Consider the following 98,475-nt stretch of genomic DNA (forward strand, 5'->3'; position numbering starts at 1 on the left):
CACCTGGGGCGGACAGTGCGCCCGCGGCCAGGTGGCGGATGTCCAGTAAACGCCGTGCGGGGTAAGGCGCGGCGTCTCGATCGTGCAGAGGATTAGGTGTAAGGGCTCGCATCGAATCAGGCAGGCTCAGTGACCTTTGGCGACACCCTGCAGCAGGGTGCTGCTGGCATCGGGGTTGTGGCTGCTGGCGATATTGCCGAGTGACACCACGCCCACCAGCCGCTCGTCGCGGCTCATCACCGGCAGGCGGCGCACTTGGCTTTGCGCCATGCTGCGGGCCACATCCTCTAGCGTTTCGTCTTCATAGCAGTAGCGCACATCCGGGGTCATCACCTCACCCACCAGGGTGTCGGCGGTACGCCCTTCGGCTACCGCGCGCACGACGATGTCGCGGTCGGTGATCATGCCGATCAGGCGCTCCTGGTCGTTGACCATCAGCGCGCCACAGTCGATGCGCGCCATCATCGCCGCGGCTTCATGGATGCTTTGCTGGGCAGTGATGGTCTGTACGCCACGGGTCATTACGTCACTGACTTTCATGGGACCTCCTGGGTCGGCGGGGTGCATGGGCTACCTTGTTATTCCGACTGGAGGCGGGGAGTGGGGTTCAGTGTTTTTTGAGCATGGGGTGTTGGGGGATATAGCGCCCGTTTACATGGATCAAGGTCGGCATCGACGCCGCCAATCGTGGGCTCAGTGACCACTGCCAGGACTTGCACCAAGTTTCAAACGCAAGATTTAGAGTCGGTTTGGGTCTCGTTCCACAACGCGATGATGTGCCGATTATCGTGACGGGGCTCGATACCCAGCAGGCTTATCGAGGCTGTGCTCAAAGGAAAGTGCTGGCCTTCGACCAGCGCTAGGCCGATCCAGCGGGCGGCCAGTGCGGCGCAGAATTGGCCATGGGAGAACAGCACCACCGTACCTGGCATTCTGCAACGACATGCGATGACTCGGTCGGCTCGCGCACTGACCTCATCGGCTGATTCACCACCGGGGCAGCCGTCGTCCCAGACATTCCAGCCTGGATTTTCATGGCAGATATCTACGCTGCGAAGGCCTTCGTAGTGGCCGTAGTCCCACTCCGCCAGGTCGGGCTCGATCACGCTCCCCACCTGGAGACCCGCTAGCTCGCAGGTTTGCCGTGCGCGCAAGCGTGGGCTGACCAGTACCTGCGCGATATCCAAGGTTCGCAGGCGTGGAGCCAGGGCCCGTGCCTGGTCTTCGCCGCGTGCCGTTAGCCCTATATCGGTCACGCCAGTGTGTTGACCGGTCAGCGACCAGGCGGTTTCACCGTGGCGGACCAAGTAAACCTTCATGCCTGGAACGGGCCAGGCAGCGGCATGGATCTTCCATTCACGGTGCTGACTGCCAGCGCCAATTGCGGATTTCCGGCATATCTTTGCCGTGCTCGCGGATGTAGCGGCTGTGCTCAACAAGCTTGGCCGCGAGTCTGTCTTGCAATTGGCGGCCTGCTACTGCGGTTTGCGGCAAGCGATCGATAGTGTCCATCACTAGGTGGAAGCGATCGAGCTCGTTTAACACCGTCATGTCGAAGGGCGTGGTGATCGTGCCCTCCTCCTTGTAGCCGCGTACATGGAAGTTGCGGTGATTGGTGCGTTGGTAGGTCAGCCGGTGGATCAGCGAGGGGTACGCATGAAAGGCAAAGATGACCGGCTTGTTGCGGGTGAATAGCGCATCAAAATCGGCATCGCAGAGACCGTGCGGATGCTCGCTGCTGGGTTGCAGCCGCATCAGGTCGACGACATTGACCACACGAACACGAAGGTTGGGCAGCTCTGCCCGCAAGATAGAGACGGCGGCCAGAGTCTCCAGCGTTGGCACGTCGCCGCAGCACGCCATGACCACATCGGGTTCTTCGTCTTGCGCGACGTTACCTGCCCATTCCCAGGTGCCGGCACCGGCGGCGCAATGCGCTACAGCTGCATCCATCGTCAGCCACTGCGGCGCTGGATGCTTGCCGGCAACCACCACGTTGACGTAATGGCGGCTGCGCAGGCAATGGTCCATTACCGAGAGCAGGCAGTTGGCGTCTGGCGGCATGTAGACCCGAACGACCTCGGCTTTTTTATTGACGACGTTGTCGATGAAACCCGGATCCTGGTGGGTAAAGCCGTTATGGTCCTGGCGCCAGACATGCGAGGCCAGCAGGTAGTTGAGCGATGCGATCTTAGGTCGCCAGGACAGCCCGGCGCTGACCTTCAGCCACTTGGCGTGCTGGTTGAACATCGAGTCTACGATGTGGATAAAGGCCTCATAACAGTTGAACAGGCCATGCCGCCCAGTGAGCAGGTAGCCCTCAAGCCAGCCCTCACATTGGTGTTCGCTGAGCATCTCCATAACCCGACCGGAAGGCATCAGCCATTGGTCGCCTGGGGCTATTGCAGCGTTCCATTGGCGGCTTGTCGTTTCAAACATCGCGGCTAGCCCATTGGACACGGTCTCATCCGGCCCGAACACGCGGAAGTTGCGCTCGGCATCGTTGAGCGCTGCGACATCGCGTAGGAATGGCCCAAGCACACGCGTGTCGCCGATACCTGGAACACCGGGTGCAGGAACCTCTGCTGCGTACTCGCGGTAGTCGGGCAGATGCAAGTCACGTAGCAGTAAACCGCCATTAGCATGGGGGTTGGCACCCATACGCCGCTTTCCGCTGGGTGCCAGCGCCGCAAGTTCGGGGCTCAGCCGGCCTTGTGCATCGAACAGCTCTTCAGGCCTATAGCTGCGTAGCCAGTCTTCCAGCAGTTGCAGATGCCCAGGGTGATCGGCCGGATGCAGCGGCACCTGATGCGAGCGGAAATTACCCTCGTTGGGTTGACCATCAACCTCTTTGGGCCCGGTCCAACCTTTGGGTGAGTTCAGCACTATCATCGGCCAGCGCGGACGTGAAGTCTGGCCGTGGTCGCGCGCCAGGCGCTGAGCGCCTTGAATTTCCAGCACCGCCTGATCGAGTGCTGCAGCCATCAAGGCATGCATGGATTCGGGTTCATGCCCTTCAACAAAGATCGGCGTCCAGCCGCAACCGCACAGAAACTGCTCAAGCTCCTCATGGGTGATGCGCGCAAGGACCGTAGGGCTGGCAATCTTGTAGCCATTCAGATGCAAGATCGGCAGCACCGCACCGTCGGTGGCGGGGTCGAGAAACTTGTTTGAATGCCAAGCGGTGGCCAGCGGCCCGGTCTCGGCCTCGCCATCGCCGACCACGCACGTGACGATGAGATCGGGGTTGTCGAAAACAGCACCGAACGCGTGGCTGAGCGAGTAGCCCAGTTCGCCGCCTTCGTGTATCGAACCCGGACACTCGGGTGAGGCATGGCTAGGAATGCCTCCGGGAAATGAGAACTGCCTGAACAACTTCTTCAGGCCGGCTTCGTCGCGGCTGATCTCGGGGTAAATCTCGCTGTAGCTGCCTTCCAGGTAGGTGTTGCCGACCACTGCCGGGCCACCATGGCCTGGGCCCGAGACGTAGAGTATGTTGAGGTCGTAAGCATTGATGACACGGTTCAAGTGCGCATAGATAAAGTTCTGCCCCGGGGTCGTGCCCCAGTGCCCGAGCAGCATGGGCTTCACATCGGCCAAGGTCAGCGCACGCTTAAGCAGCGGGTTGTCCCACAGGAAGATCTGTCCGACCGAGAGGTAGTTGGCCGCGCGCCAATAGGCATCCAGGTATTTCAGCGAGTCGTGATTTCGTTCGTTGGTCATTCGCTGACCCTACGACTCGTGCGACTTATGTGTCTGTTCGCCAGCGAACCGACGTTTGCGCTTAACAGCCTACACATTGCCAACCGCTGCGTAGGCTGCCGCCAGTAGTCCTGAGCGTCCTGCAAGTCCTATGTTGGCTGGCGCACCGAGCTTAACAGCGTTTTCAAGCACGATAGCGATACTTGGCGTGTTTGAGTTACGCACATCCATGGTTCATATACGCGGCTTGATCAAGAGGGGGCGCAATGACAGAACGCCGAATCGAACTCAATCCAGCAACGGCAAATACCGGCAGGGTAGTTGCGGTACGCGGCAGCGTTATTGATGTGCGCTTCGAGGTCAGGCTGCCGGCTATTCATACATTGCTGCTGGCCGGCGAAGGCGGGCGGATAGCCATTGAAGTGCTGGCTCAGCACGATGCGCATCATGTCCGCTGCATTGCTCTGACACCGACTCAGGGCCTGGCACGTGGCATGCCCGTGTATGACAGTGGCGGACCGTTGAAAGCGCCGGTTGGCAAGCCGATCCTCGCGCGCATGTTCGACGTCTTTGGCAACACCATCGACCGTGAGCCTGCGCTGGACGCGGTGCAATGGCGCTCGGTACATAACCAACCACCGTCTTTGCTGCGCCGCTCTACCAGCTCTGCAATATTCGAGACCGGGATCAAGGCCATCGACGTGCTCACCCCGCTGGAGCGCGGCGGCAAGGCGGGTTTGTTTGGGGGCGCGGGCGTCGGCAAGACGGTGCTGCTGACCGAAATGATCCACAACATGGTTGGTCACCAGCAGGGCGTGAGCATCTTTTGCGGTATCGGCGAGCGTTCGCGTGAGGGTGAAGAGCTGTACCGCGAGATGAAGGCTGCTGGCGTGTTACCCAACATGGTAATGATCTTCGCGCAGATGAACGAGCCTCCGGGTGCGCGCTTTCGTGTAGGGCATGCGGCGCTGACCATGGCCGAGTATTTTCGCGACGACGAGCACCGCGATGTCCTGCTGCTCATGGACAATATCTTTCGCTTTATCCAGGCCGGTTCGGAAGTCTCGGGCCTTATGGGGCAGATGCCATCGCGCCTGGGTTATCAGCCGACCATGGGTACCGAGTTGGCGGCGTTGGAAGAGCGCATCGCCAATACCGACAGCGGCGCCATCACCTCGATCCAGGCCGTGTATGTGCCGGCCGACGATTTCACCGACCCGGCAGCGGTCCACACTTTTTCGCACCTGTCGGCGTCCATCGTGCTGTCGCGTAAACGTGCCAGTGAGGGCCTGTTCCCGGCCATCGACCCGCTGCAGTCCAGCTCCAAAATGGTCACCCCGGGCATAGTCGGCGAGCGCCATTACCGCCTGGCGCAAGCCATCCGCCGCACACTGGCACAGTACGCGGAACTTAAGGACATCATCGCCATGCTCGGGCTGGAGCAGTTGTCGCCCGACGACCGCAACGTGGTGGCACGCGCGCGGCGGCTGGAGCGTTTTCTTACCCAGCCGTTCTTCACCACGCAGCAGTTCACCAACATGAGCGGAACGCTCGTCAGCCTGGCGGATGCACTGGATGGTTGTGAGCGGATTCTGGCGGATGAGTTCAAGGACCTGCCCGAGAGCGCGTTGTACATGATCGGCGCGGTGGATGAAGCCAAGGCCAAGGCTAACGGAAACGCCAAGCCAGGACCGACGCAACAGGCCTCAGAGGAGCAGGCGCATGTCGTTGATGACGCTTAAGGTGCTGCTGCCATTTGCGCTGTTCGCCCATGAAACCCAGGTGTCGCGGCTGGTGGTGGAGACAGCCCAAGGTGCCTTCGGCCTGTTGCCGCAGCGCCTGGACTGCGCCGCAGCCCTGGTGCCAGGCATTCTGAGTTTTCAGGTTGAAGGGCAAGAGGAAGTCTTTCTGGCACTGGACGAAGGCGTGCTGCTGAAGACGGGCAGGGACGTGGTGGTTTCAGTGCGGCATGCGCTACGCGGTACCGATTTGGCGCATCTGCGTGATGCGGTCGAGCAGGAGTTTCTGACGCTGGACACCCAGGAGGAGGCCGTGCGCGTGGCGATGGCCCGGCTTGAGGCGGGGTTCATGCGTCGGTTCGTATCGCTGCGCGAACATTCAGCATGACGCAGAAGCCAAAACGGATGCCACCTGCAGGAGAGAGCCTGGCCGAGCAGGTCGGCAGCAAAGCGACGCGCAAGCTCAAGGCCCGCCGCCGTGGTTCGCCAGCTGTCTGGTTTGGTCTCGGCATGATGGGCTTGATCGGCTGGTCGGTGGCTTTACCCACCTTGCTGGGCGCAGCGCTTGGCCTGTGGCTTGATCAGCGTTATCCCGCAGGGCGGTCCTGGACCCTGGCGCTGCTCATGGCCGGGCTGACCATCGGCTGCCTGAACGCCTGGCACTGGGTATCCAGGGAAGACCAGGCCATGCACGATGAACAAGGGGACGATGATGGCGAGCACCGTTAACGTGATACTGGTCTGGATCGCCTTACTGCTGGCAGGCGGCGCGTTGGGCGGCGTGTTCTTTGCGGGCCTGTGGTGGACGGTGCGCCGTGCTGCCGGGTCGGCGACACCGATGCGCTGGTTCTGTGCCAGCCTGGTTGTGCGCACAGCTACCGTGCTGGCCGGGTTTTACGCCATTGGTGCGGGACAACCGCTACGTCTGGGGCTGTGCATGTTCGGGTTTGTGTTGGCGCGCAGCATCGTATTACGTGCGACACGCCCCCACCCAGCAGCTTGTGCCCCCGCGGTATTGCATAGCTCAGGAAATCCACCATGCGTTTGACGCCCGACGCCTGGATTTTCTGGCAATACGGCATCTTCACCCTGAATGCCACGATCCTCTTCACCTGGGTGCTGATGGCGGTGCTGGTACTGGGGGCGGTGCTGATCACCCGGCGCCTTGCCACGGGTCATGAGCGCTCACGCTGGCAAAATCTGTTGGAGATCGTGGTGACCGCGATCATGTCGCAGATCGAGGATGTCGGCCTGCAGAACCCGCGCCGCTACCTGGGGTTTCTCGGCACGCTGTTTTTGTTTGTCGCGGCTGCGGCGCTGGCCACGGTGATCCCCGGGTTTGAACCACCGACCGCGTCGCTGTCGACCACCGCCGCCCTGGCGCTGTGCGTGCTGGTGGCCGTGCCATTGTTTGGCATCTCGGGTCAGGGCCTGCTCGCTTACCTGAAATCGTACCTGCAGCCGACACCGATCATGTTGCCGTTCAACCTGATCAGCGAAGTGTCGCGCACGCTCGCGCTAGCGATACGGCTGTTCGGCAACATGATGAGTGGCGCGATGATCATTGCCATCCTGCTATCCATCACACCGTTCGTCTTCCCCATCGTCATGACGCTGTTGGGGCTGCTCACCGGCATGGTGCAGGCCTACATCTTCACCATCCTGGCGGCGGTATACATCGCCGCGGCGACACGCAGTAGCAAAGCGCTGAACAAGATCGTGCCTTAGCCGATGCCGACAGCCTGAGCTGCTCTGCATTTTCGTTCACCTCATATAAAGGCATGCCCATGGACTCTCTTACGTTGATCGCCGTTGCCTCCATCGTCATGGCCGGTCTGACCACTGGCTTCGGCACGATGGGGCCGGCGTTGGCCGAGGGGCGCGCCGTCTCGGTGGCGCTCACCGCGTTGGCTCAGCAACCCGATGCGTCGGCCACCATTACTCGCACGCTGTTCGTCGGCCTGGCGATGATCGAATCCACCGCGATCTACTGTTTTGTGGTGACGATGATCCTGATTTTTGCCAACCCGTTCTGGAATGCCGCGCTAAGCGCCGTTTCCCAGGCAGCAGGCCAGTAAGCCATGCTGATTGACGGCTTCACTATCGCCGCACAGTTGCTGAACTTCATCATTCTGGTGTGGTTGATGAAGCGTTTTTTGTACCAGCCAGTGCTCAATGCCATTGCTGCGCGCGAACAGAAAATTGCCGCCCAACTGGCAGATGCGGCTGCGACCAAAGCCAAAGCCCACGAGCAGCAGCTCGAGTTCGAGCAGAAGAATCAGGCCTTCGATAAACAGCGCGCCGATTTACTTAGCCAGGCAACTGCCGCTGCTAACGCTGAGCACGCGCAACTCATGGTCGACGCGCGTCAGGCCGCAGATGCTGCGGATGCGGCCCGCGCAGCGGCATTGCTGGCCGACACGCAGGCGTTGCATAGCGATATTGTGCGGCGCACCCAGCAACAGGTGTTCGAGATTGCCCGCCGGGTGCTCGGCGACCTCGCCAACGTCAGCCTGGAGCAGCGTGCGTGCGAGGTGTTTATCGAGCGCTTGCACGGCCTCGACGGCCCGGCGCTGACCACCCTACGGCAGGCGTTGAACAGTACATCTACGGCCGCTCCTGCGGTGCTGCGCAGCGCCTTTGATTTGCCGGCGGCGCAGTTGGCCTTGCTGCAAACCGCACTGGACGAGACCTTTGGCCAGGCGCTTGCGCTCAAGGTCGAGACCACGCCTGAGTTGGTCAGTGGCATTGAACTCAGCGCCCATGGGCAGAAGCTGGCCTGGAGCATTGCCGGCTACCTGGCGGCCTTGTCAGCCACCCTTGACGGACAGCCCGCTGAACGAGGCAGCGCATGAGTACGGCGCGCCACGATAGCAGCGCCTTGGGCCGTGTCTACGCGACAGCCTTTGCCAGCATAGAGCAGCGCCTGCAGGGTTTTAACGTGCAATTGTTGCCCTGCGAGGTGGGCTCCATTGCCAGCGTCTCTACAGGTATTGCGCGTGTAGATGGGCTAATGGAAGTGGGCTTTGAGGAACTGCTGCTGTTTCCCGGTGGTTTATCGGGCATTGCCTTCAACCTCGATGAGGACGGTGTCGACGTCGTGTTACTGGGTGACTACGCGCACTTGCACGCCGGTCAAGAGGTGCAGCGCAGCGGCCGGGTGATGGACGTCGCGGTCGGCGAGGCCCTGCTCGGTAGGGTGATTGACCCGCTGGGTCGGCCGTTGGACGGTCTGGGCCGCGTGGCGACTACTCAGCGCCTGCCCATTGAGCGGCCGGCGGCAGCCATCATGGACCGCGCGCCGGTGAGCGAACCGCTGCAGACCGGAATCAAGGTCATTGATGCGCTGATCCCCGTTGGCAGGGGCCAGCGCGAACTGATCCTCGGGGATCGGCAGACCGGCAAGACGGCGATTGCCCTGGACACCATTTATAACCAGCGTGGCAAGAATGTGCTGTGCGTCTACTGCGCCATTGGCCAGCGCGCTTCGGCGGTGGCCAAAGCCGTGGCGACCCTGCGCAGCAAGGGCGCGCTGGCTTATACCGTGGTGGTGGTGGCCGAAGGCAACGAGGCTCCCGGGCTGGCCTACATCGCACCCTATGCGGCCACGAGCATTGCCGAGTACTTCATGGAGGCTGGGCGCGACGTGCTGATCGTCTACGACGATCTTACCCACCATGCACGGGCCTACCGCGAGCTGTCGTTGCTGTTGCGTCGGCCACCGGGTCGCGAGGCGTTTCCCGGAGACATCTTCTACATTCACTCGCGCATGCTGGAGCGCGCCACCCACCTGAATGCTGCGCGCGGCGGCGGCTCACTGACCGCACTGCCGATCATTGAGACCGAGGCGCAGAATATCTCGGCCTATATTCCGACCAACCTGATTTCCATTACCGACGGGCAGGTCGTGCTGTCGCCTGGCTTGTTTGAATTGGGCGTATTGCCCGCCATCGACGTTGGGCAGTCGGTCTCGCGGGTCGGGGGCAAGGCCCAGCGCGCCGCTTACCGAGCCGTGGCGGGCGATCTCAAACTGGCCTATGCGCAGTTCGAGGAGCTGGAAACCTTCGCCCGCTTCGGCGCCAGGCTGGACGACGACACGCGCCAGTCCATCGCCCATGGTCAGCGCATCCGCGCCTGCCTGGGCCAGGCGGAGTTCTCGCCTGTGTCTGTACCTGCGCAAATTGCCATTTTGCTGGCATTGAACGCGGGGCTATTCGACGCGGTGCCGCTCGAACAGATGGTCAACGCGCAGTGCGCCGTTACAGCGGCGGCTCATGCACTGCCTGAGGACGTGACTGCACGTTTGGCCGGTATAGATCGATTGACCGAGGCTGATCGCGAGCAGGTTAGCGCTGCTGCCCGGCAGGCCCTAGCGGTGTTGCTAACTGTGCCTGCCGGGCAGGGGGCTCAGTGAACCCGCAGGTGACCTGCAGGGCCTGGCGCGCACACCTGCGCCGGAAACACTGATGGCCACCACCCTGACCGCGCTGCGACGGCAGATCAGCAGCGCAGGGGATCTCAAGGCCGTGGTGCGCACGATGAAGGCCTCAGCCGCATCGGCTATTGGTCAGTATGAGCAATCGGTGACGGCACTGGCCGACTATGCCCGCACAGTCGAGTTCGGGCTTGGTGTGTGTCTGCGGGCAGTCGATCCGCTTGGCTTGCAACGGCAGGAGCCCACTACAGATGCCACTGCTGTGGTACATGCCATTGTGTTCGGCTCCGATCAGGGCCTGGTAGGCCGCTTCAATGAGGCGGTGGTTGAGCATGCACTTGCGGCACTATCGCAGCCCTCAGCAAATACCAAGACAACAGTAAAAATCTGGGCGGTTGGCGAACGCGTGGAGGCCCGCTTGGCGGATGCGGGCATAGCGCTTGAGGGCTCATTTGCTGTTCCGGGATCGGTGGAGCTGATCACCCAACTGGTCGGGCAGATCCTGCTCAACATCCAGCTCCCTGATAGCGCGGCGAAGATCGCCACTCAGCACGCCACACTCATGCTGTTCTTTAACCGCCCAAGCGCGCTCGGTTACAGCCCTGAGAGCCAGCGCCTGCTGCCGCTAGACGCCGCCTGGCAGCGCGCGCTGGTCAGCCAGCCTTGGCCCGCTAAGCAACTGCCAGAAGTGCTAGGCAGCAATGCCACGACCCTGCAAGCCTTTGTCCGCGAGCATTTGTTTGTCTCGTTATTTCGCGCCAGTGCCGAGTCGTTGGCCAGTGAAAACGCCAGCCGCCTTGCCGCCATGCAGCGTGCGGACCGCAATATCGGCGAGCGGCTGCAGACCCTCCAAGCCCAGTTTCACCAGTTACGCCAAGCCGGTATCGATGAAGAACTCTTCGATGTGATTTCAGGTTTCGATGCCCTATCAGCGGGCGATTGAAGCCCCAGCGTGCGCTGTCGAACAGACGGCTGAGAGTATGGCGAACAGACTGGTCGCGGAATTCAAGCCAGGCCACGGGCGGCACGCCGTGACTGGCAACACCCCGCACAGGTACTCGCTATGGCTCATCCTCAAACCGCCATTTACCGCTGCAGCGCCGCCGTGTGCGTGTGGGGTGGCGCGGTATGAATAGTTCCCTTGCGCATGCCGCACCGCAACATTCTGACAGGCAAACCACACCGGCACCGCACAAACTAGGCCTGGGTCTGTTGGTGGCGCTGGTGGTCGGTTCGATCATTGGCAGCGGTATTTTTGGCCTGCCGCAAAACATGGCGGCAGGTGCGGGGGCTGGCGCCATTGTGATTGGTTGGACCATCACCGGGATTGGCATGCTGTTGCTGGTGCGGGTGTACCAGACGCTGTCGCGGCGCAAGCCCGAACTCGACAACGGCGTCTATGCCTACGCCCGTGCGCTGTCAGGGGAGTACGTGGGCTTCAACTCCGCCTGGGGCTACTGGGTTAGCGCCTGGATCGGCAATGTCGGCTATTTGGTGGCGGCATTCGGGGCGCTGGGCTACTTCTTTCCGGTATTTGGCAGCGGTAATTCGCCTGCCGCAATTGCCGGTGCTTCGATCGTATTGTGGGTCATCCACCTGCTGGTATTGCGCGGCATCCAGGGCGCAGCGGTGCTCAATGCGGTGGTCACACTGGCCAAGATCGTCCCGCTGTTGCTGTTTATCGCGCTGGTGGCAATGGCTTTCCAGATCGACACCTTCAGCCTCGACTTCTGGGGCAATGCCGAGCTTGGCTCGGTGCTCGACCAGGTCAAGAGCACCATGCTGGTAACGGTGTGGGTGTTTATCGGCATTGAGGGTGCCAGTGTCTATTCGGCCAGGGCGCGCAAACGTGAAGACGTCGGTCGCGCCACCGTCATTGGTTTTCTGATCTGCCTGTTTCTGCTGATGGCGGTGTCACTGTTGTCACTGGGCGTGTTCAACCAGGCGACCCTGGCAGGCCTTAAGAATCCTTCGATGGCGGGTGTGCTGGAAAGCGCGGTCGGCACCTGGGGCGCGGTGTTGATTTACGTCGGCCTGATCGTTTCGGTGGGCGGTGGCTTCCTGGCCTGGATGCTGCTGGCGGCCGAGTCACTGTTCACCCCGGCCAGCGGTGGTGTCATGCCGAAATGGCTGGGGCAGCCCAACGCCAAAGGTGTGCCTGCCAACGCGCTCTGGCTGACCAATGGCATGGTGCAGCTGTTCCTGATTCTGACGCTGTTCTCCAAGGCTTCTTACCTCGCACTGATCTCGCTGTCGACGGCGATGATCCTGCTGCCCTATCTGTTCAGCGCCGCCTATGGCCTGTTGTTGGCCTGGCGCGGGGAGGGCGCGAAAGCGGTCCGCCAGCACGCTGAGATGCTTGTCGCCGCCCTGGCCACGCTGTACTGCGTGTGGCTGCTCTATGCCGCAGGCTTCAAGTATCTGCTGCTCAGCGCTTTGCTCTACGCCCCTGGCGTGGTGCTTTACGCCTGGGCCAAACGCCAGCGCCAGGAACAGGTTTTTACCCCCTGGGAATGGGCCGTTCTGGCTGCACTGATCCTGCTCGCTGGCCTTGCCGCCACTCTCCTGGCTCTGGGCCGGCTCGGCCTGTAAAGCACCTGGGCCTGCCCGTCCCGCCGCTATTCATGAAGAGGAAGCTACTGCCATGAGCCAAGGTCTTAATTCCGAAATCGGTCGTTTACGCCGCGTGCTGGTATGCCGGCCTGGGCTGGCGCAGCAGCGGCTGACGCCGGCCAATTGCCATGAATTACTGTTCGATGATGTGCTGTGGGTAGAACAGGCACGCAATGATCACGATGCCTTCACCAATGCAATGGTCGGTCGCGATGTGGAGGTGCTGGAGTTACACGATTTGCTGGCCAGCACCCTGACCGATACGGCGGCTCGCTCCTGGTTGCTTGACCGCAAGCTTGGCCCAGGCACCGTCGACCCAGAGCTTGCACAGCAACTGCGGCCTTGGCTGGAGACCTTGGCGCCGATGCGCCTGGCCGAGCACTTGATCGGCGGCCTGGCTCGGGCTGAGCTGCCATTCGAGCCAGAAGGGTTACTGGCCCGCTGCGCTGCGCCCAGTGATTTTCTCTTGCCTCCGTTACCCAACACGCTGTTCAGCCGCGACAGCAGTTGCTGGATTGGTGACGGCGTGGTGCTGTGCCCGATGTACTGGCCGGCCCGCCGTCAGGAGACCCTGCTGACGGCGGCGGTCTATCGCTTCCATCCGCTGTTCGCCGGCAAGGTGAAAACCTGGTGGGGTGACCCGGATCAGGACCATGGCGGCGCCACCCTGGAAGGCGGCGACGTAATGCCCCTGGGTCATGGCGTGGTGTTGGTCGGTATGGGCGAACGTACCTCGCCCCAGGCAGTGAGCCAGCTGGCCCGCGCGTTGTTTGCCCAGGGCGCTGCCACCCGGGTACTGGCTGCGCAGATCCCCAAGTCGCGTGGTGCCATGCATCTGGACACGGTATTTACCTTCTGCGACGTGGACCTGGTGACCTGCTTTCCTGAGATGGTCGATGCAATCCGCGTGCATAGCCTGAGGCCAGGCGAGCGCGAAGGCAGCCTGGATGTGCGCACTGAGACTCAACCCTTCCTTGAGGTCGTAGCCACTGCAATAGGGCTGGCCAAGCTGCGTTCGGTGGTCACCGGCGGCAACACCTGGCAGGCCGAGCGCGAGCAATGGGACGACGGCAACAACCTGTTGGCCTTGGCGCCCGGTGTGGTGATGGGCTACGCCCGCAATACCCACACCAACACCTTATTACGCAAGGTGGGGGTCGAGGTCATCAGCGTGCCAGGGGCCGAGTTGGGCCGCGGCCGTGGTGGCAGCCACTGCATGTCCTGCCCAATAGAGCGCGACGCGCTCTGAGCCATCCCTTAGACGAGAACAGCCCATGAGTTTCAATTTGCACAACCGCAGCCTGTTGACACTGAAAGACTTCACCCCTGAGGAAATTCGCTTTCTGCTTGACCTGGCCGCCGATCTCAAGCGCGCCAAGGCGGCGGGCAACGAACAGCCACGGCTCAAGGGCAAGAACATCGCGCTGATCTTCGAGAAGCCGTCCACGCGCACCCGCTGCGCCTTTGAAGTGGCGGTGCACGACCAGGGCGGGCACGTCACCTGCCTCGATTCCGGCACCTCGCAACTGGGCCACAAGGAGTCGCTAAAGGACACCGTCCGGGTTCTTGGGCGCTACTACGACGGTATCGAATACCGGGGCTTCCACCAGAGTGTGGTCGAGGAGTTGGCGCGCTACGCCAATGTGCCTATCTGGAACGGGCTGACCGATGAGCTGCATCCCACGCAAATTCTTGCGGACTTACTGACCATGCAGGAGTTCGGCGAAAAACCGCTGCATGAGCTGAGCTTCTGCTACCTGGGGGATGCCAGCTTCAATATGGGCAGCTCGTTACTGGTAGGGGGCACGCTGATGGGCATGGATGTGCGCATCTGCTCGCCCGCCGATCTGCAGCCGCCCGCCGAGCTGGTGATGCAGATGCGTGAGCTGTCCAAGCGCACCGGAGCCCGCATCAGCCTGGAAAGTGACCCGATCAAGGCTGTGGCCGGTGCAGACTTCCTCTACACCGACGTGTGGGTATCCATGGGGCAGGACGATGAAGTATGGCAGCGCCGCATCGACCAGTTGCTGCCATACCAAGTCACTACCGCTCTGATGCAGGCCACCGGTAAACCGCTCACCAAGTTCATGCATTGCCTGCCTGCGTTTCACGGTCTGGACACCGAGGTTGGGCGCGAGGTTTTCGAGAAATACGGTCTCAGCGAGATCGAGGTGACCGACGAAGTGTTCGAGTCCGACGCATCGATTGTCTTCACTCAGGCCGAGAACCGTATGCACACCATCAAGGCCGTACTGGTCGCGACCCTGGGATGAACAGCCAAGGAGCCAACCGATGAGGATTGTCGTCGCGCTGGGCGGTAATGCACTGCTGCGCCGCGATCAGCCGCCAACGGCAGAAAACCAGTTGGCCAATATCCGCCGGGCGGCCGTGCAATTAGCGCGTGTAGCTGCGCAGCACAACCTGGTGCTGACCCACGGCAACGGTCCGCAGGTCGGGCTCCTGGCGCTGCAGGCGGAGGCTTATGTGCAAGTTGACGCTTACCCCTTGGACGTCTTGGGCGCGCAGACCGATGGCATGATCGGCTACCTGTTGGAGCAGGAACTGGCCAATCTGCTACCCGCCACACGGGCCGTAACGACTCTGATGACCCGCGTGGAGGTGAACGCCCATGACCCCGCTTTTACCCATCCCAGCAAGCCGATAGGGCCGCTTTACACCCAGGCACAGTCCGTGCAAATCGCTGCAGCCAAGGGCTGGAGCATGGCGGCGGATGGCGCGGCCTTCCGGCGCGTGGTGGCATCGCCGCAACCGCAACGCGTGCTCGGGCTGCAGGCCATCCGCTGGTTACTGGCGCATGACGCGCTGGTGATCGCCGCCGGTGGCGGTGGCATCCCGGTGGCGCGCAATACCGAGGGCGACGGGCTGCACGGAGTCGAGGCAGTGATCGACAAAGACCTGTGCAGCAGCCTACTGGCGCGCGAGCTGCACGCCGATGTGCTGGTGATCGCAACCGATGTAGCGGCGGTCTACCTCGACTGGGGCAAACCCACGCAACGCGCCCTCAACAAGGTCACGCCACAAGCGCTGAGCGAGCACGCATTCGCCGCAGGCTCGATGGGACCAAAGGTGCAAGCAGCACAGGCCTTCGTCCTCGCGACCGGTCGGCGTGCGGTGATCGGCTCGCTCGAACACATCGAAGCCATGCTCGCCGGCTCTGCCGGTACCCAGGTCTGCCTGGCAACAGCAGATACGCTGCCCTACATGAGTAATGTCAACTCTCTTGATCCCTGACAAAGCGCGCTGCAGCGTTCAAGCGTTTACTGGTGCCAGAAACGTGTCGGTAGACGACCCCAAGGTGGCTCGATGGACTTCAAGGATTACTACAAGGTGCTCGGGCTTGAGCCGGGAGCAGACGACAAAGCCGTGAAAACGGCCTACCGCAAACTGGCGCGTAAATACCACCCCGACGTCAGCAAGGAAGCGGATGCGGAAAATAAATTCAAAGAAGTCGCCGAAGCCTATGAGGTGCTGAAAAGCACCGAAACCCGGGCCGAATACGACGAGCTACGTAAACATGCCGAGTACGGGCGCCCCTTTGAACCGCCCCCTGGCTGGCAACCACCCGGCAATGCGGGCTATTCCAGCGGTGGTAATAGCAACAGAGAGTTCTCCGACTTCTTCGAGTCGATTTTTGCGGGCGCTGGCCGTGCCCACGACGCCGGTAGCAGCAGTGCACGCCGCGGCCAGGATATTGAAATGGCGCTGCCGCTGCTGCTGGAAGAAACCCTGAGCGATGACACCAAGACCATTGCCTTTCAGCTTCTGCAATACAGCCCAGACGGCCAGCCCTTGCCGGCGATCAGCAAGACCTTGAACGTAAAGATCCCAGCTGGGGTGAGCCATGGTGAGCGCATTCGCCTGAAGGGGCAGGGCGCGCCGGGGTTAGGCGGTGGTGCCAATGGCGATCTGTATTTGCTGATCCAGCTGGTGCCCCACCCGCTGTTCGACGTTGAAGCGCACAACCTGATCATCACCGTGCCGCTGGCGCCTTGGGAGGCTGCGTTGGGTAGCCAGGTCACGCTGCCGACGCTGAACGGCAAGATCAACTTGCGCGTACCGGCCAACACGCAAGCGGGGCAACGCCTGCGGATCAAGGGCAAGGGCCTGCGCAACAAGTCCGGTGAGCCGGGTGACCTGTATGCGTTGTTCAAGATCGTCATCCCCGCTGAAACCGACGAGCCTGTGCGTGCGCTATGGGCACAGCTGGCTGAGCAAGCCGCTTTCAATCCGCGCGCACAGTGGAGCCAGTGATGAGCCGTCTGATCATGCAACTGAACATTGAAGAGTTCTGCCAGTGCGCTGAGCTACCGCAGACGATTTTGCTGGAGCTTGTTGAGCACGGCATTGTCGAGCCCAGTGGGGCGACACCGGAACAATGGCGGTTTGGCAGCAACGCACTGGCTGTCGTCAAGCGCGCGTTTCGCTTACAGAGCGACCTGCAAATCGACTGGGCCGGTGTTGCTCTGGCGTTGCAGTTGCTCGATGAGCTGGAGCAACTGCACGCCGAAAATAACCACCTGCGCCGACGCCTGAGTCGCTTCGAGCAACCCTAAGGTTGCGCCATTACCCAACTCCGCTGCTTAGAGAGCAAAGGTCACTATGTCAGTCAGCCGTAAATGGATCTTCCCCGCCGTCAGCGTCGCCCTTGTGGCCATTATCGCTGCCGGTCTCTGGTACACCTTGCGCCCCACGGGCTTGGGCGACGGCTTTGCCAGCGGCAATGGCCGGATCGAAGCCACCGATGTCGATGCGGCCAGCAAGCTGGCAGGGCGTATCGCCAGTATTGAGGTCGAGGAGGGCGAGTTCGTCAAGGCCGGGCAGGTGATTGCGCGCATGGACACCCAGGTGCTGCAGGCGCAAGTACTTCAGGCTCAGGCGCAAATGCGCCAGGCCCAGAACAGCCAACTGACAGCCAGCGCCCAGGTACGCCTGCGCGAGAGCGAGAAAGTGACCGCTGAGGCCATCGTTCGCCAACGGCAAGCGGAAGTCTCTGCCGCGCAAAAGCGTCATGCCCGCAGCGCCATTCTGGTCAAGCGCAATGTCATGGCGCAGCAACAGCTGGATGATGACCTTGCCCATTTGCAAAGCACCCAGGCGGCGCTGGCCGCTGCCCAGTCCCAGGTTATTTCCGCTGAAGCGGGGATTGCCGCTGCCCAGTCCCAGGTGATTGAAGCGCTGTCCGCCGTGGAGGCCGCCGAGGCCAGCGTCGAGCGTTTACGGATCGATATCGAGGACAGCCAACTCAAGGCACCACGCACGGGGCGAGTGCAATACCGTATCGCCGAGCCGGGTGAAGTGATAGGGGCGGGCGGCAAGGTGCTCAATCTGGTCGATCTGAGTGATGTCTACATGACCTTTTTCCTGCCCGAACAGCAGGCCGGCCGGGTCGCCTTGGGAGCAGAGGTGCGTCTGGTGATTGATGCCATACCCCAGTATGTGATCCCGGCCGAGGTCAGCTATGTGGCCAGCGTCGCCCAGTTCACCCCGAAAACCGTGGAAACCGCCAGCGAGCGCGAAAAGCTGATGTTTCGGGTCAAGGCGCGACTGGATCCACAGCTATTGCAGCAGCATCTTACCCAGGTCAAAACCGGGGTGCCTGGAGTCGCATACCTGCGCCTCGACCCACAGGTCGAGTGGCCCGAACACCTGGCGATCAAGGTTCCGCAGTGAGCGCGCCTGCAGCACCCGTGGCGCAGTTGCATGAGGTCAGCCTGCAGTACGGTAAAACCTGCGCGCTCAACGCCGTCAGCCTGGAAATTCCCGCGCGTAGCATGGTCGGTTTGATCGGCCCCGACGGGGTGGGTAAATCCAGCCTGCTAGCCTTGATTGCCGGCGCCCGTAAAATCCAGAGCGGGCAAATCGAAGTGCTTGGCGGCGACATGGCCAGCCGTGACCATCGCCGGCAAGTCTGCCCGCTCATCGCCTATATGCCCCAGGGGTTGGGCAAGAACCTCTACCCGACGCTCTCGGTGATCGAGAATCTGGACTTCTTCGCCCGCCTGTTCGGCCAGGCTGAGTCGGAGCGCAAAACCCGCATTACCGAACTGCTGCGTAGCACCGGGCTCAGCGAGTTTGGCGAGCGGCCAGCGGGCAAGCTGTCCGGCGGCATGAAGCAGAAGCTCGGGCTGTGTTGCGCACTGATCCACGACCCTGACCTGCTGATCCTCGACGAACCGACCACCGGCGTCGATCCGCTGTCGCGCAACCAGTTCTGGGAGCTGATCGAACGCATTCGCCAGCAGCGCCCACAGATGAGTGTGTTGGTCGCCACTGCTTACATGGAGGAAGCCGAGCGCTTCGATCATCTACTGGCCATGGACGACGGCGCTGTGCTGGCCACCGGCAGCCCGGCCGAGTTACTCGCCTCGACTGGCTGCGAAAGCCTGGAACAGGCCTTTATCACACTGTTGCCGGAAGCCAAGCGCAGCGCGCACAAGCAGTTGGTGGTCTTGGCGCGGCCCAGTGGTAACCAGGAAATTGCCATCGAAACCCGTGGCCTGACCATGCGCTTCGGCGATTTTGTCGCGGTAGACAGCGTCGACTTTCGCATCGAGCGTGGGGAGATTTTCGGCTTTCTCGGCTCAAACGGTTGCGGCAAGACCACCACCATGAAAATGCTCACCGGCCTGCTGCCAGCGAGTGAAGGGCAGGCCCTGCTGTTCGGTCAGACGGTAAACGCAAACGACATGGCGACGCGCAAGCGGGTCGGCTATATGTCGCAGTCATTCTCGCTGTACGCCGAGTTGAGCGTGCGACAGAACCTGGTTCTGCACGCGCAGCTGTTTCACGTACCGGCCACGGAGATCGCGGCGCGGGTGACGGCCATGGCTGAGCGTTTCAGCCTGGGTGGCATCATGGAGGAGCTGCCCGAGCGCCTACCACTGGGCATTCGCCAGCGCCTTTCACTGGCTGTAGCGGTCATTCACAAGCCAGAAATTCTCATCCTCGACGAGCCCACATCAGGTGTCGACCCGATTGCCCGTGACCTGTTCTGGCAGCTGATGCTCGATCTCTCGCGCAATGACGGGGTGACCATTTTCATCTCCACCCACTTTATGAATGAGGCACTGCGCTGCGACCGCATCTCCTTGATGCACGCCGGCAAAGTGCTCGCCAGCGACACGCCTAAGGCACTGATGAGCAAGCGCGAACTGCCCAGCCTGGAAGCCACCTTTATCGCCTACTTACAGGATGCCGTTGGCGAACAGGCGCAAGTACCAGCCCCCGAAGCAACAGAGGCTACGCCAGGGGCAGCGGCGAAAACGCTAAAGCGTAAACGGTTCAGCCTGTTACGCCTGTTTAGCTACACCCGCCGCGAAACCCTGGAGCTGCGCCGTGACCCGATTCGCGGCGGCATGGCGTTGCTCGGCACGCTGCTGCTGCTGTTTATCATCGGCTATGGCATCAGCCTGGACGTCGAGAACCTGACCTACGCCGTGCTCGACCGCGACCAGACCACCACCAGCCAGGCTTACGCGCTCAATCTGGCCGGTTCTCGCTATTTCATCGAGCAAGCGCCGCTGCACGATTACGATGAGTTGGACCGTCGCATGCGCAGTGGCGAGATCAGTCTGGCGGTGGAAATCCCGCCCAACTTTGGTCGTGACCTCAAACGTGGCGCTGTACCCCAGGTGGGTATGTGGCTCGATGGCGCCATGCCGATGCGCGCTGAAACCATCCGTGGTTATGTGACGGGCTTGCATGCCGGCTACTTGCAGGAGATGGCCCGGCAGGACAGCGCGGCGACCGCGAGCACCCTGCCAACCCTGGAAGTGCGCTACCGCTATAACCCGGACGTGGAAAGCCTGAATGCCATGGTGCCGGCCGTAATCCCGCTGTTGCTGATGCTGATTCCGGCGATGCTCACAGCCCTCGGCGTGGTGCGCGAAAAAGAGTTGGGGTCGATCATCAACCTATATGTCACGCCGGTCACACGCCTGGAGTTCCTGCTTGGCAAGCAACTGCCGTATATCGCCCTGGGCATGCTCAATTTCGTTCTGCTGGTGATAGCCGCAGTGTGGGTATTCGATGTGCCACTCAAAGGTGGCCTGCTGGCGTTGATGGTTGGCGGTCTGCTGTACATCAGCTGCGCCACGGCCATGGGACTGTTGATGTCGACCTTCACCCGCAGCCAGATCGCTGCGGTTTTCGGTACGGCCATCGTTACCCTGATCCCGGCCATTCAGTTCTCCGGATTGATCTACCCAGTAGCGTCACTGGAAGGCTTTGGTGCCCTGGTTGGCCAGATTTACCCCACCTCGCACTTTCTGATCATCAGTCGTGGGGTGTTTTCCAAAGCGCTTGGTTTCGCTGAGCTGTACAGCTACTTCATTGCCTTGTTGGTGACCATTCCGGTCCTGTTGGCATTGTGTACCAGCCTGCTGAAAAAACAGGAGGCCTGACATGGAGCAACTGGCGAACATCTTTCACCTGGGGCTCAAGGAGCTGCGCAGCCTGCAGCGCGACCCCGCACTGCTGCTGTTGATAATCTGGGCCTTTACCCTGGGGATTGTTACCGCGGCCACCAGCATGCCGGAAAGCCTGCACAACGCCTCTATCGCCGTAGTCGACGAAGACCGTTCACCACTCTCTGCACGTTTGATCGACGCCTTTCAGCCACCGTTCTTTCGACCTCCGCAGCTTATTGAGCTGGACCAGATGGATCACGGCATGGACTCCGGGCAGTACACCTTCACCCTCAATATACCGCCGGACTTCCAGCGCGACGTACTCGCCGGGCACAGCCCGGCGATCCAGCTCAATGTCGATGCCACGCAGGTGAGCATGGCCTTCACTGGTGCCGGCTATATCCAGGTGATTGGCGCCGAGGAGGTCAGTGCATTCTTGCGTCGTTACCGTGCCGAGCTGCCGCAGCAGGCGCAGGTGGCCATCCGCGTAGCATTCAACCCAAACCTGACGCGCAGCTGGTTCGGCTCGGTGATGGAGGTGATCAACCAGATCACCATGCTGTCGATTATTCTCACTGGCGCCGCACTTATCCGCGAGCGCGAGCATGGCACCATCGAGCACCTGCTGGTCATGCCCGTGACACCACCCGAAATTATGTTGGCCAAGATCTGGTCGATGGGCCTTGTCGTGCTGCTGGCCACCGCGCTTTCGCTGCTGCTGGTGGTGCAAGGCTGGCTGCAGGTGCCGATTGCCGGCTCACTGCCGCTGTTTCTCTGTGGTGCACTGCTGCACCTGTTCGCCACCACGTCGATGGGCATCTTCTTTGGCACCATCGCCCGCTCGATGCCGCAACTGGGCCTGTTGATCATTCTGGTATTGATCCCACTACAGATCCTCTCGGGGGGTACCACACCGCGTGAGAGCATGCCTGAGCTGGTGCAGCAGATCATGCTGGTGGCGCCCACTACCCACTTTGTCGATCTGGCCCAGGCGATTCTCTACCGCGGTGCGGGGTTCGCCACTGTGTGGCCACAGTTCTTGGCAATCATCGCCATCGGTGGGTTGTTTTTTACCGGCGCGCTGCTGCGCTTTCGCAAGACGCTGGCGCAGATGTCTTAAGTGACCTAGCTGAAACCGCTATCAATCAACACAAAGTGTCGAGACGCTTCAAATGGTGAGCAATACTGGAGCGGCAAACCAGATATGTCTGCAAGCGTAAGAGCTCCATCTCACTGGAAGAAAGTAGGGGAGCAAGCCCCTCGGTGATTCAGGGGGTTGCTTAAAAACCTGGGAAGTGCACTTAAGGTGTTGAGTTGAGTGCCGATACCTTGAGCACTACCCAGCGATGAGCATTTCTGCTCGTGGCGAACTGCCAACTCTCGAGAGTACGTTCAATGAATATTAAGCAGAAGCTGACTTGGGCCTTTGCGGTAATCGCCTGCGTGCCCATTCTCTTGGTCGCAGTGGTGGTCATCTACAATTTACGCGCTCAGGCAGAGGCAGATTTTGTAGACGGTAGTGCAAGAGAAATTCGCCAAGTCGATAATGCGATGAGTATGTTTTTCAAAGGTATCAGCGAGAATGTTGAGTACCTTGCGGGTCTTCCCCAGGTAGTCGCTGCGCCATCACTGAAGAACTACTCGTCAGCGGATGCACCCAGCATCCCGCTGCCAGCCGCTAATCAGGAGTTGGAGAGTCTCTTTGATCGCTTTGCGAAAGCGCATCCAACCACCGCTTATCTTTCTTATGGCCGTGTCGATGGCGGCTATGCCATCTGGCCAAGCGATCCGGGTCTCAAGAGCTACGATCCCCGAGTACGTCCCTGGTACAAAGCTGCGCTGGCAAACCCGGGGAAAGCGCAACGCACGGCAGCCTATTACTGGGCGCCCGACGATGCGGTGTTGATCGGTACGGTCCGCACGGTTAATGACACCCAGGGCAACCTGGCCGGTGTAGTTGGCCTGGATGTCTCGCTCAAGCAGCTCACTGACCTGGTTAAGCAGATCAAAATTGGCGAGACCGGCTATCTCATGCTGGTGGAGGACGGCGGTAATGTCCTGGTTGACCCCAGCAACGCGGAGCATAACTTCAAGTCTCTCGCCGATCTGGGCGGCGACTACGCCAAGATGGTCGGCGCCAAGGGGCTTGTCGACGTGGAGCTGAACGGCACGCGCTATATGGCTAATATCTGGCCCTCGCCGGGGCTGGGCTGGCGTTTCATTGGCTTGATCGAACATAAAGAAGTAGTGGCCAAGGCCAACGCTCTAGCCTGGCAGGTTGCGGTCATTGTTCTGCTGCTGGCAATTGTCTTTGCCCTTGTTGGTGCGGTATTCGCAAAGCTCATCGTTAATCCCATTCGTAGCGTTGCCAATGGCCTTGAGGGCATCGCCCAAGGCGAGGGCGATCTTACCCGCAACCTCGCGGTACAAGGCAAAGATGAAACCGCGATGCTGGCGCAATGGTTCAACCAGTTCCTTGGAACAATCCGTCAGCTTGTACAGCGCATTATTGATGCTTCGGCGGCATTGCGGCAGACATCCGAAGGCTCAACCCGCGTAGCCCAAGACATGACAGATGTAGCGGAGCGCCAGCGTGAAGCCGTGGAAATGGTGTCCACAGCATTTAACGAAATGGTCGCTACTGCCAACGAAGTGGCGCGATCCTGTAGTGAAGCCGCAACGTCCGCCGATGAAGGCCATCGCCAGGTGTACGCCGGGCAGGCGCAGATCGTGGATGCCAGCAGCAGTGTCGCAAGTTTGAGCGACAACCTGCAGCAGTCAGCGCAAGCTTTGCAGGTATTGGAGCAGGACAGTCAGAACATCTACGCGATCCTGGGCACCATCCGCGCCATCGCTGAACAGACCAACCTGTTGGCGCTGAATGCGGCAATCGAGGCCGCTCGTGCTGGCGACCAGGGGCGTGGCTTTGCGGTTGTGGCTGATGAAGTACGGGCCCTCGCTCAGCGCACATCCCAGTCCACCGGTGAGATCGACACCCTGCTGGGTGGCCTTGCTCGGCGCACCCAGGAGGTCACCAAACAGATGCAGAGCAGCCTTGAGATGTCTCAAACCAGTGTCGAGCGCATCGAGTTGGCGAGCCAGAGTTTCGAACAGATTCGTGGGGCAGTGGATCATATCCGCGACCAGAACACGCAGATCGCCACTGCTGCCGAGGAGCAGCACCATGTTGCCGAAGACATCAATAGGCACATCGTGCAGATCCAGAGCGACGCGCTGGCGGTCGAGAATCTCGCGCAATCGGCGCACCGCGACTCGCAGGAACTGGCTCAGTTGTCCGATCAACTGCACGGGCTGGTTGGCCGTTTCAAAGCTTAGATGGCCTGAGCCCCGTCGCTATCAGGGGCAGTAGCGTTAGAGAAAAACCAACTCGAACGGCTGCTGCAATCGGGCCAATGCTGGCGCTGAGAACGCCGGGGAGCCGCCGTGCAGTTGGCTGGCAAACGCCTGCACGGCATGCCGCTTGCGCGCCTGGGCCCAGCGATCCAGGTGCAGCTTGCGCGCCCGCTCCCAGGGCAGGCGTGGGTCTTCCGGGCTGGCCCAGCGCCAGGCATCCAGCGGTACTTCATGAAAGCGCGCGCCGACCATGGCGCAGGCTGCTGCGGTACTGCGCCCGCAGGCCTCATGGTCGGCATCGCCATCTTCGCGCCAGGTGCTGAAGACCACGTCATCGGCATGCAGGTAGGTGCCGAGGAACGCCTGCAGCGCATCGTCCTGGCGGTTCAGGTTGCCTGCGCTGAAACCGCCATGCACCCACTGCAGGTCGGCCGCCGGTACGCCCAGGCGCTGCAGGGCTTCAGCGGTTTCCAGGGGGCGGATGATCGCCAACTGCTCCGGCGTCCAGCGCGAGCGCAGCGGTTGGCCATGGGGAATGCCATTGCTCAGGGAGATCAGCAACAGCGCGCGCTGCTCACGGTGCAGCAGTTGCAGCAAGCCGCCCCAGGCCAGCACCTCGGCGCCGGGGTGCGGCGCAACCAGCACCGCGCGCCCCCCGGCCGGTACCAGATGACTGACCAGCATGCTCTGCACCCGCGCCAGGTGCCGTGAGGCATTCCAGGCGCGTACGGCGGTCCCGCTGCCTTCCACTGGCGTGGCGTTCACTGCGTATCCTTCTGCAACTCGAACAGCAGCAGCGAGCGGCCGGTGACGATGAACTCATGGCCAAACTCCAGGCGTTCGATGTGGGCGACGTCGGGCAGGTTGGTGTCGATCAGGCACTGCCAGTGATTGCCCTCGGCCACCTCGGGCAGGGTGAAGTTGACCACGTCGTGGTGTGCGTTGAGGATCAGCAGCAAGGTTGCATCGGCACCGCTGCGGCGGATGCCGGTGGGCTGTGCGCGACCGTCCATCAGCATGCCCAGGCAGCGAGCGTTGCCGTCGGTCCACTGCTCCTCGGTCATCTCGTTGCCGCACGGCGACAACCAGGCAACATCCTTGACCCCCAGTTCTTCGTTGTACTTGCCCACCAGAAAGCGCCCGCGACGCAGGATCGGGTAGCGGTGGCGCAGGGCGATCAGGCGTTGGGTGAAGGCCAGCAGGCTGACGCCTTCGTCATCCAGCTCCCAGTCGACCCAGGCCAGCTCGCTGTCCTGGCAATAGACGTTGTTGTTGCCTTGCTGGGTGCGGCCGAATTCATCACCGGCCACCAGCATCGGCGTGCCCTGGGCGAGCAGCAGGGTGCTCATCAGGTTGCGCATCTGGCGCAGGCGCAGGCTGCGGATTTCCGGGTCGTCGGTGGGGCCTTCGCAGCCGTGGTTCCAGGACAGGTTGTTGTCGGTGCCGTCGCGGTTGTCTTCGCCGTTGGCCATGTTGTGCTTGTGGTCGTAGGACACCACGTCGCGCAGGGTGAAGCCGTCGTGGGCGGTGATGAAGTTGACTGAGGAGAACGGCCGGCGACCGCGTTGGTTGAAGTAGTCGCCCGAGGCGGTCAGGCGGCTGGCCAGCTCGGCCACCTGGCCCTCGTCACCGCGCCAGAAGGCACGGGTGTTGTCGCGGAACTTGTCGTTCCACTCGACCCAACCGGGCGGGAAGCCGCCGACCTGGTAGCCGCCGGGGCCACAGTCCCAGGGCTCGGCGATCAGCTTGACCTTGCTCAGCACCGGGTCCTGGCGGCAGGCGACGAGAAACGCATGGCGCTCTTCATAGCCGTGGGCATGGCGGGCGAGGATGGTCGCCAGGTCGAAACGGAAGCCGTCCACGCGCATTTCCGTGGCCCAGTAGCGCAGCGAGTCGGTGACCATCTGCAGCACGCAGGGGTGGCTCAGGTCGAGGGTGTTGCCGGTGCCCGAGTCGTTGATGTAGTAGCGCTTGTCGTCAGGCATCAGGCGGTAGTAGGAGGCGTTGTCGATGCCGCGCATCGACAGGGTCGGGCCCAGCTCGTTGCCTTCGGCGGTGTGGTTGTAGACCACGTCGAGGATCACCTCGAGGCCGGCATCGTGCAGGTGCGCGACCATTTCCTTGAATTCGTTGATCTTGCCGCTGGCCAGGTACTCGGCGTGGGGCGCGAAGAAGGCGATGCTGTTATAGCCCCAGTAGTTCTTCATGCCCTTTTCCAGCAGGTGCTTGTCGTCGACGAAGCCGTGCATCGGCAGCAGCTCGACGCTGGTGACGCCGAGCTTGCGCAGGTGCTGCAATACCTCACTGTTCATAAAGCCGGCGCAGGTGCCGCGCAGGTGCTCGGGCACCGCCGGGTGGCGCATGGTGGTGCCGCGCAGGTGCGCTTCGTAGATCACCGTGTTGTCCCAGGGCGTGCGCTTGAACGACTGCGAACCCCAGGTAAAGGCCGGGTCGATGACCTTGGCCTTGGGTACGAAGGCGGCGCTGTCGCGGGTGTCGAAGCTGAGGTCGGCGTCGTGGTGGCCGATGGTGTAGCCAAACAGCGCCTCGGACCATTTCAGGGTGCCGATCAACTGCTTGGCATAGGGTTCGATCAACAGCTTGTTGGGGTTGAAGCGGTGGCCAGCATCGGGTTCGTAGGGGCCGTATACACGGTAGCCATACACCTGGCCGGGGTGCGCATCGGGCAGGTAGCCGTGCCAGATTTCATTGGTGTATTCGGGCAGTTCGATGCGTTCGAGTTCGGTTTCGCCCTTGCTGTCGAACAGGCACAGCTCGACCTTGGTGGCGTGGGCGGAGAACACGGCGAAGTTCACGCCAAGCCCGTCCCAGGTGGCGCCCAGGGGGAAGGGTTGGCCTTCGGTGATGCGCGAGCGCTGCATGATCTCGGGCGCACGGAAGGTGCTGCTGGTCGGTGCGCTGGTGGTGCGGCTCATGGGGTGTTTCTCCTGGTCAAGGCGAGCGGGGCTCAGGCCTTGGGTTTAGCGGGTTTGGCGGCAGCTTTCGGGCTGCTCGCGGGCGTTGTGCTGCTGGCGGTCTTGCTGGTCCGGGGTTGCTTCACGGCAGCGCCCGGCTCCACGGGGGCGGTGGCTTTCTTGGCCGCGGGTTTGCGTGGTGTCGGGGCTTTCACCGGTTGCCCGGCGGCTTCGGCGGCGGCGAGTTTTTCCGCCATCTCCCAGTGCCGCGCCTGCTGGTTGTCGGGGCGGCCTTCGGACTCCCAGATCTGGTAGGCGAACTCGCGGATGCGGCTTTCGTCGCGTGCAGTGGTTTTTGGGCTGGCGGGCTTCTTGGCGGTTGGGCTCATGTCAGCGGCTCCTGGGTGGTAGTGGTTAAGCGCAAAACGGTGACGGGTAGGTGGGCGAGCACCTGACCCAGTGGGAGTGAGTGATCCTCCAGGGGCTGCCAGTCGCTCTCGAGCAACCCCTGGTAGTGGCTCGCCTGCCAATCCGGCGGCAGCAGTACCTCGGTGTCGCCCCAGCGTTCGGCGGCGATATGCGGCAAGCCCGCGACCAGCGCACTGGCGCGGCACGGCAGGATCACCACCAGGCGTTCGGCGCCGTGACAGCGGGCGAAGGCCAGCACCTGTTCGGCCTGGGCGCCGCGCACCTGCAGCGGCAGGTAGCTGCCCGCGGCGAACACGGCTGGCTGCTCGGTGCGCAGGGCGAGCACGGCGGCGATCAAACGCTGTTTGATGCGCCCATCGCGCCACTGTGCGAGCAGTTGCGTGGGCGTCTCGGGCGAGGCCAGGGCGGCGACGCGGGCGGGGTAATCCACGGGGCGGCGGTTGTCTGGGTCGACCAGGCTGAAATCCCAGTAATCGCAGCCTTGGTACAGGTCTGGAATACCTGGCGCGGTCAGGCGCAGCAGGGTCTGGGCCAGGCTATTGAGCGCGCCGGGAGCGGCGAGCGTAACCACGGCCGCAGCGATCGCTTCACGCAAGGGCGCACCTTCGGGTGACATCAGCAGGCCGTCGAGAAAAGCATGGCAGGCCTGTTCGTAGCGCTCGTTGGGGGCGTTCCAGGTGCTGCGCAGCTTGGCTTCGCGCAGGGCCTTCTGTTGCCACTGGCGCAACCGTTCGGCATAGACGGCGATGCCGGACTGATCATCCACCAGCAGGTCCAGCGGCCAACTGCCGAGCAGGGCCTGGAAGGTGATCAGGCAGTCACCCGCCGAGGGCGCAACGCCGTCGGCCAGCTCGACCCGTAGCGGCGCAGCCAGGTCAAACCAGGTTCGCGCCTGTTCGGCGAACCAGTCGCCGCGCTCGCTGAGCACGGCCAGGCGGGCGCGGGTGTCTTCGCCACGCTTGTGGTCGTGGGTCGCTGTGGTCAGCAGGTTGCCCGGCCAGTACTGCGCACGGCCCTGGTTGAAGGCATGAAACTCGGCCACGGGCGCGCTGAACTGTTGCGGGTCGAAGCCCACATCGTTACGCGCCAGGGCCACGGCGGAGCGGTAGCAGGCGGTGTCTTCCACGGCTTTGGCGGCAGCCGGTGAGGTCAGTTGCTGGAAGCGCGTAAGCACCGTTTGCCGCAAATAGCGCGCCTTGCCGGCCGGCACAGCGCGCAGCGGCTCGCCGCCCAGCCAGCGGTCCAGGTGCTGCAGCAGGGGCCAGTCGGCTTCGGCCAGGTCGCCGCGCGCACCGTCCAGGGCCTGGGTGAACAAGGCCTGGTCAGCCGGGCTGCGGCCACAGGCGCCGGCATAGGTGCGGTACACCGGAAAGTGCACGATCAGCGCCTGCAACGCCCTGCGAATGGCACCCAGGGTCAGGTCGCGGGTGGCCAGGTCGGCGCGGGCGATCAGCAGCAGGCCCTGGGCGACGGCTTCCAGGTCGCCGGCCAGGGAGGTGCTGAGCACCCACTGCCGCGCTTCGCGCACTTCCACCATAAAGTCGGCCGGGCGCTCGCTGAGCGCGGTCCAGAGCTCAGCCATGGGCGCTTCACCCTCGGGGGCATGTTGCAGCAGCGACACCTGGTTCATAAACTCGTAGCCGGTGGTGCCGTCCACCTGCCAATCGGCGGGCAGCTGCTCGCCAGCGCCGAGAATCTTCTCGACCACGATCAGAAAATCGTCAGTCGGCCGACCATTGGCGGTCAGCAGGCTGTTGACCCGGCGGCGCAGCTTGCGGCAATAGGCGCGGGGGTTGGCCAGGCCGTCGATATGGTCGATGCGCAGGCCGTCGATCAGGCCGCGCTCGATCAGCTCGAAGATTTTTACATGGGTGGCCTCGAACACATCACTGCGCTCGACGCGCAGACCGCCCAGCTCATTGATGTCGAAGAAGCGCCGCCAGTTGATGTCATCAGCCGCCGTGTGCCAGCTTGCCAGACGGTAATGCTGGCGTTCGAGTAACTGGTGCAGACGCTGTAAACCGTCCGGGGTGACTGGCCGGTAGCTGGCCATGGCCATCAGTACGGCATCTGACATCGGCGAGTGGCGCAGCAGTTCGGCAAACTCGGCGCGCAATAGGCGCGCGGTATGCCAGGCATCCGCGGTGCCATCCAGCGCGGCAAAACGGGCGGCCAGCCCCTGCAGTTCAGGCTGTGCGCAGTGGCGCAGCAATTCGGCGTAGGTCGGCGGGGAGAGCGGGAAACGGTGTTCGTAATGGGCGCAGTAGAAAGCACCGCCTGCTTTGTCCAGGTGCAGGACGATTTCCCCGGCCTGCAGCACCTCGTAATAGTCGGTACGCAGGAAGGGCAGCAGCAACTGGCCGCGCATCAGCGGGTCGTGGGATTGCCACTGGATATCGAAGAAGGCCGCGTAGGGGCTGGCAACGCCCCATTCGAGCACATCCAGCCACCAGGGGTTGCCGTCACCGCCGACCGCCATGTGGTTGGACACGATGTCGATGATCAGCCCCATGTTGCGGGCGCGCAGGGCGCTGACCAGGCGCTCAAGCGCCGCTTCGCCGCCCAGCTCGGGGTTGATGCAGGTGGGGTCGAGCACATCGTAGCCATGCATCGAACCTGGGCGCGCCTTGAACAACGGTGAGGCATACAGGTGGCTGACACCCAGGCCGGCGAAGTAATCGACCCACTCGACGGCGTCGTCGAGGGTGAAGTCTTTGTGAAATTGCAGGCGCGCGGTAGCGCGTACTTCAGTCATGGGAGCTGTCCTGGGCGCTGCGGCGTGCCTGTGCAAGGCCGTAGAGACGGTGATTGACGCGGGGCATGTCGAGCATCGCGCCGGCGTCCACCGCCCAGCGTCGCCGCCAGTTGGGGTGCAGGTCGCCGGGGCCCGGCAAATTGGGTTGCTGATCGCTGGCCATGGCATCTTCCAGGGGCAGCAACACCAGCGGTGCAGGGGTCTGGCCGACATAGCCCATGGCGGCATCGAGCAGCGCCTCGGGCTCATCCAGGGCGCGCCCGCTGTGGGCTTCAAGGGCCTCGCGCAGGGCGTGGGCCTCGCGGCGGCGCAGGCTCAGGTCACCGGCGGTATGCTCGGCATCGCGGTGGCCGGCGCGCTCACGCCAGTGAATGTCTTCGCCGGTGTACCAACCGCTGATGCTCGGCAAATCGTGGGTGGTGGTCGTGGCCAGGGCATCGCGGGGCCAGTCGGCCGGGGCGATGAAACGGCCGTGCTGCTGCTCGAACAGCAGCACGCGCATGCCCAGAATGCCGCGTTGCGCCAGGCGTTCGCGCAGGCCCTCGGGCACGGTGCCGAGGTCTTCGCCGATGACCAGGGCGTTGTGCCGGCTGGCTTCCAGGCTGACCAGGCGCAGCAAGTCGTCCAGCGGGTAATTGAGGTAGCCGCCGTCTTGCGAGCCGGCGCCGCGCGGGATCACCCACAGGCGTTGCAGGCCCATGATGTGGTCGATACGGATGCCGCCCGCGTGGGCCATATTGGCCCGCAGCATTTCAATAAAGGCCCGGTAACCGTGGCGCACCAAGCCTTCGGGGGAGAAGGCCGAGACACCCCAGCTTTGCCCGGAACGGTTGAGAATATCCGGCGGCGCACCCACGGTGACGCCGCTCAAGAATTCTTCCTGGCGCGACCAGGCCTGGCTGCCGGCCGGGTCGGCGCCCACGGCCAGATCAGCGATCAGACCGATGTGCATGCCGGCCTGGCGCGCAGTCGCCTGCACCTGGTCCATGCAGCGCGCCACGAGCCACTGGCCGAACGCCTGCAACTCGACCTGTTCGCTCAGCGGTGCCAGCAACTGAGCCAGGGCCGTGTGGTCTGGCGCCTGGTACAGCGTCGGCCACGCCTGCCAATCGCCGGGTAAGCCCTGGCTCAGCAGGGCGGTGCGCAGGGTCTCGAAACGGCAATGCAGCAATAAAGCCTCACCGCCCTCGGCGCAGAAGGCCGCGAAGTCGTCGCGTAATGGCGCGGCGGCCTGGGCGAAATCCAGGTGCAATTGGCGCAGCAGCGCCTGACGCGCTGCGCTCACGCCGGGCCAGTCGACCAGATCGAGGTCGCTCAGGCGCTGCCACTCGTCCTCCAGCCCGGCGCGCGCCAGGGCGGCATCGACGGCAGCCTGGCCGAGCACTTGCGCCGGTGCGGCATGCAGCACATTGCTGAACAAGCGGCTGGAGGGCGAGTAGGGGCTGAAAATCTGATTATCGCTGCCATACATGGCATGGGTCGGGCTGATGGCCAGGGCATCGGCGCCCTTGCTCGCGGCGCTGCGCACCAGTTCGGCCAGAGCGGCGGTGTCGCCCAGGCCGCCGTCCCCCGGGCGGCGCAGCCCGTACAGTTGCGCCGACAGACCCCAGGCCAGGCGGCGCGCAGGGGCACACAGCTCGGCCACCGAGGGGCAGGCGGGCGGCGCCACGGCGAGAGTCACCATTTGGCCGGCAATCTCCAGGCGCTGGTAGCCGCAACTGTGGCAGGCCGGCAATTGCGCCAGGGCGCTCAGGGTGCCGGTGTGGGTTTCGCCATTCGCAAAGATCAGGCTAAAGGCGCTGTCGGGTGCCAGCCAGCGGGACAGGTCCAACGGCTGGCCTTGATCTACGGTGAGCAGCGGCGGCATACCGGCCTCACGGCGCTGCGCAAGCAATGTGGCAAGGCTCTCGGCGGCCTGGGCGTCGCTGTCTGCCATGTGGCCCAGGGCGCCGAGCAGCGGCCGCAGGGTGGCCTCCTGCAGGCGTTGCGGGTTGCCATCGGCATCCACCCAATCCAGGCTCAGACCCGCTTCCTGTGCCAGACGATAGAGCGCATCACTCATGACTGAATCCTCAGGGTGGCGACCAGGCTGCGTGGCGGGAGGGTGCCGCTCTGCAGGTAGCTGTCGAGCTCTAGCCCCGTGGCAAACAGCAGGTCTGCGCCCTCGGCCGGTGGCGCTGCAGCGGCGTCGGCCTCGCCCAGATTGAGGTCGATGCGCAGCTCACTGCCATCGCCCAGCAGCCAGGCCGCGGTCAGTGCGCCTTCGGCCAACACGGTGACCTGGGCCAATTGCGCGCCGGGCAGGCGCGGGGTGATCCAGCGTTGGCGCAAGGCCAGCAGTTGTTGGTACAGCGCAGGCCAACCGTGGCTTTGCGCCATGTCAGCCGGGCGTTGCGGCACCGACGCATGGAAGGTACTCAGGGCATTGGGGTCGGGAATCGTGCTGCGGCGCTCGGCATCAGCAAAGGCGGCAAAATCGGCGAATTCGCTGCGCCGGCCTTCGCGCACGGCGTCACCCAGGGCGTCGTGGTGATCGGTGAAAAACAGAAACGGCTGCTCGCAGCCCCATTCCTCGCCCATAAATAGCAGCGGCACCATGGGGCAGAGCAGGTGCAGGGCCACGGCGGCGCGTAAAGCCTCGGGATCGGCCAGGCTGACCAGGCGCTCGCCAAAGGCGCGGTTGCCGGTCTGGTCGTGGTTTTGCAAAAACAGCACGAAGGCGGTCGGCGGCAGGTGGCCGCTGGGCTGGCCACGCGCTGTACCGCGGCGCGAGGTTTCACCTTGGTAGATGAAGCCCTCGCCGAGGCAGCGGGCCAGCTTGCGTGTGGCGTCCTGGGTGAAGTCGGCGTAGTAGCCTTCCTGCTCGCCGGTCAACAGGCAGTGCAGGACGTTATGGCCGTCGTCATTCCATTGCGCATCGAAGCCGTCCTGCAGCAGCGCCGCATTGTTGTCTTCGTTCTCCAGCACCAGGTGCACCTGGCGTTCGCTGCCGGTGGCCTGGCGTACACGCTGGGCCAGCTCGCGGAGAAAATCGTCATCCTCAATGGCGTGCACCGCATCCAGGCGCAGGCCGTCGACACGGTAGTCGAGCAGCCACATCAGGGCATTCTCGATAAAGAAATCGCGCACTTCGCGGCGGCGAAAATCGATGGCATCGCCCCAGGGCGTCTGCCGGTCGTGGCGGAAGAAGTCGCGGGCGTAAAGGCCGAGGTAGTTACCGTCCGGGCCGAAGTGGTTGTAGATGACGTCGACGAAGACCATCAGACCAAGGCCGTGGGCCTGGTCGATCAACGCGCGCAGCTCGTCCGGGCTGCCGTACTCGCGCTGGGGGGCGAAGGTCAGCACGCCGTCATAGCCCCAGTTGCGCTGACCGGCGAAGCTGCCCAGAGGCATCAGCTCGATGGCGGTAATGCCCAGCTCGGCCAGGCGCGGCAGCTCGCGGGCGACACCGGCGTAGCCGCCAAGGGCGCCGACATGCAATTCATAGAGCACCGTCTCGTGCCAGGGCCGGCCTTGCCAGTCGTTGTGCACCCATGGGTAGGTGCGCGGGTCGACCACCACGCTGGGGCCGTGAACATCATGGGCCTGGGCGCGCGACGCTGGGTCCGGCACCTGGTGCTGGCCGTCGATTAAAAACTGATAACGGGTGCCGGCCGGGCAGGCCACATCGGCGGCGAACCAGCCGTGCTCACCGGCCTGCATGGCATAACGGTCGCCGCTGCCGAGGACCAACGCCACCTCGTGGGCGTTGGGTGCCCAGAGCGCGAAGTGGGTGTTGCCGTGGGAGTCGAGGTGGGCACCGTGGGTCGACAACGTCATCACCGGCTGGCCCTGCGCATGGCCAACTGCACGGGCTTGCTGACCCCGATCAGGTCGCGGTACAGCTGGTCGTAGGGGCGTGCCGACTGGCGCCAGTACAGCGGGGCGGACATCGCCTGGCAGCGCATGGCACTGAGCAGCGCAGGGTGACGGAACACCTTGAGCGCACGACTGATGGCCTCCAGGTAGCTGTCGGCGTTGGCTTGATCGAACAAAAAGCCACTGACGCCATCTTCGATGGTATCGGCCAGGCCGCCGGTGCGCCGGGCGATCGGCAGGGAACCGAAGCGCTGGGCGTACATCTGGCTCAAACCGCAGGGCTCGAAACGCGAGGGCATCAGCAGGAAATCACTGCCGGCGTACATGCGTCGGGCATCGGTTTCGTTGAAGCCGATCTGCACACCGATACGGCCCGGATGGCGCGCGGCCAGCTCGCGCATGGCTTGCTCCAGCTCCGCCTCGCCGCGGCCGATGACCGCCAGGCGGCCGCCACCGGCAACGATGCGCTCGGCGACTTGCAGGGTCAGGTCGATGCCTTTTTGTTGCACCAGGCGCGAGACCACGGCGAACAGCGGGCCGTCATCGGCATCCAGGGCAAACAGTTGCTCGACATAGCGGGCATTGGCGCGCTTGCCAGCGAGGTCGCGGGGGCTGAAGCCGGCGACCAGATGGGCATCGTGCTGCGGGTCCCAGCTTTCGTCGATGCCATTGGTGATGCCGCTGAGCTGGCCGCGAATCGCCTTGTGCTTGAGCAGGCCTTCGAGGCCACAGCCGAAGGTTTCGCTGGTGATCTCGCGGGCATAGGTGCGGCTGACCGTGGTGATATGGCTGGCATGGGCCAGGCCGGCTTTCATAAAGGACAGCTTGCCGTAGAACTCCATGCTCTCCGGGCTGCTGGCGCTGGCCGGCAGGCCGAGTTCCGGGCTGCAATGCAGGTCGCACAGGCCCTGGTAGGCGAGGTTATGCACGGTAAACACGCTCGGCGTTTTCAGCCCGCGCCAGGCCATATAGGCCGGCGCCAGGCCCGCTGGCCAGTCGTTGGCGTGGACCAGATCGGGCTGCCAGGCCATGCCGGCGTTGGTCGCGGCGATCTCGGCAGCCGCCAGGCCCAGGCGGGCGAAACGGATATGGTTATCCGGCCAGTCGCGCAGTTGCGTGTCGCCGTAGGGACCGCCTTCGCGCTCGTACAATTCCGGGCTGAGCAGCACATAGACAATCAGCCCGTCAGGCAGGTCCATACGGCCAATGCGACAAGCGGGCAGGGCGGCATGCCCGCCGACTTCACCGACCACGCGAATCGGGTGGCCGCTGTCGAGCACCTGGCGGTAGCCGGGGATCAGCACCCGCACATCGTGGTGCTGGGCCAGTGCTCGGGGCAGGGCTGCCGATACGTCGCCCAGGCCGCCGACCTTGACCAGGTCGGCAATTTCCGAGGTGACGAAGAGAATTCGTTGTGTGTCTGCTTGCCGCGTTTCGACATGCAGGACAGGGCGCGCCTGCTGCAGGTTGACGTCCGTGATCCGCGCTGATGCCACTGCATTACCCATACCCGCCTCCAGACTTCCTTCGTCGCAGGTTCTGCCTGCCATCTCCCACATCCCCTGCAGCTGCAGGGCCGTGCGTGCTTGAATCGTCCGCGGGACATGGCCCGCCCTATTGATGACTGGACGGGCGCGGCGAAAGTTTCAGCTATTTTTGCGGCCGGCCAAGGGCCATCAGCGGCATTTTTCTGGGCCGCTGCACCCTTTGGGCGCAGCGTTTGAAGGGGTCACACGGGCGGTTGGTGTTCGGGCGGTGCAGTGGCTTGCTGGGCATCGGGTGCATCATTGTTCGCGGCCATGTGCAGGGAGGCACGAACCCGGGGCAGGGCATCGGGGTACTGGTTGCCAATAAAGTTGATCAGGTTCTCGCGCAGGTAGCAGCGCAGGTCCCAGTTGCGCGATGAGTCCGGCGAGCTGGCCAGCACCCGCAGCTGGATCGCGCGTTCACCGGCCTCGGTCACCTGCAATACGCAGACGCGACCGTCCCACAACTGCGGCACGCTTTCGCACAGGCGTTGCAGCTCGGCACGCAGTGGGTCGAGCGGCAGGCCGTAATCGACCCAGAAGAACACCGAGCCGAGGATCGACGCACTCGAGCGCGTCCAGTTCTGGAACGGGTTCTCGATAAACCACTGCAGTGGCACCACCAGGCGTCGTTCGTCCCAGATGCGGATGACCACGTAAGCCCCGGTGATTTCCTCGATACGCCCCCATTCGCCCTCGACGATCACCACATCGTCCAGGCGGATAGGTTGGGTGAGGGCGATCTGCAGCCCGGCAATCAGGTTGCCCAACACCGGCTTGGCGGCAAAGCCCACGGCCAGCCCGGCGACCCCGGCCGAGGCCAGCAGGCTGGCGCCGACCTGGCGCGCGGCCGGAAAGGTCATCAGCATGGCGGCAAAACCAAACAGCACCACGAACACACCCAGTGTGCGGACCAGTACCCGGGTTTGCGTCTGGATACGCCGTGCGCGCAGGTTGTCGCTGATGTCGATGGGGTTGCGCAGCAGGATGATGCGCTCCACCGAGTTGGCGGCCTGTAGGCCCAGCCAGGTGATGGTGGCGATCAGCGCCAGCCCCAGCAGGTGGCGGATGATGCCAATAAATGGCAGATCATCCGGTGCGCCGGCGCCGACGCCCTGCAAACCGATCAGTGGCACCAGCACATACAGCGGCGACTTGATCCGCGACAGCACTTCGCGGCTCATCGGGGCCTTGCGCGTCACGCGCTCGAGCAGGCGGATCAGCGAACGCGCCGCGATGCTCAGCAGCAAAGCGGTGATCAGGGCCGAGAGCAGCGTCTTCAGTGCAGGCGTATCGAGATAGGCGAGCCAGTCCAAAAACATCAGAGCCTCCAGCAAGATGAGCAGATAAGTGCAGGGCTTGTGACGAGAACAGCCCTGACAGTTAAGGGGACTGACGAGCGGGCGATTGATTCAATCGAATGCCCCTGTGGGGGCCTCAGGGGCAAAAAAGCTGAACGATTGCGGCGCTGAAAAATCCTAGTTTGCAGCTCCAGGCCCCTAGGGTCTGTTGCCGTTTCGTTCGCGGCAACGCGGCTTGCGACGAAACGGGAACAGACTTTGCAGGCTTTTAAAGCGTTCAATTAGGAACCAGGTCGGCGACCCCAAAGGCGGGCGCGCCAGACCCCACATGAGGCACAGGAATCCCATGATCAAGAAGTGTTTGTTCCCCGCAGCCGGTTACGGCACCCGCTTTCTGCCCGCCACCAAGGCAATGCCCAAAGAGATGCTGCCGGTGGTCAATACGCCGCTGATCCAGTACGGCGTCGAAGAGGCGCTGGACGCCGGGCTGACCGAAATTGCCATGGTTACGGGCCGCGGCAAGCGCTCGCTGGAAGACCACTTCGACATCAGCTACGAGCTCGAACACCAGATTCGCGATACCGACAAAGAAAAATACCTGGTCGGTATCCGTCGCCTGATCGACGAGTGCACCTTCTCGTACACCCGCCAGGTGGAAATGAAAGGCCTGGGCCATGCCATTCTCTGCGGCCGCCCGCTGATAGGTGACGAGCCCTTCGCCGTGGTCCTGGCCGATGACCTGTGCCTGAACCTCGACGGTGACGGCGTGTTGGCGCAGATGGTCAAGCTGTACAACCAGTTCCGCTGCTCGATCGTGGCGGTTCAGGAAGTGCCCATGGAAGACATTCACAAGTACGGCGTGATCGCCGGTGAGATGATCCGCGACGACATCTACCGCGTCAGCCATATGGTCGAAAAACCCAAGCCCGAAGATGCGCCGTCGAATCTGGCGATCATCGGCCGCTACATCCTCACCCCGGATATCTTCGACCTGATCGAGAAGACCGAGCCGGGCAAGGGGGGCGAGATCCAGATCACCGACGCCCTGATGAAACAGGCTCAGGACGGTTGCGTGCTGGCCTATAAATTCAAAGGTCAGCGCTTCGACTGCGGCGGCGCGGAAGGTTATATCGAGGCGACCAACTTCTGCTTCGAGAACCTCTATAAGCGCGGCAAGCTCGGCGAATAACGCCCAGTTCCTGCAGCACAAAAAAGCCTGCCCCGTGAACGCGGTGCAGGCTTTTTGTTGTGTGCTGTGCACTGCCTCCCACCATCCTCGCGGTGCGCACGGCGCACCCTACACCCTGCATCGCGTCGGGTGCGCTGCGCGCACCGCGATAATTCACTCCATAACATAATGTAAAAATGTATAGTGATGACCTGAATGATCGTCACAGGACCACCATGGACATCCAGACATTACGCGCCAATGCCGATGCCGCCGGGCAACTGCTCAAGGCCCTGGGCAACCCGGATCGACTGTTGCTGCTTTGCCAACTGAGCCAAGGCGAGCGCAGCGTCGGCGAACTGGAGCAATTGCTGGGCATCCAGCAACCCACCTTGTCCCAGCAACTGGGCGTGCTGCGCCGCGAGGGGCTGGTTGCCACGCGCCGTGAGGGCAAGCAGATCGTCTACCGCATCGACAGCCCGGAAGCGCTCGCGGTGATCAACACGCTCTACGAACTGTTCTGCGCGAAATCATCATGATCAATATCGACTGGGCTCACTTCACCCCGTACTCGGCCTTGCTCGGCGGCGCCCTGATCGGCCTGGGCGCGAGCCTGTTCGCCGTACTCAATGGCCGCATCGCGGGCATCAGCGGCTTGCTCGGCAGCCTGTTACCACGGGGTGGGGAAGGGCGCTCGGAAAAAGCCCTGTTCCTGGCCGGCTTACTGGTAGCACCGCTGCTCTGGTTGCTGCTGAGCGAGCCACCCGCGGTACAGTTCGACACCGGCTGGCCAGGGCTGCTGCTTGCTGGCGCACTGGTCGGCATCGGCAGCCGTTATGGCGCCGGTTGCACCAGCGGGCATGGCGTCTGCGGCTTGTCGCGGCTCTCACCACGCTCGGCGGTGGCAACGCTGAGCTTTATGGCCAGCGGCTTTGCCATGGTCTACCTCATTCGCCATCTACTGGGAGCCTGAGCATGCGCGGCGTTGCAGCCTTTATCGCCGGCCTGGTGTTCGGCATCGGCCTGCTGGTGGCCGGTATGGCAAACCCGGCCAAGGTGCTGGCCTTTCTCGATATCGCCGGGCTATGGGACCCTTCACTGGCGCTGGTGATGGCCAGCGCCATCGGCGTGGCCCTGCTACCGCTGCAATGGAGTCGCCGGCAACAGCGCGCGCTGCTGGGTGGCACCATGCAGATGCCGAACGCCCGTCAGCTGGATAAACGCCTGATCCTCGGCAGCCTGACCTTCGGCGCCGGCTGGGGTATTGCCGGCATCTGCCCGGGGCCGGCACTGGTGCTGTTGCCGCTGGGCTACTGGCAGATCAGCTTGTTTGTGGTGGCGATGCTGATGGGGATGGGGGTGTTTGCGGTGCTGGAAAGGCGGCGAGGGTAGAGGCTAACTCAGGTGAGTTTCGCCGCATCGCATGGTTTTCTTGAAAAAGACCAGGGCTTCTTGTCTCCAGTGCGAGGCAGTCAGGCAAGCAAAGAGCTGCACATGTAATAGATCTGCAACGCCAGGGTGAAGGCAGTTTCGCCATTGTTCTTGGCATGCCTGATTCGGAGCGGCACTTCGCATAACCTCCCCATGGTCACGACGGCTGAATACCTCTATTAGCCTGACTAATGAATTCTCAGCGATTTTTTTCTGTAGAGTTTCTAGACTCATTCCGATAGCCGTTCCCCGCGTTTGCAGGTATTGCACCCGGCGGGTGCCTCTGACAGGAGTTCTTCTATGACACAACTTCAAATCAACGGACAAACCAAGGACGTTGAAGGCTCCGACGACATACCCTTGCTGTGGGCACTACGCGATGAGCTTGGCATGACCGGCACCAAATTCGGCTGCGGCATGGCGATGTGCGGTGCCTGTACTGTGCATATGGATGGCTCGGCTATTCGTTCATGCGTTACCCCCATTTCAGCGGTGGTGGGTCGTGCTATCTCCACCATTGAGGGGATGGAAACCGACCGCGTCGGGCAGGTGGTGCAGCAGGTCTGGATCGAGAACAACGTTGCCCAATGCGGCTATTGCCAGGCGGGGCAGATCATGACGGCGGTGAGCCTGCTCAAGACCACACCCAAACCCAGCGAAGAGCAAATCGATCAAGCCATGAGCGGCAATATCTGCCGCTGCGGCACCTATCCACGTATCCGCGCTGCCATCCAGCAGGCTGCCGGCCAACTGGCACAGGGAGCCCAGCTATGACCATTACCTCTGGACTCTCTCGGCGCGTGTTTCTGCAAGGCAGCCTCGCTGCGTTAACCCTGGCCGTGACGGCCAAGGGGCTAGTTACGGCCGCCTGGGCCGATGACGCCGCTCAGAAGTACGGTGCCGATAGCATGCCCGGCGGGACGGTGGACGATCCGCTGGTCTTCGTCTCCATCGCTGAAGATGGCACTGTCACCATTGTTGCGCACCGTGCCGAGATGGGCACGGGCGTACGCACCAGCCTGCCGATGGTGGTGGCTGATGAGATGGAGGCTCGCTGGGAGCAGGTCAAGGTTGTCCAGGCCGAGGCTGACGAAACGCGCTATGGCAACCAGAACGTGGATGGTTCGCGTAGCGTGCGCCACTTCTTGATGCCCATGCGGCGTGTCGGCGCGGCGGCGCGCCAGATGCTGGAAGCGGCCGCTGCAGCGCGTTGGTCGGTGCCGGTGTCCGAGGTCAAGGCCGTGCAACACGAGGTGGTCCACGAACGTACCGGGCGCCGCTTCGGTTACGGTGAGCTGGCCGTTGATGCAGCCAAGCAACCGGTGCCCATGGTAGACGCGCTCAAGCTCAAGGCTCGGGAAGATTTTCGTTACATCGGCAAAGATCGGGTACGCATGGTCGACCTGGAAGCCATCGGCAAGGGCCAGGCCATTTATGGCATGGACAAGCGTCTACCCGGCATGGTCTACGCCGTGGTGGCACGCCCGCCTGTGGTCGGCGGCAAGGTGCGCCGATTCGATGCCAGCAAGGCGCTTGCCGTGCCTGGCGTTATCAAGGTGGTGGAGATACCCGCCATGAGCGGCGCGCCTGGCTTTCAGCCACTCGGTGGCATCGCTGTGGTCGCTCGCAACACCTGGGCCGCGCGTCAGGGCCGTAGCGCGCTGCAGATCGAATGGGACGACGGCGCCAACGTCAGCTATGACTCCAGCACCTATCGCCAGACATTGCAGGCTGCTGCGCGCAAGGCCGGCAAGGTCGTGCGTAACCAGGGCGATGTCGCGAAGGCCTGGAGCAAGGCGCCAGAGGCCGAACGTCTGGTTGCGGAGTACCACGTGCCACACCTGGCGCATGCCTCGATGGAGCCGCCCGTGGCTACCGTGCAGATCAAAGGCGACAAGGTCGAGGCCTGGACCTCGATCCAGAACCCGATTGCGGCGCGCGATGCGGTGGCGGCTCGGCTGCAGCTCAAGCCGGAGAACGTCAAGGTCAATGTGCTGTTGCTGGGTGGCGGGTTTGGTCGCAAGTCCAAGCCCGACTTCGTGGACGAAGCCGCCATAGTTGCCCGGGCCATGCCCGAGGCGACGCCAGTCAAACTGGTGTGGACGCGTGAAGACGATATCCAGCACGACTACCTGCATACCGTCTCGGTCGAGCGATTGGAGGCGGCCATCGATAGCCGGGGCCAGGTCAGTTCCTGGTTGCACCGCAGTGCCGCTCCGACCATTGCCTCGCTGTTCACCGAGGGCGCCATGGGCGAGCAGCTCTTCGAGTCGGCGATGTCGGCGATCAATATGCCTTACCTCATCCCGAATGTGCGCGTGGAAACCGCCGAGGTGCCCGCCCATGCCCGCATCGGCTGGTTCCGCTCGGTGGCCAACATTCCCCACGCCTTCGCGGCGCAGTGCTTTATCGCCGAACTGGCGCACCGCGCAGGCAAGGATCACCGGCAGTTCGCCCTTGACCTGATCGGCCCTGCGTGTCAGATCGACCCCGGTGCGATGGGTGATACCTGGAACTACACCGAGTCGCCCGAACGCTACCCTTACGACACTGGACGCCTGCGTGGCGTGATTAATGCGGCATGCGAGGGAGCAGGGTGGGGGCGTACGCTGCCAGAGGGGCATGGTCTGGGGCTGGCGTTCTGCTACAGCTTCCTCAGCTACACCGCTGCTGTGGTCGAGGTGGCGGTAGACGATCAGGGGGCGGTTCGTGTCCTGAGCGTGGACATGGCGATCGACTGCGGCCCGCAGATCAACCCCGAACGTATCCGCGCACAGCTCGAAGGCGGCGCTATCATGGGCCTGAGTCTGGCCATGAGCAGCGAGATCACGTTCACCAATGGGCGGGTGGTTCAGAGCAATTTCCACGACTACGAAGTGCTACGCCATAACGCCTCGCCGCGCACCATCCGTACCCACCTGGTCAACGACGACCACAACCTGCCGCCCGGCGGCGTCGGTGAACCGCCGGTACCCCCAGTGGCTCCGGCGCTGTGCAACGCCATCTTCGCTGCGACCGGTAAACGCGTACGCAGCCTGCCGGTGCGCACGGTGGTGTAAGCCTGCGCCTGCCAGCCCGCTTGTGCCTGGCTGATCGTATGGGTCAGCCAGGCACAAGCGGGCTTTTCATTTCACATGGCTGAGCGACACCCAGTTCGCACACTGGGTCGTGTAGCTGCATTGCTGCAGGCCAACCAATAGCATCAACGTTCACTCTCCCACCGGCGTCCAGCGCACGAAGAGGCGTCTCTGGCTGGCAGTTGCGATGCGATGCGATTGAATGGGGCGTGAGATCCAGAAGCGACGGGCATGACGGGTGTCATCTGGACGTCTGCCCAGCGAGGGTCGTACTTGCGTAAGTGGGCGCCGCGCACACGGACACAGACACAGTTAAGAGGGCGTCGCCGACAGGGCCAGTAGACCCATTAACGGAAAGCGCCCGCTTTATACGCGAGAGGCTTACCGGCCGGCGACGAAGGTGTTACCTGTGCAGTACTTATTTGAGGTACTTGCCGAAGAAGTCGGTCATCTTGTCGAAAGGAATCTTGTCTACCTGATCGTACAAGTCGACGTGGGTGGCGCCCTTGACGATCACCAGTTCCTTGGGCTGTTCGGCGGCGGCATAGGCCGTCTCGGCGAAGTAACGCGAGTGAGCGTTTTCACCGTGGATGAACAGGATGGGACGCGGCGAAATCTCCTTGATATAGGTCAGGATCGGCATGTTCATGAATGACAGCGGCGTGGTGACCGTCCAGGCATTGCCCGAGTTGACCGCGCGCGGGTGGTAGCCGCGCGGCGTCATGTAGTAGTCGGCGTAGTCGACCAGGAACTGCGGTTCGCCGCCTTTCAGCTTGTTGTAGTCCGGCTGGTAGGCCGGCGTGCCCGCTGCCGCATCGTCCCAGCGCTGCCGGCTCAGTTGCTCCAGTGCCTGCGCGCGTTGCTCGGCGGTCATGCTGTCGTTGTAGCCCTTGGACATCACGCGGGTCATGTCGTACATGGTGCTGGCGACAACGGCTTTGACGCGCTTGTCCGCCGCCACGGCGTTCAGTGCCATGCCGCCCCAACCGCAGATACCGATGACGCCGATGCGCTCGCGATCAACGTAGGACTGCAGGCCGATGAAATCCACCGCCGCCATGAAATCCTCGGTATTGATGTCTGGTGAGGCGACGTTACGTGGCTCGCCGCCGCTTTCCCCGGTATAGGAACCGTCGAAGGCCAGGGTGACGAAGCCACGCTCGGCCATGATCTGCGCGTAGAGGCCCGAGGATTGTTCCTTCACTGCACCGAAGGGGCCACCGACGACGATTGCTGCCAGGCGCTGGTTATCCCGGTTCTTGGGCAGATAAAGGTCGGCCGCAAGGGTTATACCGTAGCGATTCTTGAAGGTGACCTTCTGGTGATCGACCTTGCCGCTCTTGGGGAAGACCTTGTCCCATTCCTGCGTCAGCTGCAGGCCACCCATCTCGATCATTGCCGAAGATGTTTGCGCCAGCGCTGCCTGGCCGCCGAAAACCAAGGCCAAACCGATAAGGGCCGAGCCGTGGACGACGCTTTTCAGGGCCGTCCGCCGTTTGAAAGTTGTGATGTGTCGGGTAGCTTCGTTCATGGTGTTTTCCTTGATGTTGGTGATGGTTGGTGCGCAGCTCGGGGCCGTTCGCTTTCATCATCGAAGCTCCGCGGTGCCTTGCTGGATACGCCTGCTGTAATAGGCCAAGCGCTAGGGCGATACTTTTAATGGCTATGTCGCAATAGGCTGTTGCATACCTGTAGGAGCGAATTTATTCGCGAAATTCGCGGCACAATCGCGAATAAAGGCTAGGCGTCCCCTTCGCGCCTACAAGCCGATTTGAGGGTGCAACACGGTTTTGCGACATAGCCTTTTTCATGGAGTGCGCCCCGTGAATTGGGAGTCCCTGGGTTAGTCCCTGGAAAACCTGATCCGCACGGCGCCGCTCCCGAGAACCCGCGCCAGGTCAGTGGGGGCGTCCACTTGGCCAAGGGGTGTGTACGCGTAGACCGAGTCGAACGTCAGGTAGAAAACGACCAAGGTCTGCGACCCGTAAAGCATCAGATCACCGTTGCGGATCGTGCCGGGTCGGATACTGCTGGTCGGTAGGGCCCTCGGCAGCTTTGCGTGCTTCTCGTTACCGTTCAGATCCGGCATATCGATTGTGAGCGGCAGCATGGCGGCAAAGGCGCGTGCTGCTTCGGTGTCGGCCAAGGTGATGGCGAAGCGATGTTCGCCGACGGTCATCCACATGCGAGATTCCTCCGGCTGGGCGGTGGCCGCCGCAGCAGTCGTTGAGATGGCGGTCGGCGCAAGCGACGTGCCCGCGTGGGCAACGTCATACCCACCGACGGCGAATAGACCCATTAGTAGGCCTAGCACGTGTACGGCCCGCTGGCCGCGTGCGCAGCAATGTTCAATCACCGTCTGGCAATGGCCGCTGCGCGAGGTAATAAGGCTCATGGGCATAGGGCTTCCTAGGCGTGATGGCGGCTCAGGCCGCGAACCGTTTGTGCGAACGCGCGGTGAGAAAAGCCAGGAAGGCCGAAAGCAGCAACATGGCGGCACTGGCAAAGAAGGTGGTCTGATAGCCACTGTGGTCGAACAGCAGGCCGCCGAGGGTAGAACCCAGGGCAATAGAGAGCTGCACCACGGCGACGAACAGGCCGCCACCCGCTTCGGCATCCTGGGGGAACACCATGGCAATCCAGGACCACCAGCCGACAGGGGCCGAGGTGCCGGTCAGCCCCCACAGCCCGAGCAGGGCGACAACGATGGTGGTCCAACCGCCTAAGGCTGTCAGGGCCACAGCAATCACAGCCATCAACAATGGGATGAGGATCAGCGTCTGGAAGAAGCGCCGTTGCAGGACTCGCCCAATCAGCAGGGTGCCGATAAAGCCAGCCGCGCCGATCACCAGCAACACGAGTGAAATACGGCTGCCGTGCACCCCGGTGACCGTCTCCAGAAACGGGCGCACATAGGTGAACAAGGCAAACTGCCCCATAAACAGCAGGCTGCTGGCCAGCATGCCGAGCTTGACGCCGGGGCGCTTGAGCAAGGTAAACACCTTGAAGGCGTTGCCCAGGCCGGGGGTGCGCGCAGCGGCCTGCATGGACGGCAGCGCTTTCCATTGCCAGGCCAGCGCGACCAGGGCGACTGGCACCAGGCAGAGAAAGGCGCCGCGCCAACCGATAAATGTTCCGAGCCAGGCGCCCAACGGTGCGGCAACCACGGTTGCCAATGCGTTACCGCCATTGACCAGCGCCAGGGCGCGGGGCACATCGCGGCTTGGCACCAGGCGCATGGCCGTGGCTGCCGACATCGACCAGAAACCGCCAACCACCACGCCGATCAGTGCCCGACCCAGCATGTAGGTGAAATAGTCAGGCGCCAACGCGACTATGGCACCGGATATCCCCATGGCTGCCGTTAGGCCCAGCAGCAGTGTCTTACGATTCAGGCTGCCGGCAAGCGTGGAAATGAACAGGCTGGTGAATACGGCGAAGGCGCCAGAGATGGCGATGCCCTGGCCTGCCAGACCCTCGGTAATCCCCAGGTCGTTGGCAATTGGGGTCAGCAGGCTGACCGGCAGAAACTCCGAGGCGACCAGTGCAAAGGCGCACACCGAAATGGCCAGGACGCCGCTCCAACTGCCTGACTGATCAGGGATTTCATTGGCGGTATTAAGTGTGCTGGTTGTCATACAAAACCTGGTGATCTGGAGACTGGAAAGAAAAATGAAATCCGTCGATGGCGACGAATGCATGCACTGGCAAGGCGGGCGGCAGAGGCGAGGGCGCCTTCCCGAAAGATGGACGGTGATTATTCCGGGCAAATCTTCAGGCAAGTGGTTAGCTGTTACTAGCTAATCAATTCTTAAAAAGGCTATAAGCTCCACTAATCAGTTATTCATGGGAAACTGGGCCATGATCAAACGAAATCTCAACGATCTCCTGTCCTTCGTCACCGTCGCACGCGCCGGCACCTTCACCCGTGCCGCCGCTCAGCTGGGTGTCACGCAGTCGGCATTGAGTCAGGCAATAAGCGGCTTGGAGGCGCGGTTGCAGATTCGCTTGCTTACCCGCACCACGCGCAGCGTTTCGCCGACAGTGGCGGGGGAGCGTCTGCTGAATGCCATTGGCAATCGCTTCGACGAGATCGAGGCGGAACTGGACGAGTTGTCGGCCCTGCGCGACAAGCCAAGCGGCACGGTTCGCATTACCTGTGGCGATCACATCCAGCGCACGCTGCTGCTGCCCAAACTCAGTCCCTTGTTGCTGGAGTGCCCAGACATCAAGGTCGAGTTTGATATCAACTACGGCTTCCGGGATATCGTCGCCGATCGCTTCGATGCTGGAGTGCGTCTGGGCGACACCATCGACAAGGACATGATCGCGATCCCCATCGGGCCGCAGTTACGCATGGCGGTCGTGGCGTCTCCTGCGTACTTTGCGACGCACACGAAACCCAAGAATCCTCGCGATCTGATCAACCACAATTGCATCAATATCCGCATGCAGTCCGGAGGTGGGCTCCACGTCTGGGATTTTCAGCGTAAGGACAAGCAGTTGAACGTCCGCGTGGATGGCCAACTGATCTTGAATGCCTCGCCCAACATCGTGGATGCCGCACTGGCAGGGTTAGGCGTTGCCTGGCTACCTGAAGAAGAATTCGCCCCGCATATCGAGGAGGGCAGGTTGCTGCAAGTGCTAGAGGATTGGTGCCCGCCATTCCCCGGTTACTACCTGTACTACCCAAGCCGTCGGCAGCCGTCACCAGCTTTTAGCTTGGTGGTCGATGCGCTGCGCGCAGCACGATGATAAATGTCGGCAGTAGGTACAACGCGATGCAACAGCATGGCTTATGAGCGCATCCAAGGCTCAAGGCGCGCCCGGTTTATAGGGTGTTATCAGCAACAAACCGGCGGCAAACGAACAATCGCCCGTTGGACAGAGATGAGCGTTTGACTATGCAGCATCTGGACTTACAGGTTATTGAGCAGGCTCTGGGCTGGTCACGGGCGGGGGAGGCAGTGTGGTTGTGCACGGTGCTCGGCACGTTCGGCTCCTCGCCGCGCGAACCCGGTTCGCTGCTGGCGGCGCGGTGCGACGGCAGCCATGTTGGTTCGCTGTCGGGTGGCTGCGTCGAGGAAGATTTTCTCGAGCGCCTTCAGGCAGGCGAATTCGAGCACGCGATCACCGTGCTGCGCTATGGCGACCCGGACGGACCACAGGGCGCTCGTATCGCGCTGCCCTGCGGCGGCATTCTCAAGGTCCTGATCGAGCGCTTGCCGGCGGATGCCGCGACCTGGGCGCAACTGGAGCGCCTGCATGCAACCTTGCGCGGCCAGCAGCATCTGCTGCGAAGCGTCGATCTGCGCGATGGCCAGACAACCTTGAGCGAGGACGATGGCCTGGGCCCGCGCGTGGTCGAGGCGGCAGACGGTCTTTCGTTGCAGATTCGCGTTGGCCCGGCGGCACGGCTGATCGTCGCCGGCATCTCGCCGGTTGCAGTGATCTGTGCGCAGTTCGCGCATACCCTGGGGTTCGAGGTCATCGTGTGCGACCCACGCGAGGAAGCTTATGCAGGTTTCGACGTGCCCGGTGTCGAACTGCGCAAGGAGCTGCCGTCGCAGTTCATCGCCGCCGATGGTTGCCACCGCGCCACTGCGGTGGTGGCGCTGACCCACGACCCGCGCATTGATGACCTGGCCATGATCGAAGCCGTGCGCACCCAGGCTTTTTACATCGGCGTGATGGGTTCGCAGCGTACCTCGGCGGTGCGTGCCGAACGGCTACGCCGTGTCGGTGGTTTGAGCGAGGCGGATATCGCACGCCTGCACATGCCCGTGGGGCTGGCTCTGGGAAGCAAGACGCCGGCTGAAATCGCTCTGGCAGCCATTGCCGATATTGTCCGCGTCTATCGGGGCCGGCCACGCGATGCACTATGAAACTGCGTCCTCGCTCCTGCCATCCAGCCTGATCGTCGATGCTCAGGGCCGGCGCCTGCGTAACCTGCGCGTGAGCCTGACCAGTGCCTGCAACTATGCCTGTGTCTACTGTGTGCCTGACGGCAAGCGCCTGCATCCGGACAAGAACGCTTTGCCGCTGGCCAAGCTGCTGCTGGCAGTGGAGTACCTCAAACAAGTCAACGATCTGCGTACCTTGCGTATCACCGGTGGCGAGCCGCTGATCAGCCCAGTGTTCGACGACTTTATGGCGGCGCTGGAGCGCTTTGCGTTCGAGGATGTCTCGCTGACCAGTAACGGCCAGCTGCTGTCGCGCAAGCTGCCGGTACTGCTGGCGGCTGGTATAAAACGCATCAATGTCTCGCTCGATTCGCTGGATGCCCAGGCATTCCGCCGTATCGCCCGTGGTGGCGAACTGACCGAAGTGCTGGCGGGCATCGACCAGGCGCTCGCTGCTGGCGTGCAAGTGAAGATCAACATGGTGCCTCTGCGTGGCGAGAACCATGAACAGATCCTGCCGATGCTCGATTACTGTCTGGACAGGGGCGTGGAGCTGCGCTTTATCGAGCTGATGCGCATGGGCCATCTGGCCCGCGATCGCCAGGCGTTTGAACGGCAATTCTTCGGCATGGGCGAGATTCTCGCGAGCATCGCCGCACGCTACGCGTGGACGCCAGCGGCCAATGCTTCTGACGCCACGGCACAGCGCTTCACCATCCCCAGCCGCGGCAGCTTCGGCATCATCGCCAACGAGAGTGAGCCGTTCTGCGCGGGGTGCAGCCGTGCGCGGCTAAGCTCGACGGGCTGGCTGCACGGCTGCCTGTCGTCCAACCGCAGCCATTACCTGGGCGATGTACTCGAACTGCCCAGGGCCGAAGCGCTGCTGCGAATTCGCGAGTTGTCCCAACGCGCGCTGGCGGACAAGCAGATGGAGCGTTTTTCAGGCGATGTCATGGTCATGAAGATGATAGGCGGATGAGCACTATGCCCATAGATACTGAACACCCAAGCCAGGCAGTTGCCGGCTTGGTGCTCGCCGCAGGTTTTTCACGCCGTTTTGGCGCAGACAAGCGTTACGCCCGGCTCAACTCAGGGCAAACCCTGCTCGCTGCTAGTTTGGCGTTACCCTGCACGCAGCTGCAGGACGTCTGGGTGGTGCTGCGTCCCGAGGACGACAGCACCGCGCTAGGCATTCCAGCGCAGGTGCAGGTAATCCGTAGCCCAGGCTCCGATCTGGGCATGGGGCACAGCCTGGCCAGTGGGGTTCAGCATATAAGCCAGATAACGGTGGCGGACACTATCGCAGTTTTTCTGGGGGACATGCCATGGATAGGCGCTGACAGCCTGGCTTCTGTACTGGCCCTGGCCTCACCGGAGCATATCGTCGTGCCGACCTTCCAAGACCAGCCAGGGCACCCGGTGCTGTTTGGCCGCAGGTTCTGGCCTGCACTGCAGGGCCTGACTGGGGATGCGGGTGCCAAATCCGTGCTCAATATGAACCAGGGCAGGGTGCGTTATTTGCCCGTAAATGATCCAGGTATTCTGCGGGATATAGACGTTCCATACGCGCTGGCATGATGCCGAGGCGTGCTATTTGAGGGCGGTAGGTATCGTGCTGACGAGCTGCCTCAGTCAACTGCATCCTCGCGCCACCGCAAAGTCTCGATAACCAAGGCCAAAGCCGGCGAAACATATCTACGGCTCGCGTAGTACAAGTGATAACCCGCAAACACCGGTGACCAATTAACTGTGCTGGGTGAGATCGCGCGGGTTTATGGGCAATGGCTTGTCTGCCAGGGTGGGCGCATCGGATGAAGCACCAAAGGCGAGGATGGCTATTAGCAAAGCAGACTGATAAGCAATTTAACTTATGGGCGATGTCATATGTTCATAAGCAGCTCAAGGGCCTGAGATTGCTGACTCAATGCTCTCGAAATTAACGCGATTGTTCATAGATTGATGTTCATAGACCTAGTTTTCCCCGCCTCCTTAGCCTCGTCGCCCCGATCTCTGATGGTCCCAATCCAGAGGATGATGGATGCTAGTTTTCATAAAGCATGCTTTGGGATCTGGATTGGAAAACGATGTTGCAGGGCATACGGCTTGGCTAGGTTGTGCGGACGACGGTGATCGGCAACAAGTCGCTGTGTCCGCTGGATCGTGTCCAGCGCCAGTTTAGGGGCGGGGCAATGAGCACGTAGACGTATTCCCCCATCCGTCGTTCATTTCTACCGAGAATGATGATGGCGGATTAAGGTCTAGTTTCTGGCCTGTTGTCTGGGGAAGCCAAGCCGCAGTTTTGCTCAAGTAAACCCATCGTGTATGGGCCCAAGAGTGACCGCGAAAAGGTATTGGCATGGGCGGCGAGCTGCAATGGCTATGGGAATAAAGGGGGAGGGATGGCGAGAGCTTCACGAGCTGCTCCTGCATGCGACTCGTGAAGCTCGATCGGAATCTACGGTTCGAGCCCGAGCGTTTGCCTCATTCGTATGATCGCCATATCCGCCTCGCCGTTGGGCAGCGTCTCCGCTCGGTAGGGAACGTCCACACGTGAGCCAGGAGGTACTTCAGTCAAGGTAACCTCTATCCCCACCGTCCGAAGTGCATCCACAATGACCTCTACGATCGGGTCAAGGCTGGCAAGGCCATTCCAAGAGGTTCTTTTTCCCCAAGCATCTTGCAATGCACTTAACAATGCATCGAAGTGCTGGGTCAGATCGCTGGCGACTTGGCAGCGCTGCTCAACGTCGACAGGCTCGTTAATGCCATCCAGATGGCCCATAAGGTAGGCCACCATCTTTAGTGGCATCGCGGTTTCGCGGCCGGTCTCTACCAGTAGCGTGGCAACGTCGCCGTGCATCCTAAACTCTTTGATTATGGTACGTGCGCGGTCTACAGCGCCTTCAAGGGACGTTTCTAGGCCCTGGACATAGCTTTCGGTCACAAGTGTTCCCCGACTGATTAAAGCGCTAAGCCGGCAGGCTGCATATTCTTCCCAGATGGTGTGAGCTGTATCCCGCAGAGTGCTTGTAGCCCAGTCTCCTTGATGAGGTTCCAGCATGACTCCCAGGGAATGATCCTCGAGCCAGCTTGCTGTCTGAACGTGGCCTAGCTCATGCGCGAGGATGTTGGCCGCAGCCCAAAACTCATCACGCTCCAAGTCTTGTAAAGCCATATCGAGAAGGACGCTTCCTTTCAGTACAACGTGCATCTTGATGGCGCCATCCCGGCGAACCCTCAGGGATTTACCGACCCCCAAGAGGCCACCTTCGTTGGTGTACTGCTTAGCTATCGTTGACTCATAGCCCAAGTCCACCGAATCCAGCGCTGCATCGTAATCGAAGCCAATCGTGACACCGTCCAAATTCGACAGATTCATGAATCGACCACAGGTAACGACGACGTCACTGACGGCAGAGATGAAGTTGTCCTTCCACTCAACACCCTCAGGAATATCCCGAAAACTAATCTTGCACGACGCAGGAATGGAGCAGGATGGTAGCTGCTGTTCTGCAGCTTGGGTGTCTTCAGTCACGTTCATGCCTCCGTATTTACTCCGACGATTCCGGCGGAGCAGTTAGCCCTTTATTGAGAAAGCGCCCATGACCTCGGGGCGCTTACCTCAATGAGAGACGATGGTTCAGAGAGCCTGTTTGCGAGTCCATCCGTGTGTGGCGTAATCGAGGGTCACGATGGCTGCAGCCTCAGACGCCACTTTGTGGAAGGTGTTGTCCTTGGTCGTGTCGCCGTAATCGCTGATTCCGCGGACAACCAAGACGGGCACGTTCTGCTTTTCGCAGGCATCGAATACGCCATAGGCCTCCATCTCAGCTACCAGTGCTTTTTGGTGAATGCTTTGGAAGCCTTCGAAAACTTCTGGATCACGAATGAGCAATTCGCCTGAGGCGATTGTTGCCGGCGACACCATGAGCTTCGCTGCAACTTCCCCAGCCTGGGACTCTACCGGGATCGCGAAGCCCAGCTTCTTGGCGCGCTCTTGCAGGCGGTCAGGCAACGACGCGGTTGCAAAATAAGCATTGAGATCTTGCTGGGTGGAAAGTCCTGGACGTTGCATCTCTGGCCGAAGCGCAATCTGGCCCCCAGCCTGTGCTGCCCCACCTTCGTAGTACACGACGCGTTCGGACAGAATGACTTCGCCGAGGCTGAGCTTTTTACGACGTCCGCCCGCGATCCCCATCATCAGCACCTTCTTGGGGTTCAGCTCTGACAACAGAAGGGTAGTGACGGCGCTTGCGTTGACGTTGCCAGCGTTGCCAAGAGAGGCAACGACACATGAGAGAGGGCCGTCCGCTCGCTGGATGGTTACGGGCCAGAAATGAATGCCATTCTTGGAGTAGCGTGCAGGTACATCCTCACCAATACCGAACACTTTTTTCGCGGCGGCGAGCTCAATGGCGATAGCCGTGATGACTAGGATATCTGGAGAGCGTGCTGCCTCCTTGGCCTCGATTTCTGCCTGGAAAAGTCCAACCGAAAGGTCTGCCAGCTTGTCCAGGCTGTACAGAGGCTCCTGTAGGGACATGCTGTCCAGGCGTCCCTTCACCTGCTCGCCGGTGAAGAAGAACATCGCGGAAGGATCCTTGAAGAAATTGGCGCGAAGGCCGAGCGCCCCCTCGCCATCTTCGCTGAAGCCCCCAAGCTGCAGGTCAAACGGCAGAACCGGAAGCTTACGTTTGCGAAGTTTGCGAGCTCGGTCGGATACGCCCTTGCCACCGCCTAGGGCAATCATTGCCGTGGCCACCTCAACTTGTTCATCACCAATGTTCCCGCCGGTGACCAGGTCGTCTTCGATGTAGACGATTTGTGCATAGTCCTCGGCGGCAAGACGGCGGATCAATGTCCGTTGTTCAAGGGTCATTTTTTCCCGCATGGCCAGCTGCGAGGTGACGATCTTCAACTGATGAGCTGGGGCGTACTCAGCCAACAGCTTCTCAGCCTCGTAGGCCACCGTCCAATCGAAGGTCAATGCATCGCCGCTTTCATTGACTGGCTGACCTGCTAGGTAGACAACGAGTCCGCCCTGAGCCGCCAAGACGTTCTTGGTTAACGCGCGAGTGAAGTCGTGCGCGAGATCGATCGAGGCCTTCTCTGTCTTCTTGGAGATGCTGCCCGCAATCAGAATGAATTCTTTTTCAAGCTTTGCCATCGTGACAATTCCGGTAGCTGAGGTGTTGAGTGTTGGCTGATTTCTCTAGGGGTTAATACTGGAACAGCGCCTTGATCTCATCCTTGTTCTTGAGGGCGAGCTGGATGACTTCGGGCCTCTGGTCAGCCTGATCGTCATTCAGGTTGAGCTGGAACAGGAGGTACAGGAGGAGGGCTTGCCGGCATTTGACGTGCATCTCACCGTTCTCCATCAGGAAGTCGGCCTCGATCAAATTGCGCTGGGCGGGTGTGAGGCCTGGGTGAGGGATGAGAACCACGTCCACTATCGTGTGCCAGGCGTAGTCCTCATCAGCCCGGTCGCGATCTTGACCACCATATTTGCAGTGCTTGATACGGGTCAGAGAAAAGTCCCGGAAGTCCTTACGTTTGTGGCAGTAGGCCCGGACGTGCCAGCGGTTCCCGTCATGCACCAACGCGTGGGGAGACAGCCGCCGCTCCCCACCTACAGGGTCGTTCATGGACTGGTAGAAGACCTCGACATATTCCTTCTCGCGAATCGCTCGGAGGATTTCCCCAGCGATGTCCGCGTTCAGGCGACGACCCAGCTTGGGTACAGCAGCGACAGGGGATTGCCAGTTCAGGAAGCTGCCATAGGGAACCTCTGACTGCACGGCGACGCGAAGCAGATCTTCCAGGTACCGCTCAACTGCGCTGGAGGGGAAGACCGCCTTAAACGAATCGGTCGCCCGGTAGACCCTGGCCCGGGTGTCGTATTCAAGGTTGCTTTCGGCGAGTTTTGCGTACTCGGTGATATCCAGGGACGCCTGGGGTACAGAGATTCCGAAGAAGTCAGTGAGGCTGCTTCGGTTGATCTGACCATCCCACCGAAGTCGATAGTCGATGAATTCCAACCGACGTTCCTGACCCCAACGTGCACCTTGCCGTCCCTTGCTGGTGGGTTGGTCGTCTGTGGGTTTGGACTCGTTTGTCATGATCGAACCTCTATAGCGTATAAAAACTAGACTGCATATAAAAACTATGCGTATAGTAATAGTACGCTAGCGATCTGCAGTTCGCAATTTCCGGACGGATTCTTTAGATGGTTCGGAGAGGGTTGAAGTGCAGCGAGCCGTAAAGGCGATTCGGGCCTGGTGCTCGAGCCGCCGCGCCATCTCATCCGTCGGCATGTGGTGTAGCTGCTGGTAGGGATGCTTTGCGACTAACACAACATTTTTAGGAGGGGATGGCCCGTGCCACTCACCAACACTCAGATCAAGTATTACGACAGTAACGTGCTGCGCCTACCGAAGGACAAACGGGAGACCTACAACGCCCAAGTCGACCGGCTGATTGCAGCGCTGAAGGACAGCCTGAAGAAGCAGGACAAAATCACCATCAAGAAGGTGGTAAAGGCCGGCTCTTTTGCCAAGCACACCATCCTGCGGCCCAACGCTCAGAACCCAGCCGACGTAGACGTGGTTTTCTACATCAGCGGCCCGAAGGTGGATGAAGAGACCTTCGCGACCCTTAGCCAGAAAATCTACGACGCGCTGGTCAAGCTGTACCCGAACAAGTCTGTCGAAGACTTCGAAATCCAGCGCAAGGCAGCCAAGGTCACCTTCGTAGGTACCGGGCTGGAGGTCGACATCGTTCCGGTCATCGAGAACCCGAATAAGGAAGGCTACGGCTGGCAGTTCGACCGTATCGATGGCTCGAAGACTGAAACCTGCGCGCCGTGCCAAGTGAAGTTCGTGAAGGATCGCAAAGACGAAGATCCGGACTTCCGTACCTTGGTGCGGATGGCCAAGCGGTGGCGTACCTGGAAAGAGGTGCCTCTCAAGTCCTTCCAAATCGAGCTCATCATGGCTCATGTGCTTGAAGTGAACGTAAAGGAAGGATCGCTAGAGAAGCGTTTCCGTGACTTCCTCCTCTACATCGCTGAGTCGGGGCTCAAGGAAGTCATCAAGTTCCCCGAGAACGGCAATGTGCCCGAATTCTCCGATACGGTCGTGATCATTGATCCGGTCTGTGACACCAACAACGTCGCCAGCCGCATCACCGCGGACGAGTGCAAAGAGATCGTCCAGCTCGCAGAAGAGTCCTGGGAAACCGCTCATTTCGCATCGGTGGAAGACGACTTCGAGATCTGGAAAGAACTGTTCGGCAAGGGCTTCAAAGTCGAGGATGCAGCATGACCTACAGCGCCACGCAAACGACAACGTACACCACCACTGACATTGAAGCAGTCGTGCGCCGGATCACTGCCGACCTCTTGATGATCGCCTCCAGTAGCGAAGCAGTGACTGAAGCCAATGCCAAGGAATGGGCCTATGACATCGAGCTGCTGGCCAAAAACGGGTATCTGAAGTTCGCAGATCTTACCCTGCTGAGCAATGGGGTCGAACAGAAGGCGACACGGTACTACGTGAACGAGTCCGGCTCCCTGGCCAACCAGCGTCCTGGTGATGCGCGCTGGCCCAAAGTGTCGAACCCGCACCTGCGGATCGTTCTGTCCTACAACGACAGCTATACCCAGCAAGCTCGGGACAAAATGGCTGGCAAGTTGAAAATCAACTGGACGACCTCTTGCGACGACATCAGCCACTCCCAGCTCACTCAGAGCGGTGGTCGCGAATACTCCAGCAACGGCTACGGCATGGAACGGAAGGACTACACCCGATGAGCAACAACGGCGTATTTGACTCTGCAATTGAATTACCGGAAGCCCAGCTGACTGAGCGCGAGAAGGTGTTGCTCGGCTTCAGCGGCCGCTACGAGCGCGTGCAAAACCAGCTCCAGCTGCTGCTGAACCAGGGCCAGTTGTCCGAGTGGAGCAAGGTGCACCATAAAAGCGTGCTACCGATCTGCAATCTAGTTGCCGACCAGTATCCTCTTGTGATCTTCCACGGGGACGTCGGTACCGGGAAAACGGCGACAGCGGAGTGCATCGCTAACCGCATCGTCCGTGATTCTCGCGCTGAAGATTCGGTGTTGTTCAAGCTGAGTAACCGAGTTCGCGGCTCCGGCAAGGTCGGCGAAATGGGCACTCTTTTGACCCAGGCATTTGCAGAGGTTGCCGAAGCTGCCGGCAAAAAGCGCCGGGCGATTCTCATCATCGACGAGGGTGACTCTATCGCAGCCTCTCGTTCGCAGAGCCAGAGCCACCACGAGGATAAAGTGGCTGTGAACACCCTGATCCAAGGCGTGGATGAGTTGCGCAAATATGGCGGACGGATCGTTGTGATCCTGTGCACCAACCGGCTTTCCGTGCTTGACGCAGCTCTTCGCCGTCGTGCGGCCATCGTTGAAGAATTCACCCGTCCAGATGCTGCTGAGCGCAAAGAGCTGTTCAGCATGGATCTGGCAGGTATGGGGCTCACGGAGAAGCAACTGACTGACTTGGCAACCGTCACTGGTGAGAGTAAAGGGCAGCCAGCATGGACTTACTCCGATATTCGGACTCGCCTGTACCCAACGGCAATGGCCAAAGCCTTCCCGAATCGTCCGCTGAGCTTCAATGATCTGACCGACTCGATTCTGACGATGAAGCCATCCCCGGTCATGGAAGACAAGTAAGCGGCAGATCGTCTGATTGGGTCGGAGGAGGGGGCTCTGCTCACACCCTTTACCGACTAGCTCAGTGATCTTTCCAGGGGCCTGGTGTCTGGTAGTGGTAGCTGCGGTTGCCATCCAGACATCAGCTCAAACGGAGTAGTTATGAAAACCGAAAAAGAAATCTTCGTCTCGGTCGACATCGAGGCCTCGGGCCCGATCCCTGGCAAGTACAGCATGCTATCGATCGGCGCGTGCCTTGCGTCGAATCCAGCTGAGCAGTTCTCATGCGTTCTGAAGCCCATTTCCGAGGAGTATGTTCCGGCTGCACTGGAGGTCACAGGGTTATCGCTAGAGAAGCTTCGCGAAGAGGGCTTGGAACCATGTGATGCGATGGCGCAGTTCAATGCGTGGATTGAGTCGCTCGCCGGCGCGGGGCAGACGGTGGTGTTCGTAGGGTTCAACGCTTCCTTCGACTGGAGCTTCGTGAACTACTATTTCCACGAGTACCTTGGTGAAAATCCCTTCGGGATAGCCGCGCTCGACATCAAGTCGATGTACTTCGGCACATCAGATTGCACTTGGAGGTCGACCCGTTCGAGTGAGATTGAGAAGGTGGTGAAGCCCGACAGCTCTGGCGATCACGACGCTCTGCATGACGCTGTCTATCAAGCAGAATTGTTCAGCCTAATCCGAGAAAAACTGATACGCAGTGAAGGCTAACCCTCCAAGGTATAACTTAAGGATTTCTATGAGCTCTCGTGGCTATCTAAATTTTTTGAAAGACCATCCAGCATACAAGAATCTAGACAAAGATTGGCATGTCGAATTGACCAATTACAACGTTTTCTGGTTTGATCTGCTAATCAACACACCGGGAGGCTCTGATTATGAAAGCATCGTATCAAAGTCTTTGAACGTGTACCGTGAAGAGGTAGAGCAGAACAACGACAAACGCTTTGTATATTTTATCGCTGCACGGGATCGGGTGCGATTCCACACCGCTATAGCCCCTCGCTTGAGTCGGTTGAAGAATGAAATTGTGATCCACTTGGAGGTGGGGGCAGAGAAGAAAAAAAAGGAAATTCGGATGCCCGCGCGCCCTGAAATTTTCGGAATGACTATTCCGAGACTTCTTGATGACGGGCGGTTCATCCTGCTTCAATTTCCTGGGATGGAACATCCAGTAGGACTTAATATCCACGAATTTTTGATGATGCACTGCGTCAACATCGGCGTAGACACAGAAGTTCTCTATGTGGGCTCAACTGATGACCCTGCTCGGCGGCCACTTAAACGAAATCATCGTGGCTATAGCGATTCAATTTATGGAGTCAATACTGCCGAGAAAGATGTTTTTGTTTACTATAATTTGTTCAAGGCAATTTCTATTTCTCAGGGTAGCCCTCATAACCTCCAATTCATGCTTGGTAACTCAATGATTGATGAGGTGCAAAAGAAAGATGAAGGGATGCTGCTTGAACATGGGCTAGTCCATTACTTTGGAGCAAAGAGTCAAGAGAAAAGCAAAGGGTTGGAGTATGGCAGGCTTCGGAGTGGGCTAAAGAAACTAAAGCAGAAATACAATATCTCTTCGGTAAGCTATCACATAGAGGCTGAAACTTCGACTGAGTACTGGAATCTGTATTCAAGAGAAGTGCCTCGTTCCGGTCGCCATGAATTTTCGTTGGTACTGCAAGAGAATCGGGTGTTGATTGGCAGGGCAAAGGGTGCCTTGAATGATCCACTTGGTTAGGTTTTGATTCGGGCTCTGCTGACTTTGGTGGGCACCTGAATCCCTCGAAGCTCGTTCTCAGCGCAAATAGTCCAGAGCTTGATCTGCCATCATCGTTGCAGTGACAAACAACGTTTGCGTTCTAGCGTGCCGCCTTAGCAACCCATATGCTTGACTTCAGGCCGATAGTCATTAGGTGAGGAGCAGTAATGCAGGAAATTCGGTTCTACCGTGCAAACGAAAAGCCTTATGGGGCCTTAAGCAACCTGTATAAGCGCGAAGTGTTGTTTGAGGATGTCGTGTATCCCACCTCCGAGCACGCTTACCAAGCGGGCAAGCCTCGCAAGGAAGCCGTGCGGGATTGGATTCTTGCGGCTCCATCGCCAGCGCTGGTGGCAATGGCTGCTCACGGTCTTTACTGGTGGGACATTCGCCCAGGCTGGTCGAAAGTTAAATTTGAGCGCATGCGAGCCGTTCTCCTGGCCAAGTTCACTCAGCATGAGGATCTGAAAGCGCTCCTGCTTTCTACCGGTGAGGCCCGGCTGGTCGAGTCGGCCACTGTTGATAACGAGGTCAACAGGACTTGGGGCGAGGTCAATGGCAAGGGCAAAAATAAGCTCGGCGTGCTGCTGATGGAGGTTCGCGACGAGCTTCGCAAGGCAGAAGCAAAGCCCGTAAGAGCTGTTAAAAAGCCGCGGAAAGCTGCTGTGTCAGTCGACTAGATCAGCGGGCCTGACAGCACACTTCAAGTGGATCCGTACTACTGACCGCGATGGTGTGTGTCTTCTGCCAGGCAAGCTTCCCGAGTTGCGAGGCTGTCGCTGTTTCGCTTGCCTGATTGTCGCGGCCAGTGCACAGCTGCTGGGCGAACGAAAGAATCTCGTCGGGTGTAAGAACCCCCAGCAACCCTCGTGCGCCACGGGTTAGGCAGTTCATTGAGGAAAGCGCCTGACCAAACGCCAGCGCGTGTTCCAGCTCGCTTTCCTCGAGGTCACTCCAGGCGTGCACGCGGTTTTGCTGTAGGGAGTACACCAATCCAGCGGTGCACCAGTCACCTGCGCCGGCAGTGTCTTCAATCTCCGGCAGGCGAAAGGCTGACAGTTGGCGCCATGAGCCGCCGGAGGCTGGACTGCGGAAACGCAGGCCGCGTGGGCCTAGAGTCTGGATCTCAACCAGAATGGAGCTGGGGAGTGGTCGCGAAAACGAATGGAAGCGCTCATCCGCGTATTTGATGATGTGGACGTTCTGCAGAATTGCGGAAAAAAGATCTTCATCGTCGCCGGCAGCAGAGGGCTCGAAGACGACCAAGGCTCCAGATTCGTAATAGGACTTGGCTAGCTCATAACCTGCCTTGGTAGGCCGATCGAGATAGAACACATCGGTCTTTGATTGCCCCTGCAGAGCTTTGTTGACGATGCGGTCGTCACACTCGACTACGGGGTAATGCTTCTTGCCACAGCAGGGGCAGCTGAAGCTAAAGCGGTGTGTCGGAGAGCTACCGCTTTGAGGCGCTAACTGATGCTGGTAGATCACGTTCGTGCGTTGGGAGCTGGAGAAATCCACGAAACGGAGATCTGCCCCAATGGCTTGAAGCTCATTGCAGAGTCGTTCGCCGGCAGGGTCCTGGCCAAAGCTTGCAACAGGCGTAGTGGCCCAACCCAGGGATCCCAGGATGGACAAAACGTTACCTGTCGACCCACCTAGTGCAGAACCCAAGCGGCGAGAGTCCGCTCCTAAAATCACGTCCAAGGCAAAGAGCCCGGTACCGACAATTCGATTCTGCTGCCACATACATCCTCCTCCCCATCCTGGGGAACCCTTACAGATGGCGTAACCAAGCGTGCCACATGCGGTCTGGCATCTCTGTTGAGACCGGCGGGACTATTTGCTGTTCACACCTATATCCCATCGTCTCCGAGTATACCACTGGAAGATCAAGCGCTATGGCCGCAAAAAGCATGCCCAGGCTGCCCATCTTGCTGCCGCTGGGCGACAAAATGGTACGTGGCGGCGTTTTTTGGAAGCCATCCAGAGCCACTTCTCGACCACAGTGAATGCGTTTGATCGTCTCGAACACATCCGTCGGATCTGACTCGTGTGCATAGATGATGTCCATCAGGTTCACGTCCCAATCTGAAAGAATCAGATCATGAAATTCGCGCATAAGTTCATCGCCACGGCGAGGATTCACTGCGGGGAAGGGGAGGATGGGAGCAACCTCGTCTGGGCGTTCCTTACGAAAAATGCGCTCCAGTGAGTCATGGTTGTTCTCGGAAAGCTGAGGGATCCAAAGCTTGATCGCGTCTTTGACCTTATCGGTGTCCATATCTGCCTGGAAGCCGTGCATGTACTGCGGCGAGTCGGTGTACATGGCAGTGGTATTCAGCGGAGAGGCGACACGATCAGCGATCACTACATGAGCGCTGGTCTTACTCTCGTATGCTTGCTTCACCAAGGGGAAACACACGCCCCGGGACATAGTGGTCGCATCCACAATCACGTCGGTATAGCCGTTTGCCAGCCATTTATCGAAGGTCGAGGCGGCATTCCTGCCGGCTGTGCTAGCTGTGTCATCCGCGATAATAGGGACAGGTTCGAAGCTGAGCTTGTGCTTGCTCAGCATTTTCATCAGCTCCTGCCTATTTTGCTCTGCAGACTGCTCGAGGACCGGCGAAACCTCCGGGCGCTCTTCGATCAAGAAGAGAAAGTCAAAGCACTCCAGATCGCAGATCATCCTCGGGAAGTACAGGCACGCGTCGTTGAAGCCCAGCGTGCCCACAAAGAGCGCTTTTTTGGGCAGAGTGAAGTAGCCGTTGAAAAACGCGTGACACTCCTCGGTGTCCTTGTGAGTAATCAAATTCACAATGCTTACTCCTTAAGCAGCGACTGCAGGCCAGAGAGAGTGTCCTCAATGAAGCCACCGCGGCGCAGGGTCAAACCATAGGCGATGCTCGGAATAGCTCCGATCTCCAGGAGGCACCAAACCCGCCCTTTGCATTTGTATTGTGGGACGAACACCAAGGCCTTATAGGCAAACGCAAAGTGAAGAACACGGGTAAGGCGCTCAGACCGAGCAAGCACCTTGTCCATTTCTTCCTGAGGAATACCAATGGCATTGGCGCCATGGTCGAGGGGAGCGTTGGGCAGTAGCGTCCTATCCAAGCAGCGCTTCGCCATGCCGGCCAGAAGGTCTTTGACCAAAGCGTGATAAGGGAAGTCCCATTCGTCCATGATCTTCAGTGAGAGCTTTCGCAAAACATCATGTTGAAGCTTGGCTGAAAGCTCTGGCTTCCTGTTTCTAACGACACGGACAATCAGCTCGTCGATGAGGGACCCAGACAGGCGAATGAACTGCTCAATGTTGTTGTTACTAGCCTCTGCGAGTTTGTCCATGCCGAAGTAATACGGCCGACCAAACTCATGGAACAACTGCAAGCGAGCACCCTCGAGCAGAGCAGGGCTGATGGTGCGATCACCTGTCAGCGGTTCATCTGTTGGATCGTCATCCAGCAGGCCAAGCTGAGGGGTCCTATTCCATTCGCGCCTGAGTAGAATCCGGAGGGCTGCTAGAGCTTCGTCAGGTTGGGTTGTCTCTGGAATGCGAGCACGTAATGAGTCGATTACCGTTTTAGAAAGTCTCGACTCCTGCTGGAACTCCACCACGCTCTTGCGCAACTGCTCAAGCTGAGACGCAGCCAAAGACACGTTGTTGTGATCAAGAATATTAGGGAGTGTCTTGATCGAACGGCGGGATAGCTCATTTATGCCGTTGAGATACCGACTGCTGATATCTCGAGCGACAACCAAAAAACGCTTGGCGCTGCGGTTGCTTGGTTGCATCAACCTAAGAATGTAGTCTCGTCCACCTGCTGTGCCTGGTCGTTGCTCGCCATCCTCCATCACCTCCTTGGCCATCGCATCTCGATAATCCTCAGGAGATACGACATCCGGACGGCACATCACCCAGCGGCCGATGTAGATGTTGCGTCGCTTCAGCCAGTCTCGTAGCTGAGCAAATTGGAGAGGGTGCAGTTCGTGGGCATCGTCGACGATGGCCATCGGCAGTAGATCGACATACTCACCCGGCGTGCCAACAATCCAGTTCCTCACCCTGAATCGCTCTATGTATTCAAAGACGTCATATGACTCATTGATTATTTCTGCCAGGTCCTGCTCGCTGGGCGCTACAAGTGCAGTGATCACTTTGAATACCGCGAGCTCGATTCTCCGCGCGTATTCTCGAAAATCACTGGGCGAATCGGCCTTAAGGACTTGACGCGCTGACTCCGAATCGCTGCCTGTAACAATCTCGATTTGCTCGATGTCTAGCTCTTCGACAGTCTCAAGCTGTCGGAACCAACCCAAAACCGCCTTGGACTGCACATAAGCACGGAGCAATGTCGCCCGGATGGATTCTGAATACGGCAGGTCCCAGATACTGCGAAAGTTTGTGGTCATCGGTAAGCGATAAGCCAACAGGGACGGCGTCCCATCCTTCAGGATGCTGAGCTGCGTAAGCGCTACAGCGAGCTCCTTGTTGATCTCAACTGGATCACGAGCGAGTGTCGCCAGGGAGTCAAATTCGATGACTCGGGCGATCGTGGTTTTGCCGCATCCTGGTGTTCCCACGACGATGCTGAGTTTTTCCAGCAACTCAACGCCATCAAGCGAGAAGAACTCAAGTAGCGGAGTGTGGCTAACCAGGGGTAGCAAAGTACTGGGCTCTGCCACGTACTCAGTGGCGCGCTTCTTAAACGGATTATCCATTGGTCGAGTGCCGTTTGCGTCGAGCGAATAGGGGGTTCATTTTGTGCTGCTCGGTAAATTCACTCCCGGTTGAGTCAGCCCAGAGCAAGGCAATTGAATTATTCGGTGTGTTGTGTTCGAGGACCAAAGGCAAACCGCAATCGCTATAGCCAAACCATATGTTGTCTCCAACATGGTTATCTTGAATGCCCTTGTTGTAGTGGCATTTGATGAGGTCAATCAGCTCTGGCGGGGGAGTCTGATCATCAACCACAATGCTTTGCGGGAGCACGTAAGAAAATGTGGCGTTGTAGCTGAACTCCGGGTGGTCTCCAGCGAACCGTGCTAGCCGATCATTGATCGCCTGCTCAGCCTGGAACGATGCCAAGTGATGGTGCGCATAGAGGCGGCATTTTTCAGCAAGAATGTCGCCGATCTTTTCGCGATTGACATCATAGAACTTGCTTATTTTGCCTTTCCAGATCTGTTCTTCATCGTCAAACCGGAGCAGGGAGTCGCCCGAGCCTGAAAAGTCGTCCACTAGGCATACTGCTTCAAACGAAGCAGGTTCGTCTTGATAGTCGTGCTTGTCCAACCACTCTCTGAGGTCCTTGATAAGGCTATTCCATTTCTGGCTGGACATTTCGCTGAAGGGAACGACTTGCTCGTTGGAAATCTTGCCCTCGTTGTAGCGACGGAAGACATCGATACGCGCACCATCGCTTAACCCTACAAAGAGTGTTCGACGTCGAAGAAGGCAAAGTCGCCGACCGGCGGCCGAATCAGTCCACGTTTCGTAGAACTGAACGCCTAACTCCTTCGCAATTTGCTTGCGCATGAGTCTGTCTAGCTCCGGCATCATCAGACTCACCAAGTGATGCATCTCGCGCTGCGTGATGTAGACCAGACGCTCCTTGATAATGCTGAACGCGACACGCCTTTGTGCGACGTCCTGAAATTGGCTTAGCCAATTCAGTAGGGCGACATGGAAGCGCGAGGCCGGCTGAAACCCCTGATAGCCATCGTACTTGTGGGTGATCATCAACTGAAGTGCAGAGAATTCTTCCGTTGCCTCCTCGTCACTCCAGTCCAGCTGTTCAGCTAACAACCTCAGGGCAATTTTACTCTTCAAGTAACACCTTCCTTGGAGATTAGAAACGAAGCCCAAATCCTTCGTCAGTTTTCTGCAGGTAATCCAGATACTGTTGGGTCGCACCGGCTTGGCTCGAACCTGGGGAGGCGAAATTCCAGCAGGAGGTCAACGATGCAGACACACGGTCAGCGCTTAGGCTGCAGCCTTGGCTCAGCAAGTCGTAGTCGTTCCCTTCCTCATCACCACTATCCCCAAGACGTAAAACCTGGGTAAGTGGGTCGAAGCCAAATTTCTCCCCAATCGCTTTTACTACTTTGTTCTTGCTCGTGTCGCCATCCAAAACATCGATCGAGTGGCCTGAACAAAACACTTTCCAGTTTCCGAGCCCCCCTGCATTGAGGCGGGTGCGTAAAGCCAGACGCAGTTTTCTAGACTCTTCTGGGCTGGAAACCGTGATGGTCAGTTGCCCACCCCTAGATTTTCTAGAATTTTCCAGCCGAGGGTAGTACGCGGTGGTCTTGAGCCAGCCTAAAAGATCTTCGAACACCGGGTTGGGGGGCGGATGCTCGACCTCTTCATCAAGGGGTTGAATCAACGAGCCGCCGTAATAACCGACCCATATCGCTTTGTGATACTCCGGCGGTAACGCCTTAACAAGATCCTTGCGCAAGGATCCGCCCCTACCCGAGGCGATCGAGAAGATCAGGCCATCATCGATAAGCTGAAGAATCCGCTTTGCAATGTGCGGGCACATGCCGCTGTAGCGGTCTTCTGCATTGCATAAAGTACCGTCGAAATCACTGATGATCGCCTTGTAGACGGCGGCCTGCAGCTTACCTTCATAGACTTCTGCCGCATTCTCGGCTGTGTCCATTTCGTCTGCTGAGACGTTGCGATGATCGAACTTTCGCCGAGCCGCCAGCGAATATCGATTTTCTGATTGAACCCAACCGCGAAAGTGCTGGCTGCTATCCAGTCGATAAATTTCCCGGCCAAAGGTTGGAACCGTTGGCTGACCGGGGTCCCGGTCCACTGTACTGGCGATCGTCTCGGTGAGGAGTGTTGCCATCACCAGCCCAGCGACCACCAATTCATTTGGTTCCTCACCAGGAATCTCAAGTTTGAAGGTCAATACATCCGATGGGAAAAGCCCCAGGGTCGCTTCCGCCAGATCCTTGGAATCCCGGCTGAAAGCAACAATGACTGCGGTGCCGGCGGCGCCATCTGCCAGCTGTAGGTGTCGGCCATGAGCGAACTGCCGGTAGTCGGCAATTTCAACCTTGGCGACTGCGGACTCGGAGAGTTTGGATTCCAGGTCGATGGCAAAAGATTTGGTCATCGGGTCGTGAAGAACGATGAAGTTTCGCCCACCCATCGTCTTGATCGTGGTGTTCGCACGCCACTGATTGCGGTACCGGAGCAAAACCTCTGCATCGAACAGCTGCGCAAGAAACTCGCTTCCTGTGCCTTCAGGAAAGAGAGCCCTGTGTAGCAACAAAACGGTCGCGATCAGGCTATTCGTTGCTAAGTAGCCGTCTTTCCCCCACGGCATCTCATAAGAAAAAATTCGTGTTGCCCGATTCTCTATAGCGCGCCTGGTGAGCGGATTGTCTTTCGTAAGAGTTAGCGCCGCACAAGTCATATCTGACTGCATCGCGTAGGTCGCTGCAGCCAGAACATCTGGATTGCGACCCTCGGCTGAAAGCAACATGACCTTTGAGGCAGGAGTGAACCTAGCCTTGGCCGACAGCTCCATTGGGGTCAGTGCACGGGTAGGGGAGCCATGCGCGATTTCCCTCAACTCAGCGGCTGCGAACGCTGCTGAGTAAGAGCCGCCAGAGCCGATGAAACATGCATATTCACCGGTCCATCTACTCAAGTACCGATGGAGTCGTAACACATCCTGCTGTGTTGCCCACGAATAGGTAGCATGAATAGCATCCAGCTCCGCATGATATGGTTTTCCCACCTACAACTCCTTCCTTACTCGTCGACCATGCTGGTAGTAGCACCTTGCCTTTCTTCAGGCGTTTGAGCAATGGCATTAACCTGCCAAGGCAAACTTGAACCTCACTGATGCGACGATAGCTCTGCTGCTGGCAGCTAAGATCCATGGCAACGGTTCAGCAGTGAAGGCTACGGCCAAGCGCTGCTCCCAGTCTCGATCACGCGCACCTCAACATCTTCATCCCGCAAAGCTACCTGGAGTTCAGTCAGCCATTCGTTCCTAATGGCATAAACCATGTGTTCCAGATCGGCCACAAGGTTTGGACGGTGGCAGATGTCGCTCAGCGTTGGGCGGAGGTGTGTAAACCGCAGATGGATAATGACCTGTTGTTTCGAGACCCTGCAACGCGGATTGGCGCCATTTGCGCATCATTGATTTTCCCGAATCGAGTGCCCTGGTTTCTACTCAGCGATTGAGACCCCGATCGAGTTATGCTGAGTAGACACCGTTTTCGCCAAGGGAATGACGAGCCATGATCACCAGAATTCACATCCGTGGTTACCGCATCTACAAAGATTTCAACCTTCTCCCCAACCCGAAAATGAACATTTTGGTTGGGGGCAATGACGCCGGTAAGTCTACCCTTATGGAAGCGGTCTCCCTGGCCCTGAATGGCCGCATCGGGGGCCGGAATGTTCTTGAAGAATTGAACCCGCACTGGTTCAACACCGAGCTCGTGCAAGAATTTCTAGCGCAGCGAGCCGCTGGCAGGAAGCCCGCACTACCCGAAATCCTGATAGAGCTTTACCTCCGCGATGATGATGAATTGCAGGTGCTATGTGGTGCCGTGAACACAGCTGTCCCAACCCATGCATGCCCTGGCGTGTTTCTGAGGATATACCCCAACGAAGAGTACCAAGACATGCTTGATGACTGGCTCAAGGCTCCTAACGCCTTGCTGCCAGTTGAGTACTACGCCTGCGAATGGCGCTCATTTGCTGACCGGGAACTGACCAAGCGCCCGCGGGTGTTGTCGGTAGCAACCATCGATTCCAGGACGGTCAAATCATCAGCGGGGGTGGATTACCACCTTCGTCAGATTTTGAGTGATCACTTAGAAACCAACGAGAAGGCTGAGATCTCGTTGGGTTTTCGAACGGTCAAAGCGTCGATGACCGACGGGGCACTGGCGACCGTCAATAGGCGTTTCTCTGCACTGGGGGCATCTTTGCAGGCCGAGCCCATTGCCTTGGCTATGGATCAGACATCCCGCACTTCCTGGGAAAGCGTTATCACGCCTCATGTAGACAATGTTCCCTTCTCGATGGCTGGCCAAGGTCAGCAGGCAGCGATCAAAATATCGCTCGCGATGAAGCGTCACTCGGCCAAAGCGAAGATCGTCATGATTGAGGAACCCGAGAATCATCTGTCGCACACCAGCCTGAGTACGCTGCTTGAGCGAGTGGAGAAACTCGCCACCGACGACCAGCAACTGTTTGTATCCACCCACAGCACGTACGTGCTTAATCGCTTGGGCTTGAATGCTCTGCATCTACTGAGCCGGAACCTAGTATCGAAAATCACTGAGCTCGACCCCAGCACTGTCAGGTACTTTCAGCGCCTGCCTGGTTACGACACTCTCCGTCTAGTACTGGCGAGGAAGGTCGTATTGGTAGAAGGGCCGTCCGACGAGATCATTTTCGAAAAGGTGTTTTATGACTTGCATGGGGTGACGCCCATGGCAGCCGGCGTCGATGTTATCAGCATGCGCGGACTTGCACTGGCGAGGTGTCTTGAGCTGTGCGCTGCCGTCGACAAGCCGGTCGCGGTGATGAGGGACAACGACGGCATCGAGCCAGCCGAGCTGCGCGTGGCGGTTGTGAAATGGCTGGATGGCAAGAAGCGCGAGCTCTTCATTGGCAAGGTAAGCGATGGACATACCCTCGAACCGCAGCTGATTAAGGCGAACGGCGAAGCTCATCTCAGAGAAGTGCTTGGGATCACTGACAAAGCTGACCTGGTTACGTGGATGACGCGGGCGAAAACTGAAGGTGCTCTGCTTATCGCGGAGTCCAACAAAGCCCTTAAAGCCCCGGCTTACATGAGAGAGGCGGCGGGGTTCATCCAGAATGCCTAACCATTTGACGCTGGCCGTTGCGGGCGGCAGAAAGACGCAGGGCTTGGTGGATTATTGCCGGCAAGCAACTGATCGTAAGATCGCAGTGCTCACTTTCACACAAATGAACCAGCAGGAAATTCGCTCGCGTTTAGCGAGCCAGGCGGGCGATAGCAGCACGCTGGAGGTCATGGGTTGGTACACCTTCCTGCTTCGTCATTTTGCCCAGCCATTCCTACGGTTCAAATTCCCTAAAGATCGAGTCAAGGGCTTTGACTTCGAAGGCAGACCATTCGAGCGTGCTGTGGGCAGAAGCAGGTTCATGGACTCAGGAAATCGGTTGTACGCATGCGAACTCGGCAAGCTTGCCTTTGAACTCATGGAGGCGACGCCAGCGCTCTTACACAGGCTAGAGTGCATCTACGACGAAATTTTGATCGATGAAGTCCAGGATCTCGCCGGCTTCGACTGGGAAATCCTGGAGGTGCTGCTCGGCTCTCAAATCGATGTGCGGATGGTGGGGGATGTCCGGCAGGCTGTTTTGTCTACAAATCCTCGTGGCAAAAAAAACAAGAAATTTAGTTACGCCGCATCGCTTGAATGGTTCAGAGATAGAGAAGCGGATGGCCTACTCACCATCGCCTACGCGACCATAACCTATCGGTGCAGAAGCGAGATTGCCGCTTTTTCCGACACCATTTTTGACGCTAGCTGGGGCTTTCCTGGCACCACCTCGGAGAACTTTGACGAGACTGAGCATGATGGCGTATTCCTTCTACATACTCAGCATGTCGATGAGTACGTAGACCGATATAGACCGCAATGCCTAAGGCATTCGGTGAATTCGGCGAAGAACCTCAATCTGGATTTTCAGAATTTCAAAGGAGTAAAGGGGGCAACGTTCGACCGAGTATTGATCGCACCCACTGCCAACATCGAAAGCTTCATCAAGAAGGGCACAAACTTAGAGGCTGCGGCTGCAGCGGCGTTCTACGTCGCGGTAACTCGCGCCCGACAAAGCCTGGCCATCGTTATCGACAAGGTCGGCATGTCGACATTGCCGGTATGGGCTCCGCAGGTTCGATAACAGCTGGGCGGAGGTTTACAGGCCTTTGGAGGGCTCTGCAGGAGTTTGCAGAGCCCACTTTGGTCAGAGTATGAGACTGTTCTACTTATCGTATTTGGACGGCAGAGGGCAGTCGTAGTTGACATCGATCATGTCAAGATTTCTCAGATTGAAATTTGCGTAGTCACGTCCATTCGACGTCCGTACTGTGGGCTGGCCGTAGAGGAAAACGAACGCTGTCGGCTTGTCCTTCTCGGCGATCTTGGAAAGCCTCACCGCCATCAGGTTTTTGAGCTTGTAATTTTCAATGAGCGCGTCGGAGACGTAGCATGAGGTTATAAGGCTGTCATCTCCTCGCTTGAAACTCTTTTTGAATTTGATTCGATAGCCATTATTGGCTTTCGTGCGGTCGACATACGCCCAGCCGTAGTAAATGATGGGGTGGTTAGGCAGGTCGTGTAGATCCTGCTCCCAGATGCATTTGAAGATGCTGGCATAGGGCACGTCCTGCCCGGCGATGTTGAGCCGTCGAAACTCAAGGGTCTCATCAGAACGGTACCGTATGTATCTGCTAACCACAGAGCGAACAGAGTAGATGGGGCCGACTATGCCTGACTCCCCTAGCTTCGAGGTATAGGGTCTGGTGCTTTTGGCCCGTTTTTTCGCAACATGAACGTCCGCGCCTGGCTCGACCGAGTGCTCGTCATAGTAAGAGGCAGGCCGTTCGAGCTTGAAGACATCCACGATGGACTGGTCGACTGTTCTGCGCTCCTGCCCGTCCATTTCAGCGGGCTCGAGCTCTAGGTCGACGGGGTCACCATTAGCGATTCCGCAAGCGTCACTGTGGGTTCCATAGACTTTGAAATGAGGGACTACCTTCATATTCTGGACGTCTTTGTCCAGATTTGCGCAGGTCACCTGGGCGGAGCAGTCAGCAGCCGGACACACAAATGCGCGCTTGTCAGTAATTACCCCAGACCAGAACAAATCATAGGCGCGATCAGGGTCGACGAAGTCGTTAGCTTCAATGCTGTAGGCCACATCCAATGACATAGTTCACCAAGTCACTTTGAACTGTCTGAAAAGTGGTCACCACTATCGGCCATTGCCTCGTTAATGAGCCAGTGCCTTAATGCGTGACCATCGTCTAATGAGCTCGGCAGGGACGTGGGCGGGTAGATGACCACATCGTCACATTCAGCAATACAGCCTTGCTCCGCGCCAATGCCCAACCGGGCAGGGCGTCCATCCAGGAATTTATCCACACGGCTTGGCCGAAGGAGCAGGGCTCCTACCCGAATTGGTAGCGCTGGACTGTCTCAGCAGACGCTCTACCGCAGCGGTGGACTGCACCCAGCTCTGGGCTCACGAAAGCTCTGAAAGCTCCTTGCGAACGCGACAAAGAATCTGATCAATGCTCTGATCAGAGCAATGAAGAGCATAGGTATAGAGCAGCAAAGAAACTGGATGCACATCCATTACTGCCGCAATTTCGTCAAGCTTGTCCAGCGTAGGACTTTTTAGTCCTCTCTCGAGGGTGCTCAGGTAGGTTCTGCTACTTACCTCGGAGAAATCCTCCTGCGTCAGGCCGTGACTGGTTCGGGTTTGTTTCAACGCCTGGCCAAAGGCCTTTCTCAGCTCCATTTTGCTTATCTCGCAAAATGAGTGATAAAGCCCTCTCGCGCCCTTTAGGACTACAATCTATAGTGTTCATTTTGAGCGGCGATGGCCATGTTCAGAACGCACAAGCAGGCTGAGATAACCGGATTTGACGTCGCTACGCTCTCTTGTGAGGGCATCCAGGTATGGCGTTACATTGAGCAGGCTCTCCATTGCCCGTGGCTATATGTCTCCTGTCTTGAACCAGGTGCTGAGCTATCAATGCGTCGAATGCTGTTGATTGCGGACATCCATCTGTTTGAGGATTTCCTGAGTCAAGATGACGGTACCAGCACTGTGATAGATAGGATTCAACTAGTAAGCCCTAGCTGGTTAAATCTAAGTTCAAACTGGAAAATGGAAGAGCTAGCCAGTCTGAGCGAGGTGCAGGATCATCACGGCAAGCATCTGGCGTACATATATGGAATGGCCGACGGTAATGAATATTGTGAAGGTCACATCGAAAAGAAAGAAACAATAAAGCAAAGACGGATATATAAAAAATCTTGACCAGACTACTGGAGAGTCTATGAGCATCGGCTGCAAAACGGATGAGGGATTTCTGTCTCTTTATAGGAGGTTCTATAGCAGTCCTCTAGGTAACGTCTCCATTGAGCTTCTGAAGGAGCTTGCATTAGAGTTTTGGTATGGTGATCTTGATATCGAAAAGCTAATCAATCAAGAGCTGACAAGCGGGCGCTTAACTTCTTTGCAAGCGAGAAGAGCTATGTATCTTGTAGATAGAATGATTAGTTTTCCATGCTTGAGTCGCAACAAAGCAAAGCTGCTGAAAGATATAGTTAAGCTGCAAGGAGTAGGATTAAAATGCACTCCACCCTCAAGAACAGCCGAGCAACTATTTAAAGAGCACAAGCTAGATAAAAAAGCATTTGAGTGGGGTCTTCAGGACGATATAACTATACAGATGAAAAGCCTGCTTGAGTACCAGACTCGGCACTTTGCAGCAGCAACAGGAAAAAAGACAGGCTATTCCGAATAACTTGACCCGCGTCTATGTGTATTTTCCGAAAACCTCTATATTTACGACTTTCACGTGCTGCCGGCTGAATATTTACGCAGCGGCGCGAGGACTTCCTCTACATCTAACCCCCTCACCAAGCAACGATGAGAAATCAAACATAAAGCCTCAAAGAGTTGATCGCGTTGTTTGAGCAAGTCAGCATTCTCTGACTGCAGGTACTTTATCCGCTCTTCAAAAGTCCTGCGGCGGCGTTCTCGGTCAGGATCTTTGCCACTTTCCTTTAGTTGTACGACTCTAGCTTGGTCTATGCTCTCACCCCGCTTACCCACCAAGGTTGCACGACTCGTCAAACCCAAGCGTTTTTGTACCTCGGAGCGTGATATAGGTGCAGATTCAAGTCCCAAGCTGATCATCTCGGCGAGGAGGGTATCAATAGCCTCATCCAGAGCAGCCCCTCTCAATAATTTCTGTTTAATCATAGGTCTCTATTCCTCTGAAACTGAGCTTCGCCGCTGAGTTTCCTTGGAAGCAGTGATAGGGCGCCCTGAAGGAAATACCTGACGCGCTCCCGTCCCAAAATCACTTGCAAGTGCTTTCTGCAAATTTTTAAGCTTGTGCTCCTGATCCTCCAGCCAGACGTCAGTGCCAGCTTCACCGCTACCAGCGTCGCGCATAATGATGATGGATTCCGCCAGCCTATCCGCTTGCTCTTGGAGATTCTTCTTCTCTGATGGCGTTCCCAGCATGTGTAGATGTGAACAGTCATTCCAGCATTGCAGATGCTTAGGGCAGGGGGCCTGTGAAAAATCATGGACACAACCGCCAAACGGAGTGATATGTAACGCCGTAGCGTGGACAGTCAAAAAAGTTTCAGCGGTAGTCATACCCTTGCTCTGTAAGACTGCATGATAGCTGTCGGTTAAAGCCCCTTGGATCGTCCCCTTTCTAATTTCTGTATGAAGAAAATCAATGCGGTCACGATAACTGTTGAACTTTAAAAAACCCTGATGAGCAGTGGTGTCCTCTTCGATAGTTGAATGCTGGTAATACTTATTTTGTTCCAAGCGTTTTCGCCCCAGCGCCAGAGCCTGCTGGACATCGCTCATGCCTGTCAGGTGATAGATGGTATTGCGCCAGTGCCGTGGTTGGTGACTGGTCAAGCAAATTGGCGAACCATCTGCCTCAACCAATGAGCGTCGAGCAAAGATAGACGGGAGCCTGGGATCTGCTCCAAGGCCCCGATTAATGTCAACGAGAGTTACACGCCGCGGGATAGCTCGAAATACATTCTCATCACGGCCACCAAATCGGAACTGGCCGTCAAAACAGATCGCAAGTGTTTCGCTGGTCCTGAGCACAATACGATTTTTACCCGCGATATATTCTGTAAGCACCGAGTGTGCTTTAAGCTTTGGAGCAATCAGACGTTCAATTTCACCTGCCAAGTATCTCCGCCGCTTTATTTTTCCTCGTTGAACGGGCGACTCACTGCCATTCGGAAAAATCCCATTGCGGGATAAATATAAATAAAGATTCCTGCCGTATTCTTGTTCGTTACTAAAACCCAGCCATTCCATGACCTGATCGTCCGTTAATAGTTCTTCTGGCGGGTATTTCCATATACGCCCCGGATTCTTTTCTTGCCAATTCGCAATTTCCCTCTGCTCTGATGTCAGTGCCTTTAATCGCTCAATTGCACGCTTCGCTAGAGGAATATCGCTCTCCGCTAGCCAATGCACTCGAGATTGAAATTGTTTTTCTGCAAAGTATCTTATTCCGCATTCAAGAATAGGCTTGCCGTGAGCGTCAACTATGATATTTCCTTCAGTATCTTTGATATTCCTTTCTACCCAGCAGTCAAAGGGTATGACAGCAATCTCATTACCCCGTTGCCCTGTTGCGATCAATAAATCAATCACACGCAGCAAGATTTCCTCGCCCTCACTGCAGGGGTTATTCGAGCATAGGGCATACGCTTCCATCGCCTCGAGAGAAGGTAGTCGGTCATTAGACTTTCGCTGTTTTACCGCACGGTCTGGATCATGCAATGAAATATAATCGTGGCGGAGTTTCTCTGGTCTCGCATCATGCTCAAAATGTATAGCGATCTCGGTTAGCTGGTGGTTATCAATCGTATTCGCGATTACTTGTAGATGAGAAATTGCGTCATAAAAATTTTTGTAGCCACTTTCACGGAGAAAACCTACGACACGGTCGAAATCGCCCTGCGTCAATCGTGCGGGGTCAGATACGCCGCGCTCAAACAATGGGTTATAGAGTCGGCGGACGGCAATATTGTATGCAACCACCATCGAAAACTTCAGATTTCGCGTGCGTTGCAGATATACAATCAAGGCCTTGCTAAATTCTTGAAATTCGAAGGGGAGTGGCCCTTTGTTCGGGGCAGGATAACCTGTCTTCTCGAGGGACTGTCGATGGGTCTCGAAGGTAAGTGTATGTTTGCCAGGATCTCTCTGCGGTAGCCAATTACCGATTTCCCACAGTGGTTCCGACCACTTAGTTGAAATCGGTAATGACTGAAAAATCGCCTGTTCCTGCGTAATAAATCTTTCGAGGTTCTGCCTTGCATTAGACAGCTCCATCTGCGGCATCCTCTGTGTGCTGCCGGCAGCGCTCGATCGTAGCGCTTACCGCCAGGATGGTTGTCTGATGCTGGGCGAGGGGGCGGTTGTGAATGAGATCACCGGCTTGCTCTGCGATATCAATGAACCGCTGGGCCTCTCGTTGAAGCGCCTCTCTCACTTGTTCATGGCGGCCGTCAGCAAAGGGGTGAAACTTTTTGCAGGTGTAGCAGGCGTAGACAGGATTGTACGGGCAGTGGGTATGGACTGGGAGGGCGCAGGCACCTATATCCCCGATGTATTGCATATCGATGACACCGCGAACCGCTATTTCTGATACTGTATTCCGACGTTGGACAATTTCCCCGGTTAATAAGCTGCGCATGATGCGCTTATAGGAAGGGCTCTTACCGAGTGCTTTCTCTTTGATCCGGGCAATGTTGGGGGTTGCTGTGACATAGGCACGTGCCGCGACCGTGCTATTATGGCCGAGCAGTTCGGCGATCATGTCTGCGGGCGTTCCTTGATCTGCCAATCCTTGTCCGAGATGGTGGCGCAGTAGAATTGATACCTGATTTGGTTTCTCTATGCCTGCCTCAAACAACTCGTGCTTGAGAGCATCTCCGATCTCTCGCACCGAGAGACGTTTCCCGTAAAGGCTCACAAACAGCGGCTCGCACGCGCTGCCAAAGCGACGTTGAAGCCCCAAGATATGCTGTTCAATCTTTTCTCCCAATCGGGTAGTTACTTTGCGAGGCCTTCGCTCTGGTCGACGTTGACCAACCTTCTTGGCCATGGGTAACCAAAGGGTGTAGTACTTCTCATCTTCGACGGTTTCTATAACCTCAAAATCTGCAATCTCCAGCGAATGAATTTGAATCGTACGCGGTCCCAATTCAAAACCCAGATGGAGCATCATATTGAACTGAGCATCTACCCAGTCATCTGAAGAGACCTCCCGCTCTATACGCTTGAGCAAACGAATTTCCTCATCGAGTTCCAAGCCGGACTGAGAGAGAAAAATTCGAGAGTAGGGGGCTGATCGTTCGGTTTTGAAATCTTTGATATTTAGATAAATGTCATTGCTGAATCCGGTGATTCCCCTATCCCTTGCCCAGCGATAAAATGTACGAAAGACTACTACGTACTCTCTAGAATAGTTCCAGCTGTTAAATGCGCTAATGATTTCGTCGGCTGCCCAAGGGAGTTTCAAGGAAATATCACTTTCCGAAACCCGATGGAGCATTCTCACGGCCCTATATGCAGTTGAAGGGGAGTATTTCTCTAGCATATGGACCATAAATGCTTTGGCTATTTCGATAAGCTCTGAATTCAGCTTTAGGCCAGACCAATCAATGTTCATTGCCATGCCACCGTCGTACCACGTCCAGACGCTCAATCGAGTATCGACGTACCTTGGCTGGTCATTAGTCCGAGTTCGAATCGCAACCTGAGCCGGGCCCTTGAACACGTAGGTCGGAAAAGAGGAGGAGGGTGAGGCGTGTTCTTGATCGGCTGATTTGGTCACGGCGAACCTCCTTAACTGTCAAGTCGGCTCCAGGCTGCCGAGGCGCGCTGAGCGTTATGGCGGTTGGCCGATTCGACTAGATAGCGACTTGCATAACGACGTGGCATCGCCGAAGTCTCAGACCAACCGCAGACTCGTCGAAGCTCGTCAGTTGCGCGCTCAAGGTCATACCCACGTTGCTCGATTAGGTAAGCCAGAAAACGGTCGGCGAAGGTATGGCGAAAGTCATGCGCGGAAAGTGTAGGCAACAACCCGGGATGAGCCAGTTCAATGGTCAGAAACAGGCGATCGAGTACGTTAGACAATGCGCGAATCGACAGCGGGAGGCCTCTGTCAGAGATGAACAGATAGCGGTACAGCAATTTCATCGGTTTGCCGTTACGTAGAGGGCGCCGTTCGCTCTGGATATAGAGCTCGTAGACCTCATACAACTGTGCGGAGATACCTACGGTTCGTCCGTGTGTTTTCAGCGCAGGCTCTTCGGCACGCGGGTCGCCTGGGTCATGTTCGCGGTCATTGATGCTGACATAGGCATGCTGAGAACCTTGGTTGATATCCGTGGTGTAGAGTTTCAGAAGCTCTCCACGACGGATACCGGTCTCCAGCAACAATTCAATCATTAGCCAATTGCGCAACTGCAATCGCTCCGGAAACGGATTCTCCGCAGCGCCCGGGCGAATCAGTGTGCGGATGATCTGGAGTTGGGTATCTGTCAGGCTGCGGTAACGAATGTGGTCAGGACGAACATTGATGATATGGCTCTCAAAGCGTCGTTCAATGACGTCGGCGACATCTGCAAATGCGACCTCAATGCTAGCCAGAGTGGTTGAGTTCTGACGAGCGCGCGGGATGTATCGGGTGACACACCAGGACAGGTACTGCTTCAACAGCCGCAGGTACTGATCACGGGTGCGCAGATCGATCTGTGGAAAAGCTGCCATTGCAACTGTGCCGATTCGGGCGACCAGGTTATCGGCCTGACGGCCGCTTTGGAGCCAGAGGGCGTAACCGTCCAGTAGCGCGAGAATCGCTTCAAAGTGGCAGGCCAAGATGGCCTCATCGATATCCAGCTCCCGGCTTTTGGCATAGGTGTAGAAAGCTTGGATAGCACGCAGGTGCGCTGCGGCAGTGTTGTATGCACGATGCCTGAGCTTGAGCTGGACGTAGATGAATGGGACTAGCTTGGGCAATGGCGTTGCTAGGCCTTCCTGCACAAGCAGTGGCACTCGTTGACCGGACGAGAAACGACATTGAATCAGCTTCATTGGCAGCCACCTCATTCAATGACACACCATGAACACGAAGGACATGGCCCGTTGAGAGAGTGGACGCTAGAAGCGGGGTTGTCGAATCAGTGCCTTGCGATACTCATGAACATATCTGACATAGCACCTGATTTAACATAATATACATTATGCGAAGTATCCTATACGTCGGTGCCGATCCTTCTCACCAGCATTTCACCGTCCTCTAGCCACCTGGAACGCTTGCTGCCACTGCCGACCATTGTGCAATGGCAAAACCTTCGCAGCCTGCTGCATGCTGATCCTTTGAGCGCTTGCCACCGGGACACGCCATGACTACTCAGCCCAATCTGCACAGACTGCGCAGCTTTATCAACGAGCTGGCCATTCTGCTGGATCAACATCCTGACGAACCCGTTGTGCTGGCGCGTGGCGCTGAGTTGTTGCAGCAACTGGTCAGCCATGACGACTGGCTGCCGAATGAATTCGCTCAGCCCGACCCGCAGCGTTATCAGCAATACCTGCTGCACGTTGACTCACGTCAGCGATTCTCTGTTGTCAGCTTTGTTTGGGGCCCAGGCCAGCAAACGCCCGTGCACGATCACCGTGTGTGGGGCTTGATCGGCATGCTGCGTGGCGCCGAGGTATCCCGGGGTTTCGTTCGCAATGCCGACGGCCTACGAGCCGATGGCCCTGTTATTCGTCTAGAGCCCGGCCAGGTCGAAGCTGTTTCCCCGCGTATCGGTGATATTCATCAGGTTAGAAACGCCTTTACCGACCGCACGTCTATCAGTATCCATGTCTACGGTGCCAATATCGGTGCGGTACGGCGTGCGGTATATCTCGAAGATGGTAGCGAAAAAGCGTTTATCTCCGGTTACTCCAACAGCTTTTTGCCTAACCTGTGGGATCTATCCAAAGAGGATGTGGCACAAGCGAAATAACGATCACTACCCTGCTCCCCTATCCACAAGGAGTCCCCCCGGCTAAGCCGGGGGATTACCTGTCTTATTTAGGTGGTAGCCGTGCCGTTGAAGATGATCTCCGTATCAGTCACTGTGCCTTCGTGCAGCTTCACGAACTCTGCCGCGATTACGTCTGGATCAAACTCTGTGCCCCGGGCCGTGGGGCCGTTCACTGTAAGGAGCCCCACTCTCACGCCGCTTCCGGCAAGGTCTTGCGCCAGAGTCAGTGCCACCGACCGCATGGCAGACTTGCCAGCACTCAGTGTGCCGAAGCCTTGGCCTCTTGGAGTGAGCGCGAAACCGTTACCTGTGAAAAGCAACGAACCCTCGCCTGCCTCTATGAGTGCCGGGGCGAAGAGGTGGACCAAGTGCTGCGCCGCACCGGCGTTCACGATGAGGCTCCGGGCGAATGCAGTCGGGTCGACCTGGTGGGTTGCGCCCCACGGTTGGGACGTGAACGCGTTGAACAGCACTACACTCGGGTCGCCTCCGGCCCAAGCGCGGATTTCGCCCACGGCGGCGTCGATGGATTTGCCGTCTGCTGCGTCCGCCAGGAACGCCTTAGCAGTCGCCCCCCCAGCCTTGAATTGAGCGACAAGCCACGCCAGGTTCCCCTCTGTGCGCGCGACTAGGGCGAGCCGGTAGCCGAGCGCAGCAAACTCACGGGCAGCTGCGGCGCCGATGCCAGGGCCCGCCCCGAAGATGACTGCGGTTTTGCTTAATGCCATGGGGGATGCCTCAATTGCGGATGGCTGGTGTTAAAAGTGAGTCGCCAGGTGCTCATCAAATCGGGCCAAATCGCTCTCGATTTGAGGATTTTTCATGACGTCATATGCCCAGAACGAGGGCATTTTCTCTAGACCGATCCACTTGAAGTTTAGGTGGATTGGCAAAGTAAGGTCATCTTCGCCTCGCCCGGCAAAATAGGCTTGAGCTGGGTCGTTGAAGGCCTCGGACGGGGCGTTTGCGGTTACCGACACCATGTACCGGCCATTAAGTACCCCTCCCATGCCGTAATTGTCCTTAGGGGCTGCTGACGAACGGCCGTCGCCGTTCGACAGCTTGCCAAATAATCCCGCGCCCCAGACCTCATCGGTGTATTTCTTGAAACTCCAAGGCACGCCCATCCAGTTCAGCGGCATTTGTAGAAACACGACATCTGCTGATCTGATTTTTTCAACCTCGGCGTCTACATCATAAGCTTCTGCTGTGACCGTCTTTTCCACCTCGTAGCCTTTGGCCCGGAAATAAGACTCTGCCCGTTCAATCAACGTAGCGTTGAGTCGACCTGGTGAGTACGAGTAGGGGTGATGTGCGTTGATTAAGAGAACTTTCTTCATTCTTATTTCCTCAGTGCGTGCCTAACTTCTAGGCAATTAAATATGTAGCTTTAGCTACAGAATTGGGCAAAAAAATTTATCCGAACTGGCCGACATAGGCGTCGATTGCGCTCATCAGCGTGTTGAACTCAATGCCACTCGCCGCCTGGGTGGCGACGCCGGTTAGGACCATGGTTGTAAGTCTCGCCATTGCTTCAGGAGGTCCTGGCAAGGTTGCGTCGCCAAGTTCCTCAGCCTTGCGAAACCGAGCCGCAACCGCTGCATTGTTAGCCTCACGCTCCCTTCGAAGTTCATCTCGCACATGCGTGGCGTTGTCGCTTGAGACCAGGGCGCTTTGAACCAACAAGCATCCACGTGCCGTTGGGTGACTGGTTGCAGCCGTCGCTAAAGAGGTCAACAGATGCCGAACGACATCACGCGCGGTAGGCTGCGCTACTGCCTCGCGTGTGGCCGCTCTGGCGCTTGCGACGTACCGTTCAACGACACGACGGAACAATGCTTCCTTGCTACCGAAGGCTGCGTAAAAACTGGGAGGGCTAATGCCCATCGCCTTCACCAGGTCAGCGAATGATGCGCCCTCATAGCCTTTCTCGATAAAGAGATGAAGAGCAGTTTCGACAGCGACGTCGATATCAAACTGACGAGGACGACCAGCCATACACATGCTTCCAAATTGTTCAGTTGATGAATAGTATAGCTATAGCTACATAATCGCAAGCGCTTAAATGTGAAAGCCTGATGGCGGCCTCCAACCTACTGTTTAAGGTCGTCAACGGCCGCTGTTGGCCTTTCATCACTGCCGTAATGAATGATCCCTTCAGCAATTCCCGCCTTACCCATTCCCCCGCCCAACCACTGGCGCATGCTCTGCCATCAATTCCACCACCCAGTCGATAAATACCCGCAACTTGGCGCTGACATGTCGGTTTGGTGGGAAGGCCAGGTACATCGGCATGGGTGTCATGTACCAGTCCTCGAACAGCGGCAGCAACTCGCCGGTAGTCAGGTGCGGTTTGGCCATATAGTGCGGTAACCAAAGCATGCCCAGGCCGGCCAGGCCTGCTGCTAGGTAGGCGTTGCCGTCGTCGACTGTCAGCAGCGGGCGGCCCTGGGCCTCGATACGTTCTTCCCCTCGTTGCATGGCGTAGGGCAGTGCCCTGCCCGTGCGCGACCAGAGAAAGCCGACGGTACTGTGCGCGCCCTCCTCCATTTCCCGCGGGTGTGTTGGCGTGCCGGCGCGTTGCAGGTAGCTCGGTGCGGCGTAGATGGCGAGTTGCAGATCGGCCACATGTCGCGCCATCAGGGATTGATCGGTGATTTCGCCGCCACGTACGACGCAATCGACGTTCTCGCCAATGATGTCGACCATGCGATCGCTGACGCCCATGGTCAGCTGGATTTCCGGGTAGCGAGCATAAAACGCCGGCAACGCCGGGATCAGCAGCATGCGCGCCAGTGGGCTGGGCACATCCACACGCAGGCGGCCGCGCGGCGCCATCGAAGCGCTGGACAGGCTGGTCTCGGCGTCGTCCATATCGGCCAGCAGGCGCACCACGCGCTCATAGTAGGCCGCCCCATCGGCGGTGACGTTGACCTTGCGTGTGGTGCGGTTGAGCAGGCGCACGCGCAACCGTGCTTCCAGTTGCTGGACAAGCTGCGTCACGCTGGTCTTGCTCATGTGTAGGGTGCCTGCCGCCTTGGTGAAACTGCCGGTTTCCACCACTCGGGCAAAGGCCTGCATTGCATCGAAACGGTCCATTTCACGGCGCTCTTATGGCTGATTGTTTGGATTCTACAAACAGTCATGACCAGCGTTGCTGGTTTATTCAGACCGGTCGTCTTTTTACAGTGACTCCATCGTAAACAGCGGGCCGTAGCAGCCCCGATGGAGGCAGGTAATGACAAACAAACGTGATGTGGTTTTCCCGGCTGATCGCCATGCTTTGTACGAGCTCCACCGCTACTCGCCAGCGATTCGCTCCAATGGCTTTCTGTTCGTTTCCGGCCAGGTCGGCAGCCGCAAGGATGGCTCGGCCGAACCTGATCTCAAAGAGCAGGTTCGTCTGGCCTTCGCCAACCTCAATGCAATCCTGGCCGAAGCGGGCAGCAGCTTTGATGATGTGGTCGACACAACCCTCTTTATGGTCGACCCCGATTCGAAATTCGCGACCATCTGGGAGGTAGCCGCCGATTACTGGGGCCAAGCACCCTACCCGACAGTAACCGCGATTGGTGTGACCTGGCTGTCGGGTTTCGATTTCGAGATCAAGGTGATCGCCAAGTTGCCGGAGTAATCTGGAGTGTGGCCGGGGCCTCAGCGACACTACTTAGCAGTAGGGAGCGCGGGGCCGACCAGGCCGCGCGAACCGTCGTGTGAGCCCGGCGACTTGGTGGTGCGCACGGCGCGGCTCAACCGTTAAGTCCTCGCGCGCTCAATCGTCGCGGGTCAGCACTTCGAGCAGCTCGATCTCGAAAATCAGGTTGCTGTGGGGTTTGATATGCGCACCCATCTGGCGCTCGCCATAGGCCAAATGTGCAGGGACGAACAGGCGGCGCTTGCCACCGACTTTCATACCCATCAGGCCCTGATCCCAGCCTTTGATCACGCGGCCCGTGCCGATTACGCACTGGAAGGGGCGGCCCTTTTCCAGTGAGGAGTCGAAGACCGTGCCGTCTTCAAGGGTGCCATGGTAATGGGTGGTGATCAGCGCACCTTTGACCACGGCTTTGCCGTCGCCCAGGTGCAGGTCGGTGATGTCGAGGGTGTCGGTCATGACAAGGGGCCTGTTGCAAATGAGGCCCCTATTGTCGCGCAGCTCGGCAAGGCTGCCCAGCCTGAGCGCGTTAGGCGTTGGGTAATTCCAGCGCCACCCGGCCGCGGCTCGGGCAGGTTTCCATGTACTCGTGGGCTGCCACGAAGTCATCGAAGGCAAACACCTTGTCTACCATTGGGGTCAGCAAGTGGTCACCGGTCAGCTGATTGATATGGCTGAGTGCGCGCTGAACGGCCTCCTTGTTTTGCTCAATACCCAGCTCACAATGGCCGGTGAAATCCAGTACGCAGTGACGGAAGAACTGCAGGTGTTTCTTGAACGCTGCACAGGCAGGAAACACCGCGTCATTGCCACCATTGATGCCATAGAGGATCAAGGTGCCACGGGTGGCCGCGACATCCCCGAGCAACTTGAGCTGTTGGCCGGCGCAGTGATCGAGGATCACTTCAGCGCCCTTGCCTTCGGTGTAACGCTCGACCTCCAACACCAGGTCCTGTTCCTCGGTGACGATCACTTTGTCGGCGCCCAGGCTGCGCAAAAACTCACGGTCATCGGCAAAGGACGTCGAAGCAATCACCTTCGCGCCCAAGGCCTTGGCCAATTGCACGGTTTGCGGCGCCAGGCAACGGCTGGCCTCGGTGATCAGCACATGTTGGCCGGGCTTGAAGCGCGCCAGGTCCATCAGCGCGAAATAGCCGAACAGCAGCCCGCTGTAATGCACCGAGGCCTGTACGGGCGTCAGCACATCGGGGTAACGGGTCAGGGCATAACGCGGCATCAGCACCAGGTCGCCCCAGGCCGGATAGCGATTCGGCGTGCTCGCCGGGAAGGCAGCGATAGCGGTGCCCAGCGGCAGGTCATCGACACCCTCGCCGATTGCGGCAACCGTACCCGCCAGTTCAAAGCCCAGACCAGCCGGCAACTGCGCCTGCTCGTTGGCCAGGTTCTGGCGCCACAGTACGTCGTTCCAGCCGAGGCCCAGGGCCTGCACGCGCACCAGCACCTCACCGGGGCCAGGGGTAGGCGTCGCCACCTCCTCGCATTGCAGTACGCTGGCATCGCCGAACTTATGAAAACGGATCATGCGGGACATCGTTAACCTCTGTCTGCTCGCGGATTAACACTTCGATGGTTGTGGACTCTATCTGCTGAAACCCGTCAACACCACCCGCCCCCAGTAATAGTCGACATGCCTGACAGTGATCCGAGCCTTATCAGCCAAGGCTGCGTGCGTCTTTCCTTTCCCCATCTGCTGCTCGTACTATGGCGCGGCATCGGCCTGCTACTGTATTCGTTTGGAGATACTTAGCGCTCCCCTGAGGCCATTCCATTGCTAGGGTAACGGATGAACCGCAACGACCTGCGCCGCCTCGATCTCAACCTGCTGATCGTCTTCGAAACGCTGATGCACGAGCGCAGTGTGACGCGCGCGGCCGAGAAACTGTTCCTCGGTCAACCGGCGATCAGCGCCGCACTGTCGCGCCTGCGTAGCCTGTTCGATGACCCGCTGTTTGTGCGCACCGGGCGCAGCATGGAGCCAACGGCCCGTGCCCAGGAAATCTTTGCCCTGCTCTCTCCTGCCCTGGACTCGATCTCTACCGCAGTCAGCCGGGCGTCGGAGTTCGACCCGGCCACCAGCACGGCGGTATTTCGCATTGGTCTGTCAGATGACGTCGAATTTGCCCTGCTCCCCGCCCTGCTGCGCCGCCTGCGCGTCGAGGCGCCGGGCGTGGTGCTGGTGGTGCGCCGAACCAACTACCTGCTGATGCCCAATCTGCTGGCCTCTGGCGAGATTTCCGTGGGTGTCAGCTACACCGAAGAACTGCCCGCCAACGCCAAACGCAAAGCCCTGCGCCACACTCGCCACCGCTTGCTGCGCGCCGATGCCGTACCCGGCCCGATGAGTCTGGATACCTACTGCGCCCGTCCCCATGTTCTGGTTTCCTTCGCAGGCGACCTCAACGGCTTTATCGATGACCAACTGCAAACCATGGGGCGCTCGCGCAAGATTGTGCTCGCGGTCCCGCAGTTCAACGGCCTGGGCACCCTGCTCGCCGGCACCGACCTGGTGGCCGTAGTCCCCGACTACACGGCGGCGGCCCTCACCGCCGCAGGCGGCCTGCGCGCTGAGGAACTGCCGCTTGAGGCGCAAGGCTTCGAACTGTCCATGGCCTGGCGCGGCGCCCAGGACGCCGACCCGGCCGAACGCTGGCTGCGCGCGCGGATTCAGATGTTTTTCGGGGACCCGGACAGCCTTTCATAAGGCGATGCCCCGTAGGGTGCGCCATGCGCACCGATGATTGCTCGGGCGAACGGCTACGTCGCCCGGACTGCAATCACCCCTGAAGGTTCATCGTTTTCGGTGATCTGAAATATTACTTAATCATTCTTGATGATAGTCACCTTCGCGGTGTTCGATTCGCCCGTTCCAGAGCTGCCCAGCAGACTGCGCCGATCCATAAAACCGATTGGCGGATTCATAGCATGGAACGGTCGAACACCTTTCTCTGGCAATTTCCTCTGGCCCTTGCGGCTCTTCTGACCCTTAGTGCCTGCGGCCCCGCAGCGCAAAGCGCGGCGCCCATGGCTGCGCCGACCGTGAGTGTGGCTCAGGTGATCGAACAGCCGATTACCGAGTGGGACGCCTTCACCGGGCGCCTGGAAGCACCGGAAACCGTCGAGATACGCCCACGGGTAGCCGGTTTTATTGACCGTGTAGCCTTCGATGAAGGCAGCCTGGTGAAAAAGGGCGACCTGCTGTTCCAGATCGACCCCCGGCCCTTCCAGGCCGAGGTCAAACGCCTTGAAGCGCAGTTGCAGCAAGCGCGCGCCAGCCTCGCCCGCAGCCAGAGCGAAGCCCAGCGTGGTGAGCGTCTGCGCCAGAGCAACGCGATCTCCGCCGAGCTGGCCGATGCCCGCGCCAGTGCCGCCGCCGAAGCCCGTGCGGCGGTGGCCAGCATCCAGGCCGAGCTGGACAATGCCCGTCTGAACCTCAGCTTTACTCGCGTTACCTCTCCCATCGACGGCCGTGTCAGCCGCGCGGAAATCACCGCCGGCAACCTGGTCAGCGCAGGGCAAGGGCCACTCACCCGGGTGGTCAGCACGGGCACCGTGTATGCCTACTTCGACGCTGATGAGCGAGTGTTCCTCAAGTACCTGGAAATGGCCCGTGCCGCCGGGCAAGACGCCCGCGTCGCCAGCCCGGTGTACCTCGGCTTGTCCAGCGAGGACGGCTTCCCGCACCTCGGCCAGCTGGACTTTCTGGATAACCAGGTCAACCCGCAGACCGGCACCATCCGCGGCCGCGCAGTGTTCGACAACCGCGAAGGCCGCTTCACCCCAGGCCTGTACGTGCGCCTGCAACTGGTGGGCAGCGAGCGCTACAACGCGACCCTGATCCAGGAAGCCGCCGTAGGCACCGACCTGGGCAAGAAGTTCGTGCTGGTACTGGCTGCCGACAACAGCGTCAGCTACCGCACCGTCGAGCTGGGCCCAAAGCTTGAGGGCCTGCGCATCGTGCGCAGCGGCCTGAAAAAAGGTGAGCAGATTCTGGTCAATGGTCTGCAGCGCGCCCGCCCCGGCGCCACCGTCGACCCGCAGGTTGTGCCCATGGCCGATGACGCCACCCTCGCCGCCTTGTCCCTTCAGCGGGAAGCGCTCGATGGGCTGCAAAGCCAGCGCGTTGTCACCCAGCCCACCGCCGCTCCCCGTACCCCGCGCAGCTGAAGGCACCGACCATGAACTTTTCGCAATTCTTTATCCGGCGACCGATCTTCGCTGCGGTGCTGTCGCTGATCATTCTGATCGGCGGCGCCATCTCGCTGTTCCAACTGCCGATCAGTGAATACCCGGAAGTGGTACCACCCACCGTGGTGGTGCGCGCCAACTTCCCTGGCGCCAACCCCAAGGTTATCGGCGAGACCGTCGCCTCGCCGCTGGAACAGGCCATCGTCGGCGTGGAAGGCATGCTCTATATGTCGTCCCAGGCCAACAACGACGGCCGTCTGACTTTGACCGTAACCTTCGCCCTGGGCACCGACCTGGATAACGCTCAGGTGCAGGTGCAGAACCGGGTGACCCGTACCCTGCCGACGCTGCCGACCGATGTGCAGCGCCTCGGGGTGACCGTGGACAAGTCCTCGCCGGACCTGACCATGGTGGTCCACCTGACCTCGCCGGATGAGCGTTACGACATGCTCTACCTGTCCAACTACGCCGCGCTCAACGTCAAGGACGAGCTGGCGCGGCTGGACGGCATTGGCGATGTGCAGCTGTTCGGCCTGGGCAACTATTCCCTGCGGGTCTGGCTCGACCCGGACAAGGTCGCCTCGCGCAACCTCACCGCCAGTGACGTGGTCGCCGCCATTCGTGAGCAGAACCGCCAGGTTGCGGCAGGCTCCCTGGGTGCGCCACCGAGCGATGCGGGCAACAGTTTCCAGTTGTCGATCAACACCCAGGGCCGTCTGGTCAGCGAGGAAGAGTTCGAGAACATCATTATCCACGTCGGTGACAACGGCGAGATCACCCGCCTGCGTGACGTCGCACGGATCGAACTGGGCTCAAGCCAGTACGCCCTGCGCTCGCTACTGAACAACCAGCCGGCGGTGGCCATCCCGATCTTCCAGCGCCCTGGCTCCAACGCCATCGCCATTTCCGATGCAGTGCGCGAGCGCATGGCCGAACTGAAAACCAGCTTCCCGGAGGGCGTCGATTACTCCATCGTGTACGACCCGACGATCTTCGTGCGCGGCTCCATCGAGGCGGTGGTGCACACCCTGCTCGAAGCCATCGTGCTGGTGGTGCTGGTGGTGATCCTGTTCCTGCAGACCTGGCGTGCTTCGATCATTCCGCTGGCCGCCGTACCGGTGTCGCTGATCGGCACCTTCGCGGTGATGCATATGTTCGGCTTCTCGCTTAACGCGCTGTCGCTGTTCGGTCTGGTGCTGGCCATCGGCATCGTGGTGGATGACGCCATCGTTGTGGTGGAGAACGTCGAGCGCAACATCGCCCTCGGCAAGACGCCGGTGGAGGCAACCCGCCAGGCCATGCGTGAGGTCACCGGGCCGATCATCGCCACGGCCCTGGTGCTCTGTGCGGTGTTCGTGCCCACAGCCTTTATCTCGGGCCTGAGCGGGCAGTTCTACCAGCAGTTTGCCCTGACCATCGCGATCTCCACGGTGATCTCGGCGTTCAACTCGCTGACCCTGTCCCCTGCCCTGGCTGCGGTGCTGCTGAGAAGCCACGATGCACCCAAGGACCGCTTCTCCCGTGGCCTGGATCGGCTGTTTGGCGGCTGGCTGTTTGCCCCGTTCAACCGCTTCTTCGAGCGTGCCAGCCGTGGCTATGTCGGCACCGTAAGCCGCGTGCTGCGCAGGAGCGGCATCGCCCTGGTGGTGTATGCGGGCCTGATGGGCCTGACTGTACTGGGCTTTGCCACCACGCCGACCGGCTTCGTGCCGCCGCAGGACAAACAGTACCTGGTGGCCTTTGCCCAGTTGCCTGATGCCGCAACCCTGGACCGCAGCGAAGACGTGATCAAGCGCATGTCCAGCATTGCCCTGGAGCACCCGGGCGTGGAAAGCACCGTGGCCTTCCCGGGCCTGTCGATCAACGGCTTCACCAACAGCCCGAACAGCGGCATCGTCTTCGTCACGCTCAAGGACTTCGACCAGCGCAAGACGCCGGAGCTGGCTGCTGGGGCGATTGCCGGCGAGCTGAATGGCCAGTTTGGTGCCATCCAGGACGCCTTTATCGCGATTTTCCCGCCACCGCCGGTGATGGGCCTGGGCACCATTGGCGGCTTCCGCCTGCAGGTGCAGGACCGTGGCAACCTGGGTTACGACGAGCTGTATATCCAGACCCAGAACATCCTGGCCAAGGCGCGTGAGCTGCCGGAGCTGGACCCGATGTCACTGTTCACCAGCTATCAGGTCAACGTGCCGCAGATTGATGCTGCCATCGACCGCGAGAAGGCCAAGACCCACGGTGTGCCTATCGACCAGATCTTCGACACCCTGCAGATCTACCTGGGCTCGCTGTATGCCAACGACTTCAACCGCTTTGGCCGCACCTATCAGGTGAACGTGCAGGCTGATCAGCAGTTCCGCCTGGAACCGGAGCAGATCGGTCAGCTCAAGGTGCGCAATGACCGTGGCGAGATGGTGCCCTTGTCGACCTTCGTCAAGGTCAGCGACAGCTCCGGGCCGGATCGGGTGATGCACTACAACGGCTTTATCACCGCGGAAATCAACGGTGCGGCGGCGCCTGGCTACAGCAGCGGGCAGGCCGAAGCGGCCATCGCCCGGTTGCTCAAGCAGGAGCTGCCCAATGGCATGAGCTTCGAGTGGACCGAGCTGACCTACCAGCAGATCCTCGCCGGCAATACCGCGCTGTTCGTCTTCCCGCTCTGCGTGCTGCTAGCGTTCCTGGTGCTCGCGGCGCAATACGAAAGCTGGAGCCTGCCGCTGGCGGTGATCCTGATCGTGCCCATGACCCTGTTGTCGGCGATTGCCGGGGTGATCATGGCCGGCGGTGACAACAACATCTTCACCCAGATCGGGTTGATCGTCCTGGTCGGATTGGCCTGTAAGAACGCCATTCTGATCGTCGAGTTCGCCAAGGAAAAACAGGAGGAAGGCCTGGACCGTGTCGCCGCAGTGCTGGAGTCCTGCCGCCTGCGTCTGCGGCCGATTCTGATGACCAGCTTCGCCTTCATCATGGGGGTGGTGCCGCTGGTGATCTCCACCGGTGCCGGTGCGGAAATGCGTCATGCCATGGGCGTGGCGGTGTTCAGCGGCATGCTCGGCGTGACCTTCTTCGGCCTGCTGCTGACCCCGGTGTTCTACGTGCTGATCCGCGCCTTCGTCGAACGGCGTGAGGCTAAAAAAGGTGTTGCAGCGCAGGAGGTGCAGGTATGAAAGCACTGATTCCTAGCCTGCTGGTGGTGGCCCTCAGTGCCTGCGCGGTTGGCCCGGATTACCAGCAACCCGAGACCCAGCCGCTGACGCTCAAACAGGCCAGCGACAACTATGACCAGTCGCGATTCGAAGCCCTGTGGTGGCAGCAGTTCGAGGACCCGACGCTGAATCAACTGGTGCGCCAATCGCTCGAAGGCAACCGTGAACTGCGCATCGCCTTCAGCCGCCTGCGTGCAGCGCGGGCGATTCGCGAGGACATCGCCAACGATCGTCTGCCCACGGTTACCAGCCGCGCCAGCGGTGAATTCGGCAAGGCTCAGCAGCCTGGCGTGAGTGAGCAGCGCGAACGCAGCGAACGCTATGACCTGGGCCTGGACATGGCCTGGGAGCTGGACCTGTTCGGCCGTATCCAGCGCCAACTGGAGGCCAGCGATGCGCAAATCGAGGTAGCCGAAGCGGACTACCAGCAAGTGCAGGTCAGCCTGATCGCCGAGCTGGTGGATGCTTACGGCGCCTTGCGCGGTGCCCAACTGCGCGAAGGTATCGCCCGCGACAACCTGAGCAACCAGCAGGAGTCACGGGAGATTACCGAGCAGTTGCGTGAAGCCGGGGTGGGCAGTGAACTCGACGTGCTGCGTGCCGACGCCCGCCTGGCCGGGACCGAAGCCAGCCTGCCGCTGCTGCAGGCTGAGCAGGTGCGCGCCATCAATCGCATCGCCACGCTGCTCGGTGAACGGCCCAACCAGTTGACTGTCGACCTGTCGCCGCAGCCGTTGCCGGCCATTGCCAAGGCTTTGCCGATTGGCGATCCGGGTGAGCTGCTGCGCCGCCGGGCGGATATTCGCGCTGCCGAACGCGCGCTGGCTGCGGCAACCGCCGAGATTGGCGTGGCCACTGCCGACCTGTTCCCACGGGTCAGTGTCGCCGGCTTCCTGGGCTTTACCGCCGGGCGTGGTTCACAGCTGGGTTCCTCGGCGTCGCGTGCCTGGGGTGTTGCCCCGAGCATCAGTTGGGCGGCATTTGACCTGGGCAGCGTAAGAGCGCGCCTGCGCGGTCGTGAAGCCGAAGCCGACGGTGCCCTGGCGCAGTACGAGCAACAGGTGCTGCTGGCCCTGGAAGAATCGGAAAACGCCTTCAGCGATTACGGCCAACGGCAACAACGCCTGCTCGCCCTCGCCCGCCAGTCCGAAGCCAGCCGCGCCGCTGCGGCCCAGGCTCGGGTGCGCTACCGCGAAGGTGAAGTGGACTTCCTCGTGCTGCTCGACGCCGAACGCGAACGCCTGGCCGCCGAAGACGCCCAAGCCCAGGCGGAAGTTGACGTCTACCGCGGCATCGTCGCCCTGTACAAAGCCCTTGGCGGTGGCTGGATGATCTAACTCTGTTGTCGTTTCGTCCGGGCCCGCGACGAAACGGCAACAGACCCTAGCTCCTTGGGTTGTCCTAACGGATCAACCCTTTTAGCCCACGACCGGTACTCCTGGTCGTGGGCTTTTTTTATTGATGTGCTTGACGCTGCCCCGGGTATCGCTTCGCTCGACCCAGGCTACAAGGCTGATGCAGCGCAGCTATGGTTAGGCACTGCGGCGCTTGACTTAGAGCGCACTCCAACTTTTAGGATCGTCCCATGGAATCCCATCTGAGCATTCACCAAGTCGCCAAACGCACCGGTCTGACGGCCTACACCCTGCGCTACTACGAACGTATCGGCCTGATCACGCCGATCGCCCGAGCAGCCGGAGGGCAGCGGCGTTATGCGGCAGCGGACATGGCCTGGATCGAATTCCTGCTGCGCTTGCGAACCACCAATATGCCCATCGGCAAGATGCAGGCGTTCGCAAGGTTACGTGGCGCTGGGGACTCAACGGTGCCGGAGCGCCGGCTGATGCTGGAAGACCACCTGACGGATGTTCTTTCCGCTATCGACGCGCTGCGCCAATCTGCCCAAGCCCTGCAGGCAAAGGTCGAATATTACCGCGCGTTCGAGCAGTCCCTGGCGTCGCTCTCCCCCTCTACTGAAGGACATGCTGATGAACACAGAAAGTCGCTACGACCGGGGCCTGGCAAAACTTCGAGAAATTGACGGTGAGGCCGGTGAACGTGTGCTGGAAAGCCTGCAAGGCCTTGCCCCAGACTTTGCACGCTACCTGATCGAGTTTCCGTTTGGGGATATCTACTCCAGGCCGGGCCTGGACCTGAAAAGCCGGGAGATCGCCGTCATCGCTGCACTCACTGCCCTGGGCAATGCCACGCCACAGCTCAAGGTGCATATCCAGGGGGCTCTGAATGTCGGCGTAACCCGTGAGGAAGTCCTGGAAACCATCATGCAGATGGCCGTTTATGCGGGATTCCCGGCTGCCTTGAATGGTTTGGCCGCGGCCAAAGAGGTGTTTGCTCAGGGAGAACCCGGATGAGCGAAGCGCCTTAGGGTGAAAGCCTGATAAGCCGTTGGAAAAGGCGATGTCCATAGTTGTTGCAACGCGATTGATGGATACAACAGCTAACTCAGGCATGGCCTTGGAAAAGCATCTGCGCTGGCAATACTGCGCTGCGCTTCAAGGCAACTCTTTCGCCACCCGCTCGGCCAAAAAGTCGAGCAGCACCCGAACTCTGGCCGGTACGTGCCGGCCAGGCCCAACGAACAGCGCATGGATGTCCTCTATGTCGCCAGGGTTCCAGTCTTGCAGCACGCACACCAGCCGGCCGGCGGCAAGATCGGCAGCGACGTGGTAGCGCGCTAGCCGGGCCACGCCGAGGCCAGCCAATGCCATCTTGCGCAGGCTCTCTCCATCGCCCAGGCGTAGCTGGCCTGACGGCGAAATCGCAACCCTCTCGCCATGACGGTCGGTGAAGGGCCAGGCATCGATATGTCGCGCATAGCTGAGGCCCAAGCATTGATGCCGGCGCAGATCGTCGGGGTGGATGGGTAGGCCCGCGTGCTGTAGATACTCGGGGGATGCGACCACTGCCACGCCACTGGCGCCGAGGTGGCGTTGACTCAGGCACGAGTCCGGCAACGGCCCCGTACGAATGGCAACGTCGCTGCGGTCGTCGAGCAGATCCACGACCGTGTCGCTGAGCACCACGTCCAGTTGTACGTCAGGGTAACGCTGCAGGAATTCCGGCAAGAGCGGCAATAGGTAATGGACGCCGAGCGCCACCTGACTGTTGACGCGGATACGACCACGCGGCGCTTGCGCTTGTGCTACTTCGTGCTCGGCGCAGCCGATGTCATCCAGGATGCGTAGGCAACGGTCGTGGAAGGCACTTCCTTCGGGCGTGAGTTGCAGTTTGCGCGTCGTGCGATGGAGCAGTTTCGCTCCCAAGCGCATCTCCAGCCGACTGATTAGCTTGCTGATGGCCGAGGCAGTCATGCCCAGTGGCTCAGCGGCCGCGGTGAAGCCCTCGGTCGCGACCACCGTGACAAACACTTCCATCTCGAAGGCACGGTTGATGTTCTGGCGAGACATTCGGTGAATCCATTTCAATTATGAATTGAATTTAAGCTATCTATTTCACCACAGCCATTCTCTCTACGCTCCAAAAGGTCAATCCAACAGACCTTTGGGGGCGTTCTTATGCAAGCTGTTTCCACAGGGCGCAGCACCTTGCCCGCGTTGCTGTCCATGATGCTCGGGGGATTTGCGATAGGCACCACCGAATACGCAAGTATCGGTGTCCTGCCGCAGATAGCCGATGACTTCGGCGTCAATCTGGCGCGCGCTGGGCTGGTCGTCAGCGGCTATGCGCTGGGCGTCAGCATCGGATCACCGATCCTGGCGGCCCTGACTGGAGGTCTTTCGCGTAAGGCGTTGATGCTCGCGATCATGGCCTTGTTCGTGGTCGCTAATGCGGCCGCGGCCTTGAGCGCGAGCTATGACGTGCTCATCATCGCGCGCATCGTCTCCGCGTTGCCGCACGGCGTCTTTTTCGGCGTCGGTGCGGCTATCGCGGCGAGCTTCGTGGCGCAAGACCGGCGGGCCTCGGCTGTGGCGATGGTATTCGGCGGCCTGACAATCGCGGTTGCGGCCGGTGTGCCGCTGGCGACCTTTATCGGCCAGCGTCTGGGCTGGCCCATGGCCTACTGGTTCGTCGCAGCCATTGGTCTCGCGTCCTTGCTTGCGATGGCCACCACCTTGCCGCGCAACATCGACATTGCGCCGCCCGGCAGTCTCATCGAGCAGATCAAAGTGCTTGGCAACGGACGCCTGCTGATCGCCTTCGGCATGAACTTCTGCGCCTGGGGCGGCACCTTCGTGGCCTTTGCCTACCTCCCCAGCATCCTGGCCGAGATCACCGGCTTCACGCCGAATGGCGTGACCTGGATGCTGGCGCTTTACGGGGTCTCGGTGATAGTTGGCAATTTCCTCGGCGGACGAGTATCCGACCAGGCCGTGGTGCCGGCGCTGACGCTGATGCTCGGCGCCCAGGCAACGGTGCTGCTGATCTTCACCTTCAGCGCATCGTCGATGCTCGGTTCGATCCTCACGCTGGGTGTGCTCGGCGCGCTCATGTTCTGCAATGTGCCGGGGCTGGCGCTCTATGTCGTACAACTTGCCGCGCGCTATCAGCCCGGAAATGTCGATATCGCCTCAACCATCAATGTGTCGGCCGCGAACGCCGGTATTGCGCTGGGCGCTTTCATCGGCGGGCTCGTGGCGCAATCCCGGTTGGGGCTGGGAGCCACGCCGTGGGCTGGCGCGATCATGGTCGGCATCGGCCTGCTGCTGACCTTGTGGAGTGGCTGGCTCGACAGGCGGCAAGTGCCGGCCAAGGCGGCGTAGGCTGGCGTTACTCAGCGGCGTTGAGTAACTCATGGGGGCGGCAGCGGCTCATTGCTCCATATCCCATGGCTCCTTCTGCTATGGCGCAGCGATATTCCCACTCCGGCAAAGCCCAGGTGCCCACGGCATCGGTACTGTCGATTTTATGTGCCAATGCCACTTGGCTAAATAAACCCTGCCTCCAGTCGGCTGTACTGACAATTGCGTCGCCTTGACGCGCGGCAAAGCGCCGCCGGCGGTGTAAGCTGTGCGGCTTTTAGCCCTGGCGCCTATTGGAGAACCGTTTATGCGCACCTCGCGGCCTGCTGTCCCCCTGTTGTCCCTCGCCCTGCTTGCCAGCGTACTGATGCTCGCAGCAGCACTTGTTCTGCAGCACGCCTTCGGTTGGGAGCCTTGCACGTTGTGCGTGCAGATCCGCCTGTGGCTGAGCCTGGTTGCAGTGCTGACCTTCGCCCTGCTGGTGGCCATCCGCTTGCGTGTGCGCCCTTTGCAACTGCTGCTCTGGCCACTGGTGCTGGCAGGCAGTGGCATGGCGGTGTACGACAATGCTCATCTGGTGCTGATCGAAACCGGTGTACTGGAGAGCTTCAGTTGCTCCCCCTTCCCGTTCTACAGCCAGTACCTGCCGCTGCATGAGTACCTGCCGGGTATGTTTATGAGCGCTGGTATCTGCGGGCAGAACGATTACAGCATCCTCGGCCTTCCGTTCACTGTCTGGACGTTGGTGGGCGTCACTGCGCTGCTGGCATTGTTGCTGGTGGCCGCGACCCGCGCCGTGCGCAACGCCCGCCGCTGAGCCATGCGTCAGGTCCTGATCATCGGCTATGTGTGGCCGGAGCCCTGCTCCTCGGCTGCTGGTAGCCGTATGGTCGAGCTGATCGAGCTGTTTCGCCGCCAGGGCTGGCCGGTGACCTTTGCCAGCGCTGCGGCGCTGTCCGAACACCGTCTGGACCTGGCCAGCCTCGACGTCCCAGAAGTCTCGATCCGCCTCAATTGCGACAGTTTCGATGGGTTCGTCGCGGCGCTGCAGCCGGACCTGGTGCTGTTTGATCGCTACTTCACCGAGGAGCAGTTCGCCTGGCGCGTCGAGCGCGTCTGCCCAGAGGCCTTGCGGGTGCTGGATACCAGCGACCTGCATAGCCTGCGCGATGCTCGTCAGCGCAGCCTGAAAGCCCGTCAACAAATCTGCGCGAATGAGCGCGAGCGACAGCAGGTCGGTGCGGTGCTGGATGACCAGGCCACGCTCTATACCCAGATGGCTGGCAGCGATGTCGCCCAGCGGGAAATCGCCGCGATTTACCGCAGCGACCTCACCCTGATGATTTCCGATTACGAGATGCAGATGTTGCAGGGGCCTTTCGCTGTCCCGCCCGCGCTGTTGCACCATTGCCCACTGATGCTGATCCCGCCTCGGCAGCAGCCCCTGCCCTTTGCCCAGCGTGCGCACTTCGTCAGCATCGGTAACTTTCGCCATGCGCCCAACTGGGACAGCGTGCTCTGGTTACGCCATGGGCTCTGGCCGTTGATCCGTCAGCGTTTGCCGCGAGCTGAGCTGCACGTCTACGGCGCTTACCCGCCGCCGAAGGCCACTGCGTTGCATGCCCCTGCCCTGGGGTTCCAGGTACGCGGTTGGGCGAGCGATGCCCATGAGGTAATGGGGGCCGCGCGGGTGTGCCTGGCGCCACTGCGCTTTGGCGCCGGGATCAAGGGCAAGCTGGCCGATGCCATGGCCTGTGGCACGCCAAGCGTGACCACCACCATCGGCAGCGAAGGTATGGCCGGTGCCCTGCCCTGGCCGGGCGCGGTGGTTGCCGATGCCCACGCTTTTGCTGACGCTGCGGTCAGCTTGCATGAGCAACCTGACGCCTGGGCCCGCGCGCAACAGGCCGGCTATGCCATTTTGCAGACCCGCTTCGACCGTGAGGCCCACGGGATGGAACTGGTCCAGCGCCTGCTGCGTCTTGCCAGCGAACGCGAGGGGCAGCGTCAGGCTAATTTCGTCGGCGCCATGCTGCGCCATCATGCGCACAAGAGCACCCAGTACATGTCCCAATGGATCGCGGAGAAGAACCGCCGTACGGACAGCTAAATCAGCGGAGGATGGGCATAAAACCGCCTATCCAGACGCATCGCCAGGCAGTTTTCCGCCTATGCACGCGAGCTTCGCCGAGTGGTTTTGCACAGTGCTTCACACCTGCGCGAGCGGCAGCAGCCCGGCACAGGTATTGCGATGTAAAGTAGGTCAAGTGATGGGCGCTGCATGCGCTCACAAGACCTGTTGCACGGGTTGCGCCGTGCCGGGTTTCGCCAATAAAAATAAAAGGATACTTAACATGCGTACCTCTCTCCTCAGCCTGGCTGCCTGTGCCTTGGCGTTCGCCTCTTGCGGCGCGCTGGCGGATAACGGCCCGCTGGTTATCAAGTTTGCCCACGTCGTCGCTGACAACACCCCCAAGGGCCAGGGTGCCCTGATGTTCAAACAGTTGGTCGAGGAACGTCTGCCTGGCGAGGTCCGGGTCGAGGTCTACCCCAACTCCAGCCTGTACGGCGATGCCGATGAGCTCGAAGCGCTGCGCAATAACGATGTGCAGATGCTGGCGCCGTCCCTGGCCAAATTCGAGCAGTACACCAAGCAACTGCAAGTATTCGACCTGCCTTTTCTGTTCGACGACCTGGAGGCCGTCAACCGCTTTCAGAAACGCGCCAAGGGCCGCCAGTTGCTGCGCTCCATGGAGAAGCACAACATCGTCGGCCTGGCCTATTGGCACAACGGCATGAAACAGCTCTCGGCAACCCGTGCCCTGCAGGTGCCGAGCGATGCTGCTGGCCTGACCTTCCGCATTCAGCCCTCGGCGGTACTCGACGCGCAGTTCAGCCAACTGGGCGCTACGCCGCTGAAGTTGCCGTTCAAGGAGGTCTTCGGCGCGCTGCAAAGCGGTAAGGTGCAGGGCGCAGAAAACCCCTGGTCGAATATCTACAGCCAGAAGTTGCACAGCGTGCAGCCCTACATCACCGAAACCAACCATGGTGTGCTCGACTACATGCTAGTGAGCAATTCACGCTTCTGGTACGCCATCCCGCACCAGATCCGCACAGAGCTCGAAGGCATCATCGACGAGGTCACCTATGCGGTGAATCGCCAGGCTGAAGAGGCTAACCAGGCGGATCGGCGGCGGATCGAGAGCGCCGGGACCAGCACCGTGATCACCCTGACGGCTGAACAACGCGAGGCCTGGCGCGCCGCGATGCGTCCGGTATGGCAGCAGTTCGAGGCCGATATCGGCGCCGACGTGATGAGCGCAGCGCAAACGGTAAACCGCAAGAAACGCGACTGAGAACTGCAGTCAAGTGCCCGAAATAAATACCTTGGCTGCTGCTTAGTAAGCGCTCCATAAACCCCGTCCTGGCGGACGGAGTTTGTTTTCAGGAAGCAGAGGCAGGCGCTGGAGAGCAGTTCCACGGTAGCAGCGCTTCGTAGTCCTCAACGCTGCTGGCGGTCGGTAGACGATCAAGCACATGGCGCAGCCAAGCGTAGGGTTCTTGCCCGTTGGCCTTGGCGGTTTCGATCAGGCTGTAGATCTGGGCGCTGGCGGTGGCACCTTTGGGCGTATCGCTGAACAGCCAGTTCTTGCGGCCGATGACAAACGGGCGGATGGCGTTTTCGGCGCGGTTGTTATCGATGGGC

Annotated in this window: 88 protein-coding genes and 1 pseudogene; 53 read left to right on the forward strand and 36 right to left on the reverse strand. The window is 59.7% G+C overall.

Annotated elements, in window-relative coordinates; translation table 11 throughout:
- Positions 1-126: 126 nt before the first annotated feature.
- The 3 genes from BMW49_RS13990 to BMW49_RS14000 form a co-directional block, all read right to left on the reverse strand.
- Complete coding sequence (locus tag BMW49_RS13990; RefSeq protein WP_069517238.1) at positions 127-540, reverse strand: CBS domain-containing protein; 414 nt, start codon at positions 538-540, stop codon at positions 127-129.
- A 185-nt stretch (positions 541-725) separates the two neighbouring features.
- Complete coding sequence (locus BMW49_RS13995) at positions 726-1,319, reverse strand: histidine phosphatase family protein (RefSeq protein ID WP_069517237.1); 594 nt, start codon at positions 1,317-1,319, stop codon at positions 726-728.
- A gap of 37 nt (positions 1,320-1,356) precedes the next feature.
- On the reverse strand, positions 1,357-3,723 hold the full coding sequence (locus tag BMW49_RS14000) for a phosphoketolase family protein (protein WP_069517236.1): 2,367 nt from the start codon (positions 3,721-3,723) through the stop codon (positions 1,357-1,359).
- A gap of 245 nt (positions 3,724-3,968) precedes the next feature.
- On the opposite strand from BMW49_RS14000, the gene atpD reads away from it, so the two are divergent.
- The 20 genes and pseudogenes from atpD (at position 3,969) to BMW49_RS25645 (ending at position 24,254) form a co-directional block, all read left to right on the forward strand.
- Positions 3,969-5,444: a F0F1 ATP synthase subunit beta gene (gene atpD / locus BMW49_RS14005; RefSeq protein ID WP_069517235.1), complete on the forward strand. Its 1,476-nt coding sequence runs from the start codon at positions 3,969-3,971 to the stop codon at positions 5,442-5,444.
- Positions 5,425-5,829, forward strand: coding sequence for a F0F1 ATP synthase subunit epsilon (locus tag BMW49_RS14010; RefSeq protein WP_083251686.1), 405 nt, complete (start codon positions 5,425-5,427; stop codon positions 5,827-5,829). Before atpD ends, BMW49_RS14010 begins: the two co-directional genes overlap by 20 nt.
- 17 nt (positions 5,830-5,846) lie before the next feature.
- Positions 5,847-6,170: an AtpZ/AtpI family protein gene (locus tag BMW49_RS14015; RefSeq protein ID WP_244168342.1), complete on the forward strand. Its 324-nt coding sequence runs from the start codon at positions 5,847-5,849 to the stop codon at positions 6,168-6,170.
- Positions 6,154-6,489, forward strand: a complete 336-nt coding sequence (locus BMW49_RS14020) for an ATP synthase subunit I (protein ID WP_083251685.1) — start codon at positions 6,154-6,156, stop codon at positions 6,487-6,489. The genes BMW49_RS14015 and BMW49_RS14020 overlap by 17 nt, the downstream gene beginning before the upstream one ends.
- Positions 6,480-7,169: a F0F1 ATP synthase subunit A gene (locus BMW49_RS14025; protein WP_069517233.1), complete on the forward strand. Its 690-nt coding sequence runs from the start codon at positions 6,480-6,482 to the stop codon at positions 7,167-7,169. The genes BMW49_RS14020 and BMW49_RS14025 overlap by 10 nt, the downstream gene beginning before the upstream one ends.
- A gap of 59 nt (positions 7,170-7,228) precedes the next feature.
- Positions 7,229-7,519 (forward strand): F0F1 ATP synthase subunit C, encoded by a 291-nt coding sequence (locus tag BMW49_RS14030; protein WP_069517232.1) that lies wholly within the window; start codon positions 7,229-7,231, stop codon positions 7,517-7,519.
- A 3-nt stretch (positions 7,520-7,522) separates the two neighbouring features.
- Positions 7,523-8,296, forward strand: coding sequence for a F0F1 ATP synthase subunit delta (locus BMW49_RS14035; protein WP_069517231.1), 774 nt, complete (start codon positions 7,523-7,525; stop codon positions 8,294-8,296).
- Positions 8,293-9,855: an alternate F1F0 ATPase, F1 subunit alpha gene (locus BMW49_RS14040; protein ID WP_069517230.1), complete on the forward strand. Its 1,563-nt coding sequence runs from the start codon at positions 8,293-8,295 to the stop codon at positions 9,853-9,855. Before BMW49_RS14035 ends, BMW49_RS14040 begins: the two co-directional genes overlap by 4 nt.
- 52 nt (positions 9,856-9,907) lie before the next feature.
- A complete protein-coding gene (locus BMW49_RS14045) occupies positions 9,908-10,819 on the forward strand; it encodes a F0F1 ATP synthase subunit gamma (protein ID WP_069517229.1) in 912 nt (303 codons plus the stop codon).
- 185 nt (positions 10,820-11,004) lie between these two features.
- Positions 11,005-12,468 (forward strand): arginine-ornithine antiporter, encoded by a 1,464-nt coding sequence (gene arcD / locus BMW49_RS14050; protein WP_069517228.1) that lies wholly within the window; start codon positions 11,005-11,007, stop codon positions 12,466-12,468.
- A gap of 52 nt (positions 12,469-12,520) precedes the next feature.
- Positions 12,521-13,738, forward strand: a complete 1,218-nt coding sequence (locus BMW49_RS14055; protein WP_069517227.1) for an arginine deiminase — start codon at positions 12,521-12,523, stop codon at positions 13,736-13,738.
- A 25-nt stretch (positions 13,739-13,763) separates the two neighbouring features.
- Positions 13,764-14,762: an ornithine carbamoyltransferase gene (argF, locus tag BMW49_RS14060; protein ID WP_069517226.1), complete on the forward strand. Its 999-nt coding sequence runs from the start codon at positions 13,764-13,766 to the stop codon at positions 14,760-14,762.
- Positions 14,763-14,781: 19 nt separating this feature from the next.
- Positions 14,782-15,741: a carbamate kinase gene (arcC, locus tag BMW49_RS14065; RefSeq protein WP_069517225.1), complete on the forward strand. Its 960-nt coding sequence runs from the start codon at positions 14,782-14,784 to the stop codon at positions 15,739-15,741.
- A gap of 72 nt (positions 15,742-15,813) precedes the next feature.
- Entirely contained in the window at positions 15,814-16,761 is a 948-nt protein-coding gene (locus tag BMW49_RS14070; protein ID WP_069517224.1) for a DnaJ C-terminal domain-containing protein, read from the forward strand.
- A complete protein-coding gene (locus BMW49_RS14075; RefSeq protein ID WP_069517223.1) occupies positions 16,761-17,063 on the forward strand; it encodes a chaperone modulator CbpM in 303 nt (100 codons plus the stop codon). The genes BMW49_RS14070 and BMW49_RS14075 overlap by 1 nt, the downstream gene beginning before the upstream one ends.
- A 46-nt stretch (positions 17,064-17,109) precedes the next feature.
- A complete protein-coding gene (locus BMW49_RS14080) occupies positions 17,110-18,180 on the forward strand; it encodes an HlyD family secretion protein (RefSeq protein ID WP_069517222.1) in 1,071 nt (356 codons plus the stop codon).
- Positions 18,177-20,912, forward strand: coding sequence for a ribosome-associated ATPase/putative transporter RbbA (gene rbbA / locus BMW49_RS14085; protein ID WP_069517221.1), 2,736 nt, complete (start codon positions 18,177-18,179; stop codon positions 20,910-20,912). Before BMW49_RS14080 ends, rbbA begins: the two co-directional genes overlap by 4 nt.
- Position 20,913: 1 nt before the next feature.
- Complete coding sequence (locus tag BMW49_RS14090) at positions 20,914-22,038, forward strand: ABC transporter permease (RefSeq protein ID WP_069517220.1); 1,125 nt, start codon at positions 20,914-20,916, stop codon at positions 22,036-22,038.
- A gap of 275 nt (positions 22,039-22,313) precedes the next feature.
- Positions 22,314-23,399, forward strand: a pseudogene (locus BMW49_RS25640) (cache domain-containing protein); the annotation flags it as partial.
- 126 nt (positions 23,400-23,525) lie between these two features.
- Positions 23,526-24,254, forward strand: coding sequence for a methyl-accepting chemotaxis protein (locus tag BMW49_RS25645; RefSeq protein WP_425272764.1), 729 nt, complete (start codon positions 23,526-23,528; stop codon positions 24,252-24,254).
- 36 nt (positions 24,255-24,290) lie between these two features.
- On the opposite strand, the gene BMW49_RS14100 is transcribed toward BMW49_RS25645, so the two are convergent.
- The 8 genes from BMW49_RS14100 to BMW49_RS14135 form a co-directional block, all read right to left on the reverse strand.
- A complete protein-coding gene (locus tag BMW49_RS14100) occupies positions 24,291-25,037 on the reverse strand; it encodes a PIG-L deacetylase family protein (RefSeq protein WP_069517218.1) in 747 nt (248 codons plus the stop codon).
- A complete protein-coding gene (glgX, locus tag BMW49_RS14105; protein WP_090390975.1) occupies positions 25,034-27,154 on the reverse strand; it encodes a glycogen debranching protein GlgX in 2,121 nt (706 codons plus the stop codon). Before glgX ends, BMW49_RS14100 begins: the two co-directional genes overlap by 4 nt.
- 86 nt (positions 27,155-27,240) lie before the next feature.
- Positions 27,241-27,576 (reverse strand): DUF2934 domain-containing protein, encoded by a 336-nt coding sequence (locus tag BMW49_RS14110; protein WP_069517216.1) that lies wholly within the window; start codon positions 27,574-27,576, stop codon positions 27,241-27,243.
- The gene (locus tag BMW49_RS14115) at positions 27,573-30,371 is read right to left on the reverse strand and encodes a malto-oligosyltrehalose synthase (protein ID WP_069517215.1); all 2,799 of its coding nucleotides are present in this window, start codon (positions 30,369-30,371) and stop codon (positions 27,573-27,575) included. The genes BMW49_RS14110 and BMW49_RS14115 overlap by 4 nt, the downstream gene beginning before the upstream one ends.
- Entirely contained in the window at positions 30,364-32,433 is a 2,070-nt protein-coding gene (gene malQ / locus BMW49_RS14120; protein WP_069517214.1) for a 4-alpha-glucanotransferase, read from the reverse strand. Before malQ ends, BMW49_RS14115 begins: the two co-directional genes overlap by 8 nt.
- On the reverse strand, positions 32,430-34,190 hold the full coding sequence (treZ, locus tag BMW49_RS14125) for a malto-oligosyltrehalose trehalohydrolase (RefSeq protein WP_069517213.1): 1,761 nt from the start codon (positions 34,188-34,190) through the stop codon (positions 32,430-32,432). Before treZ ends, malQ begins: the two co-directional genes overlap by 4 nt.
- Entirely contained in the window at positions 34,190-35,737 is a 1,548-nt protein-coding gene (glgA, locus tag BMW49_RS14130; RefSeq protein ID WP_069517212.1) for a glycogen synthase GlgA, read from the reverse strand. Before glgA ends, treZ begins: the two co-directional genes overlap by 1 nt.
- A 221-nt stretch (positions 35,738-35,958) precedes the next feature.
- On the reverse strand, positions 35,959-37,071 hold the full coding sequence (locus tag BMW49_RS14135) for a mechanosensitive ion channel family protein (RefSeq protein WP_244168349.1): 1,113 nt from the start codon (positions 37,069-37,071) through the stop codon (positions 35,959-35,961).
- 331 nt (positions 37,072-37,402) lie between these two features.
- On the opposite strand from BMW49_RS14135, the gene galU reads away from it, so the two are divergent.
- From galU to BMW49_RS14165, 6 genes are all read left to right on the forward strand, one after another.
- Positions 37,403-38,245 (forward strand): UTP--glucose-1-phosphate uridylyltransferase GalU, encoded by an 843-nt coding sequence (galU, locus tag BMW49_RS14140; RefSeq protein ID WP_069517210.1) that lies wholly within the window; start codon positions 37,403-37,405, stop codon positions 38,243-38,245.
- A gap of 215 nt (positions 38,246-38,460) precedes the next feature.
- The gene (locus BMW49_RS14145; RefSeq protein WP_069517209.1) at positions 38,461-38,763 is read left to right on the forward strand and encodes an ArsR/SmtB family transcription factor; all 303 of its coding nucleotides are present in this window, start codon (positions 38,461-38,463) and stop codon (positions 38,761-38,763) included.
- Complete coding sequence (locus BMW49_RS14150) at positions 38,763-39,197, forward strand: YeeE/YedE family protein (protein WP_069517443.1); 435 nt, start codon at positions 38,763-38,765, stop codon at positions 39,195-39,197. Before BMW49_RS14145 ends, BMW49_RS14150 begins: the two co-directional genes overlap by 1 nt.
- A gap of 2 nt (positions 39,198-39,199) precedes the next feature.
- Positions 39,200-39,616 (forward strand): DUF6691 family protein, encoded by a 417-nt coding sequence (locus BMW49_RS14155; protein WP_069517208.1) that lies wholly within the window; start codon positions 39,200-39,202, stop codon positions 39,614-39,616.
- A gap of 339 nt (positions 39,617-39,955) precedes the next feature.
- Positions 39,956-40,429, forward strand: a complete 474-nt coding sequence (locus BMW49_RS14160) for a (2Fe-2S)-binding protein (RefSeq protein WP_069517207.1) — start codon at positions 39,956-39,958, stop codon at positions 40,427-40,429.
- On the forward strand, positions 40,426-42,714 hold the full coding sequence (locus BMW49_RS14165; protein ID WP_069517206.1) for a xanthine dehydrogenase family protein molybdopterin-binding subunit: 2,289 nt from the start codon (positions 40,426-40,428) through the stop codon (positions 42,712-42,714). The genes BMW49_RS14160 and BMW49_RS14165 overlap by 4 nt, the downstream gene beginning before the upstream one ends.
- A gap of 436 nt (positions 42,715-43,150) precedes the next feature.
- Here the strand turns inward: BMW49_RS14165 and BMW49_RS14170 are convergent, their stop codons facing one another.
- The 3 genes from BMW49_RS14170 to BMW49_RS14180 form a co-directional block, all read right to left on the reverse strand.
- On the reverse strand, positions 43,151-44,263 hold the full coding sequence (locus tag BMW49_RS14170) for an alpha/beta hydrolase (RefSeq protein ID WP_069517205.1): 1,113 nt from the start codon (positions 44,261-44,263) through the stop codon (positions 43,151-43,153).
- A 312-nt stretch (positions 44,264-44,575) separates the two neighbouring features.
- Positions 44,576-45,127: a cyclophilin-like fold protein gene (locus BMW49_RS25145; protein ID WP_244168343.1), complete on the reverse strand. Its 552-nt coding sequence runs from the start codon at positions 45,125-45,127 to the stop codon at positions 44,576-44,578.
- A gap of 31 nt (positions 45,128-45,158) precedes the next feature.
- A complete protein-coding gene (locus BMW49_RS14180) occupies positions 45,159-46,370 on the reverse strand; it encodes an MFS transporter (RefSeq protein WP_069517204.1) in 1,212 nt (403 codons plus the stop codon).
- Positions 46,371-46,593: 223 nt separating this feature from the next.
- On the opposite strand from BMW49_RS14180, the gene BMW49_RS14185 reads away from it, so the two are divergent.
- The 4 genes from BMW49_RS14185 to BMW49_RS14200 all read left to right on the forward strand — a co-directional run bounded on the left by BMW49_RS14185 (position 46,594) and on the right by BMW49_RS14200 (position 50,213).
- On the forward strand, positions 46,594-47,487 hold the full coding sequence (locus BMW49_RS14185; RefSeq protein ID WP_069517203.1) for a LysR family transcriptional regulator: 894 nt from the start codon (positions 46,594-46,596) through the stop codon (positions 47,485-47,487).
- 149 nt (positions 47,488-47,636) lie between these two features.
- A complete protein-coding gene (locus BMW49_RS14190; RefSeq protein ID WP_069517202.1) occupies positions 47,637-48,617 on the forward strand; it encodes an XdhC family protein in 981 nt (326 codons plus the stop codon).
- Between the two features lie 28 nt (positions 48,618-48,645).
- The gene (locus BMW49_RS14195) at positions 48,646-49,614 is read left to right on the forward strand and encodes a GTP 3',8-cyclase MoaA (RefSeq protein WP_069517439.1); all 969 of its coding nucleotides are present in this window, start codon (positions 48,646-48,648) and stop codon (positions 49,612-49,614) included.
- A gap of 5 nt (positions 49,615-49,619) precedes the next feature.
- Positions 49,620-50,213 (forward strand): nucleotidyltransferase family protein, encoded by a 594-nt coding sequence (locus BMW49_RS14200; RefSeq protein ID WP_341864816.1) that lies wholly within the window; start codon positions 49,620-49,622, stop codon positions 50,211-50,213.
- 877 nt (positions 50,214-51,090) lie between these two features.
- On the opposite strand, the gene BMW49_RS24980 is transcribed toward BMW49_RS14200, so the two are convergent.
- From BMW49_RS24980 to BMW49_RS14215, 3 genes are all read right to left on the reverse strand, one after another.
- A complete protein-coding gene (locus tag BMW49_RS24980) occupies positions 51,091-52,170 on the reverse strand; it encodes a hypothetical protein (RefSeq protein ID WP_170829038.1) in 1,080 nt (359 codons plus the stop codon).
- A gap of 105 nt (positions 52,171-52,275) precedes the next feature.
- Positions 52,276-53,802: a phosphorylase family protein gene (locus BMW49_RS14210; protein WP_069517200.1), complete on the reverse strand. Its 1,527-nt coding sequence runs from the start codon at positions 53,800-53,802 to the stop codon at positions 52,276-52,278.
- 52 nt (positions 53,803-53,854) lie between these two features.
- Positions 53,855-54,673, reverse strand: coding sequence for a helix-turn-helix transcriptional regulator (locus BMW49_RS14215; RefSeq protein ID WP_244168344.1), 819 nt, complete (start codon positions 54,671-54,673; stop codon positions 53,855-53,857).
- A 339-nt stretch (positions 54,674-55,012) separates the two neighbouring features.
- On the opposite strand from BMW49_RS14215, the gene BMW49_RS14220 reads away from it, so the two are divergent.
- From BMW49_RS14220 to BMW49_RS14245, 6 genes are all read left to right on the forward strand, one after another.
- The gene (locus BMW49_RS14220; RefSeq protein ID WP_069517198.1) at positions 55,013-55,957 is read left to right on the forward strand and encodes a CBASS oligonucleotide cyclase; all 945 of its coding nucleotides are present in this window, start codon (positions 55,013-55,015) and stop codon (positions 55,955-55,957) included.
- Positions 55,954-56,445, forward strand: coding sequence for an HORMA-1 domain-containing protein (locus BMW49_RS14225; RefSeq protein WP_069517197.1), 492 nt, complete (start codon positions 55,954-55,956; stop codon positions 56,443-56,445). Before BMW49_RS14220 ends, BMW49_RS14225 begins: the two co-directional genes overlap by 4 nt.
- Entirely contained in the window at positions 56,442-57,338 is an 897-nt protein-coding gene (locus BMW49_RS14230; RefSeq protein WP_069517196.1) for an AAA family ATPase, read from the forward strand. Before BMW49_RS14225 ends, BMW49_RS14230 begins: the two co-directional genes overlap by 4 nt.
- 141 nt (positions 57,339-57,479) lie before the next feature.
- Positions 57,480-58,037: a 3'-5' exonuclease gene (locus BMW49_RS14235; RefSeq protein ID WP_069517195.1), complete on the forward strand. Its 558-nt coding sequence runs from the start codon at positions 57,480-57,482 to the stop codon at positions 58,035-58,037.
- 28 nt (positions 58,038-58,065) lie between these two features.
- Positions 58,066-59,070, forward strand: a complete 1,005-nt coding sequence (locus BMW49_RS14240; RefSeq protein WP_170829037.1) for a hypothetical protein — start codon at positions 58,066-58,068, stop codon at positions 59,068-59,070.
- A 188-nt stretch (positions 59,071-59,258) separates the two neighbouring features.
- Positions 59,259-59,771, forward strand: a complete 513-nt coding sequence (locus tag BMW49_RS14245; protein WP_069517194.1) for an NADAR family protein — start codon at positions 59,259-59,261, stop codon at positions 59,769-59,771.
- Position 59,772: 1 nt separating this feature from the next.
- Here BMW49_RS14245 and BMW49_RS14250 read toward each other — a convergent pair whose 3' ends face one another.
- Genes BMW49_RS14250 through BMW49_RS14270 form a run of 5 tightly spaced genes read right to left on the reverse strand, consistent with a single transcriptional unit; the run spans position 59,773 to position 66,857 of the window.
- On the reverse strand, positions 59,773-60,840 hold the full coding sequence (locus BMW49_RS14250; protein ID WP_069517193.1) for a PfkB family carbohydrate kinase: 1,068 nt from the start codon (positions 60,838-60,840) through the stop codon (positions 59,773-59,775).
- Positions 60,841-60,868: 28 nt separating this feature from the next.
- Entirely contained in the window at positions 60,869-61,912 is a 1,044-nt protein-coding gene (locus BMW49_RS14255; RefSeq protein WP_069517192.1) for a hypothetical protein, read from the reverse strand.
- 5 nt (positions 61,913-61,917) lie between these two features.
- Positions 61,918-63,816: a hypothetical protein gene (locus tag BMW49_RS14260; RefSeq protein ID WP_069517191.1), complete on the reverse strand. Its 1,899-nt coding sequence runs from the start codon at positions 63,814-63,816 to the stop codon at positions 61,918-61,920.
- On the reverse strand, positions 63,809-64,927 hold the full coding sequence (locus BMW49_RS14265) for a phosphoribosyltransferase-like protein (protein ID WP_069517190.1): 1,119 nt from the start codon (positions 64,925-64,927) through the stop codon (positions 63,809-63,811). The genes BMW49_RS14260 and BMW49_RS14265 overlap by 8 nt, the downstream gene beginning before the upstream one ends.
- A 19-nt stretch (positions 64,928-64,946) precedes the next feature.
- Positions 64,947-66,857 (reverse strand): HAD hydrolase family protein, encoded by a 1,911-nt coding sequence (locus BMW49_RS14270; RefSeq protein ID WP_069517189.1) that lies wholly within the window; start codon positions 66,855-66,857, stop codon positions 64,947-64,949.
- A gap of 94 nt (positions 66,858-66,951) precedes the next feature.
- Here BMW49_RS14270 and BMW49_RS25785 point away from each other — a divergent pair, with 94 nt between their 5' ends.
- The 3 genes from BMW49_RS25785 (at position 66,952) to BMW49_RS14285 (ending at position 70,039) form a co-directional block, all read left to right on the forward strand.
- Entirely contained in the window at positions 66,952-67,119 is a 168-nt protein-coding gene (locus BMW49_RS25785; protein ID WP_482822337.1) for a DUF7740 domain-containing protein, read from the forward strand.
- Between the two features lie 249 nt (positions 67,120-67,368).
- Positions 67,369-68,973, forward strand: coding sequence for an ATP-dependent nuclease (locus tag BMW49_RS14280; protein ID WP_069517188.1), 1,605 nt, complete (start codon positions 67,369-67,371; stop codon positions 68,971-68,973).
- Complete coding sequence (locus BMW49_RS14285) at positions 68,966-70,039, forward strand: UvrD-helicase domain-containing protein (protein WP_069517187.1); 1,074 nt, start codon at positions 68,966-68,968, stop codon at positions 70,037-70,039. The genes BMW49_RS14280 and BMW49_RS14285 overlap by 8 nt, the downstream gene beginning before the upstream one ends.
- 81 nt (positions 70,040-70,120) lie before the next feature.
- Here BMW49_RS14285 and BMW49_RS14290 read toward each other — a convergent pair whose 3' ends face one another.
- Both BMW49_RS14290 and BMW49_RS14295 read right to left on the reverse strand, forming a co-directional pair.
- Positions 70,121-71,059, reverse strand: a complete 939-nt coding sequence (locus tag BMW49_RS14290; RefSeq protein WP_244168345.1) for a hypothetical protein — start codon at positions 71,057-71,059, stop codon at positions 70,121-70,123.
- A 324-nt stretch (positions 71,060-71,383) separates the two neighbouring features.
- The gene (locus BMW49_RS14295; RefSeq protein ID WP_069517185.1) at positions 71,384-71,662 is read right to left on the reverse strand and encodes a helix-turn-helix domain-containing protein; all 279 of its coding nucleotides are present in this window, start codon (positions 71,660-71,662) and stop codon (positions 71,384-71,386) included.
- An 87-nt stretch (positions 71,663-71,749) separates the two neighbouring features.
- Here BMW49_RS14295 and BMW49_RS14300 point away from each other — a divergent pair, with 87 nt between their 5' ends.
- Positions 71,750-72,187: a hypothetical protein gene (locus tag BMW49_RS14300; RefSeq protein WP_139133799.1), complete on the forward strand. Its 438-nt coding sequence runs from the start codon at positions 71,750-71,752 to the stop codon at positions 72,185-72,187.
- A gap of 19 nt (positions 72,188-72,206) precedes the next feature.
- Positions 72,207-72,677, forward strand: a complete 471-nt coding sequence (locus BMW49_RS14305; RefSeq protein WP_069517183.1) for a hypothetical protein — start codon at positions 72,207-72,209, stop codon at positions 72,675-72,677.
- A 50-nt stretch (positions 72,678-72,727) separates the two neighbouring features.
- Here BMW49_RS14305 and BMW49_RS14310 read toward each other — a convergent pair whose 3' ends face one another.
- Genes BMW49_RS14310 through BMW49_RS14325 form a run of 4 tightly spaced genes read right to left on the reverse strand, consistent with a single transcriptional unit; the run spans position 72,728 to position 78,034 of the window.
- Positions 72,728-73,138, reverse strand: coding sequence for a hypothetical protein (locus tag BMW49_RS14310; RefSeq protein WP_069517182.1), 411 nt, complete (start codon positions 73,136-73,138; stop codon positions 72,728-72,730).
- A 6-nt stretch (positions 73,139-73,144) separates the two neighbouring features.
- Positions 73,145-75,262, reverse strand: a complete 2,118-nt coding sequence (locus tag BMW49_RS14315) for a hypothetical protein (RefSeq protein ID WP_069517181.1) — start codon at positions 75,260-75,262, stop codon at positions 73,145-73,147.
- Complete coding sequence (locus BMW49_RS14320; protein ID WP_069517180.1) at positions 75,249-76,769, reverse strand: tyrosine-type recombinase/integrase; 1,521 nt, start codon at positions 76,767-76,769, stop codon at positions 75,249-75,251. Before BMW49_RS14320 ends, BMW49_RS14315 begins: the two co-directional genes overlap by 14 nt.
- A gap of 11 nt (positions 76,770-76,780) precedes the next feature.
- The gene (locus tag BMW49_RS14325; protein ID WP_069517179.1) at positions 76,781-78,034 is read right to left on the reverse strand and encodes a tyrosine-type recombinase/integrase; all 1,254 of its coding nucleotides are present in this window, start codon (positions 78,032-78,034) and stop codon (positions 76,781-76,783) included.
- Positions 78,035-78,345: 311 nt separating this feature from the next.
- Between BMW49_RS14325 and BMW49_RS14330 the strand changes: the two genes are divergently transcribed.
- Positions 78,346-78,957, forward strand: coding sequence for a cysteine dioxygenase family protein (locus BMW49_RS14330; protein WP_069517178.1), 612 nt, complete (start codon positions 78,346-78,348; stop codon positions 78,955-78,957).
- 68 nt (positions 78,958-79,025) lie between these two features.
- Here the strand turns inward: BMW49_RS14330 and BMW49_RS14335 are convergent, their stop codons facing one another.
- From BMW49_RS14335 to BMW49_RS14350, 4 genes are all read right to left on the reverse strand, one after another.
- Positions 79,026-79,706 carry an SDR family NAD(P)-dependent oxidoreductase gene (locus BMW49_RS14335; RefSeq protein WP_069517177.1) on the reverse strand — a complete coding sequence of 227 codons (681 nt, stop codon included), beginning with the start codon at positions 79,704-79,706 and terminating at the stop codon, positions 79,026-79,028.
- 30 nt (positions 79,707-79,736) lie between these two features.
- Positions 79,737-80,318, reverse strand: a complete 582-nt coding sequence (locus BMW49_RS14340; protein WP_069517176.1) for an NAD(P)H-dependent oxidoreductase — start codon at positions 80,316-80,318, stop codon at positions 79,737-79,739.
- 76 nt (positions 80,319-80,394) lie between these two features.
- Entirely contained in the window at positions 80,395-80,976 is a 582-nt protein-coding gene (locus BMW49_RS14345) for a TetR/AcrR family transcriptional regulator (protein WP_069517175.1), read from the reverse strand.
- A gap of 174 nt (positions 80,977-81,150) precedes the next feature.
- Positions 81,151-82,077 carry a LysR family transcriptional regulator gene (locus BMW49_RS14350; protein ID WP_069517174.1) on the reverse strand — a complete coding sequence of 309 codons (927 nt, stop codon included), beginning with the start codon at positions 82,075-82,077 and terminating at the stop codon, positions 81,151-81,153.
- 139 nt (positions 82,078-82,216) lie between these two features.
- Between BMW49_RS14350 and BMW49_RS14355 the strand changes: the two genes are divergently transcribed.
- On the forward strand, positions 82,217-82,612 hold the full coding sequence (locus tag BMW49_RS14355; RefSeq protein WP_069517173.1) for a RidA family protein: 396 nt from the start codon (positions 82,217-82,219) through the stop codon (positions 82,610-82,612).
- Between the two features lie 138 nt (positions 82,613-82,750).
- Here BMW49_RS14355 and BMW49_RS14360 read toward each other — a convergent pair whose 3' ends face one another.
- Both BMW49_RS14360 and BMW49_RS14365 read right to left on the reverse strand, forming a co-directional pair.
- On the reverse strand, positions 82,751-83,092 hold the full coding sequence (locus tag BMW49_RS14360) for an FKBP-type peptidyl-prolyl cis-trans isomerase (protein ID WP_069517172.1): 342 nt from the start codon (positions 83,090-83,092) through the stop codon (positions 82,751-82,753).
- Between the two features lie 70 nt (positions 83,093-83,162).
- Positions 83,163-84,185 (reverse strand): zinc-dependent alcohol dehydrogenase family protein, encoded by a 1,023-nt coding sequence (locus BMW49_RS14365; protein ID WP_069517171.1) that lies wholly within the window; start codon positions 84,183-84,185, stop codon positions 83,163-83,165.
- Positions 84,186-84,437: 252 nt separating this feature from the next.
- Between BMW49_RS14365 and BMW49_RS14370 the strand changes: the two genes are divergently transcribed.
- The 6 genes from BMW49_RS14370 to BMW49_RS14395 all read left to right on the forward strand — a co-directional run bounded on the left by BMW49_RS14370 (position 84,438) and on the right by BMW49_RS14395 (position 92,420).
- On the forward strand, positions 84,438-85,355 hold the full coding sequence (locus BMW49_RS14370; protein WP_069517170.1) for a LysR substrate-binding domain-containing protein: 918 nt from the start codon (positions 84,438-84,440) through the stop codon (positions 85,353-85,355).
- 221 nt (positions 85,356-85,576) lie between these two features.
- A complete protein-coding gene (mexE, locus tag BMW49_RS14375; RefSeq protein WP_069517169.1) occupies positions 85,577-86,818 on the forward strand; it encodes a multidrug efflux RND transporter periplasmic adaptor subunit MexE in 1,242 nt (413 codons plus the stop codon).
- 11 nt (positions 86,819-86,829) lie between these two features.
- Positions 86,830-90,009 carry an efflux RND transporter permease subunit gene (locus tag BMW49_RS14380; RefSeq protein WP_069517168.1) on the forward strand — a complete coding sequence of 1,060 codons (3,180 nt, stop codon included), beginning with the start codon at positions 86,830-86,832 and terminating at the stop codon, positions 90,007-90,009.
- Positions 90,006-91,385, forward strand: coding sequence for an efflux transporter outer membrane subunit (locus BMW49_RS14385; protein WP_069517167.1), 1,380 nt, complete (start codon positions 90,006-90,008; stop codon positions 91,383-91,385). The genes BMW49_RS14380 and BMW49_RS14385 overlap by 4 nt, the downstream gene beginning before the upstream one ends.
- A 248-nt stretch (positions 91,386-91,633) precedes the next feature.
- Entirely contained in the window at positions 91,634-92,089 is a 456-nt protein-coding gene (locus tag BMW49_RS14390; RefSeq protein ID WP_069517166.1) for a MerR family transcriptional regulator, read from the forward strand.
- Positions 92,037-92,420: a carboxymuconolactone decarboxylase family protein gene (locus BMW49_RS14395; protein ID WP_069517165.1), complete on the forward strand. Its 384-nt coding sequence runs from the start codon at positions 92,037-92,039 to the stop codon at positions 92,418-92,420. Before BMW49_RS14390 ends, BMW49_RS14395 begins: the two co-directional genes overlap by 53 nt.
- A 141-nt stretch (positions 92,421-92,561) precedes the next feature.
- On the opposite strand, the gene BMW49_RS14400 is transcribed toward BMW49_RS14395, so the two are convergent.
- Complete coding sequence (locus BMW49_RS14400) at positions 92,562-93,476, reverse strand: LysR family transcriptional regulator (protein ID WP_069517164.1); 915 nt, start codon at positions 93,474-93,476, stop codon at positions 92,562-92,564.
- Positions 93,477-93,584: 108 nt separating this feature from the next.
- On the opposite strand from BMW49_RS14400, the gene BMW49_RS14405 reads away from it, so the two are divergent.
- The 4 genes from BMW49_RS14405 to BMW49_RS14420 all read left to right on the forward strand — a co-directional run bounded on the left by BMW49_RS14405 (position 93,585) and on the right by BMW49_RS14420 (position 98,125).
- Positions 93,585-94,790: an MFS transporter gene (locus BMW49_RS14405; RefSeq protein WP_244168346.1), complete on the forward strand. Its 1,206-nt coding sequence runs from the start codon at positions 93,585-93,587 to the stop codon at positions 94,788-94,790.
- Between the two features lie 286 nt (positions 94,791-95,076).
- Positions 95,077-95,586 carry a disulfide bond formation protein B gene (locus tag BMW49_RS14410; RefSeq protein WP_069517163.1) on the forward strand — a complete coding sequence of 170 codons (510 nt, stop codon included), beginning with the start codon at positions 95,077-95,079 and terminating at the stop codon, positions 95,584-95,586.
- A gap of 3 nt (positions 95,587-95,589) precedes the next feature.
- A complete protein-coding gene (locus BMW49_RS14415) occupies positions 95,590-96,879 on the forward strand; it encodes a glycosyltransferase (RefSeq protein WP_069517162.1) in 1,290 nt (429 codons plus the stop codon).
- Positions 96,880-97,123: 244 nt separating this feature from the next.
- Positions 97,124-98,125: a TRAP transporter substrate-binding protein gene (locus BMW49_RS14420; RefSeq protein ID WP_069517161.1), complete on the forward strand. Its 1,002-nt coding sequence runs from the start codon at positions 97,124-97,126 to the stop codon at positions 98,123-98,125.
- Positions 98,126-98,213: 88 nt separating this feature from the next.
- Here the strand turns inward: BMW49_RS14420 and BMW49_RS14425 are convergent.
- Positions 98,214-98,475: transposase domain-containing protein (locus BMW49_RS14425; RefSeq protein WP_139205702.1), on the reverse strand; the 262-nt coding region annotated here is incomplete at its 5' end.

The organism is Pseudomonas cuatrocienegasensis, assembly GCF_900110925.1.
In the GTDB taxonomy this organism is placed as follows: domain Bacteria; phylum Pseudomonadota; class Gammaproteobacteria; order Pseudomonadales; family Pseudomonadaceae; genus Aquipseudomonas; species Aquipseudomonas cuatrocienegasensis.

Coding starts and splice junctions, on each gene's coding strand:
- BMW49_RS13990 (WP_069517238.1), bottom strand. CDS start 540: ATGAAAGTCAGTGACGTAATGACCCGTGGCGTACAGACCATCACTGCC.
- BMW49_RS13995 (WP_069517237.1), bottom strand. CDS start 1,319: ATGAAGGTTTACTTGGTCCGCCACGGTGAAACCGCCTGGTCGCTGACC.
- BMW49_RS14000 (WP_069517236.1), bottom strand. CDS start 3,723: ATGACCAACGAACGAAATCACGACTCGCTGAAATACCTGGATGCCTAT.
- atpD (WP_069517235.1), top strand. CDS start 3,969: ATGACAGAACGCCGAATCGAACTCAATCCAGCAACGGCAAATACCGGC.
- BMW49_RS14010 (WP_083251686.1), top strand. CDS start 5,425: ATGTCGTTGATGACGCTTAAGGTGCTGCTGCCATTTGCGCTGTTCGCC.
- BMW49_RS14015 (WP_244168342.1), top strand. CDS start 5,847: ATGCCACCTGCAGGAGAGAGCCTGGCCGAGCAGGTCGGCAGCAAAGCG.
- BMW49_RS14020 (WP_083251685.1), top strand. CDS start 6,154: ATGGCGAGCACCGTTAACGTGATACTGGTCTGGATCGCCTTACTGCTG.
- BMW49_RS14025 (WP_069517233.1), top strand. CDS start 6,480: ATGCGTTTGACGCCCGACGCCTGGATTTTCTGGCAATACGGCATCTTC.
- BMW49_RS14030 (WP_069517232.1), top strand. CDS start 7,229: ATGGACTCTCTTACGTTGATCGCCGTTGCCTCCATCGTCATGGCCGGT.
- BMW49_RS14035 (WP_069517231.1), top strand. CDS start 7,523: ATGCTGATTGACGGCTTCACTATCGCCGCACAGTTGCTGAACTTCATC.
- BMW49_RS14040 (WP_069517230.1), top strand. CDS start 8,293: ATGAGTACGGCGCGCCACGATAGCAGCGCCTTGGGCCGTGTCTACGCG.
- BMW49_RS14045 (WP_069517229.1), top strand. CDS start 9,908: ATGGCCACCACCCTGACCGCGCTGCGACGGCAGATCAGCAGCGCAGGG.
- arcD (WP_069517228.1), top strand. CDS start 11,005: ATGAATAGTTCCCTTGCGCATGCCGCACCGCAACATTCTGACAGGCAA.
- BMW49_RS14055 (WP_069517227.1), top strand. CDS start 12,521: ATGAGCCAAGGTCTTAATTCCGAAATCGGTCGTTTACGCCGCGTGCTG.
- argF (WP_069517226.1), top strand. CDS start 13,764: ATGAGTTTCAATTTGCACAACCGCAGCCTGTTGACACTGAAAGACTTC.
- arcC (WP_069517225.1), top strand. CDS start 14,782: ATGAGGATTGTCGTCGCGCTGGGCGGTAATGCACTGCTGCGCCGCGAT.
- BMW49_RS14070 (WP_069517224.1), top strand. CDS start 15,814: ATGGACTTCAAGGATTACTACAAGGTGCTCGGGCTTGAGCCGGGAGCA.
- BMW49_RS14075 (WP_069517223.1), top strand. CDS start 16,761: ATGAGCCGTCTGATCATGCAACTGAACATTGAAGAGTTCTGCCAGTGC.
- BMW49_RS14080 (WP_069517222.1), top strand. CDS start 17,110: ATGTCAGTCAGCCGTAAATGGATCTTCCCCGCCGTCAGCGTCGCCCTT.
- BMW49_RS14090 (WP_069517220.1), top strand. CDS start 20,914: ATGGAGCAACTGGCGAACATCTTTCACCTGGGGCTCAAGGAGCTGCGC.
- BMW49_RS25645 (WP_425272764.1), top strand. CDS start 23,526: ATGGTGTCCACAGCATTTAACGAAATGGTCGCTACTGCCAACGAAGTG.
- glgX (WP_090390975.1), bottom strand. CDS start 27,154: ATGCAGCGCTCGCGCATCACCGAAGGCCAACCCTTCCCCCTGGGCGCC.
- BMW49_RS14110 (WP_069517216.1), bottom strand. CDS start 27,576: ATGAGCCCAACCGCCAAGAAGCCCGCCAGCCCAAAAACCACTGCACGC.
- BMW49_RS14115 (WP_069517215.1), bottom strand. CDS start 30,371: ATGACTGAAGTACGCGCTACCGCGCGCCTGCAATTTCACAAAGACTTC.
- malQ (WP_069517214.1), bottom strand. CDS start 32,433: ATGAGTGATGCGCTCTATCGTCTGGCACAGGAAGCGGGTCTGAGCCTG.
- treZ (WP_069517213.1), bottom strand. CDS start 34,190: ATGACGTTGTCGACCCACGGTGCCCACCTCGACTCCCACGGCAACACC.
- glgA (WP_069517212.1), bottom strand. CDS start 35,737: ATGGGTAATGCAGTGGCATCAGCGCGGATCACGGACGTCAACCTGCAG.
- galU (WP_069517210.1), top strand. CDS start 37,403: ATGATCAAGAAGTGTTTGTTCCCCGCAGCCGGTTACGGCACCCGCTTT.
- BMW49_RS14145 (WP_069517209.1), top strand. CDS start 38,461: ATGGACATCCAGACATTACGCGCCAATGCCGATGCCGCCGGGCAACTG.
- BMW49_RS14155 (WP_069517208.1), top strand. CDS start 39,200: ATGCGCGGCGTTGCAGCCTTTATCGCCGGCCTGGTGTTCGGCATCGGC.
- BMW49_RS14160 (WP_069517207.1), top strand. CDS start 39,956: ATGACACAACTTCAAATCAACGGACAAACCAAGGACGTTGAAGGCTCC.
- BMW49_RS14165 (WP_069517206.1), top strand. CDS start 40,426: ATGACCATTACCTCTGGACTCTCTCGGCGCGTGTTTCTGCAAGGCAGC.
- BMW49_RS14170 (WP_069517205.1), bottom strand. CDS start 44,263: ATGAACGAAGCTACCCGACACATCACAACTTTCAAACGGCGGACGGCC.
- BMW49_RS25145 (WP_244168343.1), bottom strand. CDS start 45,127: ATGAGCCTTATTACCTCGCGCAGCGGCCATTGCCAGACGGTGATTGAA.
- BMW49_RS14180 (WP_069517204.1), bottom strand. CDS start 46,370: ATGACAACCAGCACACTTAATACCGCCAATGAAATCCCTGATCAGTCA.
- BMW49_RS14185 (WP_069517203.1), top strand. CDS start 46,594: ATGATCAAACGAAATCTCAACGATCTCCTGTCCTTCGTCACCGTCGCA.
- BMW49_RS14190 (WP_069517202.1), top strand. CDS start 47,637: ATGCAGCATCTGGACTTACAGGTTATTGAGCAGGCTCTGGGCTGGTCA.
- BMW49_RS14200 (WP_341864816.1), top strand. CDS start 49,620: ATGCCCATAGATACTGAACACCCAAGCCAGGCAGTTGCCGGCTTGGTG.
- BMW49_RS14210 (WP_069517200.1), bottom strand. CDS start 53,802: ATGGCAAAGCTTGAAAAAGAATTCATTCTGATTGCGGGCAGCATCTCC.
- BMW49_RS14225 (WP_069517197.1), top strand. CDS start 55,954: ATGACCTACAGCGCCACGCAAACGACAACGTACACCACCACTGACATT.
- BMW49_RS14230 (WP_069517196.1), top strand. CDS start 56,442: ATGAGCAACAACGGCGTATTTGACTCTGCAATTGAATTACCGGAAGCC.
- BMW49_RS14235 (WP_069517195.1), top strand. CDS start 57,480: ATGAAAACCGAAAAAGAAATCTTCGTCTCGGTCGACATCGAGGCCTCG.
- BMW49_RS14240 (WP_170829037.1), top strand. CDS start 58,066: ATGAGCTCTCGTGGCTATCTAAATTTTTTGAAAGACCATCCAGCATAC.
- BMW49_RS14245 (WP_069517194.1), top strand. CDS start 59,259: ATGCAGGAAATTCGGTTCTACCGTGCAAACGAAAAGCCTTATGGGGCC.
- BMW49_RS14250 (WP_069517193.1), bottom strand. CDS start 60,840: ATGTGGCAGCAGAATCGAATTGTCGGTACCGGGCTCTTTGCCTTGGAC.
- BMW49_RS14260 (WP_069517191.1), bottom strand. CDS start 63,816: ATGGATAATCCGTTTAAGAAGCGCGCCACTGAGTACGTGGCAGAGCCC.
- BMW49_RS14280 (WP_069517188.1), top strand. CDS start 67,369: ATGATCACCAGAATTCACATCCGTGGTTACCGCATCTACAAAGATTTC.
- BMW49_RS14285 (WP_069517187.1), top strand. CDS start 68,966: ATGCCTAACCATTTGACGCTGGCCGTTGCGGGCGGCAGAAAGACGCAG.
- BMW49_RS14295 (WP_069517185.1), bottom strand. CDS start 71,662: ATGGAGCTGAGAAAGGCCTTTGGCCAGGCGTTGAAACAAACCCGAACC.
- BMW49_RS14300 (WP_139133799.1), top strand. CDS start 71,750: ATGTTCAGAACGCACAAGCAGGCTGAGATAACCGGATTTGACGTCGCT.
- BMW49_RS14305 (WP_069517183.1), top strand. CDS start 72,207: ATGAGCATCGGCTGCAAAACGGATGAGGGATTTCTGTCTCTTTATAGG.
- BMW49_RS14310 (WP_069517182.1), bottom strand. CDS start 73,138: ATGATTAAACAGAAATTATTGAGAGGGGCTGCTCTGGATGAGGCTATT.
- BMW49_RS14315 (WP_069517181.1), bottom strand. CDS start 75,262: ATGGAGCTGTCTAATGCAAGGCAGAACCTCGAAAGATTTATTACGCAG.
- BMW49_RS14325 (WP_069517179.1), bottom strand. CDS start 78,034: ATGAAGCTGATTCAATGTCGTTTCTCGTCCGGTCAACGAGTGCCACTG.
- BMW49_RS14330 (WP_069517178.1), top strand. CDS start 78,346: ATGACTACTCAGCCCAATCTGCACAGACTGCGCAGCTTTATCAACGAG.
- BMW49_RS14335 (WP_069517177.1), bottom strand. CDS start 79,706: ATGGCATTAAGCAAAACCGCAGTCATCTTCGGGGCGGGCCCTGGCATC.
- BMW49_RS14340 (WP_069517176.1), bottom strand. CDS start 80,318: ATGAAGAAAGTTCTCTTAATCAACGCACATCACCCCTACTCGTACTCA.
- BMW49_RS14345 (WP_069517175.1), bottom strand. CDS start 80,976: ATGGCTGGTCGTCCTCGTCAGTTTGATATCGACGTCGCTGTCGAAACT.
- BMW49_RS14350 (WP_069517174.1), bottom strand. CDS start 82,077: ATGGACCGTTTCGATGCAATGCAGGCCTTTGCCCGAGTGGTGGAAACC.
- BMW49_RS14355 (WP_069517173.1), top strand. CDS start 82,217: ATGACAAACAAACGTGATGTGGTTTTCCCGGCTGATCGCCATGCTTTG.
- BMW49_RS14360 (WP_069517172.1), bottom strand. CDS start 83,092: ATGACCGACACCCTCGACATCACCGACCTGCACCTGGGCGACGGCAAA.
- BMW49_RS14365 (WP_069517171.1), bottom strand. CDS start 84,185: ATGTCCCGCATGATCCGTTTTCATAAGTTCGGCGATGCCAGCGTACTG.
- BMW49_RS14370 (WP_069517170.1), top strand. CDS start 84,438: ATGAACCGCAACGACCTGCGCCGCCTCGATCTCAACCTGCTGATCGTC.
- mexE (WP_069517169.1), top strand. CDS start 85,577: ATGGAACGGTCGAACACCTTTCTCTGGCAATTTCCTCTGGCCCTTGCG.
- BMW49_RS14380 (WP_069517168.1), top strand. CDS start 86,830: ATGAACTTTTCGCAATTCTTTATCCGGCGACCGATCTTCGCTGCGGTG.
- BMW49_RS14385 (WP_069517167.1), top strand. CDS start 90,006: ATGAAAGCACTGATTCCTAGCCTGCTGGTGGTGGCCCTCAGTGCCTGC.
- BMW49_RS14390 (WP_069517166.1), top strand. CDS start 91,634: ATGGAATCCCATCTGAGCATTCACCAAGTCGCCAAACGCACCGGTCTG.
- BMW49_RS14395 (WP_069517165.1), top strand. CDS start 92,037: ATGAACACAGAAAGTCGCTACGACCGGGGCCTGGCAAAACTTCGAGAA.
- BMW49_RS14400 (WP_069517164.1), bottom strand. CDS start 93,476: ATGTCTCGCCAGAACATCAACCGTGCCTTCGAGATGGAAGTGTTTGTC.
- BMW49_RS14405 (WP_244168346.1), top strand. CDS start 93,585: ATGCAAGCTGTTTCCACAGGGCGCAGCACCTTGCCCGCGTTGCTGTCC.
- BMW49_RS14410 (WP_069517163.1), top strand. CDS start 95,077: ATGCGCACCTCGCGGCCTGCTGTCCCCCTGTTGTCCCTCGCCCTGCTT.
- BMW49_RS14415 (WP_069517162.1), top strand. CDS start 95,590: ATGCGTCAGGTCCTGATCATCGGCTATGTGTGGCCGGAGCCCTGCTCC.
- BMW49_RS14420 (WP_069517161.1), top strand. CDS start 97,124: ATGCGTACCTCTCTCCTCAGCCTGGCTGCCTGTGCCTTGGCGTTCGCC.